This window comes from Sediminibacterium soli, assembly GCF_009939225.1.
Taxonomy (GTDB): Bacteria; Bacteroidota; Bacteroidia; order Chitinophagales; family Chitinophagaceae; genus Sediminibacterium; species Sediminibacterium soli.
Map to the genome: position 1 here is coordinate 516,370 of NZ_JAACJR010000006.1, position 115,343 is coordinate 631,712.

Annotated in this window: 102 protein-coding genes and 1 tRNA gene (2 of these 103 only partly in view); 52 read left to right on the top strand and 51 right to left on the bottom strand. The window is 51.4% G+C overall.

Features of this window, described 5'->3' with window-relative positions; translation table 11 throughout:
• Positions 1-255 carry the 3' portion of a cupin domain-containing protein gene (locus GWC94_RS06280; RefSeq protein WP_161834176.1) on the top strand. It extends 105 nt beyond the left edge of the window, so only the last 255 of its 360 coding nucleotides appear in the window; its start codon lies off the left edge, out of view; it ends in the stop codon at positions 253-255.
• Between the two features lie 62 nt (positions 256-317).
• Positions 318-665 (top strand): hypothetical protein, encoded by a 348-nt coding sequence (locus tag GWC94_RS06285; RefSeq protein ID WP_161834177.1) that lies wholly within the window; start codon positions 318-320, stop codon positions 663-665.
• Positions 666-668: 3 nt separating this feature from the next.
• On the opposite strand, the gene GWC94_RS06290 is transcribed toward GWC94_RS06285, so the two are convergent.
• Entirely contained in the window at positions 669-1,619 is a 951-nt protein-coding gene (locus GWC94_RS06290; protein WP_235918469.1) for a class I SAM-dependent methyltransferase, read from the bottom strand.
• Positions 1,620-1,736: 117 nt separating this feature from the next.
• Between GWC94_RS06290 and GWC94_RS06295 the strand changes: the two genes are divergently transcribed.
• Positions 1,737-3,365: a M14 family metallopeptidase gene (locus tag GWC94_RS06295; protein WP_161834178.1), complete on the top strand. Its 1,629-nt coding sequence runs from the start codon at positions 1,737-1,739 to the stop codon at positions 3,363-3,365.
• Between the two features lie 9 nt (positions 3,366-3,374).
• Positions 3,375-5,108: a M14 family metallopeptidase gene (locus GWC94_RS06300; protein WP_161834179.1), complete on the top strand. Its 1,734-nt coding sequence runs from the start codon at positions 3,375-3,377 to the stop codon at positions 5,106-5,108.
• A 136-nt stretch (positions 5,109-5,244) separates the two neighbouring features.
• Here GWC94_RS06300 and GWC94_RS06305 read toward each other — a convergent pair whose 3' ends face one another.
• Positions 5,245-6,435, bottom strand: coding sequence for a pyridoxal phosphate-dependent aminotransferase (locus tag GWC94_RS06305; RefSeq protein ID WP_161834180.1), 1,191 nt, complete (start codon positions 6,433-6,435; stop codon positions 5,245-5,247).
• Positions 6,436-6,667: 232 nt separating this feature from the next.
• Here GWC94_RS06305 and GWC94_RS06310 point away from each other — a divergent pair, with 232 nt between their 5' ends.
• Positions 6,668-8,092 carry an L-serine ammonia-lyase gene (locus tag GWC94_RS06310; RefSeq protein WP_161834181.1) on the top strand — a complete coding sequence of 475 codons (1,425 nt, stop codon included), beginning with the start codon at positions 6,668-6,670 and terminating at the stop codon, positions 8,090-8,092.
• A 77-nt stretch (positions 8,093-8,169) separates the two neighbouring features.
• Positions 8,170-9,465, top strand: a complete 1,296-nt coding sequence (locus GWC94_RS06315) for an NAD(P)/FAD-dependent oxidoreductase (protein ID WP_161834182.1) — start codon at positions 8,170-8,172, stop codon at positions 9,463-9,465.
• Between the two features lie 17 nt (positions 9,466-9,482).
• Here the strand turns inward: GWC94_RS06315 and mqnE are convergent, their stop codons facing one another.
• The 4 genes from mqnE to dnaE all read right to left on the bottom strand — a co-directional run bounded on the left by mqnE (position 9,483) and on the right by dnaE (position 16,504).
• The gene (mqnE, locus tag GWC94_RS06320) at positions 9,483-10,646 is read right to left on the bottom strand and encodes an aminofutalosine synthase MqnE (RefSeq protein ID WP_161834183.1); all 1,164 of its coding nucleotides are present in this window, start codon (positions 10,644-10,646) and stop codon (positions 9,483-9,485) included.
• Between the two features lie 214 nt (positions 10,647-10,860).
• Positions 10,861-12,102: a nucleoside permease gene (locus GWC94_RS06325; protein WP_161834184.1), complete on the bottom strand. Its 1,242-nt coding sequence runs from the start codon at positions 12,100-12,102 to the stop codon at positions 10,861-10,863.
• A 160-nt stretch (positions 12,103-12,262) separates the two neighbouring features.
• A complete protein-coding gene (gene trxA / locus GWC94_RS06330) occupies positions 12,263-12,580 on the bottom strand; it encodes a thioredoxin (RefSeq protein WP_161834185.1) in 318 nt (105 codons plus the stop codon).
• A gap of 252 nt (positions 12,581-12,832) precedes the next feature.
• Positions 12,833-16,504 carry a DNA polymerase III subunit alpha gene (dnaE, locus tag GWC94_RS06335; RefSeq protein WP_161834186.1) on the bottom strand — a complete coding sequence of 1,224 codons (3,672 nt, stop codon included), beginning with the start codon at positions 16,502-16,504 and terminating at the stop codon, positions 12,833-12,835.
• A gap of 219 nt (positions 16,505-16,723) precedes the next feature.
• Here dnaE and GWC94_RS06340 point away from each other — a divergent pair, with 219 nt between their 5' ends.
• Entirely contained in the window at positions 16,724-17,485 is a 762-nt protein-coding gene (locus GWC94_RS06340) for a C40 family peptidase (protein WP_161834187.1), read from the top strand.
• Between the two features lie 104 nt (positions 17,486-17,589).
• Here the strand turns inward: GWC94_RS06340 and GWC94_RS06345 are convergent, their stop codons facing one another.
• Both GWC94_RS06345 and GWC94_RS06350 read right to left on the bottom strand, forming a co-directional pair.
• Positions 17,590-19,092: a lipopolysaccharide biosynthesis protein gene (locus tag GWC94_RS06345; RefSeq protein ID WP_161834188.1), complete on the bottom strand. Its 1,503-nt coding sequence runs from the start codon at positions 19,090-19,092 to the stop codon at positions 17,590-17,592.
• A gap of 80 nt (positions 19,093-19,172) precedes the next feature.
• Positions 19,173-20,861: a M1 family metallopeptidase gene (locus GWC94_RS06350; RefSeq protein ID WP_161834189.1), complete on the bottom strand. Its 1,689-nt coding sequence runs from the start codon at positions 20,859-20,861 to the stop codon at positions 19,173-19,175.
• Positions 20,862-20,951: 90 nt separating this feature from the next.
• On the opposite strand from GWC94_RS06350, the gene GWC94_RS06355 reads away from it, so the two are divergent.
• Positions 20,952-22,556: an ABC transporter substrate-binding protein gene (locus GWC94_RS06355; RefSeq protein ID WP_235918470.1), complete on the top strand. Its 1,605-nt coding sequence runs from the start codon at positions 20,952-20,954 to the stop codon at positions 22,554-22,556.
• A gap of 233 nt (positions 22,557-22,789) precedes the next feature.
• Here the strand turns inward: GWC94_RS06355 and msrA are convergent, their stop codons facing one another.
• Positions 22,790-23,461, bottom strand: coding sequence for a peptide-methionine (S)-S-oxide reductase MsrA (gene msrA, locus GWC94_RS06360; protein ID WP_202628649.1), 672 nt, complete (start codon positions 23,459-23,461; stop codon positions 22,790-22,792).
• Positions 23,462-23,610: 149 nt separating this feature from the next.
• Between msrA and GWC94_RS06365 the strand changes: the two genes are divergently transcribed.
• From GWC94_RS06365 to GWC94_RS06405, 9 genes are all read left to right on the top strand, one after another.
• On the top strand, positions 23,611-25,731 hold the full coding sequence (locus GWC94_RS06365) for an endonuclease MutS2 (RefSeq protein WP_161834191.1): 2,121 nt from the start codon (positions 23,611-23,613) through the stop codon (positions 25,729-25,731).
• Between the two features lie 86 nt (positions 25,732-25,817).
• Positions 25,818-25,902: transfer RNA gene (locus GWC94_RS06370), tRNA-Ser, on the top strand.
• 499 nt (positions 25,903-26,401) lie between these two features.
• A complete protein-coding gene (locus GWC94_RS06375; RefSeq protein ID WP_161834192.1) occupies positions 26,402-26,881 on the top strand; it encodes a c-type cytochrome in 480 nt (159 codons plus the stop codon).
• A gap of 29 nt (positions 26,882-26,910) precedes the next feature.
• Complete coding sequence (nosZ, locus tag GWC94_RS06380; RefSeq protein WP_161834193.1) at positions 26,911-28,884, top strand: Sec-dependent nitrous-oxide reductase; 1,974 nt, start codon at positions 26,911-26,913, stop codon at positions 28,882-28,884.
• 70 nt (positions 28,885-28,954) lie between these two features.
• The gene (locus tag GWC94_RS06385; RefSeq protein ID WP_202628650.1) at positions 28,955-29,539 is read left to right on the top strand and encodes a hypothetical protein; all 585 of its coding nucleotides are present in this window, start codon (positions 28,955-28,957) and stop codon (positions 29,537-29,539) included.
• Complete coding sequence (locus GWC94_RS06390; RefSeq protein WP_161834194.1) at positions 29,536-29,961, top strand: hypothetical protein; 426 nt, start codon at positions 29,536-29,538, stop codon at positions 29,959-29,961. The genes GWC94_RS06385 and GWC94_RS06390 overlap by 4 nt, the downstream gene beginning before the upstream one ends.
• Position 29,962: 1 nt before the next feature.
• On the top strand, positions 29,963-31,192 hold the full coding sequence (locus GWC94_RS06395; protein WP_161834195.1) for a nitrous oxide reductase family maturation protein NosD: 1,230 nt from the start codon (positions 29,963-29,965) through the stop codon (positions 31,190-31,192).
• Positions 31,189-31,956, top strand: coding sequence for an ABC transporter ATP-binding protein (locus GWC94_RS06400; protein ID WP_161834196.1), 768 nt, complete (start codon positions 31,189-31,191; stop codon positions 31,954-31,956). Before GWC94_RS06395 ends, GWC94_RS06400 begins: the two co-directional genes overlap by 4 nt.
• Before the next feature lie 97 nt (positions 31,957-32,053).
• Positions 32,054-32,821 (top strand): ABC transporter permease subunit, encoded by a 768-nt coding sequence (locus GWC94_RS06405; RefSeq protein ID WP_161834197.1) that lies wholly within the window; start codon positions 32,054-32,056, stop codon positions 32,819-32,821.
• 30 nt (positions 32,822-32,851) lie between these two features.
• Here GWC94_RS06405 and GWC94_RS06410 read toward each other — a convergent pair whose 3' ends face one another.
• From GWC94_RS06410 to GWC94_RS06445, 8 genes are read right to left on the bottom strand one after another with little or no spacing between them, the layout of a single operon-like run.
• The gene (locus tag GWC94_RS06410; RefSeq protein WP_161834198.1) at positions 32,852-33,181 is read right to left on the bottom strand and encodes a metal-sulfur cluster assembly factor; all 330 of its coding nucleotides are present in this window, start codon (positions 33,179-33,181) and stop codon (positions 32,852-32,854) included.
• On the bottom strand, positions 33,171-34,430 hold the full coding sequence (locus GWC94_RS06415) for a hypothetical protein (protein ID WP_161834199.1): 1,260 nt from the start codon (positions 34,428-34,430) through the stop codon (positions 33,171-33,173). The genes GWC94_RS06410 and GWC94_RS06415 overlap by 11 nt, the downstream gene beginning before the upstream one ends.
• Position 34,431: 1 nt before the next feature.
• Positions 34,432-35,229: a DUF2249 domain-containing protein gene (locus GWC94_RS06420; protein ID WP_161834200.1), complete on the bottom strand. Its 798-nt coding sequence runs from the start codon at positions 35,227-35,229 to the stop codon at positions 34,432-34,434.
• A 14-nt stretch (positions 35,230-35,243) separates the two neighbouring features.
• The gene (gene ric, locus GWC94_RS06425; RefSeq protein WP_161834201.1) at positions 35,244-36,158 is read right to left on the bottom strand and encodes an iron-sulfur cluster repair di-iron protein; all 915 of its coding nucleotides are present in this window, start codon (positions 36,156-36,158) and stop codon (positions 35,244-35,246) included.
• Position 36,159: 1 nt separating this feature from the next.
• Positions 36,160-37,440 carry a hypothetical protein gene (locus tag GWC94_RS06430; RefSeq protein WP_161834202.1) on the bottom strand — a complete coding sequence of 427 codons (1,281 nt, stop codon included), beginning with the start codon at positions 37,438-37,440 and terminating at the stop codon, positions 36,160-36,162.
• Positions 37,441-37,466: 26 nt separating this feature from the next.
• A complete protein-coding gene (locus GWC94_RS06435) occupies positions 37,467-37,895 on the bottom strand; it encodes an RrF2 family transcriptional regulator (RefSeq protein ID WP_161834203.1) in 429 nt (142 codons plus the stop codon).
• A gap of 6 nt (positions 37,896-37,901) precedes the next feature.
• On the bottom strand, positions 37,902-38,384 hold the full coding sequence (locus tag GWC94_RS06440) for a hemerythrin domain-containing protein (protein ID WP_161834204.1): 483 nt from the start codon (positions 38,382-38,384) through the stop codon (positions 37,902-37,904).
• A gap of 58 nt (positions 38,385-38,442) precedes the next feature.
• Entirely contained in the window at positions 38,443-39,141 is a 699-nt protein-coding gene (locus GWC94_RS06445) for a Crp/Fnr family transcriptional regulator (protein WP_161834205.1), read from the bottom strand.
• Between the two features lie 291 nt (positions 39,142-39,432).
• Between GWC94_RS06445 and GWC94_RS06450 the strand changes: the two genes are divergently transcribed.
• The 9 genes from GWC94_RS06450 to GWC94_RS06490 all read left to right on the top strand — a co-directional run bounded on the left by GWC94_RS06450 (position 39,433) and on the right by GWC94_RS06490 (position 51,019).
• Positions 39,433-40,014 carry a helix-turn-helix domain-containing protein gene (locus GWC94_RS06450; protein ID WP_161834206.1) on the top strand — a complete coding sequence of 194 codons (582 nt, stop codon included), beginning with the start codon at positions 39,433-39,435 and terminating at the stop codon, positions 40,012-40,014.
• Positions 40,015-40,174: 160 nt separating this feature from the next.
• Entirely contained in the window at positions 40,175-43,393 is a 3,219-nt protein-coding gene (locus GWC94_RS06455) for a SusC/RagA family TonB-linked outer membrane protein (RefSeq protein ID WP_161834207.1), read from the top strand.
• Positions 43,394-43,414: 21 nt separating this feature from the next.
• Positions 43,415-44,974, top strand: a complete 1,560-nt coding sequence (locus GWC94_RS06460) for a SusD/RagB family nutrient-binding outer membrane lipoprotein (protein ID WP_161834208.1) — start codon at positions 43,415-43,417, stop codon at positions 44,972-44,974.
• A 63-nt stretch (positions 44,975-45,037) separates the two neighbouring features.
• Positions 45,038-46,123, top strand: coding sequence for an alkaline phosphatase family protein (locus tag GWC94_RS06465; protein WP_161834209.1), 1,086 nt, complete (start codon positions 45,038-45,040; stop codon positions 46,121-46,123).
• Between the two features lies 1 nt (position 46,124).
• Positions 46,125-46,709 (top strand): phosphonate degradation HD-domain oxygenase, encoded by a 585-nt coding sequence (locus GWC94_RS06470; RefSeq protein WP_161834210.1) that lies wholly within the window; start codon positions 46,125-46,127, stop codon positions 46,707-46,709.
• A complete protein-coding gene (locus GWC94_RS06475; protein ID WP_161834211.1) occupies positions 46,706-47,389 on the top strand; it encodes an HAD family hydrolase in 684 nt (227 codons plus the stop codon). Before GWC94_RS06470 ends, GWC94_RS06475 begins: the two co-directional genes overlap by 4 nt.
• The gene (locus GWC94_RS06480; protein WP_161834212.1) at positions 47,386-48,675 is read left to right on the top strand and encodes a DUF5690 family protein; all 1,290 of its coding nucleotides are present in this window, start codon (positions 47,386-47,388) and stop codon (positions 48,673-48,675) included. Before GWC94_RS06475 ends, GWC94_RS06480 begins: the two co-directional genes overlap by 4 nt.
• Positions 48,672-49,787, top strand: coding sequence for a TIGR03364 family FAD-dependent oxidoreductase (locus tag GWC94_RS06485; RefSeq protein ID WP_161834213.1), 1,116 nt, complete (start codon positions 48,672-48,674; stop codon positions 49,785-49,787). The genes GWC94_RS06480 and GWC94_RS06485 overlap by 4 nt, the downstream gene beginning before the upstream one ends.
• Complete coding sequence (locus tag GWC94_RS06490; RefSeq protein ID WP_161834214.1) at positions 49,784-51,019, top strand: alkaline phosphatase family protein; 1,236 nt, start codon at positions 49,784-49,786, stop codon at positions 51,017-51,019. The genes GWC94_RS06485 and GWC94_RS06490 overlap by 4 nt, the downstream gene beginning before the upstream one ends.
• A 130-nt stretch (positions 51,020-51,149) precedes the next feature.
• On the opposite strand, the gene GWC94_RS17085 is transcribed toward GWC94_RS06490, so the two are convergent.
• The 5 genes from GWC94_RS17085 to GWC94_RS06510 form a co-directional block, all read right to left on the bottom strand.
• Positions 51,150-51,488: a DUF6169 family protein gene (locus tag GWC94_RS17085; RefSeq protein ID WP_394367111.1), complete on the bottom strand. Its 339-nt coding sequence runs from the start codon at positions 51,486-51,488 to the stop codon at positions 51,150-51,152.
• 285 nt (positions 51,489-51,773) lie between these two features.
• Entirely contained in the window at positions 51,774-52,928 is a 1,155-nt protein-coding gene (locus GWC94_RS06495; RefSeq protein ID WP_161834215.1) for a PQQ-dependent sugar dehydrogenase, read from the bottom strand.
• Positions 52,929-53,061: 133 nt separating this feature from the next.
• Positions 53,062-54,426, bottom strand: a complete 1,365-nt coding sequence (locus GWC94_RS06500; protein WP_161834216.1) for a hypothetical protein — start codon at positions 54,424-54,426, stop codon at positions 53,062-53,064.
• Between the two features lie 10 nt (positions 54,427-54,436).
• Positions 54,437-57,088: a DNA gyrase subunit A gene (gene gyrA / locus GWC94_RS06505; protein ID WP_161834217.1), complete on the bottom strand. Its 2,652-nt coding sequence runs from the start codon at positions 57,086-57,088 to the stop codon at positions 54,437-54,439.
• 335 nt (positions 57,089-57,423) lie between these two features.
• The gene (locus GWC94_RS06510; RefSeq protein ID WP_161834218.1) at positions 57,424-58,140 is read right to left on the bottom strand and encodes a head GIN domain-containing protein; all 717 of its coding nucleotides are present in this window, start codon (positions 58,138-58,140) and stop codon (positions 57,424-57,426) included.
• A 141-nt stretch (positions 58,141-58,281) separates the two neighbouring features.
• On the opposite strand from GWC94_RS06510, the gene GWC94_RS06515 reads away from it, so the two are divergent.
• Positions 58,282-59,586 (top strand): saccharopine dehydrogenase C-terminal domain-containing protein, encoded by a 1,305-nt coding sequence (locus GWC94_RS06515; protein WP_161834219.1) that lies wholly within the window; start codon positions 58,282-58,284, stop codon positions 59,584-59,586.
• 57 nt (positions 59,587-59,643) lie between these two features.
• Here GWC94_RS06515 and rnr read toward each other — a convergent pair whose 3' ends face one another.
• The 6 genes from rnr to GWC94_RS06545 are packed head-to-tail and all read right to left on the bottom strand — an operon-like array spanning position 59,644 to position 65,360.
• Positions 59,644-61,683: a ribonuclease R gene (rnr, locus tag GWC94_RS06520; protein WP_161834220.1), complete on the bottom strand. Its 2,040-nt coding sequence runs from the start codon at positions 61,681-61,683 to the stop codon at positions 59,644-59,646.
• Positions 61,680-62,765, bottom strand: coding sequence for a tetraacyldisaccharide 4'-kinase (gene lpxK, locus GWC94_RS06525; RefSeq protein ID WP_161834221.1), 1,086 nt, complete (start codon positions 62,763-62,765; stop codon positions 61,680-61,682). Before lpxK ends, rnr begins: the two co-directional genes overlap by 4 nt.
• Positions 62,755-63,324 carry a 5-formyltetrahydrofolate cyclo-ligase gene (locus tag GWC94_RS06530; protein WP_161834222.1) on the bottom strand — a complete coding sequence of 190 codons (570 nt, stop codon included), beginning with the start codon at positions 63,322-63,324 and terminating at the stop codon, positions 62,755-62,757. Before GWC94_RS06530 ends, lpxK begins: the two co-directional genes overlap by 11 nt.
• Complete coding sequence (gene bioD, locus GWC94_RS06535) at positions 63,321-63,971, bottom strand: dethiobiotin synthase (protein ID WP_161834386.1); 651 nt, start codon at positions 63,969-63,971, stop codon at positions 63,321-63,323. The genes GWC94_RS06530 and bioD overlap by 4 nt, the downstream gene beginning before the upstream one ends.
• Before the next feature lie 16 nt (positions 63,972-63,987).
• Entirely contained in the window at positions 63,988-64,536 is a 549-nt protein-coding gene (locus GWC94_RS06540; protein WP_161834223.1) for an RsmD family RNA methyltransferase, read from the bottom strand.
• Positions 64,533-65,360 carry a DUF3822 family protein gene (locus GWC94_RS06545; protein WP_161834224.1) on the bottom strand — a complete coding sequence of 276 codons (828 nt, stop codon included), beginning with the start codon at positions 65,358-65,360 and terminating at the stop codon, positions 64,533-64,535. The genes GWC94_RS06540 and GWC94_RS06545 overlap by 4 nt, the downstream gene beginning before the upstream one ends.
• A 132-nt stretch (positions 65,361-65,492) precedes the next feature.
• Here GWC94_RS06545 and GWC94_RS06550 point away from each other — a divergent pair, with 132 nt between their 5' ends.
• Positions 65,493-66,851 carry an MATE family efflux transporter gene (locus tag GWC94_RS06550; protein WP_161834225.1) on the top strand — a complete coding sequence of 453 codons (1,359 nt, stop codon included), beginning with the start codon at positions 65,493-65,495 and terminating at the stop codon, positions 66,849-66,851.
• Positions 66,852-66,932: 81 nt separating this feature from the next.
• Here the strand turns inward: GWC94_RS06550 and GWC94_RS06555 are convergent, their stop codons facing one another.
• The 6 genes from GWC94_RS06555 to GWC94_RS06580 all read right to left on the bottom strand — a co-directional run bounded on the left by GWC94_RS06555 (position 66,933) and on the right by GWC94_RS06580 (position 71,337).
• Positions 66,933-67,193 (bottom strand): acyl-CoA-binding protein, encoded by a 261-nt coding sequence (locus tag GWC94_RS06555; protein WP_161834226.1) that lies wholly within the window; start codon positions 67,191-67,193, stop codon positions 66,933-66,935.
• A 119-nt stretch (positions 67,194-67,312) separates the two neighbouring features.
• On the bottom strand, positions 67,313-68,065 hold the full coding sequence (locus GWC94_RS06560) for a tetratricopeptide repeat protein (RefSeq protein WP_161834227.1): 753 nt from the start codon (positions 68,063-68,065) through the stop codon (positions 67,313-67,315).
• Between the two features lie 13 nt (positions 68,066-68,078).
• On the bottom strand, positions 68,079-68,438 hold the full coding sequence (locus GWC94_RS06565) for a dihydroneopterin aldolase (protein WP_161834228.1): 360 nt from the start codon (positions 68,436-68,438) through the stop codon (positions 68,079-68,081).
• Positions 68,439-68,497: 59 nt separating this feature from the next.
• Positions 68,498-69,445 carry a thioredoxin-disulfide reductase gene (gene trxB, locus GWC94_RS06570; protein WP_161834229.1) on the bottom strand — a complete coding sequence of 316 codons (948 nt, stop codon included), beginning with the start codon at positions 69,443-69,445 and terminating at the stop codon, positions 68,498-68,500.
• An 83-nt stretch (positions 69,446-69,528) separates the two neighbouring features.
• On the bottom strand, positions 69,529-70,428 hold the full coding sequence (locus GWC94_RS06575; RefSeq protein ID WP_161834230.1) for a DUF4249 domain-containing protein: 900 nt from the start codon (positions 70,426-70,428) through the stop codon (positions 69,529-69,531).
• Positions 70,429-70,479: 51 nt separating this feature from the next.
• A complete protein-coding gene (locus GWC94_RS06580) occupies positions 70,480-71,337 on the bottom strand; it encodes a sigma-70 family RNA polymerase sigma factor (RefSeq protein WP_161834231.1) in 858 nt (285 codons plus the stop codon).
• 291 nt (positions 71,338-71,628) lie between these two features.
• Here GWC94_RS06580 and GWC94_RS06585 point away from each other — a divergent pair, with 291 nt between their 5' ends.
• The 3 genes from GWC94_RS06585 to GWC94_RS06595 all read left to right on the top strand — a co-directional run bounded on the left by GWC94_RS06585 (position 71,629) and on the right by GWC94_RS06595 (position 74,889).
• Positions 71,629-72,642, top strand: a complete 1,014-nt coding sequence (locus GWC94_RS06585) for a threonine aldolase family protein (RefSeq protein WP_161834232.1) — start codon at positions 71,629-71,631, stop codon at positions 72,640-72,642.
• A 31-nt stretch (positions 72,643-72,673) separates the two neighbouring features.
• A complete protein-coding gene (gene pgi, locus GWC94_RS06590; RefSeq protein WP_161834233.1) occupies positions 72,674-74,332 on the top strand; it encodes a glucose-6-phosphate isomerase in 1,659 nt (552 codons plus the stop codon).
• A gap of 65 nt (positions 74,333-74,397) precedes the next feature.
• Positions 74,398-74,889: a GNAT family N-acetyltransferase gene (locus GWC94_RS06595; protein WP_161834234.1), complete on the top strand. Its 492-nt coding sequence runs from the start codon at positions 74,398-74,400 to the stop codon at positions 74,887-74,889.
• A gap of 88 nt (positions 74,890-74,977) precedes the next feature.
• On the opposite strand, the gene GWC94_RS06600 is transcribed toward GWC94_RS06595, so the two are convergent.
• Together GWC94_RS06600 and GWC94_RS06605 are read right to left on the bottom strand one after the other, a co-directional pair.
• Positions 74,978-75,424, bottom strand: coding sequence for a DUF3276 family protein (locus GWC94_RS06600; protein WP_161834235.1), 447 nt, complete (start codon positions 75,422-75,424; stop codon positions 74,978-74,980).
• 123 nt (positions 75,425-75,547) lie between these two features.
• Positions 75,548-77,404, bottom strand: coding sequence for an ABC transporter ATP-binding protein (locus tag GWC94_RS06605; protein ID WP_161834236.1), 1,857 nt, complete (start codon positions 77,402-77,404; stop codon positions 75,548-75,550).
• A 130-nt stretch (positions 77,405-77,534) separates the two neighbouring features.
• Here GWC94_RS06605 and GWC94_RS06610 point away from each other — a divergent pair, with 130 nt between their 5' ends.
• The 3 genes from GWC94_RS06610 to GWC94_RS06620 are packed head-to-tail and all read left to right on the top strand — an operon-like array spanning position 77,535 to position 81,535.
• Entirely contained in the window at positions 77,535-77,933 is a 399-nt protein-coding gene (locus GWC94_RS06610; protein WP_235918471.1) for a response regulator, read from the top strand.
• Positions 77,917-79,881 (top strand): PAS domain-containing sensor histidine kinase, encoded by a 1,965-nt coding sequence (locus GWC94_RS06615; protein ID WP_161834238.1) that lies wholly within the window; start codon positions 77,917-77,919, stop codon positions 79,879-79,881. Before GWC94_RS06610 ends, GWC94_RS06615 begins: the two co-directional genes overlap by 17 nt.
• 7 nt (positions 79,882-79,888) lie before the next feature.
• Positions 79,889-81,535 carry a Na+/H+ antiporter gene (locus tag GWC94_RS06620; RefSeq protein WP_161834239.1) on the top strand — a complete coding sequence of 549 codons (1,647 nt, stop codon included), beginning with the start codon at positions 79,889-79,891 and terminating at the stop codon, positions 81,533-81,535.
• A gap of 242 nt (positions 81,536-81,777) precedes the next feature.
• On the opposite strand, the gene GWC94_RS06625 is transcribed toward GWC94_RS06620, so the two are convergent.
• A complete protein-coding gene (locus GWC94_RS06625; protein ID WP_161834240.1) occupies positions 81,778-83,217 on the bottom strand; it encodes a Gfo/Idh/MocA family protein in 1,440 nt (479 codons plus the stop codon).
• 291 nt (positions 83,218-83,508) lie between these two features.
• Between GWC94_RS06625 and GWC94_RS06630 the strand changes: the two genes are divergently transcribed.
• Positions 83,509-84,999 (top strand): TolB family protein, encoded by a 1,491-nt coding sequence (locus tag GWC94_RS06630; protein ID WP_161834241.1) that lies wholly within the window; start codon positions 83,509-83,511, stop codon positions 84,997-84,999.
• Positions 85,000-85,017: 18 nt separating this feature from the next.
• On the opposite strand, the gene GWC94_RS06635 is transcribed toward GWC94_RS06630, so the two are convergent.
• The 4 genes from GWC94_RS06635 to GWC94_RS06650 are packed head-to-tail and all read right to left on the bottom strand — an operon-like array spanning position 85,018 to position 87,372.
• Complete coding sequence (locus tag GWC94_RS06635; protein ID WP_161834242.1) at positions 85,018-85,680, bottom strand: response regulator transcription factor; 663 nt, start codon at positions 85,678-85,680, stop codon at positions 85,018-85,020.
• Positions 85,677-86,423 carry a sensor histidine kinase gene (locus GWC94_RS06640; protein WP_161834243.1) on the bottom strand — a complete coding sequence of 249 codons (747 nt, stop codon included), beginning with the start codon at positions 86,421-86,423 and terminating at the stop codon, positions 85,677-85,679. The genes GWC94_RS06635 and GWC94_RS06640 overlap by 4 nt, the downstream gene beginning before the upstream one ends.
• Positions 86,384-87,040 (bottom strand): hypothetical protein, encoded by a 657-nt coding sequence (locus GWC94_RS06645; protein ID WP_161834244.1) that lies wholly within the window; start codon positions 87,038-87,040, stop codon positions 86,384-86,386. Before GWC94_RS06645 ends, GWC94_RS06640 begins: the two co-directional genes overlap by 40 nt.
• The gene (locus GWC94_RS06650; protein WP_161834245.1) at positions 87,040-87,372 is read right to left on the bottom strand and encodes a hypothetical protein; all 333 of its coding nucleotides are present in this window, start codon (positions 87,370-87,372) and stop codon (positions 87,040-87,042) included. The genes GWC94_RS06645 and GWC94_RS06650 overlap by 1 nt, the downstream gene beginning before the upstream one ends.
• Positions 87,373-87,807: 435 nt before the next feature.
• Here GWC94_RS06650 and GWC94_RS06655 point away from each other — a divergent pair, with 435 nt between their 5' ends.
• Positions 87,808-88,212, top strand: coding sequence for a response regulator (locus GWC94_RS06655; protein WP_161834246.1), 405 nt, complete (start codon positions 87,808-87,810; stop codon positions 88,210-88,212).
• Positions 88,213-88,254: 42 nt separating this feature from the next.
• Positions 88,255-88,671 (top strand): SET domain-containing protein, encoded by a 417-nt coding sequence (locus GWC94_RS06660; protein WP_161834247.1) that lies wholly within the window; start codon positions 88,255-88,257, stop codon positions 88,669-88,671.
• Positions 88,672-88,691: 20 nt separating this feature from the next.
• Here GWC94_RS06660 and GWC94_RS06665 read toward each other — a convergent pair whose 3' ends face one another.
• Positions 88,692-89,501: a CPBP family intramembrane glutamic endopeptidase gene (locus tag GWC94_RS06665; RefSeq protein ID WP_161834248.1), complete on the bottom strand. Its 810-nt coding sequence runs from the start codon at positions 89,499-89,501 to the stop codon at positions 88,692-88,694.
• A gap of 105 nt (positions 89,502-89,606) precedes the next feature.
• Between GWC94_RS06665 and GWC94_RS06670 the strand changes: the two genes are divergently transcribed.
• The 6 genes from GWC94_RS06670 (at position 89,607) to GWC94_RS06695 (ending at position 95,800) form a co-directional block, all read left to right on the top strand.
• Positions 89,607-90,092 carry a helix-turn-helix domain-containing protein gene (locus tag GWC94_RS06670; RefSeq protein ID WP_161834249.1) on the top strand — a complete coding sequence of 162 codons (486 nt, stop codon included), beginning with the start codon at positions 89,607-89,609 and terminating at the stop codon, positions 90,090-90,092.
• 108 nt (positions 90,093-90,200) lie between these two features.
• Positions 90,201-92,990, top strand: coding sequence for a M14 family metallopeptidase (locus GWC94_RS06675; protein WP_161834250.1), 2,790 nt, complete (start codon positions 90,201-90,203; stop codon positions 92,988-92,990).
• 122 nt (positions 92,991-93,112) lie between these two features.
• Positions 93,113-93,430, top strand: coding sequence for a phosphoribosylpyrophosphate synthetase (locus GWC94_RS06680; protein WP_161834251.1), 318 nt, complete (start codon positions 93,113-93,115; stop codon positions 93,428-93,430).
• Positions 93,431-93,468: 38 nt separating this feature from the next.
• A complete protein-coding gene (locus tag GWC94_RS06685; RefSeq protein WP_161834252.1) occupies positions 93,469-94,488 on the top strand; it encodes an isoaspartyl peptidase/L-asparaginase family protein in 1,020 nt (339 codons plus the stop codon).
• 42 nt (positions 94,489-94,530) lie between these two features.
• Positions 94,531-95,247 (top strand): copper homeostasis protein CutC, encoded by a 717-nt coding sequence (locus GWC94_RS06690; RefSeq protein WP_161834253.1) that lies wholly within the window; start codon positions 94,531-94,533, stop codon positions 95,245-95,247.
• 13 nt (positions 95,248-95,260) lie between these two features.
• A complete protein-coding gene (locus tag GWC94_RS06695; protein ID WP_161834254.1) occupies positions 95,261-95,800 on the top strand; it encodes a hypothetical protein in 540 nt (179 codons plus the stop codon).
• 29 nt (positions 95,801-95,829) lie between these two features.
• On the opposite strand, the gene serA is transcribed toward GWC94_RS06695, so the two are convergent.
• The gene (serA, locus tag GWC94_RS06700; protein WP_161834255.1) at positions 95,830-97,068 is read right to left on the bottom strand and encodes a phosphoglycerate dehydrogenase; all 1,239 of its coding nucleotides are present in this window, start codon (positions 97,066-97,068) and stop codon (positions 95,830-95,832) included.
• Between the two features lie 120 nt (positions 97,069-97,188).
• Between serA and GWC94_RS06705 the strand changes: the two genes are divergently transcribed.
• The 5 genes from GWC94_RS06705 to GWC94_RS06725 all read left to right on the top strand — a co-directional run bounded on the left by GWC94_RS06705 (position 97,189) and on the right by GWC94_RS06725 (position 104,121).
• Positions 97,189-98,418: a serine hydrolase domain-containing protein gene (locus GWC94_RS06705; protein ID WP_161834256.1), complete on the top strand. Its 1,230-nt coding sequence runs from the start codon at positions 97,189-97,191 to the stop codon at positions 98,416-98,418.
• 199 nt (positions 98,419-98,617) lie between these two features.
• Positions 98,618-101,065 carry a sodium-translocating pyrophosphatase gene (locus tag GWC94_RS06710; RefSeq protein ID WP_161834257.1) on the top strand — a complete coding sequence of 816 codons (2,448 nt, stop codon included), beginning with the start codon at positions 98,618-98,620 and terminating at the stop codon, positions 101,063-101,065.
• A 132-nt stretch (positions 101,066-101,197) separates the two neighbouring features.
• Entirely contained in the window at positions 101,198-101,668 is a 471-nt protein-coding gene (locus GWC94_RS06715) for a hypothetical protein (RefSeq protein ID WP_161834258.1), read from the top strand.
• Between the two features lie 108 nt (positions 101,669-101,776).
• Positions 101,777-102,157: a BlaI/MecI/CopY family transcriptional regulator gene (locus tag GWC94_RS06720; RefSeq protein WP_161834259.1), complete on the top strand. Its 381-nt coding sequence runs from the start codon at positions 101,777-101,779 to the stop codon at positions 102,155-102,157.
• Positions 102,158-102,165: 8 nt separating this feature from the next.
• Positions 102,166-104,121 carry a M56 family metallopeptidase gene (locus tag GWC94_RS06725; RefSeq protein ID WP_161834260.1) on the top strand — a complete coding sequence of 652 codons (1,956 nt, stop codon included), beginning with the start codon at positions 102,166-102,168 and terminating at the stop codon, positions 104,119-104,121.
• 79 nt (positions 104,122-104,200) lie between these two features.
• Here GWC94_RS06725 and GWC94_RS06730 read toward each other — a convergent pair whose 3' ends face one another.
• From GWC94_RS06730 to GWC94_RS06740, 3 genes are all read right to left on the bottom strand, one after another.
• On the bottom strand, positions 104,201-105,226 hold the full coding sequence (locus GWC94_RS06730; RefSeq protein WP_161834261.1) for a PorP/SprF family type IX secretion system membrane protein: 1,026 nt from the start codon (positions 105,224-105,226) through the stop codon (positions 104,201-104,203).
• A 5-nt stretch (positions 105,227-105,231) separates the two neighbouring features.
• Positions 105,232-108,855, bottom strand: coding sequence for a PKD domain-containing protein (locus GWC94_RS06735; RefSeq protein ID WP_161834262.1), 3,624 nt, complete (start codon positions 108,853-108,855; stop codon positions 105,232-105,234).
• Positions 108,856-108,976: 121 nt separating this feature from the next.
• A complete protein-coding gene (locus GWC94_RS06740; RefSeq protein ID WP_235918472.1) occupies positions 108,977-109,582 on the bottom strand; it encodes a WbqC family protein in 606 nt (201 codons plus the stop codon).
• A gap of 390 nt (positions 109,583-109,972) precedes the next feature.
• Between GWC94_RS06740 and GWC94_RS06745 the strand changes: the two genes are divergently transcribed.
• On the top strand, positions 109,973-110,419 hold the full coding sequence (locus GWC94_RS06745) for an LEA type 2 family protein (RefSeq protein WP_161834264.1): 447 nt from the start codon (positions 109,973-109,975) through the stop codon (positions 110,417-110,419).
• Between the two features lie 96 nt (positions 110,420-110,515).
• Here the strand turns inward: GWC94_RS06745 and GWC94_RS06750 are convergent, their stop codons facing one another.
• Positions 110,516-110,923, bottom strand: coding sequence for a heavy-metal-associated domain-containing protein (locus GWC94_RS06750; RefSeq protein WP_161834265.1), 408 nt, complete (start codon positions 110,921-110,923; stop codon positions 110,516-110,518).
• Between the two features lie 11 nt (positions 110,924-110,934).
• Positions 110,935-111,570: an orotate phosphoribosyltransferase gene (gene pyrE / locus GWC94_RS06755; protein ID WP_161834266.1), complete on the bottom strand. Its 636-nt coding sequence runs from the start codon at positions 111,568-111,570 to the stop codon at positions 110,935-110,937.
• A 68-nt stretch (positions 111,571-111,638) separates the two neighbouring features.
• Here pyrE and GWC94_RS06760 point away from each other — a divergent pair, with 68 nt between their 5' ends.
• Together GWC94_RS06760 and GWC94_RS06765 are read left to right on the top strand one after the other, a co-directional pair.
• Complete coding sequence (locus tag GWC94_RS06760) at positions 111,639-112,070, top strand: NUDIX hydrolase (RefSeq protein WP_161834267.1); 432 nt, start codon at positions 111,639-111,641, stop codon at positions 112,068-112,070.
• Positions 112,071-112,232: 162 nt separating this feature from the next.
• Positions 112,233-112,829: a 3-keto-disaccharide hydrolase gene (locus GWC94_RS06765; RefSeq protein WP_161834268.1), complete on the top strand. Its 597-nt coding sequence runs from the start codon at positions 112,233-112,235 to the stop codon at positions 112,827-112,829.
• A 115-nt stretch (positions 112,830-112,944) separates the two neighbouring features.
• On the opposite strand, the gene coaD is transcribed toward GWC94_RS06765, so the two are convergent.
• The 3 genes from coaD to pyrR form a co-directional block, all read right to left on the bottom strand.
• A complete protein-coding gene (gene coaD, locus GWC94_RS06770) occupies positions 112,945-113,424 on the bottom strand; it encodes a pantetheine-phosphate adenylyltransferase (RefSeq protein WP_161834269.1) in 480 nt (159 codons plus the stop codon).
• A gap of 154 nt (positions 113,425-113,578) precedes the next feature.
• Positions 113,579-114,505, bottom strand: a complete 927-nt coding sequence (locus GWC94_RS06775) for an aspartate carbamoyltransferase catalytic subunit (protein ID WP_161834270.1) — start codon at positions 114,503-114,505, stop codon at positions 113,579-113,581.
• Between the two features lie 119 nt (positions 114,506-114,624).
• Complete coding sequence (gene pyrR / locus GWC94_RS06780; RefSeq protein WP_161834271.1) at positions 114,625-115,146, bottom strand: bifunctional pyr operon transcriptional regulator/uracil phosphoribosyltransferase PyrR; 522 nt, start codon at positions 115,144-115,146, stop codon at positions 114,625-114,627.
• A gap of 75 nt (positions 115,147-115,221) precedes the next feature.
• Here pyrR and recF point away from each other — a divergent pair, with 75 nt between their 5' ends.
• On the top strand, positions 115,222-115,343 hold the start of the coding sequence (gene recF, locus GWC94_RS06785; protein ID WP_161834272.1) for a DNA replication/repair protein RecF. 961 nt of this gene lie beyond the right edge of the window; the window shows 122 of its 1,083 coding nt (coding positions 1-122); its start codon is at positions 115,222-115,224; its stop codon lies off the right edge, out of view.

Sequence of the window (115,343 nt, forward strand, 5' to 3'; positions counted from 1 at the left end):
GAGGGGCCGTTTACCTGGCATCACCACGAGCAGGAGGACGAATTGTTTTACGTGGTAAAGGGCAGCTTTGTGATGGAGCTGCGCAGCGGAAATATTGAACTGGCGGAAGGCGATTTCCTGATCGTTCCGAGAGGAGTGGAGCACCGGCCCAATGCGTCTGAAGAAGTGTGGGTGATGTTGTTTGAACCCGCGGGCACCGTAAATACCGGTAACATCAGCGACGGTTTTACGAAAACGGATTTACAGCAGTTGTAGCGCCCTGGCACACAGTGGCCTGCTATTACCGAACAGTATTTTTCTATTAATCCCGGTTAAAAATGTACAAACGGCTCTTCGCTTTTTTCCTGTTGCTGCTCCTGGTTGCCGGCGGTTATGCTTTTGTTTTCGGATGGATCATTCCCAAAACAGCGGCGTTTACGCAACCCGGTAAATGGCGCCTGGTGCCGCTGCGGCAACCAAGAGAAACCGTGCATGGTTATTTCGGAGAACCCCTGCAGGCAGATGGGCGCAGGGAAGAGTGGACGGGCGGAACCAGCCGCAGACAATACCGGCTCAGTATCTATTATGCAGCCGACACCACTGCCGCCGCTTACAGCATACACTATTTCTACAAAAGCTGGCTGGTAAACCGCGATTACCTGGTTGACTCGGGCGCTATCCGTTAACCTTTACTTGCTGATGCGGTAACACCAGCGTTTCAGTTTTCCTTCAAAATCAAACGGTGTGCTGGCCCTGGTAATATCCCTGATCTCACTTGCGTGTATGGCCGCTTCATCGATCACAAACCTGGTGTAGTTGGTGCTGAAATAAATCAGTCCGCCTGCCACGGTGGCCGCCAGCACATCGTTCAGCAGTTCCACATGGTCGCGCTGTATATCGAGTATATCCTTCATGCGCTTGCTGTTGCTGAATGTGGGTGGATCCATCACCACCAGATCAAAGCTGTTGGGGCGCAGGGTTTTCAGGTATTGTTTGACATCCGCGTGAATAAACCGGTACCGCGCGGGATCTTTGAGCCGGTTGATGACAAAATTGTCTTCGGCCCAGTTCAGGTAGGTTTTGGAAAGATCAACCGAAGTCACTTCCGAAGCGCCGCCCGATGCCGCATATACTGAAAAGGATCCCGTATAACAAAACAGGTTCAACACCCTTTTGCCCTGGCTTAGTTCCCTGACCATCTGCCTGGTGCTGCGATGATCGAGAAACAGACCCGTATCGAGATAGTCCGTAAGGTTTACCTGGAATTTAAGCCCGTTTTCCAGCACGGTAAAAAACTCCTGCCGCATATCCATCTTCTCGTACTGTCCTTCGCGATGCGATTGCCTTTTCCGCTGGCGTACGAACATTTTTGCAACGGGTATCTCCATCACTTCCTGTATCACCTGCAGGCATTTGTCAAGCCATTCCTCATGCGCTTCATCCGTCATGCCATGTCTGCGCAGGTATTCGGCGAGGTAAAGTTTGTCTTCGTACAATTCAATACAGAAAGGAAACTCGGGCAGGTCGTGATCGTATACACGGTAGCAGCCCACCTGCATGCGTTTTGCCTGCTTGCTTCGGTGTTTATACACTTTTGCCAGCCTGTTGCGAAACATATCGGCCTTGGGAAAATCGGTCATCAGGCAAAAATAGAGGGATTGGCGGATTTGTTGCTGCTATCCCCTTCGCTGATAATCCGCCCGGGCTTTTTCTCCCAATCTGCAAATCCACTATATTTAAACACTAAAACTCACTGAATGAGAAAGACCATTCTGCTAACGGTAATGGCATTCCTTTCGGCGCTTGCTGATGCACAGGATTACAGCAATGCCGCCGCACAGGCCAACCGTTTACAATCGCTTGCCAAAGCCTACCCGCAGCTGGCCAGTCTGCGCTCGCTGGGAAAAACCCCGGGCGGACACGACCTCTGGCTGTTAACCATCGGAACCGGAAAAACAGAGGACAAACCTGCCATCGCCGTAATCGGCGGTGTGGAAGGCAATCACCTGCTGGGAACGGAATTATCGATCGGCTTTGCGGAAAACATGCTCAAAGCAAGTGCTTCGGACAGCATCCGGCAACTGCTGGCACGCACCACGTACTATGTATTTCCCAATATGAGTCCGGATGCCATGGAGCAGTATTTTTCCAGGCTGAAATACGAACGCACCGGCAACGGAACGGAAACAGATGATGACAGGGACGGGAAACTGAACGAAGACGGCGTGGATGATCTCGACGGCAACGGCAAGATCACGCTGATGCGTATCGAATCTCCCGTGGGAGAATACCGCCTGCACCCGGATGACGCACGGGTGCTCATCAAAGCCGATCCGGCCAAGGGCGAGAAAGGGAAATACATCCTGCTGCAGGAGGGCATCGACAACGATAAAGACCGGCAACTGAACGAAGACGGCGAAGGCGGCGTTTCCATCAATCGGAACCTTACTTACCGGCACAATGTGTTTGCGCCCGGTGCGGGTGATTTTCCTGCCAGTGAAAAAGAATCGCGTGCCCTGCTCGATTTTCTGTTCGATGCTTTCAATGTATACGCAGTGGTGAGCTTTGGTTCCAACAACAACTTATCGACACCCGTAACCTATAATGCCGCGGCCGCAAAAGAGCGTATCGTTGCCGGTTACCAGGAGCCCGACGCAAAGGCAAACGGGATGGTGAGTGAACTGTACAACAAACTCACCGGTCTGAAAGACGCACCCAAGACCAATCCCGGCGGAGGCGATGTATTGTCATGGGGGTATTACCATTACACACGGTATTGCTTCAGCACACCCGGCTGGTGGGTGCCCAAAACAAAACCCGACACTTCCAGGAAAGAAAAAGCATTTACCGTAGAGGATCCCGCGGCCAATTACCTGCGCTGGGCACAGCAGCAGGGCATTACCGGCACGTTTACGGAATGGAAGACCGTGCAGCATTCCGATTATCCCGGTCAACGGGTGGAAGTAGGCGGTATCGATCCTTTTGTATTGACCAATCCCCCTTACCAGCTGGTACCCGATATCGTGAAAAAACACACCGAATTCCTCGTAAAGCTCGCCGCGCAGCAGGCCGTGATCGAAACAGCCAACCTGAAAACCGAAAAGCTGGGCAACGGCCTTACACGCGTAAGCATCGATGTGATGAATACCGGCGGTTTATCGACCCATACCAAACTTGGCGAGCGCAGTTACTTCCTGAAGAAAATGAAAGTGTCTGTAAAAACCGATAAACAGGAGATCGTGGGCGGAAGAAAAATATTCCTGCTCAATTCGCTGGAAGCGGGCGCCACACAGTCGTTCAGCTGGCTGGTAAAAGGCAGCGGCACCATCAGCATCGAAGCGGGCTGCCCCACCGCAGGTACCAAAACAGTGCAAGTAACCCTCTAAACGCATTTTATGAAACGCATCATACCATTTTTGTTCACCCTCGGTTGTTCCCTTGCCGTGACGGCGGTGCAGTCGCAAACGGCAGAACAGCTTTTTAAAGCGGCGGGGTCGCCGGTCAACCCAAAAGTGGCCATAACCTGGAACCGGTATTACGATCATGCCGGTATTGCCGAGATACTGAAAAAGATCGCAGCCGCACATCCCGAACTGGCCAGGCTGCAGTCGATCGGCAAATCCTACGAAGGCAGGGATATCTGGTGCATCACCATTACAGATTTCAAAAAAGGCAATCCCGATAAAAAGCCGGGAATGTATATCGATGGCAATATCCACTCCAATGAAATACAGGGTGCCGAGTTTGCCATGTACACCGCCTGGTATATGACGGAGTCTTTTGCCGATAACAGATTTGTACAGGAACTGCTTGCCGATAAAGTGTTCTATATCATACCCACCATCAACCCCGATGGCAGGGACAGTTATATGCACCAGCCCAACACCGCCAGTTCTCCGCGTTCGGGTATGAAGCAGATCGATAACGACGGCGACGGACTGGTTGATGAAGACAAATACGACGACCTGGATGGCGACGGCAATATCACGCAGATGCGCCGCAGGAACCCGAACGGCCGTTACAAGATCGACCCTAAAGACCCCCGGTTCATGGTGAGGGTGGGCGCCGATGAGAAAGGCGAATACGAATTGCTGGGCGGAGAAGGCATCGATAACGACGGCGACGGACGCGTTAACGAAGACGGTTACGATTTCCAGTATGATCCCAACCGCGACTGGGGCTGGGGATGGCAGCCGAACTACATACAGGGCGGCGCCTATAAATATCCTTTTTCCCTGCCGGAGAACCGCGCTGTGATGGAATTTGTATTCAAACATCCGAATATCGCAGCCGCACAGTCGTTTCATAATTCGGGCGGAATGATCCTTCGCGGGCCGGGCGGACAGGAGGATGTGGGCACCTATAACGCACAGGATGTACAGGTATACGATATGATCGGCAAGAAAGGAGAGGAATTGCTGCCCGGTTACAAATACCTGGTGGTGTACAAAGACCTGTATTCCGCTTACGGCGGAGAGCTCGACTGGTTCTATGCAGGCCGCGGCATCTACACCTATTCCAATGAATTATGGACTGGCTACCTCATGTATATGCGGGAACTGAAAGGGGAGAACGAACTGTACAATTTTGACAGGGATCTTTTACTCGGAGATGGTTTTGTAGCCTGGAAGGAATACGATCATCCGCAATATGGCAAAATAGAGATCGGCGGTTTCAAGAAAAATACCGGCCGTGCGCACCCGGGATTCCTGCTTGAATCCGATGCCCACCGCAATATGGCGTTCAGCGTATACCACCTGTATTCCACACCGAAACTGACTGTACAGGAGATCGCCGAAAAAGACCTTGGCGGCGGTTTGAAAGAAGTTACCGCGGTGATCAGCAACGAAAGGATCATGCCCACGCACAGCAGCCAGGATGTAAAGAACAGGATCGAAAGGCCGGATTATATCTCGCTTGTAACAAGCGGTAAAATACTTGCCGGTATGCGTGTTGAAAACCGCGACATGAATATCACCTCGGAGCAACCCAACAACCCCGATACCATCGAAGTGCCCAATATTCCCGGTCTCGGCGCCGTTACCGTTCGCTGGATCATTCAGGGAGGAGGAAAGTATACGGTGAACGTGGACAGCCGCAAAGGAGGAACGGCTTCGGGAACGAAGTAGGGTATAGTGAATGAAAAAAGGGATTTGGTACCTGGTCTGAGTACTCTGCAAGGTCAGCCGTTGATCGCTCAACGAACCGCCGCTGCAGATTACCTGTTCCGGATACCGGATCCCTTTTTTTATGGACAACAGGCGGCTATTTCAGTTTCGCCAGTGCCTCGCTGACCCTTCCCCATGCTTTTTCGATATTCTGCATGCTGTTGGCAAAGGAAAAACGAACACATTTGGGTTCGCCGAAAGCATCTCCCATAACAGAAGATACATGCGCTGTATTCAGCAGGTACATACTGAGATCGGCCGCATTGCTGATCGTTTCTGTTCCGTTCGATTTACCGTAATAGGCACTCACATCGGGGAACACATAAAATGCACCCTCGGGAGCAAAACATTTAAAGCCCGGGATACCGGCTACCAGTTCCAGCGTGCGCTGGCGCCGGCGGGTAAACTCTTCCGTCATTTCTTCCGAAGGACGAAGATTACCGGTCAGCGCCGCAACGGCAGCTTTCTGTGTGATGGAGCAGGTACCGCTGGTAAACTGTCCCTGCAGCTTTTCACAGGCTTTTGCGATCTGCGCATTGGCCGCTATATAACCCAGGCGCCATCCGGTCATGGCAAATCCCTTACTCAGGCCATTGATCAGTACCACGCGGTCTTTGATGTCTTCAAACTGCGCAATGCTCTCGTGCTTGCCAACAAAGTTGATGTACTCATAAATCTCGTCGGAAAGAATGATCACACCCGGATTTTTGCGGAACACATCGGCCAGCGCTTCCAGCTCCGCCTTGCTGTATACCGCACCGGAAGGATTGCAGGGCGATGAGAACATGAACACTTTGGTCTTTGGCGTAATGGCCGCTGCCACCTGCGCCGGTGTGGGTTTGAAATTTGATTCCACGGAAGTGCGTATCTCCACCACTTTACCACGTGCTATCTTAACCAGTTCTGAATAAGTTACCCAGTAAGGCGTGGGAATCACCACTTCGTCACCCTCATCCACCAGCGCCAGGATCGCATTTGCAAGGCTCTGCTTTGCACCCGTGGAAGTGATGATGTTCTCAGGTTTATACTCCAGGTTATTGTCGCGTTTCAGCTTGGTGCAAACCGCCTCGCGCAGATCGGCAAAACCGGCCACCGGCGTATAATGGCTCCAGTTATCATTGATGGCCTTGATGGCTGCATCCTTAATGTGCTGCGGGGTATCAAAATCGGGTTCGCCAAGGCTGAGATCGATTACATCAATGCCCTGGGCTCTCAATTCACGGCCCAGTTTGGCCATTTTCAGGGTCTCAGGTTCGTTAAATCTGTCTAACAGAGAAGAAAGCTGCATACTTGTTTGGTTAATGACTACGGTTGATAATGTTTTCGAGGGCGTAAGTTCGGTAAAAACAGGCAAACAGGGGTTAGTTTTAGGGGTGGGAGCGTGATTTTTTGAAAACCGCAAGAGTGAAAACGGTTGCATTGTTTAATGGCTGTTGGCTGTGACCCGGCAGTCTGACCATTTAACAATACAGCCATAAAGTCAACGACAAATCAACTCCGTCCTCCCGTACCTTTGCCACATGCCGCATGAAGCCATTTCTGTTTTCGATATGTTCAAGATCGGCGTAGGGCCATCCAGTTCGCATACCCTGGGGCCATGGCGGGCGGCGCTTCGCTGTGTGGATACCATACGGCAGAAGACCGCGCTCGACCAGGTTGCCTCCCTCACGGTTTTGTTATACGGTTCACTGGCCAAAACAGGCCGGGGTCACGGAACGGATATCGCGGTGCTGATGGGATTGTCGGGAGAGGATCCCGTAACCATCGATGTAAACGCCATCACCCCAAAAACCACGGCCATCAGCATCAACCGGCGTATCCCGCTCGGCGGAGAAGTATGGCTGGATTTTGACGTAAAGCAAAACCTGCAGTTCCTTTTTCACGAGTCGCTGCCTTTTCATCCCAATGGTCTTTCTTTTCTGGTGGAGCTGAAAAATGGCGATAGCTGGAGCGAGACATTCTACTCTATCGGCGGGGGCTTTGTGGTGAAGGAAGGAGAGGATTCGGACAAAAAGAACCGTATTGAACTTCCGTTCCCCATCAATACCGCGGAAGACCTGCTTCATTTCTGTATGAAGGGTATGGCCATTCACGAGGTGGTGATGGAGAACGAACAGGCCTGGCGCCCCGAAGAAGAAACCAGGAAGGGCATGCTGCGCATCTGGCAAACCATGCAGGAATGCACCTACCGGGGCTGTCATGCCAATGGCGAATTACCCGGCGGACTACAGGTAAGAAGAAGGGCTTTTGATCTCAATAAAAAATTGATTAAAGACCAGCAATACACTGATTTCCAGGAATGGATAACCTGTATACGGAATGGCGGCAGCGGTTTTCAGTACATACTCGACTGGGTAAGCTGTTTTGCATTGGCGGTGAACGAAGAAAACGCTTCGTTCGGAAGGGTGGTAACGGCGCCCACCAATGGCGCAGCGGGTGTGATACCGGCGGTGCTGCTGTATTTTGTTGTATTCAACGACGGATACAGTGAGGATAAGATCACCAGGTTCCTGCTTACGGCTTCGGAGATAGGCAGCATATTCAAAAAAGGCGCTACGATCTCCGCCGCAATGGGCGGCTGTCAGGCCGAGATCGGCGTATCGTCTGCCATGGCGGCGGCGGCGCTGACCGAATCCCTTGGCGGCACACAGCGCCAGGCGCTGATGGCAGCCGAAATAGCGATGGAACATCACCTGGGACTTACCTGCGATCCGATCGGCGGACTGGTGCAGATACCCTGTATCGAACGCAATACCATGGGCGCCATCAAAGCCATCACGGCTTCGCAGCTGGCGCTGCAGAGTTCTCCGGACTATGCCATCGTCAGTCTTGATAAAGTCATTACAACCATGTGGCAGACAGCCCTCGATATGAACAGCAAATACAAGGAAACCGCCGACGGCGGCCTGGCAGTGAATGTGCCCCTGAGTTTGCCGGAATGTTAGGGGAGAATCGTGAGACGTCAAACCTCAGACGATTCCCCTCATGGAACAATTATTGAATCATCTCTCAAAACCTTTCCGTGGCAAAAAAACAAATTGTGATCCTTGGGGCCGGGTTTGCAGGGCTGGATCTGGCCAAGCGGATGAAAGATACCGGGTACGAGATCACGCTGATCGACCAGTATAATTTTCACCAGTTCCAGCCTTTGTTTTACCAGGTGGCCACGGCGAGACTGGAACCGAGTTCCATATCCTTCCCCCTGCGCAAGGTGTTCCAGAAAAAAAAATGCGTGCATGTTCGCCTGGCCAGGGTATCGGAAATTGATGTAGCGGCCAAAACAGTCCGGACATCAGAGGGCGATTTTGCCTACGATTACCTCGTGATCGCAACCGGCTGCACCACCAATTATTTCGGCAACCGGAACATAGAGCAATATGCTTTTCCGATGAAATCGACCACGGAAGCGATCACGCTGCGCAACCGCATCCTGCTGAATTTCGAAGATGCCCTGTCTGCAACGGTGGAAGAGCTGCCCGCCATCATGAATATTGTGGTGGTGGGAGGCGGGCCCACAGGTGTTGAACTCTCGGGTTCGCTGGCGGAACTGAAGAAATATGTCCTTCCGAAAGACTACCCGGATATGGATTTCTCCAGGCTGAACATATACCTGCTGGAAGCCGGCCCCGTAACGCTGGCGCCCATGAGCAAGGCCTCGCAGCAGAAATCGCAGGAATACCTGGAGAAAATGGGCGTACAGGTGTGGACTAATGCGCTTGTAGAGGATTACGACGGAAAAACGGTAAAGCTGAAAGACGGCCGTACCATACCCACCCATACGCTTATCTGGGCGGCGGGTGTAAGCGGCAACCTGCCTGCCGGCATTCCGAAAGAACAGGTGGTACGCGGCAACCGCATCAGGGTAGACCGGTATAACCGCCTCGAGGGGCACGAAGATATTCTGGCGATCGGCGATATTGCTTATATGGAAACACCGGAGTTTCCCAAAGGACATGCGCAGCTGGCGAATGTAGCCAACGCTCAGGCCAAGAACACCGCAGGCAATTTTGAACGGCTACGCAGAAACAAACCGCTGAAACCTTTTGAATACAAAAATCCCGGCACCATGGCCACGGTGGGAAAACGAAAAGCGGTGGTAGACCTTCCTTTTATGAGCTTCCAGGGAAGAATAGCCTGGTTTGTATGGATGTTCCTGCACCTGATGCTGATCCTGAATGTAAAGAACAAGCTCATCATCTTCATCAACTGGGCGATCAGTTATTTTACCAACGACACCACCCTGCGCCTTATCCTCCTGCCTTCCGGCAGAGAAGTAAAAAGCGGGGAAAGGAAAAATGAAACGGCGAGCCCGGGATAAGGGTTCCTTTGTCAATGTCAGTTAAGCTCGATCTCTTCAATAGACAGGTTGCTGAAATCGCGGATCTCGTTGTAGAGCGTGCCGCGTTCGATGGGTTGTCTTTTTACCTGCCGGATCAGTGAAACCAGCTGTGCCGTACTCATAACGGGTGTTTGTTCTTCGCTGCCGGCCATGGAGTAGATCTTCGTTGAATCGTCGATGGTGCCGTCGATATCGTTTACCCCGAAAGACAGTGTAAGCTGTGCGTTCTTCCGGCCAAGCATGGGCCAGTACGCTTTGATATGCGGAAAATTATCAAGGTACAAACGTGCCACGGCATACATCCGCATGTCTTCCACCACGGTTGACTCGGGCACATCGCTCATCTCATTCTGCTTGTTGCGGAATTTCAGCGGGATAAAAGTGTTGAACCCGCCGGTCTCATCCTGCAACTGGCGTAAGCGATCCATATGATCGATACGATGCGAATAAGATTCGATATGGCCGTACAGCATGGTGGCGTTGCTGTGCATACCCAGCCGGTGCGCCGCGCGATGGATCGCAAGCCATCCTTCCGCATCCACCTTGTCTTCACATATCTGTTTGCGGATATCGGGGTGAAAAATTTCGGCGCCGCCTCCGGGCAATGAATCCAGTCCCGCTTCATGGGCCTGTTTCATTCCCTCCGCCACGCTCAGTTTTGCCTTGCGGAACATATAATCCAGTTCCACCGGTGTAAACGCTTTTATATGCAGTTCGGGGCGATGCGCTTTTATGGCACGCAGCAGTTCGAGGAAAAACTCCATATTCATCTTTGGATGAACGCCGCCCACAATATGCACTTCGGTAACGGGTTTGCCATCATAGCTTTTTACGATATGCATCATCTGTTCAATGCTCAGTTCCCAGCCTTCTTCGCGGTTGGCATACAAACGCGAATAGGAACAGAACTTACAGGAGAACACGCAGACATTCGTAGGTTCGATATGAAAATTTCGGTTGAAATAGGTTCTGTCGCCATGCTTTTCCTCTCTCACCCAATTGGCCAGGGCGCCAAGCCAGGCAAGCGAGGCCTTCTCAAAAAGCGCAACGCCGTCATCGAAAGAAAGCCGCTCTTTACGAAGTATTTTTTCACCGATCGATCTGAGTTGTTCATCACTTGTTGCCGCAACAAGAGCGGCGGGAGAGAGGGTGGCATTCATATCGCAAAATTAACCAGTAATAAGGTAATAGCCGGGAACTTTTATCGGATACCTTGTATCTGCGGGTTTGTTTCACCGCAGTTACGGGGAGGGCGGAGTTGCGCAGGGGAACCAATCGGTATCTATCCGGCTGAATTTTTACCGTACAACAATGTTCCCGGATATAATGCAGGCAGTATACCCAACCGCATTTTAACGATCAGTCAGGAATTGCCTAATGTTTCACAGGCTCCGCCGCCGATCTGTCGTGTTTATACCGGAACACCAGCGGGAAGGTAATTCCCAGTACCAGCGCATACCCGGCAAAAGTGAACCAGATGCGCTGCCAGTCTTTTACGCCGTTTACGGTAAAATGATCCACTACCCAGCCGCTCAGGGTGCCGCCAAGATAGGCGCCAATGCCGTTTGTCATCAGCATGAACAGTCCCTGTGCGCTTGCACGGATCTTGATATCGGCTTCCTTCTCCACGAAAAGAGAACCGGAAATATTAAAGAAATCGAAAGCCATTCCGTAGATGATCATCGACAGTATCAGCATCCACAGACCGGGCCCCGGATCGCCGATCGCGAACAGACCGAAACGGAACACCCAGGCAAATATGCTCATCAGCATCACATTCTTGATGCCGAAGCGACGCAGGAAAAAAGGGATGGTGAGAATGAACAGGGTTTCCGAGATCTGCGAGATCGAGCTTAATACAACCGGGTGTTTTACACCAAAAGTATCGGGATAGCTGTTCTTGAAATCGTCCAGGAAAGTGGCGCCGAATGCATTGGTGATCTGCAGGGCCGCGCCCAGCAACATGGCATACAGGAAAAAGATCACCATCTTCTTTTTGTTGAACAGCACAAACGCATCCATCCCCATAGAAGAGGCCACACTTCTCTGCGAAGCCATTTTTACCGGCGGACAGCCGGGCATCGAAAACGAATAAATACCCAGTGCCATTCCCGCCGCAGCGCTCACATACAGCTGCATGGGGCTTTTGGTGAACCCAAGCAGGTCAACCACCCACATCGCGCAGATAAAACCAACGGTTCCCCATACGCGGATAGGCGGAAAATCCTTTACGATCTGAAACCCGCGTTTCTCCAGGATGATATACGATACCGTATTGTTCAGCGCTATGGTGGGCATGAATACAAAGGAATTGAACAGCATCAGTATATAGAACGTACCATAATCCTTAACCGTGGAAGCCAGCAGCAGTAATATGGCGCCGGCTATATGGCAAAGCCCCAGCACCCTTTCCGCATTCATGAAACGGTCTGCAATAATACCCATCAACGCAGGTGTGATCAGCGAGGCAATACCCATTGTGGCATATACGGCACCTACCTGTCCGCCTGTAAAACCCAGCGTAACGATCATATAGGTACCCAACGATATCAGCCAGGCACCCCATACAAAGAACTCCAGGAAATTCATGATCAGCAGACGGAACTTGATGTTCATGCGTTCAGGTTTAGCGGGAAAGGTAAGGAATATCGAATATTGAACAAGGAATGTCGAATACCGATCTGTTTATTGCAGCATTCAATATTCCTTGTCCGATATTCAAAAAAAAAGGCACTCTTTTCAGAATGCCCTTTTTAGCTATGTTATCCGGCGGTTATCAGATATGCGCCTGGATCTTTTTGTCAAGAACGGATTTCGGAACCGCACCGATCTGTTTGTCCACGATCTGGCCGCCCTTGATGAAAAGGATGGCAGGGATAGAAGTTATGCCGTAGTTCACACTAAGGCTGGGGTTATGGTCTACATTCACCTTGCCCACGTTGATCTTGCCATCGTAGTCCTTTGCCAGTTCTTCGATAACCGGTCCGATCGCACGGCAGGGTCCACACCATTCTGCCCAGAAATCCACCACGGTAAGTTTATCGCTGTCCAGTACAGTCGACTGGAAATTGGCATCTGTTAATTCTAAAGCCATTTTTTTTTATTTAAAGGTTATTGATTGCTGATTGATTATGCAGGAACATCAAATATATATCCAATCCAAAATTTATGCTGTTTTGACTTTTCCACCACTGTTATTAATGACGGAGCAGCAGTTAAAACCTGACAGCCGGGCAGGATTTTTTATAATTAATTGAAAATGAACTTGTTTGTATTTTGGAATTGGGAAATGGGAAATTTTGAAACTGGATAGAAAGACGGGATCAATCCAATTCCAAAATAATCCTCAGCTTACCACGCTCACATGTATCTCCAGATCCGGGTTGTTCAGCAGGAATTCCGCCATTTCCTCGTTCATCTGAAAACCTTTTTCAAAGGAAGAAAGACTCACTTTCAGGTTTTCCTTGGGTTCATAGATATGGAACCGCAGCGTGGACTTACCCGGGAAACTGCGGACATTCTTATCTACGAAACTCACAAAATCGGGTGTTACCGCCGCAGGATGCACATTGATATCGAGGCTTCTTGTCAGGTTCTGTTTCACGGTTTCGAGCAGCGTCATGCTGCTGACCTTGAAATCAAACTCGTTCGGCCGGTTATACCTCGGCCTGAAATAGCCATTGATCACGATGTTCTGTCCGCGTTCGAGGTAATTCTGGAATTTGATATAGTCTTCGCTCCACAGCACAAATTCCGTTTTGCCGCTGAAATCCTCGATGGAGAATGACCCGAAGTTCTTGCCCGTTTTGGTTACCCGGTGCTGCACATCGGTGATGAGTCCTGCCACCCGGAAAGACCTGCCCGGATTGTTCTGGGTCTGTATCGAATCCCTGAACTCGTTAAAATCGTTGATAGCGGTGATGCCGTAATATTTCAGTTCAAATTTAAAATGATCCAGGGGATGCCCGCTCATGAACATGCCGGTCACTTCTTTTTCGTGCTCCAGCAACTCGGTCAGTGTCCAGGGCTCGCAAACCGGTATCTTGGGCGTGGGTACCTGCATGGCTGCGGGCAGATCGCCAAAAAGCGTGTTGGAACTGCCGGCGGCAAGTGAAAGCTGGGCCTGCCCGTAGCCGATGATCTTCTCCAGTCCGGATGCGCGTTCCCCGTCGGCCACATGAAAATACTGCGCGCGGTGATAGGCCGTAAAACAGTCAAATGCCCCCGAATAGGCAAGGCTTTCCAGCGATTTTTTGTTCACGCTTTTCTGGGAGATGCGTTTGATAAAATCGAACACGTCTTTATACCCGCCGTTCTTATTCCGTTCGATGATGATATTATCCACTGCCGCATCGCCCACACCCTTCAATCCGCCGAGGCCAAACCGGATCTCGCCTTTCTGGTTCACGGCAAAACCCTTTAACGATTCATTGATATCGGGGCCAAGCACTTTTATGCCCATACGCTTGCATTCTTCCATGAAAAAAGTGATCTTTTCGATTGCTCCGGCATGGTTCAGCACGGCCGACATGTATTCGCCCGGGTAATGCGCTTTCAGGTAAGCCGTCTGATAGGCTACGAATGCATAGCAGGTAGAATGCGATTTGTTGAAGGCATACTGCGCAAACGCTTCCCAGTCGGTCCATATCTTTTCCAGTTTATCGGCAGGGTGTCCTTTGTCAGAGGCGCCGGTAACAAACTGGGTCTTCATTTTGTCCAGCACCGATTTCTGTTTTTTACCCATGGCCTTACGCAGTACATCCGCATCGCCCTTGGTAAACCCGGCAAGTTTCTGGCTCAGCAGCATCACCTGCTCCTGGTATACGGTGATGCCGTAAGTGTCTACCAGGTATTCTTCCATATCGGGCAGATCGTAGCTGATCTCTTCCCGCCCGTGTTTGCGGTCGATGAACTTGGGAATATACGCAATTGGACCTGGGCGGTACAGGGCGTTCATCGCAATCAGGTCGTCGAATTTATCGGGTTTCAGCTCGCGCAGGTATTTCTGCATACCCACACTTTCGAACTGGAACGTAGCATTGGTTTCGCCGCGCTGGTACAGCTGGAATGTCTGCTCGTCATCGAGGGGAATTGTATCAAGATCGATCTCCACGCCATGGTTCTGCCTGATCAGTTCCAGCGCTGTTTTCAGAATCGACAGCGTCTTCAGTCCCAGAAAGTCCATCTTGATAACCCCGGCATCTTCGATTATGCTTCCTTCTATCTGGGTTACCCACAGGTCAGAATCCCTGGCCGTAGCCACCGGCAGTAATTCGGTCAGGTCTTTCGGGGCGATGATGATACCGGCGGCATGGATGCCTGTATTGCGTACAGAGCCTTCCAGCCTTTCCGCTTCTTTCAGCACCTGCGCCCTGATATCGGTTCCGTTGTATATTTCACGGAGTTTCCTGATGTTTTCTATGTCTTCCTGCTGGTAGCCTTCTTTTTCCTCGAGCGATTTTTCTCCTTCCTTGGCGGTGATGGGCGCTTTCAGCACACGGCGCAATTCCGTACCCGGTTTATCGGGTACAAGTTTGGCCATCATATTGCTTTCCGCCAGCGGAAGATCCATCACGCGCGCCACATCCTTGATACTCATCTTGGCAGCCATCGTGCCATAGGTCACGATCTGCGCCACCTGGTTCTTGCCGTATTTGTCCACCACATAATCGATCACTTTCTGTCTTCCCTCATCATCAAAATCGGTGTCGATATCGGGCATGCTCTTACGGTCGGGGTTCAGGAACCTTTCGAACAGCAGGTTGTATTTGATGGGATCTATATTGGTGATGCCGATACAATAGGCCACCACGCTGCCCGCAGCAGATCCGCGGCCGGGCCCTACGAATACGCCCAGTTCGCGGCCCGCCCTGATAAAATCGCTTACGATCAGGAAGTATCCCGCAAAACCCATGGTCTGGATCGTGAACAATTCAAAATCGATGCGCTCCTGTGTATCCGGACTGATATCGGTATACCTGGCTTTGGCGCCTTCGTACGTGATATGCTTCAGGTACTCCCACTGGTTCAGGTTGGCATCTGCATGCACCTGGAATTCTTTGGGAATGGGAAAGGCAGGAAGGAGTATGTCTTTCTTAAGATTGAGTATCTCGATCTTGTCCACCACCTGGTTGGTATTGTCCAGTGATTCGGGGATATCCGAAAACAGCCGCGACATTTCCTCTGTGGTCTTGAAATAGAACTGGCTGTTCGGGAATTTGAAACGCCTGTTCTTTACCTGCAGTTCGTCGTTCACAAAATCATCAAATCCGGGTGTGCTCTGCTTTTCGCCGGTGTTGATGCAAAGCAGGATATCGTGCGCGTTGGCATCTGTTTCGTCAACATAATGGCTGTCGTTGGTGGCAATGACCGGCACATTGTATTTTTTTGAAAATTTGAGCAGGGTATTGTTGATCAGTTCCTGCTCCTTAATATTATGTCGCTGCAGTTCGATATAATAATCCTCGCCGAACAAATCGATCCACCATTTAAACTCCTGCTCCGCTTTTTCTTCCCCGTCGTGCAGTATCGTCTGCGGCACATAGGCCCCGATGCAGCAGGTGGTGGCGATCAGTCCCTCGTGGTATTTTTCGATCAGTTCCTTATCGATGCGCGGGTATTTGCTGTACATACCCTCGATAAAACCCAGTGAGGTGAGTTTTACCAGGTTCTGGTAACCGGTCTTGTTCTTTGCCAGCAATACCTGGTGATAGCGTTCGTCCTTCATATCCTTGGTGAAGGATTTGGCATGACGGTCGCGCACCACATAAAACTCGCAGCCTACGATCGGTTTTACTTTCGGTTCCAGGATGTCTTTGCCATTGGCGTCTTTACCCACCACCTTGGTATCTTTCCATGCCTGGCTTACAAAATCAAAAGCCCCGAACATATTGCCATGATCGGTGATGGCCAGGGCCGGCATCCCGTCTTTCGCAGCCTTCTTGTACAGCGAACCTATAGCGGCTGCACCATCAAGCAGGGAATACTGGGTATGTACATGAAGATGAGAAAACTGCATAGGAGGTAAAAGTCTGAAGTCAGAAACAACTTACAAATTTCGGTTTTTGGAGGGGATTGCGGGGGCGCAATTTTCCACAGAAAAGTTAAAAGGAGGGGGGTAGCCACCCGGGTCCGTTCCAAGTTATGCACACCCGCTCATTTTCCCTGCAAAATCCTAAACTTAATCCACATTCCCCTTTTCCATCGATCCGGCACTTAAATTGCGTAACGGAGCCTTATGAAAATTCAGGGAGTAGCTTTGGCAGGATTGGGACTGGTATTGTTTGCCAGTTGTTCTTCGGTAAGAAAAATATCGGATAAGGACAGTCGTGTTACCACCACCCTGACCAAAAAGCCGCGTACTGCCCAGCAAAGGGAATTCCTTGATATGGAAGTGACGCCCGGGGGAAAACCCACCCATTCGGCGGCTTCTGTCAGCCTTAACAATCTTAACCGGCATATCGGTTCCTCAGCAGGCAAGAAGCGGCCGGAAACAATCAGCAGACCGCTTTATTCTTCGGTAAACGGATCTACCAATATCGAGAACGCAAATATGCTGCAGTTGAAATACGCGGTGGCCATGGATGCTTCGGTAGAGCTGCTCACAAACATAGCGCTGCTGCAGGTGATCGACAGGTGGTGGGGCGTGAAATACTGTCTTGGCGGCAATTCGGACAGCTGTATCGACTGCTCCCGTTTTACGCAGACCGTTTTGCATGATGTATGGCAACAGGATCTGCCGCGTACCGCACAGGACCAGTTCAATACCTGTGACAAAGTGGAACTGGAGGATCTCCGTGAAGGCGATCTTGTTTTCTTCAATACCGGCGGCGGAAGGGATATTTCCCATGTAGGCGTATACCTGATCAACAATAAATTTGTGCATGCGTCTACCAGCGGCGGTGTTATGATCAGCGATCTCAACGATACCTACTGGCAACCCAAATACAGAGGCGCCGGGAGAACGGGCAGTAAAGCCCTGCTGCAGGGAACAAAATAGCTAACCGGGCTGATTCGTCTGCTGTGCCTGCATCAACAGTGAAACCATGTAACCATTTAACCTGTTGCTAACATACAACCAATCGCCAACCGGCTCACGAACAGCTATTTCTCCTTATTCCTTCTCCACCATCTCACAAATACCTCGAACATCTGGCCGGCATCGGGTGTGAGTTTTCCGTAGAAGATACCGGCGCACATGATACCGGAGAACAGGCCGGCACGCAGGAACAAGGGCAGCCATCCCGACATATGCCTGAACAGGAAATAACTGAGCAGGTAAGCGCCCAGCGCCAGCAGCAGGGAATACAGTGTTTTCAGCGTAAAGGGCTGCATGCCGAATTTGCGGCGGAGAAATTCGTAACGCACAAAATTATAGATCGAATAGGCCGACAGTTCGGCAATGGCAGAGCCGATGATACCGTAATTCTTGATTAGATAGTAGGTAAGCGGCAGGCGCATGGTAAGCAGGATAACGCCGCTCAGAAAATCGAACCGCCAGAGCGTGGATGTGCTGATCACCATGCCATTCAGTCCTGTGCCGGCATCAATGATCCGTACCATTCCCAGGATAAATAAAACGGTCATCCCGTCGCGGTATTGTTCCTGTATGTTCAGTACCGCGATGGCATCGCTGATATTCAGCCAGAGGTTGCCAAAGATCAGCAAAGACAACAGCAGCAGGTTGATGCAGGAACGCTGGTAGATACGCGCAATCTCTTTGAAGTTCTTATCCTTCCAGGCTTTTGCCAGCACACTGGCGGAAACAGACTGTATGCTTCGCTGCGGCACCTGAATCAGGTTGGCCGCATACTGGGCAAACACGAATATCCCTGTTGCGGCAAGTCCTTTCAGGCTGGCAATGATCAGGCTGTCGATGGTGGAAGCGATGGCGGCGATAACGGTGCCGCTGAAGATCAGCGCCTGCATATTGAACATTTTCTTCCAGTAGCGCTTGGTAACCTTGCTCACGCGGAAGGTAAAGCGCAGACGGCCTGTCTTTCGCAGGTAAAAAAACAGCACCAGGAAAATGACCAGGTACTGGAAAGCAAACAGGTAAATAAACTGCGAAAAACTGATCACTTTGAAATAAAACAGCAGGATGATGACCGTGGTAAGGATCCGCAACGCCGTTTCCTTCAGGAAATTGGATACGATGGATTTCTGAACGGCCCAGGCAAAACTTTCGGTGACCGAAAAGAACAGCATACCCATGGCAAAGGGAAAAAGCCATGCATAATAGTTTACGGCCATCGGCGACCGCTCGGCAAATTTTCTGACGAACAGCGGCTTTAGCTGCCAGCCGGCGATCAGTATGATCACAAAACCTGCCAGTGACAGCAGCATGGCCCAGGTCATCAGGTCGATATTCCTGTCTTCCAGGTTGTCTTTGTAATAAGGATAGAATTTAAAAATAACCGACATCATACCCAGCGATCCGAATGCGAACATGATCTGGCTGGTGTCGAAGAAGAATTTGGTAAGCGCGTATTGCTCGGGGCTGAACGATCCGTTCTTTGTATAAAAATACATATTGATCATCCCGATAAAAAATCCCACGTATACCAGCAGGCTGGAGATGATCGTTTGTTTGCGGATACTTCCCAAGGAAATCAATTGATGATTAACAATGACTAATTCATAACCCGAATACCAGGAGTGATGCCTGCATACTTGCCTGTCGGCTCCTAATTACCGCTTACCTGTTCCCTTCGCTGCACGGTCACATAATAGTTCTTTTCTATCGAATCAAAATCATAGGGTATCGGTTCACCGGGTTTCAGTTCCTTGGTATTCCATTTGTTTGATTCCGGCGAAAGCAGCAGCAGCCCCTTGCTGCTTTGCACATATACGGGCAGGTCAAACCCGTCTATGCAGTTGGTCCAGCGGTATTCGAGTTTTGTTTTGTCAGGAGATATGGCATACTCGAATACCGGCACCTGCGTGGTGCGCAGGTACTGATCGAATATGCGGTTTACCTTCAGACCGAGGAATTTGCTCATTTCCGACTGTATGTCTTCGGTTGTGACCGTCTGGTGATAAAATCTCTTATTCAGGAAACGAAGCATGCCGCGGAATTTCTCATCATCGTTCACCGCATGCCGTATGCTGTGCAGCATATTGCCCGATTTGGGATACATATCGCCGCTGCCTTCCTTATTCACACCATACCGGGCGATAATGGGCCTGTCGTTGTGGATACCCCTGCGCGAACCGTAATTGTATTCGTTACCCGCCTGTTTGCCGCTCTGGCATTCGGTGAACAGGGTTTCTGAATAATTGGTGAACCCTTCGTGTATCCACATATCGGCGAGGTCCTTGCTGGTAATATTGTTGGCAAACCATTCGTGGCCGCTCTCATGCACGATAATAAAATCCCATTTCAATCCCCATCCCGTTCCCGACTGGTCGCGCCCCAGATAACCGTTCTGAAACCCGTTGCCATAGGCCACCGCGCTCTGGTGTTCCATACCAAGATGCGGCGACTGCACCAGTTTGTACCCGTCTTCATAAAAAGGATAGGGCCCCATCCAATGTTCAAAACAGGTCAGCATTTCTTTCGCCTGTTTGAATTGCACTTTTGCCCTGTCCAGCTCATAATCCAGTACCCAGTAGTCGCAATCCAGTTTTCCTTTTTCACCGGCGAAGTCTTCGTGCCAGGTTACGTACTTGCCGATATAGGGAACCAGGTTATAGTTGTTGATCGGATTTTTTACTTCCCATTTCCAGGTGATGGTACCGGCTTCAAAACTTTGTTTGTTCACAAGACGGCCATTGGCCACAGCCACCAGTGTATCCGGAACTGTAATAGCCAGTGTGGCGCCGTTATCGGGCTCATCGCTCTGGTGGTCTTTACAGGGATACCATACGCTGGCGCCCAGTCCCTGGCAGGCAACACTCATCCACGGGCGACCCAGTTTGTCTTTCTGGAAGATCCACCCGCCATCCCATGGCGGCCGTTTGGCTATGCGTGGGTTGCCTTTGAAGGCCAGCGCCAGCGTGCCCACCGTTCCCTTGGCCAGGTTTTGCGGAAACACGAGATAATACACATTGCCTTCGCGGGTGTAGGGAATTGCCTTGTCTTTATAATACGCTTTGGTCAGTTCCATCGGTTCCTGCAAGTCTATCTGCATACGTCTGCCGTCTTTCACCGCTTTAAAACGCATATCCACTTTACCGGCGATGCTTTTGTTGTTGTAATCCGGTTTCACCAGTATGGAATAATGCAGTACATCCCACCATGCGCGTTCCGGCATGATCGTTCCGCGCAGGGTATCGGCACGGGTAAACGGTCTGGGCGGTGCGCCCAGCTGCGCATGCGCAAAAGATACACACAACAGAAAACAGGGCAGGAGGGATCTGAGTTTTGTCTTCATGACTTAAAATTAGGATATTCGGGCAGCATGATAACGGATCGTATCACAAAGCCGCCCGGTGTTTACAAACATACATTTCCCTTAGCATATTTGTTTTTCCTGCTGGCAACTGTTTGTGCGCTTTCCTGCCAGGACAAAAAAACCGCCGGCAAACAGGTATTTTATTACAACGAAATCACCGGTATCGCCACCCTCGATCCTGCATTTGCCAAGAACCAGTCGATCATGTGGGCGGTGCACCAACTGTACAGTACCCTGGTGGAGATCGACAGCAACCTCAACATCGTACCCTCCGTTGCCAGGAGCTGGGAGGTAAGTGCCGACAGGTTAACCTATACTTTTCACCTCAGGAACGATGTTTTTTTTCATGATAATCCCATCTTCCCCGGCGGAAAAGGAAGAAAACTGGTTGCGGCGGATATCGCCTACAGCCTGCGCCGTATCGTTGACAAAACAACCGCCAGCAACGGCGCCTGGATATTCAATAACCGGGTAGATTCGATACAGCCGTTTACCGCTCTGGACGATTCCACGTTCCGGCTGAAATTGCTCCGCCCTTTTCATCCCATCCTGGGCATACTGAGTATGCAGTACTGCAGTATCGTTCCGCACGAGGCGGTGGCGCAATTCGGCAGGGATTTCCGGCGCAACCCCTGCGGCAGCGGTCCGTTCCGTTTTGTCTCCTGGGATGAGGGTGAAGCCATGGTCTTTCATAAAAACGAACATTACTGGGAGAAAGACAGCAGCGGCACGCAGCTGCCTTATCTCGATGCCGTTCAGATCAGTTTTTTTGATAACAAGGCAACCGAGTTCCTCCAGTTCCGCCAGGGCCGGCTCAGTTTTGTAAACGATTTCGACGCCTCGTTCAAAGATGAGATACTGACAAAAAACGGCGGGCTGCGCAAAGACTGGGAAGGGAAGCTGCTGCTGAAAAAACATGCCTACCTGAACACGGAATATTTTGGCATACTGGTAGACGAAAAGAACCCCGTTGTTGGCCATTCGCCCACCCGGATCCGCGCCATACGCCAGGCAATGAACTATGCGCTGAACAGGAAACAGCTGATGATGTATATGCGCAATTCGATCGGCATTCCGGCCGAAGCGGGTTTTGTACCCGGTGGACTCCCTTCGCGAAACGCCGACTCTGTAAAGGGTTATCCGTTTGATCGGGGCAGGGCGGCAAAACTGCTGGTGCAGGCGGGGTTTCCGGATGGCAAGGGGTTACCGGGCATCAAATTGCTGACGATACCTGTTTACGCGGATGTGGCGAGTTTTGCGGCCAGGCAATGGGAGGAGGTGGGTATACCCGTACAGGTAGAAGTGGTGCAGAAAAGCCTGTTGCTTGAGCAAACCGCCAAATCACAGGCGCTGTTCTTCCGGGGCAGCTGGATAGCGGATTATCCCGATGCGGAAAACTATATGGCCATGTTCTACAGCCATAACCCCGCACCCCCCAATTACACCCGTTACAGCAACCCAATATTCGACAGGCTCTACGAGGAAGCGCTGCTGGAAACCAACGATTCACTCCGCTACCGGTTATACCGGAAAATGGACCAGCTGGTGATCAACGATGCACCCGTAATACCCATCTGGTACGATATGGCCATCCACCTGATCCAACCCAACATCCGCAACTTCGGCCCCAATGCCCTGAACCTGCTGGAACTGCGAAGAGCAAGAAAGGGATAGTCTGTTCTATTGTTCTATTGTTCTATTGTTCTATTGTTCTATTGTTCTATTGTTCTATTGTTCTATTGTTCTATTGTTCTATTGTTCTATTGTTCTATTGTTCTATTGTTCTATTGTTCTATTGTTCTATTGTTCATAAACCTGTCTCCCGCCTCCCGTATTGTGCCGTCTGCCAATATTTTTTCATTCCAAAAACCCTCACGACAACTCACGTTTCACGTCTCAAGCCTCCCTCATGCTCCTTTTTTCAATTTACCCTTAAACACTTTCTCAAACTTCTCCAGTTTCGGCTGTATCACAAAGCGGCAATAGCCCTGGCTGGAATTGTCGTTGTAATAGTTCTGGTGATAGTTTTCCGCTGGGTAAAAATTTTTGAAAGGTTCTATTGTGGTCACGATCGGTTTACCCCATGCGCCGCTTTTATCAAGCGCGGTTTTATAGGATTCCGCTTTTGTTTTCTGCGCTTCGTTCAGGTAATAGATCACACTGCGGTATTGCGGTCCCACATCATTTCCCTGCTGATCGATGGTGGTGGGGTCATGGGTTTTCCAGAAGACTTCGAGCAGATCGTCGAAGCTTACCCTGGCCGGATCATATACGATCTTGGCCAGTTCCACATGACCGGTATTTTTATCGCAAACCTGTTCGTAGCTGGGGTTCTCCACATGTCCGCCGCCATAACCGCTGGTTACTTCATACACACCTTCCAGCCGCTGAAAAAAAGCTTCGGTGCACCAGAAACATCCTTCGCCAAAAATGGCCGTATCTGTTTTTACTCCTTCCGGAACCTTGGTATTTGCCATATGTATTGATTTCTCGGGTTTTGCTTTTTGTCCGCAGGCGGCAATGGTCACCGCCAGCAGGAACAGGGAAAGATAGCTGCGTATCATGCGCTTTGTTTTCATAAAATTACGATATCGCCGGGTAAACGGTTTGACGGCATGCGCCCGCATACCTTACAGGTTAACGGAGGTTTAACAACCGAAGGCGTTCCGCGGGCCATCCGCACTCCAGGCAGATTCAATTACATTTGCAGCCTAATTATTATCCGTTCATGCGTCTTTACCCGGAGTCGGCCGTTTCCCAGCTGGAGTTTGATAAAGTAAAATCCCTGTTGCAGAACCATGCACAAACCGTGTATGCCAAAGAAAAAGCCGGTCAGCTGCGCATCCATACAAAGAAAGAATACATACAGCTGGAGCTGAAACAGACGCATGAGTACAAACTCATACTCGGACAGGGACAATATTTTCCCAATGATTTTACACAGAATATCAGTCGCGATATCAAACTGCTTTCCATACCCGGCTCCCTGCTGGTTGGCGAGCAGTGGATGCCGGTGCGGAAACTGGCCGACAATACCCGGAATATCTTCCGCTGGTTCGATACCGAGCGCCGGAATGCTTTTCCGGCACTGGCAAACATCATCGGCGACTGCTATTACGAAAAACTGATCATCGAGCTGATCGACGAGATACTGGATGAGAGCGGTAATGTAAAGGACAGCGCATCGGAAGACCTGCAGCGCATACGCCTGGGTCTGTTCCGGAAACGCAATGAATTGCGCAGGGTGTTCGAGAAAGTGCTGTCGAAACTTTTCAAGGCCGGGTACAGTGCGGATATAGAGGAAAGCTTCAGCAACGGCAGAAGGGTGGTGGCCGTGTTCTCGGAACACAAACGCCAGGTCAGGGGCATCTTACATGGCGAAAGCGACAGCCGCAAAACCGCCTTTATCGAACCGGAGGAAACCATCGAGCTCAACAACGATATTTTTGCGCTGGAACACGAAGAAGGCAGGGAGATTCAGAAAATACTGCGAGAACTTACCTCGCGCCTGTCTCCCTATGCCGGACTTTTGCAGCAGTACCACGATATCAGCGGGGAATTTGATTTTGCCAGGGCCAAGGCAAGACTGGCGCTGGATATGAACGGGCAGCTTCCCAATATTTCCGACCATGCGCATGTGGAACTGGCAGACGCCTATCATCCCTTGCTTTACCTGTACAATAAAACAAGCGGCAAGAAAACCATACCGGTTACACTTACACTGAACGACAGCGGCCGTATACTGGTGATCAGCGGGCCCAACGCCGGCGGCAAAACGGTTACCATGAAGACCATCGGTCTTAACCAGATGATGCTGCAAAGCGGTTTGCTGGTGCCCGTGAGCCCGATATCGCAGATGGGGATATTCAAACAGCTGTTCATTCATATCGGCGATACCCAGAACCTGGAATTTGAACTGAGTACCTATTCCAGTCACCTGCTGCACATGAAGCATTTTATCGAAATGTCCAATGGCCGCACCCTGTTTTTTATCGATGAACTCGGCAGCGGCAGCGATCCCAATCTCGGGGGCGCTTTTGCCGAGGTGATCATGGAAGAACTGTCGCGCAAACACGCATACGGCATCGTAACCACGCACTACCTGAACCTGAAAGTGATGGCCAACCATACGCAGGGCATCCTCAACGGCGCCATGCAGTTCGACGAGGTAAACCTGCTGCCGATGTATAAGCTCGTGGTGGGTAAACCGGGCAGTTCCTACACGTTTGCCATCGCCGAACGCATCGGTCTGCCCAAAAACCTGATCGGCAAAGCCAGAAAACTGGTGGATGAGGATCATTTTAAACTTGACCGCCTGCTGAACAGCACCGAAAAAGACCTGCAGCAGCTGGATAAGGAACGCAAAGAACTGCAGAAACTGCTGCGCGAAAACGACCGGCTCAAAAAGGAAATGCAGGCGGTGCTGGACAAAGAACGCCATCGCCAGCAGGTGGAGCTGCTGAAACAGCAGAACCGCATTTCGGAAGAAAGGATTGCCTACCTCAAGGATATGGAGCGGAAGCTCAAGCAGATCGTGCTCGACTGGAAAAAGACCGAGAACAAGAGCGATGTCGTAAAAAACCTGAAAGACCTGCTCTTCAAACGCAAGGAGGAGATCGTGGTGAACAAACTGGCTAAAAAAGTAGACCAGAAATACAAGGAACTGAACCAGCATATTACCGTTGGCACACTGGTAAAGCTCAGAAAAAACTACCAGGTGGGGGAGGTAAAAGAGATCAGGGGTAAACGGGTCATCGTGCAGATAGGCCAGCTGCCGATGAACGTAGACATAGCCGACCTGATATCCGTTGAAAAAATAGAAGAGAACGCCGAAAAGGGAACAGAATAACAGCGGTAAGCGGTAAAAAACAGGTGCATTTTCTCTCCGCGCACATATTTTTTTGGATGAAACAATTCTAAACGTATTTTCGCGCCGGAGAGATGGCAGAGCGGTCGAATGCGGCGGTCTTGAAAACCGTTGACTGTCAAAGGTCCGGGGGTTCGAATCCCTCTCTCTCCGCCTTCGCCCACCGAAGCTTTAGCGCAGGTGGGCTTTGTGTTTTAGGTAGTCAGCCTTAGTTTTCCGGTGGGCAAGCCCCTTTTTATTGAAATGAGTTTCTTCTGACCACAAACTCCTGAATCTCGCTTATACCTCTCCTTTGTTACATAACCCTGCACTTATATTGAGGTGAGTGATGGACATACTTACACCCGATGTACGGTTGCTCTGAGCGCGCGATTTTCGCAGACATGTCAACCTGCCTCCGCGTTAAACAGGCCCCGAAATGGATGGTGGTCGATTTCCAAAATTTTTTCAACACAGAGGCACGGAAACACGGAGGTTCACGGAGAATGTAGCCATAAGAGGGATGCGTAAATCGCCGGCATGATAACAATCAGCCATTGATATCTAAAAAAAGGACCTTTTTATCCTTCTTTATGATGAAAGTCATAGAATGACAGGCCACCGGTTTGGAATTTTGGGTAACGAAAAAAAATCGCTCACCAAAAATCAGACTATGAAACGTAAGCACTTCTTTGTCACCTGCTTTACACTCCTGGTCATTTTGTACGGATGCGGAAACGCTGAACAGAAAACCGCACAAAATGCCCCCGCGGCAGAGCCCGCCAAAACAGAACCGGCCACCGCCGATGCCAGTCCGAAAGGCATCGGGAAATTTACCAATGTGGAACTGACGCATCCGCTGGACCAGAAAATGGCAGCGGCGGGAAAAGCGATCTACGATGTTAAATGCGGCTCCTGCCACAAACTCTCGGGAGAGAAACTCGTAGGACCGGGCTGGAAAGGCGTTACCGACAGAAGACAGCCGGAGTGGATCATGAACTTTGTTACCAATGTTGATGAGATGCTCAACAAAAACGCCGAAGCGCAGGCTATGCTGGAAGTATGTATGGTGCGTATGCCCAACCAGAACCTGAAAGACGAGGAAGCGAGGCAGGTGCTGGAATTCATGCGCAAAAACGACGGCAAAAACTAACACCATTTTTCCTCTAAAACTGTATTCTTATGAATTGTTATAAAATACTTCTGCTGGGTATTTCCGCAGCAGCAGCGTTTTCAGGCTGTAAAATGAAAACAACCGAAACCGCAGTCAGCGGTGACGCAGCATCAAAGGTATACGTAGCCCCCGGTAAATACGACGAGTTCTACAATTTTGTATCAGGCGGATTCAGCGGGCAGGTATCTGTATACGGCCTGCCCTCCGGCCGCCTCTTACGGGTAATCCCCGCTTTTTCCCAGAACCCCGAAAACGGTTATGGGTACAACGAAGAAACCAAACCCATGCTGCAGACATCGCAGGGTTTTATCCCCTGGGATGACCAGCACCACCTGGCGCTTTCGCAGACCAACGGGGAACACGATGGCCGCTGGATATTTGCCAATGCCAATAACACGCCCCGGGTAGCGCGTATCGACCTGAAAACATTTAAAACAACAGAGATACTCGAACTGCCCAACAGCGGTGGTAACCACTCGTCTCCGTTCATCACCGAAAACACCGAGTACGTGATTGCAGGCACCCGGTTCGCTGTTCCGATCGCCGATAAAGAAGCGGCCATCAACAACGAATCTTTCAAAGCCAATTTTAAAAGCACGGTATCGTTTATAGGTGTTAACCAGCAAACCGGACAAATGGGTGTCAGCTTTCAGGTGATACTGCCGGGTATGGACCTGGACCTGAGCCGCGCGGGTAAAGGCCCCTCTCATGGCTGGTTCTTTTTCTCTACCTACAATACAGAACAGGCAAGTACATTGCTCGAAGTGAACGCATCGCAGAAGGACAAGGATTTTATCGTTGCGGTGAACTGGAAAAAAGCGGAAGAATACATCAAGGCAGGCAAGGGCACCAAAATGGCCACCCAGTATTACCGCAATACCTATAACGAAGAAACCCATAGCGCCACTTCTGAACTGCTAAAAGAAGTGCTGACACTCGATCCGACCGTTATCAAGGACTTTGTATACATGATCCCATGTCCCAAATCACCGCATGGCTGCGATGTGGATCCTACCGGTGAATACATCGTGGGCAGCGGTAAGCTGGCGGCGCTGATACCGGTGTTTTCCTTCCAGAAATTTACCCAGGCCATCCAGAACAAAACCTTTGAAGGCGATTACTATGGCATTCCTGTCATCAAATACGAAGCCGCGTTGCATGGCGAAGTGCAGAAACCCGGACTGGGCCCCCTGCACACCGAATTTGACGGTAAAGGAAATGCCTATACTTCCATGTTCCTTTCTTCTGAGATTGTAAAATGGAATATCAAGGACCTGAAAGTGCTCGACAGGGTGCCCACATACTATTCAATCGGTCACCTGATGGTTCCCGGAGGCGATACCAAAAAACCCTATGGCAAATACGTAGTGGCCTACAATAAGATCACCAAAGACAGGTACCTGCCAACCGGGCCCGAACTTTCACAGAGTGCGCAGCTCTATTCGATCGAAGGCGATAAAATGCAGCTCCTGCTGGACTACCCAACCATTGGCGAACCACACTATGCACAGGCCATTGCAGCCGACAAGATAAAGAACCAGAGCGTGAAATTCTTTGATATCAACAAGAACAAACATCCGTTTGTTGCACTCGGAGAAAAAAACACCAAGGTGGTCAGAAGCGGTAACAGGGTAGATGTGTACATGACAGCCATCCGTTCGCACCTTACACCCGACAATATCGAAGGCGTGGAGCTTGGCGACGAAGTGTATTTCCATGTAACCAATCTTGAGCAGGACTGGGATATACCACACGGTTTTGCGATCAAGCATGCGGACAACGCCGAATTGCTGGTGATGCCCGGTGAAACCAATACGCTGAAGTTTGTGCCTAAGAAAGCGGGTGTGTATCCGTTCTACTGCACCGATTTCTGTTCAGCGCTCCACCAGGAAATGCAGGGTTACCTGCGTGTATCGCCAAAAGGAGCGGGGGTTCCCCTGAAATGGCGTACCGGCGAACCCGAGGCCAAAACAGAAAAATAAAAGCGGACAATAAAGATTATCAACCGGCGGCAGCACGCCCGCAGCGTGCTGCCGCCATTAGTAAGCGGTTATGAAAAAAATGACAGTCTGGGCGCGGATAAGTGCGGTTCTGGTGATCGCCTGCGTGGCAATGCTATGGCTTTTTCCGATGTGGAGAATAGACCTGGCGGCATCACAATACCCCGAAGGAATTTCGATGCAGATATGGATCAACGATATCAAGGGCGATGTTGATATCATCAACGGCCTTAATCACTATATCGGTATGAGAACCATCCATAAGGCAGACTTCCGGGAATTTGTTTATCTTCCGATAGCACTGGCCGGCATTGGCATTATGGGACTGGTAACCCTGCTATGGAACAGGAGATCGGGGTATTATATCTGGACCGCCTGTTTTCTGGTGCTGGCATTTGTATCGATGTATGATTTCTGGAAATGGGAATACGATTACGGCCATAACCTGAACCCCGAAGCCCCGATCAAAGTACCCGGAATGGCTTACCAGCCACCGCTTATCGGCTATAAAAAAATGCTCAACTTCCACGCGCTTTCGCAGCCTGATATTGGGGGTTGGTTTTTTATCGCCGCCGGCATCATCCTGGTGGGCACCTGTCTGTATGAATGGAAAAGAAGCAAAAAGAAACTGGCATGAGGATCAGCAAAAAACTGATAGCGTATTTTTTTCTGCCGGCGATAGCGTCCTGCAGCCGCGAATTTGAGCCGATCGATTATGGCAAAGAAGCATGCGCCAACTGCAGAATGACCATTGTTGATAACCGGTTTGCAGCCGAGTTCATCGACAAAAAAGGAAAGGTCTTCAAGTTTGACGATCTGCTGTGCCTGAAACGTTACGCCGCCGCTCACCCCGACAATATTCCCGACCTGGTGTTCATCGAAGATTACCTGGGCAAACAAAACCAGCCCCTCGATGCAATAAAAGCATTTTACCTGCAGCATGAATTTTTCAACAGCCCCATGAAAGGCAACTATGCCGCTTTCGGTACCCTTACAGAAACCGGTCGGCTGAAAGACAGCCTGGCCATCAGCCCAATGACGTGGAACAACCTGAAATAGCATGTACAACCGGCTGATACTATCCGCATTTTTTTCCGTCTGTGCAATTCTCGCACATGCCGCCACCCGGCAGGTAAACCCCTCTGCCGGCCTGCAGCAGGTGCTGGATAAAGCATTGCCGGGCGATACCATCCGCATACACCCGGGTAATTACCGGCAAAGCAATATCATTGTCCGCAAACAGCTTGTCATTATAGGAGAGGGGTATCCGGTATTCGACGGGGAAAACAAGAACGAAGTTTTTATCATTATCGCGGACGGGGTGGTGCTGCAGGGACTGCAGATACAGCATACCGGCCGCAGCAGCCTGGTGGATATGGCCGGGATCAAACTGCAGAACGTAAAAAACGTACGTGTTACCCATTGTAAACTGCTGAACACCACTTATGGGGTGTATTTACAGAACAGCAAGCGCTGTATCGTAAGCAATAACCTGATACAGGCTTCCGCAAAAGAAGAACTGCAATCCGGCAACGGGGTGCATGCCTGGAAATGCGAACAGCTGCTGATCAGCAGTAACCGTATGTCGGGTCACCGTGACGGGATCTATTTTGAATTTGTTACCCGCTCGGCCATCATCGGCAACACCTCTTCGGGGAATATCCGTTATGGACTGCATTTTATGTTTTCACATAACGATACCTATGAATACAATACTTTCCAAAACAATGGCGCCGGGGTTGCAGTCATGTACACCAGGGGCGTTACCATGTATAAAAATACTTTTTACCATAACTGGGGAGACGCTTCTTACGGCATACTGCTGAAAGACATCTCAGACAGCAAGATCGACCATAATACCTTTCATACAAACACCGTGGGTATTTATATGGAAGGAAGCAGCCGTATCCATGTTACCGGCAATACGTTCAGCAACAACGGCTGGGCCATGCGGATACAGGCAAGCTGTGATGGCAACCTGTTCGAAAAAAACAATTTTTCAGGAAATTCGTTCGATGTGGCAACCAACGGCACCATGATGCTGAATACCTTCCGGGAAAATTACTGGGATAAATACGATGGATATGACCTGGACCGGGACGGTACCGGCGATGTACCGTATTATCCCGTAAGCGTTTACTCGGTGATCACCGAGCGGATTCCGGTTGCTATGATCCTGTACCGGAGTTTTCTTACCCGCATCATGGACCAGGTGGAGAACATCATGCCCAGTATTACACCGGACCAACTAAAAGATATCCGGCCGAGGATAAAAAAATGGCAGTTATGATCGGAATAGAACATCTTACCAAATCATTCGGAAAGCTCACAGCGCTCAATGATATCTGCCTTGAACTGCAGAAAGGACAGGCCGTATCCCTGCTCGGCCCCAACGGATCGGGCAAAACCACGCTGATCAAATCGATCCTGGGCCTGGTGGTTCCCGAAAAAGGAACGATCACGGTAAAAGAAAAAGTGATCACCAAAGACTGGTCGTACAGATCCGCCATCGGATACATGCCGCAGATAGGCCGTTATCCCGATAATATGACCATTGCCCAGGTGATCGCACTGATCAAGGAGATAAGACCCGATCATATCCGGTACGACGAAGAACTGATCGAAGGCTTCGGGCTCGATAAGCTGAAAAACAAAACCATGCGGAGTTTATCGGGAGGCACCCGGCAAAAAGTGAGCGCATCCCTTGCCTTCCTGTTTTCACCGGATATCTATATCCTCGACGAGCCCACCGCGGGTCTCGACCCCGTGGCCAGCGAACTGCTCAAGGAAAAAATACTGAAAGAACGCACGGCGGGCAAACTCATACTGATCACCTCTCACGTGCTGAGCGACCTGGAAGGCATTGCCAGCCATATCGTTTACCTGCAGGATGGCAACCTGGTGTTTTATAAGACGGTGGAGGAACTGCAGCTGACCACCGGAGAAGTCAAACTGAACAAAGTGATCGCTCAGATTATGAAAGGAGATGTACCCTTGCGGGAACCGGTCAGAAATATATTTTCTATACAGGAAAGACAGGGGAAAACAAGCTAAAGGATCTTTTTTTCGGGTTAAAAAGACCTTTTCTGTTCCCCTGTCTTTCCGCTTATTCAATAACGCCTGCATCGTGAACGGCGCTAATACACCACAAATGAAAACCATCATCAAATACGTCCTGGTTGACCTGATCCGCAACCGGATCATACTGGTCTACACCGCTATACTGGCGGTACTGGCGGTAAGCGTGCTGGGGCTTGACGATAACCCCGCCAAAGGCCTGCTAAGCCTGTTGAACATCACCCTGCTGTTTGTACCCATCATTACCATCCTGTTCTCCACCATCTATTTTTTTAATGCGATCGAGTTCACGGAACTGCTTCTTTCCCAGCCGATCAAAAGACAACAGGTCATACTCTCCGAATACCTGGCGCTGGTATCTGCTTTATCGGGGGCTTATATCGTTGGCATCGGCATTCCGCTGCTGTTCCTTGTTTCGGGCACCGAATCGCTGGTGCTGGTGGCAACGGGCACCCTGCTTACCCTTGTCTTTTCCTCGCTGGCCCTGCTGGTTTTTGTGAAATCAAAAGACAAGACAAAAGGCATCGGCATCGCCATTATCATCGCGCTGTTCTTTACCGTTTTATTCGACGGGTTGCTGATCGCCTTCATCTATTCATTCAGTGATTACCCCATCGACAAAGCGGTGGTGGGAATGATCGCCCTCAATCCCATCGACCTGGGTCGGGTGCTGATGCTGCTGCAACTGGATGTTGCGGTGCTGATGGGTTATTCGGGGGCGCTGTTTAAAAAATTCCTTGGCTCTCCGCTGGGCAATGTCTTCTCGGTTACCTGTATGCTGTTATGGGTGTTTGTACCGCTGATCGCCGCGTTAAGGATATTCCGGAATAAAGACCTTTAATTACGTGAGGCAGGTCGTAAAGACATTTGTTCACCAGCCCAGCAGCGCATGTCCCTGCCCGCTTATCCTCTCTGCATTCCATCTGGGTTCCCATACCAGGTTCACCACCACGGTAAAACCCGGCGCCGCAGTCTCGGCGGCCAGTGTAACATGGCTTTTTATCAACCCGCCCAAAGGGCAGGAGGGCGTAGACAGTGTCATATCTATCCGTACTGTTTTATCGGTGTCCTCCACTGCAATCCCATATACCAGGCCAAGGTCAATGATATTGATACCCAGTTCAGGATCCACTACCTGGAAAAGCGCCTGAACGATCTCCTGTTTTATCCGGTAATGTATGTCGGTGATATCAAAGTGCATGGTTAACAAGTTTTCGGATGATGAACAAAACATGAAACAGGTACCCTGTGGCAGCCAGCACCAGCAAGGATGCGCCTGCATAATTCATCCAGAGCGTTGTAGACAGGATACCCATAAGCAGTAACAGGTAGCCCGATAAAAAAACATACATCTGCCATTGAACCAGTCGCTCGGAAAACAGGTCTTTGGGAAGTATCTCCGGCAACTGGTCGGGTTTTGTCATGTGCATCCACACAATAAAGGGCAGTGTTTTAAAGGTTTGTCCCATGATGAGGGTGCTGATGAACCCGATAAAGAACGATACACCGTAAGCGGTAACCAGGCTGGGGGCAGACAAGGGTCTGATGAATGCGGCAGACAGCAACACAAAAGGCAGGGAGATCAGCAGCAGGGCAAGAAAAGTCTGCTTCATTCCGCTGTCCATTTTTTTACGTATGGCGCTGGTGTAACATTTTTTCACGAATAGGAAATAAAACCCCAGACCGGCAAGCACCAGCAAAAAACACAGCGGGCGTCCCCAGTCGCTGTTCGCTGTCATTCCGTCAACAAGAAAAAAGACCAGACCCAGATTGACCAGGTAATAGGTAACCGTCAGCCAGCCGGTTTTTTCCGAGCGGCTGAGCAGGAACATGGGTATCAGTCTTGAACTTACGCCGATCACCAGCTGCAGGAACCAGCCGGCCATACCAACAGAACCATGGATCTTCAGGTAATGCAGGTGTTCCTGCGGCAGGAACGGGTAACGCAGGTTAACCAGCAACAGCAGACCGATGGTAGCCGTGAGGATCAGCCATACATGGGCGGTAAGGATACAATCAGCGGCAATACCGCCGCGGCCATGCTTCATGGTTTTAAAAACATGGTGTGCATGCAGGAGCATAGCGGTTAACAGCAATGCTCCTCCCGTATAACTCCAGCGTGTTACGGAAAAAAACCAGAAAGAGGGGATCAGCAGCAGCAGACCCAACAACAGCAATGCCAGCACAACCATCGGGATACGCTCACTGTAGAGACTGCGTTCTGCAATAACCGGTGCCAACTGATTCGTGGCGCCGAAGATCAACAGGGTTGCCCATCCCAGAACAGCCAGGTGCGTTATCGCCAGCAGTTTCGGCTGAAAATAATGACCCGCAAAAGCAGGCGCCGCAACCAGGCAGAGCACGGTCGTGACAACGAATACAAACGCCGCTGCCCCATAATAGGGCAGGATCGCGTAACGCGATGGAATGTATTCCCTGGAAGGCATCATGCTATTGCTTTTTATAAATGACGAGCTGTACGCCATCACCGGCCTGCTGAAAAACAACTTCGAAATTTTTTTGTTTCAATTCGGGCAATAAGAACCTGGGTATCCTTTTGTGGTGAACAAACAGGGCCGTATTATCCGGCAGCGATTCCAGCGCGTTCAGAATGGTCATCATGGGCTGCGGCATGGGCAGGTCACGTACGTCTATCACCTGCATCCGGTTGGCGAATCTTTCGCGGATCGTGTCGAAGGCCCCGCCGGCTTCCGCAGTCTCTTCAATGCTGCCGCCTGCTTCGCCTCTGCTGATATAGGTATGCACTTCGTTCTCGCTTGCCTGAACCGTTTCGGCCGTATACTGCTTATCCCGCAACAGGCGGATCAGCGGCACGGGCTCGAACAAATTGATGAGCAGCAGTGTCTGCCCCGGTTCCAGGGCGGATACACTGTGCATGATCTTCCTGAACGGGTCATGGCCGTTTTCAATATCCGCTCTCACATCCAGCCGCAGGTCAAATGGCCTGTCCGGAACCGTGATCTTTCCCGGCTTTTCCGCCGGCGGTGAAAACACATCCTCATCGCCGACAACAAATCCCCGTGGACGCAGTTTCGCAAAGAAATCCTCCACGCTGCATTTCCCGATCCTTGCCGCGTCGGCGATGGTAACACGTGAAGCCAGCATTTTGCGAAGCACCGGATTCCGCAGTTTTTTAAAATGAGGATTTATCTCGGCGATGGCATCGATAGCGGCCGGATCGGCCTGTATCAGGGCCGCAATTTTTGTGGCGGCATTTACCGTTTTCATATCATTGGATTGAATCATTTCGCCATAGCCAGCGCTTTGGGGAAAAGGATATTGTTCTCGAGGTGTATATGCTGCAGCAGGTCGCTTTCGAATGCAGCCAGTTTGTGGTACAGCATCCGCAGGCTGTTACAGGCGTCTTCGGGCACGGTGTAATCTGATGTAAGCGTGCGGATCTCGCGGGTCAGTTCTCCTGCGATATCATGATCCCGCTCCATCATATAAATGGGTTCCTTCAAAGAAGCAAACACTGCTTTTCCTTCTGTCTCCAGTAACCGGATGGCGGGGAACAGAACCGCTTCCTCTTTTTTGAGGTGGGTAAGCAGTTCGGATACCAGTTCGCTGGTCTTCTGCGCTACCTGGTGTAAAAAAGGCAGACCGGCGCCATGATGCGCGGCAACTTTCTGCGACAGTTCTTCAATCAGCGGTGCGTTCTGGTAAACATAAGCATGGTGTACGTTTACAATATAATCCGCGAGAAAGGCAGGCTTAAAGGAAGTGAAATCGGGTTGTGAGCCGGCGGCCGGTTTTTTGTCTTCCTCTTCCAGCTGCTGTCTTACCCTTAGCACATCCAGTCCTTTCTCATCGCATGCCTGCTCCAGCGAGCGTTTGCCGCCGCAGCAGAAATCGATTCCCAGGCGCTTGAGCAATTCCGCTTTCCGCATATCTTTTGCCGCCATCTCGCCAACGGTTTCAGCGGTCCGGCTGTTCTTTTTTATTTCCACCTCCCATACCTCGGGCCCGTTCAAAAGATAGGTCCAGGAAAAGCAGTTACCCCTTTCGCCCAGCAACTGGTAATAAAGCGGCTTGGGATCATGATCGTTGTGTATAACCACCGCGGTGCCTTCGGCGATATCGTCAAATGCAGTAAAGATAACAGGGTGTTTCATTCTCGGTTCCAGTGCCGTCACATCGATAAATACAGTTTCCATCTTAGTTGATTTTATTGTTGAAAGAAAATATACGGTTGTTGTCAACGCTGCTGCCGGTCTGCAGCCAAAACGGACGTGTCATGCACCGGTAAGCGATCAGGGCTGCACCGGCAAACAGGCAGCATGCGGCCGCCAGCAGCAGCCAGTTAATCGCCGAACTGCTGAACAGCAGCATAAATCCCAGTCCCTGGGTAAACAACACAAGTTCATTAAGCACAATACCGATGATAAAAGTCCAGACCGCCACCGCTGCTTTTTTATACGATAACAAACCCCTTTCGATAAAATAAGCCAGCAGAAAAACCGACACAAACCCCAACAGCACCAGGTGCAGGAATCCGATAATAACCGGTCTGTTTGAAAATACCCGTTCACCCAGCGAGGGTATGATCAGCACCGCCTGGAACAGCATCTTCAGCGCAAACGCTGTGAGGGCGATCGAGGCGATCGTTTTTGCCGGACGGTATACACGCGCGGCCGCGGTTTGCAACAAGGGAAGCGCGTACAGAAAACAAACCAGACAGGCGGCGGTAAGCACACTGCCGGCAATGGCCATGGCGGCGGTAAAAGTGCCGGGATAATGCCAGAGGTAAGAGAGAAACAGGGAGGGCAGCACCGAGGCATTCAGCAACCGGCCAAACCACCGGATAGCAGTACCCTGCAGATCCAGGTAATGCAGGAGCAGCGCAAAGACCGAAAGCGTAAAAAAACCATTGTACTGTAAATGCAGATAGGTATAAATGGCATCCTTGTACAGGTAAAGGTTCTGAGACCGGGTTGCCATCAGGTAAGCCAGGGTAAAAGGACCTACCGAAGACAACACCATATACAGCACGGCGCTTGCCGCAAGCATTTTTACCTGCCTGCTGAGCGCTGCCCGGCGGATCTCCCGGATAAAGACAAAAGCGAACACATAGGATACCAGGATAAATAAGGTGGAGAACAGGATGCTCAGAAAAGCATATCCCTGCCAGATAAAGCCGGCAAGCATACCATAAGCTGTTACAAGCGTACCGGCGATTGTGTACCGGAAAATCTTTGCCGTACGCAGACCGGCAGGCAATAGATAATGGGTGAGCAGCGCCAGCAATGCCAGGGCCACCCAACCGCCAAATGCAAAATGGGAATGCGCATGCAGTATATGCTTGAAATCGAGAAAGGGAATGGAGAAAAGTATTTTACTTCTCAATACCAGGCCGAGAAAAGCCACCAGGGCCAGGTTCACCAGACTGATGCTGATCCAGAAACGTATTTTATTTTCAGCGCCCAACAAAAAGGACATTTTTGTCTTTTTTTATTCTAAAAAATTTACATCAGTACCACCCGGCCTTTTTTCAGCTGTATTGCCAGCGTACCGATATCCTTTCCTTCCATCATTTCCGTCAGTTTTCTCCTGATTTCCTTAAACTGTTTATGGATAGGGCAGGGCTTGGTTTCGGAACAGCGTTTTAAACCAAGGCCACAGCCGGTAAACAGCCCGTTGCCGTCGATGGCTTCAACGATCTCTTTGATGGATTTTTTTTTCTGGCTGTCGTCCAGGTAAAAACCGCCGTTGATCCCTTTTTGTGAGCTGATGATATTACGCCGGCTCAGGGTCTGCAGTATTTTGGCGGTGAAATGACGGGGTGCTTCTATATGCCTGCATATTTCGGCGATGCCCACCTTATGGCCTTCGTGTGCCTCGGAAGCGATGTACACCGCCGCCCGGATACCGTATTCACAGGATTTCGAAAACATAATCGGTTATTTTTTTATCCAGAACGCATCCGCCCATTCCCCGTTAAACGGATGATGCGCTTTGTTGATCAGTTCTCCCGCGGTTTGTAAGACAAGCGGTGCAACGGTTTGTTCGATATAGGGAAACAATTGCCGTTCTTCAAAACGGATATGCGCTTCGAGTGCATCTGCAAACTGCAGCAGGGAATCCGTGCCGCCGCTTTCAGCAGCAATCGCCGCTTCGAGCGAATACAGAAAATCATGCTGTTTCAGCGCTTCTTTTTTCGTATCATCCTCATCGGGCAGCAAAGAGAACAGCAGGGTTTCTTCCTGTCTGAAATGTTCCCTCAGTTCCCCGTCGAAGCAATACACCAGGTAACCGGCAATCCGTTCCGGCGCAATACTGTTTTTGATACCGGCCCTGATCTTCCAGCACAACAGCAGCCCATGGTGGTGATCGCGCGATAAAGGCGCCAGCTCATTGCTTCGTTTGATCGGATTTGGTTTCATGGTCAGGCAAAGTTACTTGTTTTATACATAAAAGATAAAAATGTCTTTTTATCCTGAATCAGTTCCGATTGGCTGTTCCGGGAAAAACAGGGTTGCGGTACACCGGGGTGCCCGCATCCGCTTCGGCCACCAGTCTGCTCATATCGAGTAGCTTTATTTTTTTACCCGAAAAATCGATGATCTTCTCCTGCCGCAAAACCGCCAGTAACCGGATAACCGTTGCGGTAGCCGTACCCACCAGGTTGGCGATATCCTCGCGCGACAGGCAGATGCCGAGGGTGGCGTTATCGCTTTCCAGTCCGTAGGTATCTTTCAGCACCAGCAATGCTTCCGCTATTCTTTCCCTGACGGATTTCTGTGCCAGGTCGGTGACATGCTGTTCGGCTTTTCCCAGCTCCTGCGATAACAGTTTGATCAGGGCGATACACAGTTTGCTGTTCACCCGAAGCGTGTTGAAAAAAAGATCCCTGGGAATAAAACAAACGCCCGTATCCTCCAGCGTAACCGCGCTGGCATTGTACGGCGTGTTGCTGCACAAGGCGCGGTACCCGAACAGGTCGCCCTCTTTTACCAGCCGTACGATCTGCTCCCTGCCATCGCTGCCGCTGCGCGCAATCTTGATTTTTCCGGTATGTATCCAGTAAATACCGAGTGGATTGCCGTTCTCGTGAAAAACGGTTTGTCCTTTCCGGTACAGGGTATGGGTGGTATGTTCCTCTAAAAAAGCCATTTCTTCGGCACTGAGGAAATAAAACACCGTCCTGCTTTTTGAAAGACAGGATCTACAGCCGGCTGCCAAGGCAAAAGATTCTTTATCCCGCATAACAGACATGATCGATGCAAATTGACGCCATTGTACCGCGACGGAGAATGATACCGGTTGGCGGAGATATGATATTCGTCATATACCGGCCCTTCAGCAACCACAGATTTTTCTTTTTATATGCTGGCATCGGTTTTTATACCGGTATGCCGATGCGCTGCACCGTCTGCCGATTTAACGACGCGGCTGTTGGCCGGCGGATTAACTTTGCGCATCGCGTTAACCATGAAAGAAGACATCATCATCCAAATCAGTAACCGCATCAAGAACCTGCGCAAGGAAAAAAACGTTACCCTGCAGGAACTGTCCGAATCGGCAGGCGTATCCAAAGCCATGCTGAGCCAGGTGGAAAACAGCCGCGCCATTCCTTCGCTGCCGGTGCTGTTAAACCTGATCCGGTCGCTCAATATCGATTTCAACGATTTTTTTAAAGACATCAACCTGCTGCCGGCAGACAACAAAGTCATCCACCGCAAAAAATCAGCTAACACCTCGTTTGAAAAAGAGAATGCGCAGGGCTTTTATTACCAGCGTCTTTTTTCAACCGTGGTGGAAGACAGTCATGTGGATTTTGTGCTGCTGCGCTTAACACCCGATGCCCGGCGGCCGATGGTGAGCACCGATGCCTGGGAGTTCAAATACCTGATCAGCGGCAGCGTTACTTATTATATAGGAGAGGAGACTTACGAGATGGAAGAGGGCGATTCACTCTTCTTTGATGCATCCGAACAGCATAACCCCGTTAATACAGGCACGGAAGACGCGCTGCTGCTGGTGGTGTATTTCTTCAAAAAACGTGCTGTATAACCCCGTTAACGTTTTGTTGACAAAAGTTTATTATTTGTAAATAATTCCCAACTATTTCCACGTAAAGTTTAACCACACTTTACTTTTTGTTAATCTAAAGTAACCATTTCGGTAATATTGGACGGATAGTTTTGGCCCGCAAACAACTTAACCACTGTTTATGAAGCCAAACATCCAACTACGTCTTCGCGTAGTCTTACTGCTTCCGGTCATGCTGCTGTGTGCCGGTATGCTTTTCGGGCAAACCCTGCAGGTGAGAGGTACCGTTACCGATGCGGTTACCGGCAAACCTGTTGAAGGGGCAGCCGTTCGTGTTAAAAACGCCAACTCCGGTACCGTTACCGATGCCGGCGGTGCATTTTCGATTACAGCCGCAAAGAACAGCCGGCTGGTGGTGAATTATGTGGGATATGATGCGATGGAAACCACGGTTACCGGCGAGCAGCATTCCTTCAGGCTCAACCCATCCGCCAACAGGCTGGAAGATGTGGTGATCACCGCGCTGGGTGTGAAAAAAGAGAAGAAACTGGTAAGCTATGCAACGCAGGAGATCAAAGGTGCAGACCTGGTAAAAGCCAGGGAGCAGAATCCTGTTGCCTCGCTTACCGGCAAGATCGCGGGTCTTACGGTGGGCATCTCTCCCGAACTGCTTGGCCGTCCGCAGGTATTGCTGCGCGGATCCAGCATTGATCTCTATGTGATCGACGGTATTCCCATCAACTCCGATACCTGGAATGTATCTCCCGACGATATCGAGAACATCACCGTACTGAAAGGTTCGGTTGCCTCGGCGCTGTATGGTTACCGCGGGCAACGCGGTGCCATCATCATCACCACCAAGAAGGGATCGAGGGACAAACGCGGATTCTCCATCGAATTCAACAGCAGCACCATGCTGGAGAAGGGATTCATTGCCTTGCCCCGCACACAGGATGAATACGGTCCCGGCGACCACGGTAAATATGCATTCGTAGACGGAAAAGGCGGTGGCCTGAACGATGGTGACTACGATGTATGGGGACCCAAATTTGAAGGACAGCTGATACCGCAGTACGACAGTCCGGTGGACCCCGTTACAGGCGTTCGCAAAGGCACACCCTGGACGGCGCGCGGAAAAGACAATCTGAAAAGATTTATCCGCCCGGGTTTGCTCGCCACCAATAACATCGCTGTTTCATCGAGCACAGACAAATACGATATCCGTATGTCTATGTCGCATACCTACCAGCGGGGTATCGTACCCAATACCCAGCTGAACATTACCAATTTCAATATCAACACCGGTTACCGTTTTTCGGATAACCTGAAACTGGATGGGCAGCTCAATTACAATCGCCAGTACACACCCAATTTTCCTGATGTGAACTATGGCCCCAACAGTATGATCTATAACATTACCGTATGGGGCGGCGCCGACTGGGATATCGATGCCATGCGCAATTACTGGCAGCCCGGTAAAGAAGGCGTTCAAAGCATTTATGCAGAATACCAGCGTTACCATAACCCGTATTTCATGGTTTATGAATGGCTGCGCGGGCATTACAAAACAGATATCTACGGCTATGCATCGCTTACACAGAAGATCGGCAAACATGCCGAACTGATGGCGAGGACAGCCGTAACCACTTACGACCTGCTGCGCACGGAAAAAATGCCTTTCTCCGCACACCCCTATGGCCGCGAAGAGAACAAGGGCGACTACCGTGAAGACAAACGTTCGCTGTTCGAGAACAATACCGAGGTGATGGCGAAATACAACAATACGTTTGGTTTTGTAGGACTGAATGCATTCGTGGGAGGTAACCTGCGGAACTTCACTTATAAATCCAGTTTTGTAACCACCGATTACCTCAACGTTCCGAATGTGTACACATTTGCCAACAGCCGTAACCCCATCAAGGCGTACAGCTTTAACAGCGAAATGCGCGTGCTGAGCGGTTACTATTCTGTAGACCTTTCGCTTGGCAAATATGCCAACCTGAATACGACGGGAAGAGTGGATAAGATATCAACGCTGAACAAATCTTATTTCTATCCTTCGGTATCGGCCAATACGGTGATCTCCGATTACGTAACGCTGCCGAAAGCGATCTCGTTCCTGAAAATACGCGGATCTTATGCAAATGTGAAGAGCGCGGGTTCCAGCGTATCGTCTTATATCGGCGCCACACCCAATGCATCTTACCCGCTGGGGTATGGCAGCGAATACCAGTCGTCTTACGACGGACCAACCTATTCGCTGGTTACACCGTATAATACCGCGCTGGGCTACAACAACCAGCCTTACGCAACTTATCCCAATAACATCATCGATCCGGCCATCGCACCCGACAGCCGTTCAACGATCGAGCTGGGTCTGGATATGAAATTTCTTAAGAACAGGCTGGGGCTCGATGTGGCATTCTATTCCAACACCGACGGACCGCAGATCTATAACAAGCCACTCTCACAGACGACGGGCTACAATTCCTTTATCACCAATGCGGTGAAAAACAGGACCAATGGCCTGGAGATATCGGTCAGCGGACAGGCGATCAAAACAAAGGATTTCAGCTGGGATGTATTGCTCAACTGGAGCACCTACCGCCGCAGACTGGCGGAACTTCCCGAAGGCGTGAATGTGCTGAACACTTTTTACCGCAAGGGCGACAGGCTTGATAAGGTATATGTCGGTTCGTTTGTACGCACTCCCGATGGCGCTTTGATCAACGATGCAGGGGGCAGGCCGATCGTTAACCCGATCGCGCAGTTCAAAGGCTATGCAGATCCTGACTGGGTTTGGGGCCTGAACAACCGTTTTAACTATAAGAACTTCAGTTTATCGTTCCAGTTCGACGGAAGGGTAGGCGGCATCATGGAGGACTATGTGCGTAAACAGACGTTCCGCGGCGGAAGAAACATTGAAACCGTACAGGGTAAAATGGGCGATGCGCGTTACCAGGATTACAAGGGCATCAAATCCTATATCGGCGACGGCGTTATCGTAAGCAATGCCACACCGATACAATACGATCCGGCAACAGGTGCGGTGACCAATTTCGATAAACTGCAGTTCACCACAAACAATATCCCAACCTTCCTGCAGGACTATATCAGCCGTTACAACGGCACTTCCGAGGGAAACCTGATGAGCAAGACCTATTTCAAACTCAGGGAAGTGACCATCGGGTATAGCCTGCCTGTAAGCGTATTCGGCAGGAAATCATTCGTCCGTTCTGCAAGTGTATCGCTTGTCGGCAGAAACCTGCTCTACTTTATCAAAGACGGCAATCGCTACAAAGACGTTGACATTGACCAGTATGCCGGCGGACAGACCTCGTCGGGTCTGCAAACACCGACCATGCGTCGTTACGGCATCAACATCAACCTCACATTCTAATCCTGTAAATCGATTACAACGATGAAAAAGATACTCCTTTCCACATTATTGATCGGTTCCGTTATGACGGGATGCGTGAAGAGTTTTGACGATCTGAAAAAAGACACCAACCGTCCCGTAAACGTACCGCCCTCGCTGGTGCTGAGTTCCGTGCTGAATGATTTTACCCAGCCGGCATGGTCGCTCCCGCATCGCTGGAACCAGTACAGCAACTGTAATTACAACTATTACGGCAACCAGGAATACAACTGGACCAATGTTTCGTTTAACCCATACAATACGCTGAAGAATATCGGCAAGATGGAACAGGAAGCGATAGCCGGCGGGGCTGCCGCGCAGAACCCGTACAGCGCACTGGGCAAGTTCTTCCGTGCATTCTTTTACTATGACCTGTCCATGCGTGTGGGTGACCTGCCGCTGAGCGAAGCCGTTCAGGGTCTGAACGTGGCCACACCCAAGTACGATACGCAGAAAGACGTGTTTGTACAGGTGCTCAAATGGCTGGATGATGCCAACACAGACCTGGCGCAGCTGATCACCAAGGGAACCAATACGCTGACCGGTGATTATTATTACAATAACGACCTGCGTAAATGGCAGAAGGCGATCAATGCGTTCAAACTGCGCGTACTGATTTCGCTGAGCAGGAAAGAAGCGGATACAGACCTGGCCGTAAAAACCAGGTTTGCAGCGGTGATCGCTGATCCGGATAAATACCCGCTTTTCGGCGGCATGGGCGAGAACCTGCAGTATGTGTACAACAGCACCTTCAACAAGTATCCCACCAACCCCGATAATTTCGGTTTCGATGCAACCCGGTATAATACGGCGGCCACTTACCTGAACAACCTGGTAGCGCTGCAGGACCCGAGAACTTTTGTAACGGCAGAACCCGCTGCCAAGCGTGTGGCGGCAGGCGCGGCACCCACATCGTTTGCGGCCTTCCTCGGCGCCAGCAGCGGCGAAGACCTTGCTGATATGAGCACCAAGGCAGGTAACGGCGAGTATTCGTTCATCAACCGCAAACGGTATTACAGCACCTATACCGCAGAGGCCAATATCCAGATCGGATATGCGGAAATGTGTTTCAATATCGCAGAAGCTGTTAACCGTGGATGGATCAGCGGTAACGCAGAAAGCTGGTACCGCAAAGGCATCGACGCCTCTATCGGTTTCTATGGCATCGTTAACGGAAACAATACCGTGTACTTCCAGAAACCCGGCGGTACGCTGAACGATTACAACAGTTATGTGATCAGCTACGATGCGGATGCATATTATAACCAGTCTGCCGTAAAATACAATGGCAACAATGCAACAGGTCTTTCGCAGATCGTACTGCAGAAATACCTGGCTTTCTTCCAGAACAGCGGCTGGGAAGCCTACTACAACTGGCGCAGAACGGGCGTACCCGGTTTTCTTACCGGGCCGGGCACGGGCAACAGCCAGCGTGTGGCAAAAAGATTTCTTTATCCCACATCGGAACTGGCCACCAACAATGCGAACCTGAAAACCGCATTGCAGCGACAGTTCTCGAATGGCGTGGATGATATCAATGCCGATCTCTGGATCAATAAATAATTTTTATCAACAGTTGTACAGGCGGGGTCTTTTCAGGCCCTGCCTTCCTATAAAAACACCATTATGAAAAACAGGTTATTGTATACAGCATTCGTATTGACGGCAATGATCGGTGGCATTTCAGCATCCCATGCCCAGCGTGCCACTGAAAACGTGGTGATCGTAACCCTCGATGGCATGCGCTGGCAGGAACTGTTTGGCGGCGCTGACCGCGCACTGCTGCAGAACAAACAATTTACAAAAGACAGCAACGGCACCCACAAACGGTTCTGGGCGGAAGACCTGGAGGAAAGAAGAAAGAAATTGTTTCCGTTCATATGGACGGAAATTGCGGCAAAAGGGCAGATCTACGGTAACCGCCGCTACGATAACAAGGTCAACAACGCAAACAAGTACCAGTTCTCCTATCCCGGTTACAACGAAATTTTTACAGGCTATCCTGATACGGCTGTGAACTCGAACGACAAGATCCGCAATAAGAATACCAATGTGCTGGAATACCTGAATAACCAACCGGGTTTTGAAGGAAAGATCGCTGCATTTTCAACCTGGGATGTGTTTCCCTATATCTTGAACAAATGGAGAAGCGGCATTTATGTGAATGCCGATGATACGCTATCCTTTCCGGATGAAAAACTGCAGTTGCTGAACGATATGCAGTTCCTCACCACCAGGCCCATCGGCGTGCGCCCGGATATCCTTACGTATATGTCGGCGCGTGAATACCTGAAAGCCTACCGCCCCAGGGTGCTCTATATCGCGTTTGATGAAACGGACGATTTTGCGCATGGCGGTGAATACGACCAGTACCTCGGCAGCGCCTATGCGGAAGACCGGATGATCGCCGATCTGTGGAAATACCTTCAGTCGACACCGGGATACAAAGACAAGACCACGCTGATCATCACCTGCGATCATGGCCGGGGTGATAAAGACAAAAACAACTGGCGCCATCATGGAGAGAGGATCCCGGAAGCAGGACAGATATGGATCGCCGCCATAGGCCCGGATACAAAAGCAATGGGAGAGGCGAAAACAGGCGGTCAGCTTTACCAGGAGCAGCTGGCAGCAACCATTGCGGGTCTATTGGGCCACGAGTTCAGGGCAGAACACCCGGTGGCCAAACCGATCACAGCCATATACAAATAGCATGAACAGAGAGCAGATCGAGCAAACGGTGGGGGAGATCCTTGCACTCTACCGTTCTTACGGCAACGAAGATTATATAGGCGAACCGGTTTCACAGATAGAACATATGTGCCAGTGTGCGCAGCTGGCGGAGGAGGGGGGATATGATACCGATATGGTGCTCGCCGCTCTTTTCCACGATATCGGCCACCTGTGCGAACACATCATGCCCGTAGCGCATATGCAGGGTTTTGGCGTGGCGGATCATGAAAAACTGGGTGCGGACTATCTCCGGGAAAAAGGTTTCTCCGAAAAGATCGCCCGACTGGTGGCATCGCATGTGGAAGCAAAAAGATACCTCACGTACAGCGATCCCGCTTACTGCGAAAAATTATCCGCGGCAAGCAGGGAAACCCTTGCGCTGCAGGGCGGCGTGATGAATGAATCGGAAGCAAAGGCATTTGAATCGGATCCGCTGCACGGATCTTATATCACCCTGCGCAGATGGGATGAGCTTGCCAAAAAAGAGCATGTTCCGCTGCCCGATCTCACCCATTTCGGCAACCTGATGCGGGAGCATCTGCAAAACAATAACCAACCAGTATGAGAACAGACTTAGTAGTATTTGATATTGCCGGCACCACGGTAAAAGACAGCGGCAATATCACGAACGTAATGAAACAGGCTTTTACCGGTGAGGATATCGATATTCCCGAAACGGAGATAGATAAAGTGATGGGATACCGGAAAATAGAAGCGGTGAACATACTCCTGAGACAGCACGGTCTCACTGATGAACAGCAGATAGCGGAGATCGCCCATCGCGTGCACGAGCAGTTCAACAACGATATGATTGCGTTTTATGAGCGGCAGGAAGACCTGGTGCCGCTTCCGTTTGCAGAGGAATTGTTTGCATGGCTGTACGAAACCAACAGGAAAGTGGCGCTCGACACCGGCTTCCCGCGAAGCATTACCAACGCCATCCTCAAAAAACTGAACTGGCTTACCCATCCGCACATACAAGCAGTTGTCTGCAGCGATGAAGTGCCCGAGGGGAGACCGCATCCGTTCATGATACGATCGGTGATGGAGCAGTTTGGCATACAGGATGCGGCCAACGTGGTGAAAGTGGGTGATACGATGGTAGACATACTCGAGGGCAGAAATGCCGGCTGCGGCATGGTGATAGGGGTTACCACAGGCGCCTATACAAGAGAAGAACTCTCGCTGTATAAACCCGATCATATCATCGATACGCTGGAGCAGGTACCGGCGCTGCTGTCATGAGCAGGAGAATAACGATACCCGCACTCACTGCCGGCAGAAAGGACTGGTCCGTTGCGCTCTATGCATCACTGGTCACCTTTCTTACCTATGCCACCGTATACGCATTCCGTAAACCCTTTACCGTAGGAACTTTTGAAACCGAGCCGCGTGTACTGGGCATACCGTATAAGGATGCATTGGTGGTATGCCAGGTGCTGGGGTATATGTTCAGCAAATTCTATGGCATACGGTTCATAGCCGAATTGAAGAAAAGCGCAAGATCCCGCACGATCCTGTTACTGGTAATGGTATCCTGGCTGGCCCTGTTGCTGTTCGCCATCGTGCCCGCGCCCTGGAACATTCCTTTCCTGTTCATCAACGGTTTTCCCCTGGGTATGATATGGGGCGTGGTGTTCTCATTCGTAGAGGGTCGGAAAACAACCGATATGATCGGCGCATCGCTGTCGGTAAGCTTTATTTTTTCTTCCGGTTTTGTCAAGTCCGTGGCCAAATGGCTGATGGTGCAATGGAATATAACCGAGTTCTGGGTGCCTTTTGTAACAGGTCTGGTGTTTTTGCTGCCGCTGCTGCTGCTGCTGGCATTACTCGAACGCATTCCCCCGCCATCTGCATCGGATACCGAGGTAAAAATGGCGCGGCCGCCGATGGATACCGCACAGCGCAAAAAGTTCTTTGCGCGTTTCAGCACGGGTATCGTGCTGCTGGTGGTTGTATATGTGCTGCTGACCATTTTCAGGGATATACGCGATAATTTTGCGGCGGACATCTGGAAAGAACTGGGCTATGGCAACCAGCCCGAAATATTCACTTCAACCGAAATACCGATAACGCTTTTTGTTTTGCTGCTGATCAGCAGCATGATGTTTATCCGCAACAGCGCCGTTGCGTTCCGGTTAACCCACTGGATCATTCTCGCGGGTTTTGTGGTTTCGGGCCTGAGTTCTTTTTTATTCATCAGCGGATGGCTGAATGGCTATGCGTGGATGCTGCTGGCCGGACTGGGACTGTATATCGGCTATATCCCTTTTAACTGCATCCTGTTCGACCGAATGATTGCGGCGCTGGGATCGCTGGCCAATGTGGGGTTCCTGATGTACCTCGCGGATTCGTTTGGTTACCTTGGCAGCGTGGGTGTGATCATGGCAAAGACTTTTTTTCATATCCGATCGCAGTGGAGCGTATTGTACAGCAATGGCGTGGTTGTTTTTTCGCTGCTGGGGATACCGCTTACGCTGATGGCCTTATATTATTTCAACAGAAAAATTCCCAAACCACAGTTTACATGAAGCAAAAAGCGATCGTTATCGGGGCGGGTATCGCCGGTCTTGCCACAGCCAGATCGCTGGCACAGCGGGGTTATGCGGTAACTGTTATCGAAAGAGCAGGCCGGGCCTCCGGTGCATCGGTGCGTAACTTCGGCATGGTATGGCCTGTTGGCCAGCCTGCGGGCGAATTGTACGATGCGGCCAGACGTTCCGCAGAAATATGGAAAGAGATCGGCAGCGGCGGCACTATTTCCTGTACGCCTGCGGGAAGCCTGCATGTGGCCTATCAGGCAGACGAATGGGCGGTGCTGCAGGAAGTGCGCGAACGGTTCCATTCCGAGGGCCGCAATGTGCAGCTGGTTGCTGCCGAAACCATTGCCGTAAAATATCCGGTGATCAAAACAGCGGGACTGATCGGCGGACTGTATTCCGCAGAGGAACTGATCGTGGATCCGCGACAGGCTATTGCATCACTGCCCGTTTATCTCGAAGAAAAATATGCGGTGCGGTTTCTCTGGAACAGGCTGGTATCCGATATCCGCACCGGTGCGGTGAAACTGGAAAACGAATGGCTGCCGGCGGATATCGTGGTGGTATGCGGCGGACAGGATTTTGAAACGCTGTACCCTGCGTTGTACCGCGCCCTACCCATTACCAGGTGCAAACTGCAGATGATGCGTTTTGCGCCTGTTGCCGAAATCGGTGCGGCCATCTGCGGCGGGCTTTCGCTGATCCATTATGCCTCGTTTGCGGCAGCGGGATCGCTGGAAACGCTCAGGAAACGTTACCAGGCGGAACTGCCGGACTATCTTGCCGCCGGTATCCATGTGATGGTATCACAGAATACGATGGGGGAGCTGACGGTGGGTGACTCACATGAGTATGCGATGGAGGTAGACCCGTTTGACAAACCATCGGTTAACGGGCTGATCATGGATTATCTCTGCAGGTTTGCGCACTGCGAAACCTGGAAACCCATTCAGCAATGGCATGGCGTTTATCCCAAACTCACCAACGGTGCGCCCTATGTATTTGAGAACCCGGAAGAAAATACCTTTGTATTGAACGGGCTTGGCGGTGCGGGTATGACCCTTTCTTTTGGATTAACCGAAAAACTGTTTGCTTCCCTATGAAAAAAATAATGGTGCTGTTTTTTGTACTGAATGCAGTTGTTGCCGGAGCGCAGCCGGTGAAAAAAGTGTTGTTCCTGATCGCCGACGGTATTCCCGCGGATATCATCGAATCGGTTGCCCATCCGAACCTCGACAGGATCGCTTCGGCCGGCATGTATACACGTGCTTATGTGGGGGGAGAAAAAGCGGCTTATTCGCAAACCCCAACCATATCCGCGGTCAGTTACAACAGCCTGCTTACCGGCACCTGGGTGAACAAACACAATGTATGGGGAAACGATATCAGGGCCCCGAACTACCGGTATCCGACCATCTTCCGGCTTTTTAAGAACCAGTATCCCGGTGGCAAAATCGCGGTATATTCCACCTGGACAGATAACCGGACCAAACTGATCGGGGAAGGACTGCCGCAGACCGGCGGTATCAAAATGGATTGGGCGTTTGACGGGTATGAACTGGACACACTGCGTTTTCCGCACGACAGGCAGAGCCATTATATTCACCTGATCGATGAGCAGGTATCGGAAGCTGCGGCTGCATCCATCCGCCGCGATGCGCCGGATCTTTCCTGGGTATATCTTGAATACACCGATGATATGGGCCATCGTTACGGTACCGGCGAACAGTTAGCCGATGCCATCGGCAAGCTCGATAAACAGGTGGGCAGGATCTGGGATGCGATCGAGTACCGCCAGCGCTCGTTCGGGGAAGACTGGCTGCTGATCATTACCACCGACCATGGCCGCGACAGCATCACGGGCAAAGGCCATGGCGGACAATCGGCCCGCGAGCGAACCACCTGGCTGTATACCAATGCCAGGCACCCCAATGCCTACGCAAAACAATACCAGCCCGCCATCACCGATATACTGCCCACCATAGCCAGGCATCTGTCTGTTACCATCCCGGCCGAACAGCAGGCCGAGCTGGATGGCGTGGCGCTGACGGGTCCCGTGGCCATCGCCAGGCCCGCCGCCATACAGCAGCAGGATTCCATACTGGTTACCTGGAAAGCGATCGACCGGAATGGAACCGTTAAGATCCGCATTGCACAAACCAACCGGTTCAAAGACGGCGGCACGGACAGCTACCAGGAGATCGCCGAGCTGCCCGTAACAGCCGAACGGTTTGCTTTCAAGCCGCTGGAAGCGGATACTTTTTATAAGATCGTGCTGGTAACACCGGCTAATATGGTAAATACCTGGTATCCAAGGGATAAGATTCTTAAATAGCTGGATTACCGGCCGGATTTTGATAATTTCAATTTTCCTATAATTAATATTATGTTAAGTAGTATTATAACAAATGAATATACAGGGCTGAATGCCACCATCCTTTGGGGATCATACTGAACTATCATAATTATGATTTGGGACTTATCATAAAATAGGAAAATCGATCGAACTCCTCCTGAAGTCTATCCAGAAACTGGTTTTCCCGCATAGCTATATAGCCTATATAGTGCTTTACCGCTGGATCTTGATCGATTACTACTTCCATAGATTCCTTTCTGTAATTGTCTTTAAAATTGCCGTCCTTAAACCACCGGCTAAATACAATATGGCGGTGTCTTTCCCTGGAATCAGACGGATCACAGTGAAATAATAAAACAGCATCGGATCCGCAATTCCTGAAATGCCGCCCTATAATCGTAAATACTGCCGTCGGCTGATTCTTCCCGGGTAAAGGAATAGTATTTATTCACTTCATTTATTGAGGCCGACCAGCAGTCGTATAATTTTTGTTGCTCTGGCCTCGAATTTCTTACGAAGTTCTTCCTTGTTCTTGTGTAAATCCTCAAAGAAGGCGATAGCTCGGACATTGCTCGGAGAAATGATTACCTTCTTTATGGTAAATCTTGATTTGGTAATTAATAATACAAATATAGATTCAAAATTCGTCCGGTCGTTGCGCTTTTTGCTACCATATAAAAATAATATAATATATAAATGATTTAATACCATTATTTTATACTACATCATCTTTTCACTCCGCCACCAGCTGCAATATCCTTCCCGGTCCTTCCACCGAAACATAGATACTGCCATCGGGCGCCTGTTTGATATTGCGGACACGTCCGATATCCGTCAGTATTTTGGTTTCTTTTACCACCTTGCCGTTCCTGATCTCCAGCCTGGCCAGGTACCGGAATGCCAGCGATCCCACCAGTACATGTCCTTTCCATGCCTTGAATTTGTCGCTGGTGATCATTGCCATACCGCTTGGCGCAATGGATGGCGTCCAGGTGTGTATCGGCGGTTCTATGCCCTCCTTTGTCGGGCTTTCACTCACTGCTTTTCCATCGTAATTAATACCGTAGGATACCAGCGGCCAGCCATAATTCCTGCCGGGTTTGATGATATTGATCTCGTCGCCGCCCCTTGGTCCGTGTTCGTTTTCCCACACTTCATTGGTAGCGGTGTTGAACATCAGTCCCTGCGGATTTCTATGTCCGTATGAATACACGGTGGTCGGCGCCGTATTGCCCGGAAGCACGGGGTTATCGGGCGGCACTTTTCCGTCGCGGGTCATACGGTGTACCTTACCCCATTCCGCCTGCACGTTCTGGGCATTCATATTGGGCGAATTGGCGCCGCCGTAACTGGTGGTTCCGCCCTCACCCACGCTCAGGTACAGGTAGCCCTGGCTGTCAAAAACGATGCGGCTTCCATAGTGGTTGTACCAGGTATTGGGCGTAGCGGTTTTCAGCAGGGTTTCCATACCGGTCATCCTGTTCCCGCTTAGCTTGAAACGGATCAGCGTAAGAATACCCTGGTTTTGCGCATCCAGACCCACATAGCTGCTATACAGCCAGCCGTTGGAAGCATAGTCCGGATCAACTTTTACATCAAGCAAGCCTCCCTGTCCATTGGTATTCACCGATGGTACCCCGGTTATCTCGGTTGCGGTTCCGTTTTTGAAGCGGTACATTTTACCCGCTTTTTCTGTGAATACCAGCTCGCCGTCAGGCAGAAAATCCATACCCCATATGATCCCGCGATCGCTGAGCAGGGTGTTTACCCGAATACCCGGTTCTGCCCCCGATGGCCCCGGGGATCCGATATCGGTTGTGGACGATTTGCAGCTGAGTAACAGGGATACCACTGCGGCCATCGCGCAGCGCCCGGGGAGGATTTTCATGGCGATCGGGTTTGGATGGATAGGAAGATACGAAAAAATGCGTGAGAGGTCGGTCGGCAGTCGTGAGTTGGCGTGAGTTCATAAAAAAGCCACCAATCGGGATGATTGGCGGCTTTTTTATGCGGGGTATTTATCAATACTTTCCGTGAAGCGCGTCAAACTCTTTGAATTTGGCTTCATAAGCTTCGAACACTTTGTTGTCTTTACCCCTGGCGCGGTCTCTCTTGTACTGGTAAATATTGGCCAGGAAATCCACCGATTTACCAATCACACTTTTTTCTGTTCCGGTACGGGTTGCTTTGTCTTTCAGGATCGCATAGGATTTTTCCAGCCATTCTGCCGCTACGTCGAGGTTCTCTGAAATGGGTTTTTCCAGCGCTGTGTTGGCGGCTTTCAGGGGATCGATCTTTACTTTGAGGGCTGCTTCGGCAGCGGCTTTTTTCTTAGGGTCTTTTTCCACGGGCTTGTCGGCATTCAGTGCCTGCATGGCGCGGATATTTGCTGCGTATTTGTCATCGAGCTCCACGAACATATTGTAATAGATCACACCCACATTGAATGCGGCGAGCGCATTCTGGTTATTCTTGGCATAGGCTTTTTTGAAAGCTTCGGCGGCTTTTGCCGTAAACTCCTTATGTTTTGCTTCGTCGAGACCCGGCTCCGTCTTTGCTTTCACAAACACATCGCCAAACTGCAGGTAATACATTTCAGAAAGGGTTCCGGCGGCATCGCCTTTGTTGTAGGCTGCCAGTTTTTCGTCGAGGCTCAGGTTCTTATCCATGTAATCCACGTCAAACTCATCCCATCCTTCTTTCGGATACACTTCTCTTGCCAGCGCCAGGTATTTGTGGAACATGGCTTCGTTCTTGGTGTCGGTATAATGAACCGCCAGGAATTTATAAGCATCGATATACGTATCGCCGCCTATTTTGTTATCGGCCAGTATCGCATAATACTTGGCGGCCTGGTCGTTCTTTTTACCGTTCTGGTAGGCATAGGCGGCGTACAATACCCCTATGGTATCCATCAGCAATGACTGGGTCGTCCATTTGTTCCGGATAATGGTATTGATGTACTGGTTGCTCACATCGAAAGATTTGGCGGCATCGTCCCATTTCTTATCGTTGAACTGTTTGATACCGGCGTTAAAAGCGGTGCTGTACATGTTAAAATAACCGTCGGAGCCCTTTGCCTTGGCAACGGCCATGGTGGGATCAAGTTCCTCGTATTTACGGAATGCCGCATCGGCATCCTGCATGGCATTGGGGTATTTGGTGGCGGTGGCAGGCGTTTTGGCCAGCTCGGAATATACACGCGCTTTCCAGTACCATGCCTCGGGTTTACCGGAGAATTTAGGATCGGTCACAGACTTGTCAACCTCTGTTTTGGCATCTTCGTACCTGCCAAGCAGCGCAAACTTCTCCACATTCTTCGGGTCCTGCGCATTTGCTATCTGCAGCGTGGCAGCGCATGCGGCAAACAATAGAAATTTCTTCATAGTGGGGGTTTTAATTATCGGTTTCTGTTGTTGAATCGTTCGTATTTTCTGTTGCCTGGTCGGGTCCCGCTTCTGCAGCCGGCTGTTCTCCGGACAGGTCGCCGGTTTCGGCCTCGGCCTCTTCTTCGATCTGCGAGATCGCAGCAATTTCGTCTCCGTCGTCCAGCCTGATCAGCGTTACGCCCTGCGTGGCCCTGCCCGCTTCGCGGATATCCACGATGCCGGTGCGGATCGTGATACCCGATTTGCAGGTAATGATAAGGTCTTCGCTTTCCTTTACGTACAAAATACCGACCAAACTACCGGTTTTTTCGGTCACATGGATGGTTTTAACACCTTTACCACCCCGGTTGGTGATCCGGTACTCATCGATGGCCGTTCTTTTTCCAAAGCCTTTATCGCTTACCACCAGTACGGTTTTGGATTTGTCGTCCTTGTTAACACATATCATGCCAACCACTTCATCATTTCTGTCATCCACCTCTATACCCGCCACGCCGATGGCGCCGCGACCGGTTGCACGCACTTTGTCTTCTGGGAAACGGATCGCGCGGCCGCTTTTCACGGCCATCATGATCTCCTTGTTGCCATCGGTCATTTCCGCATGCAGCAGCTCGTCGCCTTCCACGATCGTGATCGCATTTACACCGGTGGCCCTGGGGCGACTGAAATCTTCGAGTGAGGTTTTCTTGATGATACCCTGTTTGGTACAGAGAACGATATAATGGCTCTGTACGAATTCCTTGTCGTCGAGGTTCTTTACGTCGATGATGGTTTTTACCTTGTCATCCCCGGGTATCTGTATCAGGTTCTGGATAGCCCTGCCCTTGCTTTGTTTTTCGCCTTCGGGTATCTCATATACACGCATCCAGTAACAGCGGCCTTTTTCGGTAAAGAACATCATCGTATCGTGTGTGGAAGCCACAAACAGGTGTTCCACATAGTCTTCTTCCCTTGTTTTGGAACCCACCGCTCCCCTGCCGCCGCGGCGCTGCTGGCGGTATTCGGTGGCGGATGTACGCTTGATATACCCGAGGTGTGAGATGGTGATCACCACGTTCTCCTCCTCTATCAGGTCTTCTATGCGCATTTCATCGGCCAGGTACTGGATCTCGCTCTTCCGTGCGTCGCCGAATTTCTCCTTGATCAGGGTGAGTTCGGTCTTGATCAGTTCGTACCGCAGGCTCTCGCTGTTCAGCAGGTCTGTGAGGTGTTTGATCACATCCATCAGGCCATTGAACTCCTCCACGATCTTATCGCGTTCCATACCGGTAAGACGCTGCAGACGCAGTTCCAGGATGGCTTTTGCCTGTGTTTCAGTAAGTCCTTCCTCCTGTGTGTAAAAATCAGTGGGCGCAAATACCGACTGGCTGATATACCATTTCTCCTCGCGGCTCCTGCTGATCAATGCTTCTTTTGCTTCATCCGGCGTACGGCTGGCGCGGATCAGCGCAATCACTTCGTCCAGGTGGTCGAGCGCTTTCAGGTAACCCTCCAGCACATGCGCCCTTTCGTTGGCTTTGCGCAGTTCAAAACGTGTACGGCGTGTTACCACATCCATCCTGAACTCCACAAATTCGCTGATCAGGTCTTTCAGGTTCATGATACGCGGCCTGCCCTTGCTGAGGGCCACGTTATTGATGCCGAAACTGGTCTGCAGTTCGGAATATTTATACAGCTGGTTAATGATCAGCTGCGCCACCGCATCGCGTTGTTTCAGTTCTATCACGATACGGGTGCCTTCCTTGTTACTTTCGTTGCGCACATCGGAAACCCCGTCGATCACTTTGTCTACCACCAGCTGACCGATGCGGTCTGTCAGAGCATCCCGGCTTACCTGGTAAGGCACTTCGGTGATGATGATCTGTTCGCGGCCGTTTGCCCTGGTTTCCACATGGCAACGCCCCCTTACCACTACCCTTCCGCGACCGGTGGCCATGGCGTCGCGAACGCCTTCCATACCATAGATGATGCCCCCCGTGGGGAAATCGGGCGCTTTTACATACGCCATCAGCTGGTCGATCGTGATCTCTTTGTTATCGATATAAGCGATACAGCCGTCCACCACTTCCGTCATATTATGCGGCATCATGTTGGTGGCCATGCCTACGGCAATACCGGAAGACCCGTTCACCAGCAACTGCGGGATACGGGTGGGCAATACCGTGGGCTCCTCGCGCGAGTCGTCGAAGTTGAGCTGGAAATCCACGGTCTCCTTCTCGATATCCTCGAGCATGGCTTCGGCCACCCGATGCAGTCTTGCCTCGGTATAACGCATGGCCGCGGGCGGGTCGCCGTCGGGGCTGCCAAAGTTTCCCTGTTTGTCAACCAGCACATACCGCATGGCCCATTCCTGCCCCATTCTTACCAGGGTATCGTAAATGGATTTATCGCCGTGGGGATGGTATTTACCGATCACTTCTCCGACGGTCTGCGCAGATTTGCGGAAAGGTTTGTTACTGCTGAACCCCAGTTCGTTCATTGCATACAATACGCGACGGTGAACCGGTTTGAATCCATCGCGCACATCAGGCAGGGCACGGCCAACGATCACCGACATCGAATAATCGATATAGGCGGTCTTCATCTGCTCTTCAATATTTACCTGTATGGTGCGATCGTTATCGGAGGTCTGCTCCGGTGGTAATAAGTTCTCTTCCATGTTTTGTTTTCCGTGATATCAATGGGAACATCGAACAAAAACAGGAAATTCCGGACAACCAGGCCGGGTGATTTTACCCAGGCCGGTCAACCGTTATACTCCTGTTGCGCGTTCAATTTCCGGTACGCAAAATCCCTGTTATGAGGGAGCTTGCGAAGATACCTTTTTTAGGGGGCAAAACAGGCAGAAAACAGCAGTTTTTGGGCGGGTTTTATCCACAGATGGGAATAAGGAACGAGGGAGAATTTGGGAATTGCGGATTGGGAAATGTTGAAATTTTTAATCGGCACACCCCGATTTCAAAATTTCCCAATCCCCCATCCCAAAATCTCTCTTTACCCGGTCTTCTTCACGCTGGATCCGCCGCTTTTTCCGGCGGTGGAAACGGCATTGCCCCTGTAGTACAGGTCACTTCCGCCGCTGGCGCTGCCGCTGATCTCTTTGTTAACGGTTATTTTTACGTCGCTGCCACCGCTGGTGTCCACGGTGCAGTAATTGCTGGTCATTTCATAGCCATGCACATCGCTGCCGCCGCTGGCATTGATCCGGATACTGTTTACCTGACCCGAAAGAAATACATCCGATCCCCCGCTGGCTGAAACAGACAGCGATTCCCCGTGAAAAGACCCTCGCAGATCAGATCCGCCGGAGAGATGCATGGCCAGCGTGCCTATTTTCAGATCATTTTCAAAATTCACATCCGAACCGCCGGAAGCGCTCAGGGCGTCGAGTGTTTTTACGGAGATATAGGCTTTCAGTTTGCGGTTCAGTCCCCAGCTTATGTTCCAGCCGCTGCGCGGGCGGTCGTAATACAGTTTCAGCACGCCGTTCACCACTTCGCTGTGTATTTTATCGCGGTATTCGGAAGAAGAGGCGCTCACCGCCAGTGCTTCGTCTCCGCCCTGGGTGATGTACAGGTCAATGCCATCGGATGCCTCGATCGCATGAAAATTTTTCGCGGGGCGTTTCTGCGCATTGGCATCCATCACCGTTTTCTGGCTATAGGCGGCCGTGGCGGTAAACAGCGCAGCCAGGAGCAGGATTTTTTTCATAAGTTTTGTTTTCAGGAAGAACGTGGTTGGCCAATGAAAGTTACACTAACCCGAAATTTAATCCACCGGCCTTGGTGACCGGCGGCAGTATGGCGTGATGATTGCATAAGCATTCAGTATCTTTAATACAGCTACCGATTTATGGAACCTGTCAGACATATCGTATTACTCGGCGCGGGCAAGTCTGCCACGGTGCTGATCGAATTCCTGAAAGATATTGCCACCAGGCGTAAATGGAAAGTGACGGTGGCGGACAAAGATATCTCGGTCATAGAAAAGAAGATCGGGCAGCATTCCCATATCCGGCCGTTGGCGCTGGCGATAGACAAGGAATTACAGCGGCATGCGCTGATCGAATCAGCCGACCTGGTGATTTCATTGCTGCCGCCGGCCCTGCATTTTTTGGTGGCCCAGGACTGTGTATTGTTTCGCAAACACCTGCTTACGGCTTCGTATGTAGACAACGATATGGCCGGCCTGGCCAAGGAGATCAACAAGCTGGATGTACTGTTCCTCTGCGAGATGGGGCTCGATCCCGGTATCGACCATATGAGCGCGATGCAGATGGTTGACCGCATACGTAATGCGGGTGGCCGTATACAGTCATTTGTTTCGCATTGCGGCGGCCTGGTGGCCCCGGAGAGCGATGACAATCCCTGGCATTACAAGATCAGCTGGAACCCCAAAAGCGTGGTGCTGGCCGGAAAAGCAGGCGCCACTTTCCGCGAACAGGGCGCCACCAAGACCGTAAAATACGAGCAACTGTTTAAGAACTGCCAGACGGTAACAGTGCAGGATGTGGACACGTTTACCTACTATCCCAACCGCGACTCACTCACTTATATCAGCGCTTACGGTTTGCAGGAAGTGCAGACATTTATCCGCACCACGCTGCGCCATCCCGATTTCTGCAAGGCATGGCAACTGGCGGTGGACCTGGGACTGACGGATGAAAAAAATACCATCGAAACAGACAGCATGTCTATCGGCGCATTTATCAAAGCACATTTTGACCGGAAAAAAATATCCACCGATATCCACGACGCGGTATTGAAAGCACAGTTTGATTTTATCGGTCTGAACGACGAAACGCTGATCAACAAAGGCCAGTCCTGTTCGGCCGATATCTGGCAATGGATACTTGAAAAGAAACTGGCGCTGGCCCCTGCCGATAAAGATATGATCGTGATGCTGCACGAACTGGAATACGAGATCGACGGAAAAAAACAGTCGCTCAAAAGCGAACTCGTTGTCAAAGGCCAGGACAGCCTGCATACGGCCATGGCGCGTACCGTAGGGCTTCCCCTGGGCATTGCCGCGGTATTGGTACTGGATGAAAAGATCAAACAAACGGGTTTGCACACACCCACCGTTCCGGGTATTTACGAACCGGTGCTTGCCGAACTGGTAAAGCATGGGATCGCGTTCAGGGAAATAGAGCCTTAGGGATAATTGTTGGATTGCCGATTGGCGATTGCCGATTTTTTTGATTGAATATCTGGTTCAGTTTTTCTTTTTCTTCTTTTCCTTTTTTGGTTTTGTCTGCCGGGATTGTTTGGGGGCCGCGGTGTCTTCCGTTTTTCCCTGCAGCACCCATTCGTAGTCGAGCTGTCTTTTGTCGAGGTTGGCGGCCACCACCCGGATGGTCACTTTGTCGCCCATGCGGAATGTGCGGCCGCTTCTTCTGCCCACCAGACTGTAATCGGATTCTACGAGACGAAAATCGTCGTAATCGGAAAGACTGATCACGTTAACCAGTCCCTCGCATTTGTGTGCCACCGTTTCCACCCAGAAACCGAAACTGGCCACGCCGCTGATCACGCCATCGAATATTTCGCCGATATGACCCTGCAGAAACTCCACCTGTTTGTATTTGTTGCCGGCGCGTTCGCATTCCATGGCAGCGCGCTCGCGTTCGCTGCTGTGTTTGCATTTCTCCTCCATTTTTTTGTCGATAACGGTATGTCCGTCCAGCATCGATTGCAATACACGGTGTACCAGCACATCGGGATAGCGGCGTATGGGAGAGGTAAAATGGCAATAATATTCAAATGCAAGTCCGTAGTGGCCAATATTCTCTGTGGTATAAATGGCTTTGGCCATGGTGCGTATGCCCAGCTGTTCCAGCACCTGCTGTTCGGGCCGGCCCTCAACGGCAGTAAGCAGTTCGTTAAAACTGCGTGCAATGGTTTCGGGCGAGCTGGTATCGAACTGGTGCCCGTGTTTTTTGGCGAATACCACAAAAGGCGCCAGTTTTTCCTCATCGGGCTGGTCGTGTACCCGGTACGGGAAGGGGATCGGTTTTTTGGCGGTCTTGTCCTTGGCCACATGCTCGGCAACCGTTCGATTTGCCAGCAGCATAAACTCTTCGATCAGCTGGTGCGATTCCTTGCTTTCCTTTACAACGATGCCGATGGGTTTGCCTTTTTCATCCAGTTTAAAACGCACTTCCTGTGAAGAGAAATTGATGGCGCCCTTGCTGAAGCGGTTCCGGCGCAGGCGCTGGGCCAACCCATTCAGAAAGAGTATCTCCTCTGCATGCAGTCCCTCTCCCGATTCTATGATCTGCTGTACGTCTTCGTAGGTATACCGATGGTCCGAATGGATCACCGTTTTGCCAAGCCAGTATTGTTTGATATCGCCTTTTCCGTTCATGTGGAAAACAGCGGAGAAAGTGAATTTGTCTTCGTGCGGCCGCAGCGAGCAGAGCTCGTTGGAGATCTTCTCGGGCAGCATCGGGTTTACGCGATCGGGCAGGTAAACCGATGTGGCCCGTTTATACCCTTCCTTATCCAGTTCGGTTTCGGGTTCCACATAATAGCTTACATCCGCTATGTGCACACCTATTTCGTACAGACCGTTTTTCAGTTCGCGTATGGAGATCGCATCGTCAAAATCCTTTGCGTCCACCGGGTCAATGGTAAAGGTGAGCATGTTACGGAAATCCTTTCGCCTGCCGATCTCCTGGTGCGAAAGCACTTCGGGCAGTCTTGCGGCTTCTTCCATCACGTCGTCGGGAAAAGAAAGCGGGAAGCCGGCTTCTGCCAGCAGTTCCTTCATCGCCGCATCGTTCTCGTCTTCCGGCTGCATGATGCTTACCACGGTACCCACCGGTTTTTTATCCTCCCTCTCCCATTTTACCAGTCTTGCCACCACCCTGTCGCGGTTCTTCGCGCCATGCAGTTCTTCCAACGGAATAAACAGATCGGGCATCGGTTTATCGGTATCGGGAACAAAAAAAGCAAAGTGTGCCGACAGCTGTATGGTTCCCACGAATTCGGTCTGTTTTCTCTCCACCACTTCTGTGATACGACCTTCTTTTTTGCCCGTTCGCATATTCTCCTTGACAAGTTTCACGCGAACGGTGTCGCCGTTGAGTGCATTTCCCATATCGCTCTGCCGCACCAAAACATCGCTGGCTGAACCGGCCACAACTACATAACCGATGCCGGAGCGGGTTACTTCCAGTTTTCCTTTCAGTACATGCGACTGTACCGACCGGGTTTGTTTTTTTGCGGTATGCTTGGTTTTTTTTCTGCTCATGGTCGTTGCATTAACGTGAAGTTCCAGATGAACCCGAATACAAGTTCGTTGAACTTATCTCCTTCATCAAATAAAAAATAGTGCCGGATGGGTAATACATATATGGGCAGGCTGGCCAGTTGATCCGAAAACTTCATCAGGCGCATGGCATCCTTTTCGGTGGTAAGGATGAGTTTTTGTTCTGCCTGTATTTCGCTGTACCGTTTGCGAACATCGTTTAGATCGTCGATGGAAAAGATATGGTGGTCCGAATAATCCTGCTGGTAATAGGTATGGGCTTTCTCGTGCAGGTATTCTTTCAGTGGTTTGGGGTTGGCGATACCGCATACCAGCAGCACTTCATCCTCGGTGGTCAGTTTACGCTCTGCCTGCCGGTCGTTGATATGATAGGGCGTTCCGTATTCGATGGTGGTAAAAAATACCCGCTGCGTAACTGTTGGGTTCAGGCTGCGGATGGTTTTCTGCTTGGCCTCGGCCGACAGGTCATACGGACATTTGGTAACAATGATCACCTGCGCTCTTTTGGCAGACGACCATTGATCGCGCAGGTCGCCGGTGGGTAAAAAAAAATCGTGCGGGTACAGGTTGCTGTACTCGGTAAGCAGGATATTGAACCCCGCTTTTACCATGCGGTGCTGGAATGCGTCGTCGAGGATGATGGCCTGCAGATCGGGCACATCCTGCAGCAGGTGTGGTATGCCTACGATGCGCTCTTCGCAAACGGCCACGGAAATATCGGGGTGCTTGGTATGAAACTGCATGGGTTCATCGCCGATATCCAGTGCCGTGGTATGCTGGCCGGCCAGCACATAGGCTTTTGTTTTGCGTTTGTACCCCCGGCTCAGGGTGGCCAGTCTGAAATGCGGTTTCAGCAGTTCGATCAGGTATTCCACCATCGGCGATTTACCGGTACCGCCCACGGCCAGGTTGCCTACACAGATAACGGGAAAATTAAAGGAGGCGGATTTGAGGTAGCGTTTATCGTACATCCAGTTCCGGACAAAAATGATACATCCGTAAATGATCGCCACAGGCAGTAACAGAACACGGAAAGATTTGAGGAAGAGCGTGTTAAAATTCATAAATCTGTTGCGGTGTGATGCAGTAGTGCAAAGGTACATCAAATTGATGGGTGTCACTGATCGCGTCTACCGGTTCAAAATACGAGAACCCGATCGTGGTAACGGTTTCGCTGCAACGTGCAAGGTACCTGTCGTAAAATCCTTTTCCATACCCCACGCGTTGCCCGTTCTTATCGCATACCAGCATGGGAACAAACGCCAGGTCAATCTCCAGGGGATCGACGGCCATGCCCGATCTGGGTTCTGTGATGCCCCATTCATTGGTTACATAAACGGTGTCCTCATCTATCAGCAGCGCTTCCATGGTAGCTGTTCCGGGGTTGATTTTGGGATACACCGTCTGCAGACCCGGCACCATATGCCGCAGGTAGCCCGAAAACAAATGGGTGTTCGGCTCGGCTGTTGCAGGCATGGGCCAGTAGGTGAACAATACGCGTATATCGCTGTAATCCATCTGCTGAAAACGCAGCAGCAACAGGTCGTCGTACCGCAGCCTCTCGCGGTCGTGCACCTGCATGCGTTTATCCCGGTACTGTTTTCTGAGTTCCTGTTTGGTCATGCAATAACAGCTTGTAAGGTTCCGGAAAGTTTTGCGGCTTCCGCTGCAATCAACCCGCGGTCAAAACCGCTTAATTTCGGAATGCTGCCCAGCGAGGGATACCCGCTCCAGCCAACGATCTCCGCTTCGTACGAAAGATAGTCGTCGTTAAATATCCAGCCCGCCACATCCAGCTGCTGCGCGCGGCACCAGGCCGCGGTAAGCAGGGAATGATTGATACTGCCCAGATAATTCCTGCTTACGATCACCAGTCTTGCCTGCAGCGACCTGACCAGATCGGCAACAAATAAGGTATCGCTGAACGGCACCAGCAATCCGCCCGCGCCTTCGATCACCAGTGGCCTGTCACCCGCCGCCTGCTGCAGGGCGGCTGCCTGCTGCAGGATCGTTCTTTCATCGATCGCAATCCCGTCCATCCTGGCAGCGATATGCGGCGAAGCAGGGGTATGCAGCCGATATAGTTCATCGTGCACCACGGTAAACGGGTTAGAGACCAAGGCCCTTACCCTTTCCGCATCGGTTCCCTCGGCAAAACCGGCCTGTACGGGTTTCCAGTAATCTGCCTGCAAGGCCTCTGTAACGATGGCGGAGACCACTGTTTTACCTACATCGGTACCGATACCTGTTATAAAAATGGATTGTTTGATGGCAGGTGGTTTGGGGTTATTGGTTTGCCGGCCGGGTGAAGAAAGAGAACAGGGTGCTGCCGTAATTACGGGTAAAACCGAAGCCTTCGAATGTTTCGTACCGGTTGCGCGGCGTATGTTCCAGCACAAAAAAACCACCCTTGCGGATCATCTGTCTGGCAACGATGATCTTTGGCAGTTCGTCTATCGTGCCCAGTGCATACGGCGGACCTGCAAAAATAAAATTAAACTCCTCCGCGCTGCTGTTGAGATAGGCGAATACATCCATTTTGAGCAACCGGCAGTTTTCTGCACCCAGCGCGTCGATGTTCTTTTTGATGAACGCATGCATGGCATTGTCTTTTTCCACAATGGTCAGGTCTGCGGCTCCGCGCGAGGCCAGTTCATAACTGATGGCACCTGTTCCGCCAAACAGATCGAGGGTTTTGACACCGGTGAAATCGATACGGTTCTGCAGTATATTGAACAGTCCTTCTTTGGCAATATCGGTTGTGGGTCTTGTGTAGGGCATATTTGCCGGCGGCTGTATCCTTCTCCCACCCCATTTTCCTGAAATGATCCTCATATGGCCAGGTTAATCAGGGGCGTGAAATAATACGAAGGGTATTCCGTTAAACCGGCCAGCAGCGAGCCGGGGTCTGTTGCCGGTACCTGGCAACTGATCTCTCCAAACAATTTACCCAGCCGGGTTGCATTCAGGAAACCTTCTTCCATCCTGCCGGTAATTTCGAGATAGGCGCTGTTCTTCGGCACCGGAAACTGCTGCAATACGCTTATGAGGTAGTACAGTATGTCTTCTGCCGTTCTGTAGGAAAAATGCCTGATCAGCAGCAGGCGGCCATCCCTGATCAGCGAAAGCACGCACACATCGCGGTATACCTGCAGGTGCAGGAGATGCGCAGGCAGGTCCGTTCTTGCCAGCAGTTTGTTCAGGATACCCGAATACACATGCCGCGGTTTGTACAGCACGTATTGCCTGCCCACCAGATCGTGCAGGTTCCTGTCTATATGGTAGGCCGTTACCTGCTCTCCGTTGGCCAGCGCATCGTGCATGGTATCGTGGTGATAGCGTTCGCCGAATACCAGCGCCAGGTAGTCAGCTGCCGCCGCAGGATCGAATTTCTGCGCGGGCACCACCAGCGCTTCTTCGGAAAGATAATAGCAGGTCACCTCCCGGTAATTACGATTGAGTATGCGGGATCCGGCAAGCAATTCCCCGAAAGTTTTTTCCCATTCCTCCTCTGTCGAAAACAATTCGAGTCCCGACAGAGCGCCGTTTTCGGTGCATACGCAGGCTACTTCGGAAGGACAGAACTCAAGCAACAGCCTGGCATCCTGCGAAGCCTCCATGGCCGGTTCATTATAATATCCTGCAAGCTTTTTTATCATGTGGGTGATTACAACTGCAATGATAAAAAAGTTTGTTGTATGAATGCCCGTTTCCCGCGTCTGTTTTACCAGATCTTTCAGCGCCGCGGGTGGTTGCGGACAGACCGATAAACCCATTAGCTTTGCGCCCGAATGGCAACCGCTTCCAAAGAGATCAATTTACGGGTATCGATCAGTAACAGACAGATACTGTCTATCGCCCTGCCCATTACTGCGGCGATCATCGTGCCGCAGGTGAATTTTATCATCAACAATATTTTCCTGGGCGGTCTCGGGCAGAAATCGCTTGCCCTGGCGGGTATTACGGGTGTGTACTACCTGGTGTTTGCGGTGGCAGGTCACGGACTGAACAATGGACTGCAGGCGCTGATCTCGCGGCGTGCCGGCGAAAACCGGATTGCCGATATCGGTAACCTGTTTGCACAGGGCGTACGCATTGCGCTGGTATTTGCGGTGATCGGCATTGCCATCACCTGGTTTGTTGCACCCTATGTGCTGCGCTGGTCGCTGCACGATGCCGAGAGCGTGCGTGTTTGCGTGAATTTTCTCAATATCCGCATACTCGGGCTGCCGTTCCTGTATGTGTACCAGATGCGCAACGCATTGCTGGTGGGCACCAACCAGAGCAAGTACCTGATCATCGGCACCGCCACCGAAGGCATTGTCAATATCTTTTTTGATTATGCGCTGATCTACGGCAAATTCGGGATGCCCGCGCTGGGTTTTGAAGGCGCCGCCTATGCCTCGATCATTGCCGAGTTCTCGGGACTGGTCGTGATCTACTGGGTCATCAGGTATTACGGCATCACCCGGCAGCTGCAGCTGTTCCGCAACTGGAAGTACGATATCGGCAATATCAGGCTTATCCTGCAGCAGTCTTATCCGCTGATACTGCAGCATGTGATCAGCGTAGGCAGCTGGGAGTTTTTTTACATCCTGATAGAACACCATGGAGAAAGAGACCTGGCTATTTCGAACGCGATGCGCAATATCTTCGGATTCTTTGGCTGTTTTACCTGGGCATTTGCCGCAACGGCGAACACCATGGTGAGCAATGTGATCGGGCAGCAGCTGCAATCGCAGGTAAAAAAACTGATCTACCGTATCATGTACTGGAGCATGGGGTTTGCACTGGCGGTGTTCCTGTTCCTGAACGCATTTCCGCATATTTTTTTATCGATCTACGGACAGGGCGATGCCTTTATTCAGGCAGCCATACCGGTAACCAGGGTGGTGTCTTCTGCGCTGGTACTGATGTCGGTCTCTGTTGTGTGGATGAATGCGGTAACCGGCACGGGCAATTCCAAGATCAACCTGTTCTCCGAGATCGCGGCAATCAGTTTTTACTGTGCCTATGTATATACCGTGCTCGAAGTGATGCATATGCCCATCACCTGGGGCTGGGCAAGCGAATGGATTTACTGGATGACGATACTGATTCCCTCCTTCTTTTACATCAGTTCCAACCGCTGGAAAACAAAAACGATCTGATCTCCCGAATGGCTTCGGGAAGCTGCGATACCATTCCATACTGGTTAAGACGCACTGTAAAATGCCGCGGCTCAGCGCGCGTCAGGCGTTTTTCAGCGAAGCCACCAGGCCGATGTATTGCTGCATGGCGCTTTCCCTGCCCGTGCCTTTGAGCTTAGCCCAGGCTTCGTGTTTGAACTTTGCCACGAAATCGAAAGGATTGGAAGGAGCATCGGCAGGATTATCGCCTTCCGTGGCCTGTTTGTAAAGCGAATAAAGCTTCAGCAACGTTTCGTTATCCGGTTTTTCGGAAAGCAGTTTACTGCCGGCAACGGCCTGTTCAAATTGTTGGGAAAGATCCATGGAGGTAATTTTGAAATTTTGGAATTGGGGAATTTTGGATTGAACGGAAAATTAGGGCAATCCTGCCTGCCGGCAGGATTTAAAATTTCCCAATTTCAAAATTCCAAACTGTTGCTGTTTTATTGCATTGATGCCAATAGTTTGGCGCCTTCTGCCTTCACGGTGATATCCTCCGAACTTCTTGTGGGAAGTTTCACCAGTCTGGTCAGCACTTCAATGGCCTGCGCCGGTTTGTGGTCGTCTTTATAGGCTTTTGCCAGGTCCAGGTAATTGGGGGCGAAATACGGTTCGAGCGATTTGCATTTCTCCATATATCTTTCGGCATCTTCAAAACTGCCCGGAGGCAATCCGCCGTACAGCAGTTTTACAGCCGCTTTGCGGATACCCGAAAGATTGGCCATTTCGTAATGCCATTTACCCAGGGTATAATTCGCCTTTGCATGATTGGCGTTCAATGACAGCGCTTTATCCGCATAGTATCTTACATCGCGCACATACCCTACCAGTTTTTTGTTTTCGGTTTCGATCTCGGTCATCTTGCCCGAAGTCATTGCCATGGCGTAACTGGCATCTGCCTGTGAACTGTCTGTGTTGAAAGCCCGTTGCGCAAATGCATAGCCGCTTTCTATGTACAGGCGTTTTGCCTGTTTATCGGTTTGCCGACTGCCCACAGCCACATTCATCTCGGCGGCTTTCACCAGCGCTTTCTGGTGATTGGGTTCCAGCAACAGTACCTGTTTGTATTTGTCCAGCGCCTCCGCCTCCTTGAATTGTTTCTCAAAATTGTCGCCTTCTTTCATCAGCACCGTTACATCCTGCGAAAACAGGGCGGTGGTGGCGAGCAGTAATAAAAAAGAGAACAGCGTTTTCATAGTTATCCGGTTGTCATGCTTTCCTGTCGATCTCAAAACTCACACCCACACTGCCATTCAACTGCGCGGCGGGCGGGTGCATTTTTCTGATGGAAATGAACACGGAAGAAGCCAGTGCAAACCGTTCGAGTATCTGGCCGGCAATATCCGTTGCCAGTGTCTCAAGCAGTGGTGTGGGCACCATCATGCGCTGCTTCACCAGTTCATATACCGCAATATAATCAACGGTATCTTCCAGGTGCCTGACCGGCAATTTTTTTGGCGAATGTTTGACAGTAATATTCACCTCAAACTCGTTACCCAATAGTTTCTCCTCCGCCCATATGCCATGATGGGCAAAAAAGACCAGGTTATGAAGATGGATGGAAAGCATTTTTTTTAGTTTGTGGTCTGTGGTCTGTGGTTGACTTATCCACACAGACCACAAACCTTCTAAGCCAATCCCTTTGCGCTCAGGTACCGTTCTGCATCGAGCGCTGCCATACAGCCGCTGCCTGCGGCCGTTACGGCCTGACGGTAGGTTTTATCCTGCACATCGCCGGCGGCGAATACGCCTTCGAGGTTGGTTCTGGAAGTACCCGGCACGGTTTGTATGTAACCGGTCTCGTCCATATCGACCCATTCTTTGAAGATATCGCTGTTGGGCTGGTGGCCTATCGCCACAAAGAACCCGCTGATGGGTATCACCTCTGTTTCGTTGGTCTGGTTGTTCCGGATCCTTACACCCTCTACCTTGGTGGGTCCGAGTATCTCATCGGTTTCCGTATTCCAGTACACTTTGATATTCGGCGTGGCAAGCACCCGGTCCTGCATCACTTTGCTTGCGCGCATTTTTTCTTTGCGGATGAACATATGCACATGCGTGCAGAGTTTTGACAGGTATAATGCTTCTTCGGCTGCGGTATCCCCGGCGCCCACGATGGCCACTTCTTTACCGCGGAAAAAGAACCCGTCGCATACCGCGCAGGCGCTTACGCCAAACCCGTTCAAACGTTCCTCGCTCGGCAGACCCAGCCATTTGGCCGATGCGCCGGTGCTGATGATCACGGCATCCGCTTCGATCAGTTTTTCTTCATCTATCCACACCTTATACGGTTGCTGTGAAAAATCCACTTTGGTGGCGAGGCCATAACGGATATCCGCTCCCATCCTTGCCGCCTGTTTTTCAAAATGCACCATCATCTCCGGCCCCTGTATGCCATCCGGGTAACCGGGGTAATTTTCCACTTCGGTGGTAATGGTTAACTGCCCCCCGGGCTGTATGCCCTGGTACAGAACCGGTTTCATATTTGCCCGCGCTGCATAGATTGCCGCGGTATATCCCGCAGGACCCGATCCGATGATCAGTACATGTACTTTTTCTGATGCTTCATTTGCCATACTGCTGGTAACTTTTCTGATTTAGACGGACAAATGTATCATTCCCTTGCACTGCAGTTGTCCGCTGTTTTGCACAATTTTTGTTATTTGGGGATAATCAGTCTTTTGATCTGAACAGCGTATCCGCAAAACGCGCCCAGCGCGCCGTTGCTGATATTGCCCAGCACCTTACCCGGTGAAGAGAAAGGGTTGCCGATAGACTGGCTATTGTATTCCCAGGTACGCCAGAATTCAAAACTGGCTTTGTCGATATTGCAGAAACGGATCGTTGCCGTATCTCCTCTTCTGAAATAACCATAATCGTCGCGCCGCTTGGTGTCTGCTCTTTCGGGCGCCTTGTCTACCTGTATATCGTACGTGGTTCCGTCAACGATCTGGTCGTCGTACACGCTGTTCCTTCCCGGAAAGAACCCGTTGCTGTTTGCCTGTGTAAAGTAGCGGATATAATTGCCCAGTCCCGGCGGATCCGTTACCCTGGCCATCAGCACTACATTACGGGTGGTATCGGCCAGGAAAGGCGCTTTCTTCCACCAGAGAGAATCGATCTTTTTGGTAAGGAAGGGAATGGTGGTGGTGGCGGTGTACGACTGCGATCCGACGGTGATGGACAGCCGGTAATTTTTTCCCGGCACACCGGTCATCGTGTCATAAGGCGGCACCGGGGAAGTGGTGTACAGGTAGTAACGCCTGCCGCCGCTGTAACCCGAGACCTCCTTCAAAGGCACGGTTCTCCTGCCGTCGCTGATGGTGATGGCGGCGTTGTGCACCATCGAATTCAGCATAACCGTGGTATCTATCTCCGAAAAATAATTCAGTGAGCCTGACAAGATCACCAGTGGTGCAAAACCGGTTTCTATCTGCGCATCAACCACCAGTTTGGCCGGCTGAACATCGGCCTGCGGCGAAATGGTTTTTTCGCAGGCTGCCAGCAGTGTGGCAAAGCCGATCAGCCACCGTACAAACCTTGTCTTTTTCCGATTCATGGTTATAAAAAACCCCTCGGTAAGAGGGGCTTATTTATTTTGGGAAACCTATTATCCTAAATAAGCTTTCAGTGCATTGCTGTAACGCGCTTTCTGCAGGCGTTTGATGGCCCTTTCCTTGATCTGGCGGATACGTTCTTTGGTAAGGTCGTATTTCATACCGATCTGCTCGATGGTTACACCGTTCTCACCGTCGAGGCCGAAATAAGCGTTTACGATCTCTGCTTCGCGGGGAGAAAGCGATTTCAGTACACGGCGGATCTCTTCACGCAGCGAGTCTTTCATCACATCTTCGTCTGTATCGTCGTTGCCTTCCAGGAGGTCGCCCATGGCCACGTCTTCCGCCTCGTGCACAGGTGCATCGAGCGAAGTGTGACGGGTATTGCTCTGGAAAATATTGTTGATCTCGGTTTCGCTCATCTCCAGTATCTCGGCCAGTTCCTCTGTAGAAGGCTCGCGTTCATGCTCCTGTTCAAAAGCCATATACGCTTTGTTCGCCTTGTTGTAGGTACCGATCTTGTTCTGCGGAAGACGAACCAGCCTGCCCTGCTCGGCCAGCGCCTGCAGAATGGACTGACGGATCCACCATACCGCGTAAGAGATGAATTTAAAACCCTTGGTTTCATCGAAACGCTGTGCGGCTTTGATCAGACCGAGGTTTCCTTCGTTGATCAGGTCGCTGAGAGACAGACCCTGGTGCTGGTACTGTTTGGCAACAGATACCACAAAACGCAGGTTGGCCTGTACCAGCTTATCCAGCGCACGCTGATCTCCCATCTTGATGCGCTGCGCCAGCGTGGTCTCTTCTTCGGGGGTGATCATCGGGATCTTGGAAATCTCCTGCAGGTACTTTTCAACGGCTTGCGAATCTCTGTTGGTAATCTGTGTAGCGATCTTAAGCTGCCTCATAGTGAATATTGCTTGTTATAATGATAAACGATTAATAGACCCCTTTTGTTTTAAAAACGCTGTAAGGGAACCGTTAATATAGTTAAAATAGCTCTCCGGAAGCGTGCAAAGGTACGTTGCAACACCGAATTATACCAGTTTTTGTGGAAAAACTCGGCTATTTGGGGCAAAATAAACCTAGGCAGGTACGATCGGCGAAAACGAAATACGAAAAATTGATATAAGTATGGCATTTCCGCTCCGTACTTCGTATCCCTTACTTGTTCCTAACTTCTTATCTTCGCGGAGCTTATGATCGATCTCCGCTCCGACACCGTTACGCGGCCCACACCCGGCATGCTGGACGCCATGATGAACGCCCCTGTTGGTGACGACGTCTTCAACGAAGACCCTTCTGTCAATAAACTCGAAACTTTCTGTGCAGGTCTGTTTGGTATGGAATCGGCCCTGTTCTGTCCCAGCGGAACCATGACCAACCAGATAGCCATCAAAACCCATACCCAACCCGGCGACGAAGTGATATGCGAAAAACTTTCACATATCTATCAGTACGAAGGCGGCGGTATTGCGTTCAATGCGGGCGCATCGGTGCGGCTGATCGATGGAGACAGGGGCCGCATTACGGCGGAGCAGGTAAGGGAGGCTGTTAACCCCGACGATATTCACCGCCCGGTATCCACCCTGGTATCGCTCGAGAACACGGCCAACCGCGGCGGCGGAAGCTGTTATGATTTCAATGATATACAGGAGATTAAGGTAATCTGCCTCCAAAACAACATGAAACTTCACCTGGATGGTGCGCGTTTGTTCAATGCCCTGGTGGCCAAGAACGAGACCTGCCGCCAGTACGGCCAGGTTTTCGATACCATTTCCATCTGTCTCAGCAAGGGACTGGGCACTCCGGTTGGCAGCGTGCTGCTGGGGCCTTTTGATTTTATCAGGAAAGCAAGACGCATCCGCAAAGTGTTTGGCGGCGGCATGCGCCAGGCGGGCTACCTGGCGGCCGCGGGGCTGTATGCGCTGGAGCACCATGTGGCCCGGCTGGCCGAAGACCATAAGCATGCACAATTGTTGGCAGAGACTTTGCAGGGAAAAGAGTTCGTGGGCGAGATCCTGCCGGTTGAAACCAATATCCTCCTATTTGAAGTGAAGGGGCGTTATACCGCCCGTGAGCTTGCTGCCAGATTCAGAGAAAAAGGCATTATGGTGATTGCCATATCCCCAACGCAGATCCGGATGGTATTCCATCTCGATATCAGCCCGGATATGGTGCAGCAAACCATCGATGCCATCCATATCCTGTAGACCTATTGACGCGTATAATCGACCTAGCATTATGTTACCAAGAATTAATCCGACCACCACACAGGCCTGGTTTTTACTGACCAGGCACCACGAGGAAGAGATGAACCGCCGCCATATGCGCGACCTGTTCAGTGCCGATCCCGAACGTTTCCAGAAATTTTCGCTGCGCCTCGGCGATATTTTGTTTGACTATTCCAAGAACATCATCAACCAGAAAACACTGCAGCTGTTACTGCAGCTGGCAGAAGACTGTAAGGTGAAGGAAGCCATCCATGAGATGTTTGCGGGCATACGCATCAACGAAACAGAACAACGTTCGGTGCTGCATACCGCACTCCGTAATTTTTCCGATACGGTGATACTGGTAGAAGGCAAGGACATCATGCCCCGTATCCGCAAGGTGCAGGAACAGATGCGTCTTTTCTGCAACCAGGTACATTCCGGCAACTGGAAAGGATATACCGGCAAAAAAATCCGCTATATCGTAAACATCGGCATCGGCGGCAGCGATCTGGGACCCTTTATGGTTACCGAAGCACTGCGTCCTTACCGCAAAGAGGGTATCGAGTCGTTTTTTGTCAGCAATATAGACGGTACGCATATTGCCGAAACACTGAAAAAACTGAACCCGGAAGAAACGCTGTTCCTCGTGGCATCCAAAACTTTTACCACCCAGGAAACCATGACCAATGCGCATACCGCACGCAGCTGGTTCCTGGAATCGGCAAAAGAAGAGGCGCATATTGCCAAACACTTTGTGGCACTCAGCACCAACGAAAAAGAAGTAACGGCATTTGGCATCGACAAAGCCAGTATGTTCGAGTTCTGGGACTGGGTAGGCGGACGTTATTCCCTTTGGAGTGCCATCGGTCTGTCGATTGCGCTGACCATCGGCTACGATCATTTTGAACAGCTGCTCAAAGGCGCCTATGCCGCGGATGAACATTTTCAGAAAGAGAAATCCGACAAGAATATTCCCATACTGATGGCGTTGCTGGGTATCTGGTACACCAATTTCTTTGATGCGCAAAGCGAAGCCATCCTTCCGTACGACCAGTACCTGCATCGCTTTGCAGCCTATTTCCAGCAGGGAAATATGGAAAGCAACGGTAAGAGCACCGACAGGAACGGCAACCCGGTTAACTACGCCACGGGACCCGTTATCTGGGGCGAACCGGGCACCAACGGACAGCATGCTTTTTACCAGTTGATACACCAGGGCAGCCTGCTGATCCCCTGCGATTTTATCGCGCCGGCGATCAGCCATAACCCGATCGGCGACCATCATACCAAACTCCTGTCCAATTTCTTTGCCCAGACCGAAGCGCTGATGAACGGCAAAACAGAAACCGAAGTGAAGGAAGAACTGGTTAAGTCGGGCAAAAAAGAAGATGAGGTAAAACGCCTCACCCCTTTCAAAATATTCGAAGGCAACAAACCCAGCAATTCGTTTCTCATAAAGGAGATCACGCCTTTTACGCTGGGCAGCCTGATTGCGCTATACGAACACAAGATATTTGTACAGGGTGTTATCTGGAACATTTTCAGTTTTGACCAGTGGGGTGTGGAGCTCGGCAAGCAGCTGGCCAACCGGATTCTCCCCGAACTGGAAAACAATACCGCTGTGGGTTCCCATGATGCATCCACCAACGGACTGATCAACGCGTATAAGGAAATGCGGCAGCCCTGAGTCTTTGCGGCGTGGCCGCAGAGATCCCCGTTGCACTACCGAGATTTGTCAAACCCCTGCAGCCTATGCAACCAGACATCCATCTGCGTCCCATTCAGTTTTCCGATAATGCGGTTATTGCGCGTATTATCCGGAAAAGCCTGGAAGAATTCGGGGCCAATCACCCGGGAACAGTGTATTACGATGCCTCGACCGACCACCTGTATGAGCTGTTTTCCGAAACAGCGGGCAGCCGGTATTTTATTGCGGAACAGGAAAGCGGGATACTCGGCGGGGCAGGTATTTTTCCAACCGGGGAACTTCCGGACGGCACCTGTGAGCTGGTGAAAATGTACCTTAAAAAAGAAGCGCGCGGTATGGGACTGGGACGCCGCCTGATCAACCATTGCCTTTCGGTGGCAAAGGAACTGGGCTACCAACAGGTTTACCTGGAGACCATGCCCGAACTCAGCAAAGCTGTCAGCGTATACGAACAGTTCGGCTTTCTGCCGCTTACCGCACCCATGGGTAATACCGGGCATACCGGCTGCGGTATCTGGATGTTGAAAAAACTGTAGACGCCGCCGGTTTCTCTCTGTCAGGAGGCCGTATGATCCAAAAAAAAGCCCTCACGACTGTGAAGGCCAACTACAAATTATTTTCTGTTTACCATTTATCTACTTCTTCTGAAGCGTGGCTTGACGAACCTGCTTCTTCTGCAACAGGGGCAGGGGCTGCGGCTACTGGTTCGGCTGCCGCTACTACAGCAGGTTCTGCGGCTGCTTCCATTTCTACAACAACACCCTCGCCTTCTCCTTCTGCATATTCATGGTTAAATGCATCAAAATCAAAATCGGGCATCAGGTCTGTCTTTACGTAGTCGATGGCCTCACCCAGCGCTTTCAGGAATTTATTGAAATCTTCTTTGTACAGGAAGATCTTGTGCCTGTCGTAACCGTTGTCGTCGAAACGTTTACGGCTTTCTGTAATGGTAAGGAAGTAATCGTTACCACGGGTTGCCCTTACATCAAAAAAATAGGTTCTTCTTTTGCCCGCCCTGATCCGTTTGCTGTAAACACTATCCATTTTTTTGTCGTTGTTCTCGTACGCCACAGTCTGTAGTTTTTGGTTTTGAATTTAGATGATTGACAAATATAGGATTGTTTCAGAATTACCAAAATTTTAAGAAAACTAATCGGCGAGCCCCAAAAACAGGTGTGGAACACTGAAAAAACCTCAATTCTGCCAGTGGGTGCCGTTGCCGGAAAGACCGGCTGTGCGGTTTTCGGTTAACTGCAGGCGGTACAGTTCGGCATAGTAACCGTTGCTGGCCAGCAGTTCATCATGGGTTCCCTGCTCCGCTATCTCGCCGTTATCGAGCACAATGATGTTGTCGAACCGGAACGAAGAAAAAATACGGTGGGTGATGATGATGGCCGTCCTATCGTGAAGAAACCGGTACAGGTTGCCGATGATCTCGTTCTCTGTTTTTGCATCCACGGCGCTCAGGCAGTCATCAAATACAATGATGCCGGGGTCTTTGATCAGGGCCCGCGCGATCGAAATGCGCTGCTTCTGTCCGCCGCTCAGCGTAACGCCCCGCTCCCCCACCATCGTTTCATATCCTTCCGAAAAACCCCTTATCTCCTTATCAACACTTGCAAAACCGGCCGCCTGTACCACTTTTTCCTGCGGCGCCGTCTGGTTAAGCCCGAAACTGATGTTGTTGCTGACGGTATCGCTGAACAGAAAAACATCCTGCGGCACATAACTCACCTGCTCCCGCAGTTGCTGCAGGTTCATTTGCCTGAGGTCCTGTCCGCCGATCGTGATTTGCCCTTGCTGCGGGTCATAGAACCGCAGCAGCAGCTGCGCAAGTGTTGATTTTCCCGCACCGGTTCTGCCCAGTACCAGCACTTTTTGTCCCTGGCCGATGCGGAGGTTAAAATTCCTTACGGCCTGTATGCCCGTATTCGGATAAGTGAACTGTACGTCTGTGAACACGATATCGCCGCCGATGCCCCCGGTTTCGGGATTTGCAGAAGAGGCGATCTTGGGTTCGGTCTGCAAAAACTCATTCAGTCTTTTCTGCGAAGCAGCCGCGCGCTGTATCATACTCGCCGTCCAGCCAATGGCGCTTACCGGAAACGTAAGCATATTGAGATAGATCACAAATTCCACGATCAGCCCTATCCTGCTGGTATCCTGCAGGGCCTGCAACCCTCCTACCCATATGGTGATCAGCGTGCTGATGCCGATCATCAGCGCCATGCTGGGAAAATAAATCGCTTCCACCCTGGCCAGGCCTATGGCGTTTTTGCGGTACTCCTCGCTGTTGCGGCGAAAAAATCCCAGCATGGCTTTTTCCTGTACAAACGATTTGATCACACGGATGCCGGAAAAGGATTCCTGCGCATTGGTGGTGAGATCCGATAACAGGGATTGTATCCGCTCGCTTTTCCTGTTGATAATGCTGTTCACCACATAAATCGTAACCGCAAGTATCGGCAGCGGTGCAAGAACCAGTATGGTAAGGTAAACATCCTTGCGCAGCATATTCACCACGCAGAACCCGATCAGGGTAATCAGGTTGATAAAATACATCAGCGCCGGGCCGGTGTACATTCTTACGCGGCTTACGTCTTCGGTCATGCGGTTCATCAGGTCGCCGGTACTGTGCGTTTTGTAAAAACCGTTGTCGAGCACCTGGTAATGACGGAATATCTCGTTCTTCTGGTCAAACTCAATATGGCGGCTCATAACGATGATGGTCTGCCGCATAAAGAACATGAGTATGCCCCGCATCACCGCCAGCAGCAAAATGGTCATACTGCACAGTGCCACCAGCCAGCCGAAACTGACGTGCATTGACTGCACCCAATCGATAAACATATCCACCAGTCCGTCATGCACCGGTCTGGTAGCCGATGGCCTGGCGCCCGGCAACCGTTGCTGTACCTGGTTCACCACAAAGCCGGTGACCTGTGGTGCCAGCACGGCAAAATAGTTGGAGGCGATCACAAAGAAAATACCGATAAAAAAACGGTATCGGTATTTCCAGAAATAGGTATTGAGTGCGCCCAGGTGCTTCAAACGAATAATTTGCACAAAGGTAGCGTGTAATGCCTTTCAAAAATGTCGGATTGATGAACGGAATACCCGGCGGGTCGCTTGGTGTTTTGCGCCGTTTGGAGTATATTTAATGACTATTGAAAAACTTTACATGCTGTATTTTTTTGTAGACGATGACGCCGACGATCAGGAGATCTTCGGGCTGGCGATTTCCGAGGTGGAGCCGGATGCGGCCTGTGTATTTGCCAACGACGGCATTGAGGCGCTCGACAAGCTGAAAGACAAATCGTTTATGCCCGCCGGTATTTTCATCGATCTGAATATGCCGAAAATGAATGGCAGCGAATGTCTGACGGAGATCAGGAAAATCAAACGGCTGGATCCGGTACCCGTATTCATGTATTCCACTTCATCCGATCCGCGGGTGATGGAAGAGTGCAGGCGACTGGGCGCAGCCGATTTTATTGTGAAACCACCGGGACTGAAAGCGCTTACCGACAGGCTGACGCGGGTTATCCAGGATAATGAGCTGTATGGAGGACATTCATAAAAGAATTGTAGAAAACGAAGCCCGGCTCAGGATTGCCATCGAATCGTCACAATTGGGCACCTGGGAATTTTCTCCGTTTACCGGTGAAATGACCTGGTCAAACGAATGCTACGCCATACACGGGCTTGCCCCCGGCACCCCCATTGACCTTACCGCTTTTGAACAGCATATTCACCCCGAAGACCGCGGGGCGGTATCCGCCGCCAGGGCCCGCGCCATAGATCCAAAGGGAACGGGAGAATACGATGTTATTTACCGGATATACCGGTTCGATAACAGCCAGCTGCGCTGGATACACCCCAAGGCCAAAGTGTCTTTTAACGCCAATGGCGAAGCCGAGCGGTTTGTGGGCTCGGTGGTTGACATCACCGAATACAAAATATTTGAAGACAGCTTGCGCGCCAGCGAACAGCGGGCCAGGATTGCCATTGAAGCGGCCAATATGGGCACGTTTGACTGGAACCTGTCTACTTCCGAGTTTTACAGTTCGGAACGGCTGATCGAAATCTTCGGATTTGAGGCTTTACCCGGGGTAACCCATGAAATGCTGGTGGCGCGTTTGCATCCCGACGACAAACCCATGCGCGACAAAGCCGTGGCCGATTCACTGAAGAACGGAGCGCTGCAATATGAGGCGCGTATCGTTTGGCCCGATGCATCGGTGCGCTGGATAAAAGTGCATGGCAAAGTGATACAGGCCAATGACCGCCGGATCAAACGCATGTACGGCATCGTGGTGGATGTTACGGAACAGAAGAACGAGGAAGTGCTGCTCGAAAAACTGGTGGCCGAAAGAACGCTCTCGCTGATGCAGAGCAACGAAGAACTGAAAAAAAGCGAGGAGCGGTACACACGTATGACGGAAGAGGTGCAGGACTACGCCATCCTGCTTCTTTCCAACGACGGTTATGTACTGAACTGGAACCAGGGCGCCGAGCGCATCAAAGGATACCGTGAATCGGAGATCATCGGCAAACACTTCCGCATATTCTACCTTCCCGAAGACCAGCAGAACAAACTGCCCGAGGCGCTGATACGCGAAGCGGTGGACACCGGCAGGTCTATGCACGAAGGATGGCGGATACGCAAAGACAATACCATCTTCTGGGGAAGTTCCGTGATCACGGCCCTGCACGATTCCGATAACCATATCGTAGGGTTCACCAAAGTGACCCGCGATCTTACCGAACGAAAACTGGCGGAAGACCAGCTGAGGCAATACAACAGGGAACTGGAAGCGCAGAACAAGGAACTGGAACAGTTTGCCTACATCGCCTCGCACGATCTGCAGGAGCCGCTGAGGAAGATCCGCACCTTCACAGAAGTGCTCGAAAAAAACATCGGCGACCCCGACCAGGCAAAAAAATACCTTGAAAAGATCAGTTCCTCCGCCAGGCGTATGACCCAGCTGGTGCAGTCAGTGCTGGATTACAGCCGGCTCTCGGCAAAAGAACTGGTGCTGGAACGGGTAGACCTGAACCAGATGCTGACCAATGTAAAAACGGACCTGGAGCTGCTGATCGCGGAAAGACAGGTAACCATCCGCAGCGGCAGACTGCCGGTGGTAAAGGGCATACCGGTGCAGCTGCAGCAGCTGTTCTTTAACCTGATCAGCAATGCCGTCAAGTTCTCTGACAAAATGCCGGTGATCGAGATCCATTCCCGCAAATTAAAACCAAGGGAAAGCCGGGCTTACAAAGAACTGGAACCCGGCATGGACTATGTTGAGCTGGAGTTCCGCGATAACGGCATCGGATTTGAGCAGCAATACGCAGACAGGATATTCACCATTTTTCAACGGCTGCACGGACAAAAAAGCTACCCCGGAACGGGTATCGGGCTGGCGCTTTGCCAGAAGATCGCGGACAACCACCACGGGCATATCCGCGCCGAGAGCGAACCCGGCAAGGGCGCCAGTTTTTTCGTGTACCTGCTCACTGTAAACTAACCGATCGATGGAGAACTTCGGGAACATCATCTTCCTGCTGGCCGTACTGATCAGTTTATCGGCCCTGCTTGAAAAAAGCAGCGTCCGCATACCGCAGCCCATCCTGCTGGTGGCGGCCGGGCTGCTGATCGGTTTTATTCCCTCGCTTCCCGATCTTGCCCTCGATCCGCAGATCGTATTCCTGATCTTTTTACCGCCGCTGCTCTTCGATGCGGCATCGCAGACATCCTGGAATGAATTCAAGGCGGCGCTCAGACCCATCACCGCGCTCGCCATCAGCCTGGTGTTCTGCACAACACTGGTGGTTGCGGCAACGGTGCACTGGCTGATCCCGTCATTTGGCTGGGCCGTGGCTTTTGTACTGGGTTCCATCATCTCTCCCACCGATGCGGTGGCCACCACCAGCATCATCAGGGGTATGAACCTCAACAAACGCGTGATCACCATCATTGAGGGAGAAAGCCTGGCCAACGATGCTTCGGCACTGATTGCCTACCGTTATGCACTGGCAGCCGTGTTAACAGGCAGTTTCGCTTTCTGGGATGCCGGTTTGCAGTTTCTGCTCGTGGCCTGCGGCGGCATACTGGCAGGCATCGTCATCGGTTATATCCTGGTGTCTGTACATAAAAAGATCAATGACCATTCCCTGGTGGAAACAGGGCTCAGCCTGCTTACCCCGTATATCGCCTACCTGGCCGCCGAAAAAATGCATGTATCGGGTATACTCTCGGTGGTTACCGCCGGCCTGGTCATTTCCTGGCGCTCGCCCGAGGTGTTCAGCTACCAGACAAGAATGCATACCCGCGCACTCTGGGATACCATCATATTCCTGCTGAACGGGTTTGTGTTTATCCTGATCGGACTGCAACTGCCGGGCATACTCCGGCAGGTACGGGCATTTACCACGGGCGAACTGGTGTTTTACGGCCTCATCATCAGCCTCATGACCATCCTGGTGCGGATCATCTGGGTATTTGCGGGTGCTTACTGGACAACCGTGTTCCGGCGGCGCGGTAACCACTCAGATGCGGAAGCGGTTTCCTGGAAGCATGTGGTGGTGATAGCCTGGACGGGCACCCGCGGCGTACTGTCGCTGGCGGCGGCCATGGCGCTGCCTTTTGTGCTCAACGACGGAAGCCCTTTTCCGCAGCGGCACCTGATTCTTTTTCTCAGCTTCGTGGTGATCTTTGTTACGCTGGTGATACAGGGTATTACCCTGCCGTTGCTGATCAGGGTGCTCCGGCTTAAACCCGATGTTTCGGAAAACAGGGAAAAGAAAGAACTGCAGCTCCATATTGCCAACAGCGTACTGCATTTTATCGATACGGATATGCAGACGAAAATAGACGATGATATCCGCGAGCAGCTCAAACAGGCATTCGATACACGCGCCGCAAGACTGAGCAGGGAGATCAAACTGCACAGAAGAAAGGAAGCGGCAGAAGACACTTCGCCCGTAACACCGCTGCTCACGCCCCTGCTCAGCGCCCGCCAGGAAATACTCAACTTTGAACGCGAACTCCTGATCCGGCTGCATAAAAACGCCGCTTACGGCGATACCGTGATCCGCGAAGTGGAACGCGAACTCGATATCGAAGACATGCGCCTCAACCAGCATATGCCCGGCACTTCCGCCGAAAAAACCACCGGTTAATAGAAAATTGCTATACCGATTTAGAATAATGGTTCGGGAAGCAGGGGTTAATGTACTAAGGATTAGCGGATTCCGGATTAGTGGATTACGGATTGTTGATCGGCACGGTATGCCCTATAAATAATGAGTGAACGATCATTAAGACCATTCACCCTTACTTGTAAATAATTGCTCTTTTGTATCCTTGCTCCTTCCCACGAAGCCAAAATCCGCTAATCCATAATCCACCAATCCGCTAATCCTTACGCTTTCCTGGCAGCGGACGCTTTGATATAGCTGGTGCCGTAGGGGTAGCGTTGCGGTCTTGACAGCAGTTTGTTGGCCTCGGCATGGTTGCGGAAATGTTCTTTTACCGGGTCCCACTGCAAACGCTGGTTCGGGAATTTCATGGCGGCATGTGCCACCAGACAGGCGCTGCAGGAACGATGGGCCACTTCTATCGGACTGATATTCGGTTTTTTTGTTTTGATCGAATCGAGCCAGTTGCGGTGCTGTTCGGGACTTGCATACAAGTGGATCTCATTGGGGCCGATCACGGACTCCAGTATTTTCGGATCGCTGGCATCGATGCCTTTGTTGCGTGCATTGGTGGCAGGATCCGAAGAAGTGGCGCCGCCCCCGCTGCGTGTGCAGAATATCCATCCCTTGGTTCCTTCAAAACGGATACCGTTCGGGAATTTGGGATTGACGATCATGGTTACATCGTTCGGGTATTTCATCTGCACTTCAAAATCGCCGTGTACATTCCACAATCCCGATTTCGGAAACTCAACACTTACGCAGGTTGCTTCCGATGGGCCTGTGTATTCGGTTCCCATTCCCCAATGCGCGATATCGATATGGTGTACACCCCAGCCGGTGATCATGCCTGCACCAAACTGTTCCAGGCGAAGCCATCCCGGTCTTGCATTCACATCGGTCTGTGCATGCACGCGGTCGAAGGTATAATAGATATAGGGGGTTGATCCCAGCCAGGCATCGTAGTTGAACCGACCGGGCACGGGCATCTCTGTTGTTTTGCCGCCGGCAGGGTCGCCGGGCAGACCGATCTTAACCGTTTTCAGCTGACCGATGCGGCCGTTGCGCACCAGCTCGCAGGCTTTCTTGAACTGCGGCCAGGGATCCAGCGAACGCTGCTGGCTGCCGAGCTGGAAAACCACGCCGGATTTACGGATGAAATCACTCATCTGCCTGCCCTCTTCAATGGTAAGCGATGTGGGTTTCTGGCAATAAATATGTTTGCCCGCAAGCGCAGCTTCCACGGCCACCTGCGCATGCCAGTGATCGGGTGTGCTGATCAGCACGGCGTCGATGTCTTTGTCGTGGATCAGGTCTTTGTAATCGTCGTAGGTCTTTACGCTCACCGAAGTGTTTTTCTGCTTGCTGTAAAAATCCTCGATGAATTTTTTTCCGGAATCGAGTCTTACCCCGTCAAAATCCGCGGCTGCGATCACACGCGCATCATCGTATTTCATGGTGGAGGGAAGATCGTGACCGCGTGCAATGCGGCCGATACCGATCTGACCGATATTGACCGTATTACTCGGCGCATTTTTGCCGAATACACTTGCAGGAACGATGGTCGGAAAACCGCTCATGGCAATGGCCGATGCGGCAGTGGCTTTTGCAGAAGAGGCAAGAAAAGTTCTTCTCGATAATTCCTTCGGGTTTGCTTTTTTCATATGGCTTTGCTTGTTAGAAGATTTAGCTGGTTATTAACGGGTCTGTTGGCCGGTGGCGCCTCTGCCGGCAGAACTGAAAGAAGCCGGGAAGAAACCGGACAGATCGGGGGGAATACATATCCTGTTTCGGTATCCCGGCATTTCGTTCAATAAGGTGGGCAGCAAGGCAGGTATTCACTGGCTGTTTTTGGCTGTCAGGCATCGCAGGGCTAATATACAGGTTTCTGCGGATAAATGAAACCGATTGCATTTTTCCGTTGCATACCGTATCTTACCATTAACCCGAAACCTATGAAACAGTTATTCCTGCTTGTTGCCATAACCTGGGTCTGCACCGGTTCTGCGCAATACAATCCCGTTGGTATTTTTCAGCACCACGAAGACATCGGTGCGCCCGGCCAAAAAGGCAACCTGGTATACGATGCGGACAGGCAGGTATACCGTCTCTCGGGCGCAGGCGCCAATATCTGGGCAAGAACAGACCAGTTTCATTTTGCCTGGAAAAAAATCAAGGGCGATTTTATCATTCGCGCAACGGTGCGTTTTATCGGCAAAGGGGTTGCCGCGCACCGGAAGATCGGTATCATGGCAAGGGAAAAACGCACGCCGGATGCCCGTTATGCCGATGCCTGCGTGCACGGCGATGAACTGTCATCGCTGCAATACCGCGGTGCAGACGGCGATACCACCGGGCAGGTGATCGTATCCTCTTTTCATCCCACGGAGATCGAACTGGAACGCAGCGGCAATACCTTTACCTTTTCCGCAGCCAGTTTCGGACAAACCTATCGTTCGGTAAGCAAACAGCTGGTTATGCCCGAGGAATTGTATGCGGGCATTTTTATCTGCTCGCACCAGGAAGATGTTACCGAGCAGGCGGTCTTCAGCAATGTGCAGATCATCATTCCCCCCGCGCCGGGCTTCAGGCCATACCGCGATTACCTGGGCAGCCATCTCGAGATCATGGACATAGCCACCGGTCACAGGAAGATATTGCACAGCGCACCCAATTCATTACAGGCGCCCAACTGGACGCCTGATGGCAGGTACCTGATCTACAGTGAACAGGGACTGATCAAACGCTACGAGATCGCCACCGGCCAAATCAGTACCCTGCCCACGGGCTCTGCGCGCGACAACAACAACGACCATGTACTTTCATTCGACGGTAAAATGCTCGGCATCAGCAACCATACCGGATCCAGGCGCAGCTCAACGATCTTTATATTACCCGTTACCGGTTCCGACCATCCCGAACAGGTAACACCCGATACGGCGCATTCCTACCTGCATGGCTGGTCGCCCGATGGCCGCAGGCTGGTGTATACCGCGCAGCGAAACGGCGACTGGGATATTTACGCCATCGATCTGGCAACCAGAAAAGAGACCCGGCTTACCGACGGCGCAACACTCGACGACGGACCCGAATACAGTCCCGACGGAAAATACATTTACTTCAATTCTGTGCGAACGGGCACCATGAAGATCTGGCGGATGCGGCCCGACGGTTCCGGACAGGAACAGGTAAGCTTTGACGAATACAACGACTGGTTCCCGCATTTTTCACCCGACGGCAAGTGGATCGTATACCTCTCCTTTCCACCGGATATGGATCCGTCCACCCACCCATTTTACAAGAAAACCTACCTGCGTCTTATGCCGGCGGCGGGAGGTGTTCCCAAAACGATTGGGTATATATTCGGCGGACAGGGAACCATCAATGTGCCAAGCTGGTCGCCCGACGGGAAAATGGTGGCGTTTATCAGCAACAGCGGTATGTAGCGGCACGGCACAACGGCTTCACAACCGGTACAACGAATTCTTGATTGCGTAAATGGCGATACCCGCGGCGGTTTTGACCTTCATTTTTTCGAGGATACGGGCGCGTATGCCCTCGAGCGTGCGGGGGCTCATGAACAGGACTTCGGCGATCTCCCTGTTGGATTTTTCCTCGCAGATCATCCGGATGATCTCTTTGTCCTTATCAGAGAACAGGTTCTGCTCTTTGATCTTATAGGGATTGAAATGACTGTTGGAGATCATTTTTACCAGTCGCACCGAAGTGGATTTACAGTAATAGGGATGGCCTTCATACACGGTCCGGACCGCATCGATGATCTCTCCTTTCTGCGCGTTCTTGATGATGTATCCCAGTGCGCCAGCTTCCAGCGCTTCCACGATCAGGTGTTCGCTGTCGAAGGTTGAAAGGGCAATGGTTCTTACCATCGGGAACAGCTGCACAATACTGGCAATCGCTTCTACCCCATCCATTACCGGCATACGCAGATCGGTAAGCACGATATCGGGTTTGGTGACCAGTATTTTCTCCAGCAGTTCTTTGCCATTGGCCGCCTCGTCTACCACCACGATACCCGGATCTTTGCTCAGCAGGAGCTGCAGTCCATCGCGGTAAACATCATGATCATCGGCAATCAGCAGTCTTATCTTTTTTTCTTCGCTCATAACGGTATCTCTATTGTGTATTGCGTGCCGGCACCGGGCTGGCTCTCCAGGTAAATACTGCCCTGCAGCATGTCAACCCGGCGCATGATGTTCTGCAGTCCGTGCCCCTGCTTTTTGCCTGCCTCTCCGGTATGAAAACCCTGTCCGTCGTCGCTGACCAGCAGGTGCAGTTTTTTGTCGTCTGCTCTCAGCGTTACCTGAATATGCGCGGCGTTGGCATGTTTCAGCGCGTTATTGGTGATCTCCTGTACTACGCGGTAAACATGGATCTCGTTCTCGGCCGGCATCCTGATCAGTTCCGGACTGGCATCAAACCGCAGCTTCAGCGAGCCCGAATGCCCGATCATATCCGTGAACTCGCGGATGGCGGATACCAGTCCTTTTTTCTGCAGCGATTTCGGCATCAGGTTATTGGATATTTCGCGGATCTTCTGCATGGTGGTATCGATGTACCCACCGGTTCTTTCCAGGATATCGGCGTCTTCCGGGTCGGCAGTGTTGAGGCACTGCATATTGAGTTTGATGGCAGATACCAGCGAACCCAGTTCGTCGTGCAGGTCGGCGGCAATACGCCCTCTCTCCGTTTCGAGCAACAGTATCTCGGATACCAGTTGCTGTCGTTCCAGTTCCATTTTACGCCGCTGGTGACGCAGTATCGTAACCACAAAAAATACCACCAGCATAGCCAGTACACCGGCACCTATCAACGTGGCATAGAAAATTCGAGTTTCTTCGGGATGCATAATAACGCGATCGAATACATCAGGTTGCTAAGTACGTTGATTATCCGCAAAACATAAAAAATGGAATTGTAAAACCCGCGCGAAAACGAAAACTGCAGCACGTAAAAAGATTCGATATACGCTTTGTAAGCGAAATAAAAGACAAAGGTCACACATACCAGGAACATCGCATTGCGAAGCAGTTTCTTCCGCTCGAAAATGATCAGTTTGTTGATCAGGTCGATACTTAGAAAAACGATCACCATACAGTAATACACCCGGTAAAGCGAATTGATCTCGCGGTAAACGGTATGCCATGCCAGGTTATCCAGTATCCATACCGCCACCCCGATACCGCCGATGACCCAGTATTTTGTTTTTCTGGGCGACCGGTTCCAGCGATAGAACAGCCATAGCAGCATCAGGAACTCCGCCAGCACATAGACATTGGAATGCGCGATATTGTTGCGGAATGCATACACACAAAGTATGCCGCTGATATCGCCGAATACGGCCAGCCACAGGAAATAAAAAAACGGCCGGTAGATCGCGGGGGCGCGTCTGAAACGAAAAGCCCCCAGGATCGCAGGCAGCAGACCTGTCAGCGCCGAATAATGTAATAAAAGAAATTTCTTCATCAGCTGTTTAACGGTGATGCTGGCGGACAGGTATCCGGACAACGCGTGGCATCCTCAAATACAAGGTCACCATCTCCGCCCACACCGCCTGTTACGATGTCTTCATCCTTGCTGTTCACACCCACCAGGATGGCATGTACGGTCTTGTCTTCCTTAAGACCATAATAGATCCTGATGGCAACACAGTCGGGCTGGTTCAGCAGCGCGTCGAATGCATGCCGGCCAAATGTTTCGCAGACAGGGTAATTCTCCGGGCGTACAGTCCGGTAGGCGGTGGTCATGACCACGGCTTCATCCACCAGTATACGGTGGCTGGTTGGGGAAATGCTCATAGGGGTTAGTTTCGGTAAGGCAATTTCTTGAAAAAAACAATGCGGTAAACCGTAATGGTACGCGATCTGTAACGTAGAACTACGCAATTTCCCGGCCTTACGCAACAATGGAAAGATAAGGCAATTCCCTTCCCTGAAACAAAAAGCCTCTTACGGGAAGAGGCTGGTGCAGTCATGTTTCGGCTGGTTCCCCCCGGCGCCGCCGATATCCGGAATCGTATTGAGGTTATGAATCGTAACGTACAGTACGTACAGGAACATTTTGCAGTTGTAATAGTAAGCTGGTTTTTGCGGCCACAACTGCGTAGAACTACGTATTCTGCTGCGTAGTATCCCGGATATTTTTCCTGTGAACAACCGGGATGGTATAGCCTGTCATCGCAACAAACATTCGGTAGATTACCCATAAGCACGTAACATTGCCTACGATACTGTATGAAGGATATATTAAAGGTGTTTGTTATTGATGATGACCTGGACGACCAGGTATTGATGAAACAGGCGTTCGAATCTGCGGACACCGCTGTGCGGGTGCAGTTCGCTACCCGCAGCGATGAGGCGCTTGCCCATCTAGTTGCCGTGGAAAAATCGGAGCAACCTTCCATCATCGTATCCGATTACAATATGCCCATGATGAACGGGGAAGAATTTCTCCGGCGTTTATCGAACGAGGCACGGTACGACAATACTCCCAAAGTGATCGTCAGCACGGCGGCTTCTCCCTCGGTGGTGGAGGCCTGCATGATACAGGGCGCTTCCAAATATTTTATCAAACCATCCGATTTTGAACAGTTGGTGCAATTGGCCAACAGGATCATCGCGCTGGCAAAACAACTATAATACCCCACGCCGCCGGTGGCCCGGTTTTCGTACGCAGACATTATGAACACAATCGAAAAAAAAAACCTGTTGGTTAAACGCTCGAAGTTACCGGGCGCAGGAAACGGACTTTTCACCAGAGAATTTATTCCGAAAGGCACACATATCGTGGAATATACCGGACGTGTAAAACCCTGGAGCGCATTCAGGGACGAGCACGATAACGGTTACCTGTTCTATGTAAACCGCAACCATGTGATTGATGCCTACCCGCACAAAAAAGCGCTGGCGCGCTATGCCAACGATGCAAGAGGCATGGTAAAACAAAAAGGCCTTACCAACAACAGCGAGTATGTAACCGTTGGCCGCAAAGTGTATATCAAATCCAAACGCGCCATCCGGCCCGGCGAGGAAATACTGGTGGGTTACGGAAGGGAATACTGGGCTATACGCAGGGAGAATGAAAAACTGGAGAAATAACGTGCCGGCTCACGCCAACCCTACCCATCCACCGTTTTTTTACGCCTGATGGAATACCAGGTCAGCAGTATCCCGGCGGCAAGCAGGATGGCCTGCCATGCCAGCCCTGTATGGTTGCTTTTTACGGCATCCGGAGCATTGCGGAAGACCGGCTGGAACAGAGCGCCTGTTTTTCCCTTCATACCCAGCAGCACCTGCCCCAGGTTCAGCGCTGCATGCATACCCGTTGGCACCGCTAAGCCCCGCGACCATGCAGCAGCAAGTCCGAACAGCAGCGCCCATACAAACGGCCCCGCAAAAGCCTGCTGCAGGCTGTAATGCGGCGAAATATGGTAAAGGGCAAAGCAGACAGCCGTAACAAATTGCGCCGTTCCCAGACCCGCCCGCTGCTGCAGGGCCTCAAAAGGATAACCCCTGAACGCTATTTCCTCCATCAGCGCCAGCGGGATGATGCCTGCATAAAAAACGATCAGTTCCGGTTCGGGTTGCCAGCCGGCCGACTCCAGGCGCATACCGCCGATCGCAACCAGCGATAAAACGATCAGCGCCAGCAAAAAGGCCCCTGCCAGGAAACCCTTTAAAAAATGCAGCAGTACCGCCGCCCGCAAAACCGCTTCGTTACGCGGTATATAGGACCTGTCTTTCCGGCGCGCCAGCCAGGTGGCGAGCACAGCCGTAGCGGTACCTGTGAGACCGATGACCAATGCCTGTGCACCGGCATGGAAAAATCCGGCAAGCAGGGGCGCCACGGCACGGGTAACCAATAGCCAGCCGGCCCAGAACAGCAGCAGGTACAACAGCATGGGTACAAGGTTCTTATTACCCCCCATAAAGAATCGGTTTTTTGGTCAGGTTCAAAACTATTACTTTAGAACCCGCGTTGCTGCGTCATTGCCCAATGACGTAGCAATGACGCGCTGAGAAGCCAATAACCTATGCAAGTACAAGCACCCGGCAACCATCCTGTTTCCGCTGTTATCCGGAACGGCCGTATGGCAAAATGCATTACGCAACAGGAGCTTTCAGAGAAAACCGGCATCAGCCTCCGCTCTGTGCAGCGTATCGAGAATGAAGAAGTGATACCCCGGGCATATACCGTAAAAGTCCTCGCCGAATACCTGGGCGTGCTCAACGAAGTGGCCGATGTCTACACCGGCAAACAGGAAGCGACGCGGGAACTGCACCCCGTTGGGGCTGAAGAAACCGATGTGCACCGGGCCGTGGCGCTCTCGCATGATCCCGGCAGCAACCGCATACGCAGGGTAATTGCATCGATCGGCACGGGTCTGCTGTTACTGCTTGGCGGAATGGCGTTTATTTTTCAATCCGCCCGTTTTCCCGAAACAGCTTTTGAAGCGATCCTGTTCTGGATGGTGATCATCGCCGTTTATTTTGCGTCGCTGCTGCGGATATGGAGATGAAACGCGGTGGCCCTGCCTGCGCTGCTGTTTACCTAATTCCGCCTGCCTGTTACCAATTATCCTTTATATTTATCGCATCAGGTTCTTAACCCTAAAACCAACTGACTGATGCGCAAAATCTCCGGCGCCCTGCTCCTGCTTTTTATGGCAATGGCTTCGCAGGCCCAGAACGTTCCAACACCCAAAGAACATTTTGGTTTCAATATTGGCGACAATTACATGCTGGCCAATTATACCCAGACCGAGGCCTACGTAAAAAAAGTGGCGGCGGGCAGTGACCGCGCCAGGTATGTCGACATCGGCCAGACAGAAGAGGGCCGTTCCCAGTTTATGGTGGTGATCACCTCGCCTGAGAACCATAAAAAACTGGATCGCTACAAAGAAATCTCGCGTACCCTGGCGCATGCGGAAGGCATTTCCGAAGAACAGGCCCGCGCCATGGCCGCCGAAGGCAAAACCATTGTCTGGATCGATGGCGGCCTGCATGCAACCGAAGTGGTGGGTGCTCACCAGCTGATCGAACTCATTTACCAGCTCACCACACGCAGGGATCCCGAAACCATGCGCATACTGGATAAAGTGATCATCCTGGCCACACATGCCAACCCCGACGGACAGGAACTGGTGTCCAACTGGTACATGCGCAACACAGTTCCGGAAAAACGTTCCACCAGCCAGCTGCCAAGGCTGTATGAGAAATATGCCGGTCACGACAACAACCGCGATTTTTTTATGATGAACCTGCGTGAATCGCAGAACATCAATCGCCAGTTATACATTGAATGGCTGCCGCAGATCATGTACAACCACCACCAGGCCGGGCCTGCCGGTTCGGTGGTTGCAGGCGCACCTTATCGCGATCCGTTTAATTATGTGTTCGATCCGATTATCATCACCAGTCTCGACGCCGTTGGCGCAGCCATGAGCAACCGCCTGAATGTGGAAGGCAAACCCGGCTATACGGAGCGCAACGGTTCCAGTTTCTCTACCTGGTATAACGGCGGATTGCGTACCACCACCTATTTTCACAATATGGTGGGACTGCTGACCGAGATCATCGGAAGCCCCACGCCCTCCGATATACCGCTGGTGCCCTCGCGACTGATACCGAGCGGTGCCACGCCGATGCCCGTTATACCGCAGAAATGGTATTTCCGGCAGTCGATCGATTACTCCATTTCACTCAACTATGCCGTACTGGATTTCGCCAGCCGCAACAGTGATGAGCTGTTGTACAATATGTATAAGATGGGACGCAATTCCATCGAACGCGGCAGCAGGGATTACTGGACCTTATCACCCAAACGCATTGCCGAGATCAACCAGATGCACCAGGCAGACCAGCAGCGCAATGCGGCAAACAACCGCGGCATCACTGCAGCAGCAGGTGCTGGCGGCGCATTCGGTGCCAATACCGTGCCCCTGCGGTTTTACGACAGCGTGTTTAAAAACCCCGCACTACGCGATGCACGCGGCTTTATTCTCCCTGCCGACCAGCCCGATCTTCCAACGGCCGTTAAATTCCTGAATGCATTGATCAGAACCGGTGTGCTGGTACAGAAAGCCACGGCTCCGTTCTCCGTACAGGGTAAAACTTATCCCGCCGGCTCCTATGTGGTAAAAACCGACCAGGCTTTTCGCCCGCATGTACTCGATATGTTCGAGCCGCAGGACCACCCGAATGATTTTCAGTACCCCGGCGGCCCTCCCATTCCACCCTATGATGCGGCGGGATGGACGCTGGCCTACACCATGGGCGTACAGTTCGACAGAATACAGGAGGCATTCGATGGCCCCTTCCAGCGCATTCCCTACGGCGAGCTGCAGTCTGCCGCACCGGCCCTTTCTTCGGGTGGCGCGGGTTATCTGCTGAATGCACAGTCCAACAGTTCCTTTATCGCCGCCAACGACCTGCTGAAAGAAGGTGTGGAGGTTTACCGTGTGCAGGAGGCCCTGCCCGGTGCCGGCATCGGGTCGTTCTTTGTGCCTGCTTCGGCAAAGGCAAAATCGATTATCGGCAAAGCGGGTACCGAACTGGGTATGCAGGTAGCCTCGGTGACGAAGAAGCCTGCTGCCATGCAGAAGATCGCCCCATCTCGTATTGCGTTATGGGATGTATACGGCGGATCCATGCCATCGGGATGGGTGCGTTTTATCATGGAGCAATACCATTTCCCTGTTGATGTGGTGTATGCAAAAGACATCGATACCGGTAACCTGCGTTCCAGATACGATGTGATCATTTTTGTTGACGGCGCCATTCCCCCACCGCCTGGTGGAGGCAACCCGCAACGCGGCGGATTCGGAGGCGGATTCAATGCGCCGAACGCGGCCGATATTCCCGAGGAATTCAGGGCAAGGATCGGCAGGCTCAGCGCAGACAAATCGGTTCCGGAGCTCCGCAAATTCCTGGAAGCAGGCGGTAATGTGGTGACCATCGGCTCCAGCACCAATCTTGCCTACCACCTGAACCTTCCGGTAAGCAATGCGTTGCAGGAAATGGTAAACGGACAGTTACAGCGTTTACCGAATGAAAAATATTATATCCCCGGAAGCATCCTCCGCGTGAGCATCGATCCAACGGATGCCACTGCCTGGGGTATGAACACGGAAGCGGATGTATATTTCGATGCAAGTCCCGTATTCAACATAGCGCCCGATGCCAATGCAAAAGGAACGGTGCGGCCGATCGCCTGGTTCCCTAACGATAAACCGCTGCGCAGCGGATGGGCCTGGGGACAATCCTACCTCAAAGACGGCGTTGCCGCATTTGTTGCCAAGGTTGGCCAGGGCAGGCTGTATGCCTTTGGTCCGGAGATCACGTTCCGCGCGCAGACGCATGGCACGTTCAAACTGCTGTTCAACCAGCTGTATGCGGAGGCCGCCGGGAAGAAATAGCTGAGGTATTGAATAACGAAAAACGGATGGGGCAAGACCTGCATAGCTGACCGGCAGGAAATAATACCGGTCAACTATGCGGGCTCTCGGCCCTAATTCCTACCTTTCCGGAAAACATTGCCATGCCCTCTTACGATACGATGGTGGAAGCCCTGAACGGTTTGAAAGCGAGGGGTTTTACCACCGATTTCAACCTTGCCTTCGATTCGGTAAGGTGTGCCGCCACAGGCGTGTGCCTGCGGGCCGAGGAATTTGAGATCATTGAGCATTACCGTTTTGAGGGCGCCACCAATCCTTCGGATTCCAGCGTGGTATACGGTATCGCTTCCAAAGACGGCAACATGAAAGGTGTGCTGGTAAATGCCTACGGGGTGTACAGCGAGCCTGCCAGCGATGATATGATCCGCAAATTATCGGTACACGAAACACCCGGCAACTGAATCGTTGCCAGCCATTTCTTCACGCCAAAAACTACGCTATGCTGCATCGCAGACGATTCCTGCAATTAGGTTCGCTTGGTCTCTCCTCTTTCTCGTTCAAAGGTTTTGCCGCATCTTCCCCTGCCGCCCGTAAACCCATCGTGATCTCTACCTGGAAAGACGGGATCAACGCCAACAAACTGGCCTGGGAAATACTGCGTAAAGGAGGCACTGCACTCGATGCGGTGGAGAAAGGCGTAATGAATACGGAGGATTCGCTGAACTGCTGTGTGGGACTTGGCGCCAACCCCGACCGCGACGGACGGGTAACACTGGACGCGAGTATCATGGATGCAAACGGCAACTGCGGCAGCGTGGCTTTCCTGGAACGCATTAAACACCCGATCTCGGTGGCGCGTCGCGTGATGGAAAAAACACCGCATGTGATGCTGGTTGGCGAAGGCGCCCAGCGTTTTGCCGTACAGCAGGGCTTCAGGCTGGAGCCGGCAAAACTTTCGCGCGATGCAGAAAAAAGTTACCGGAACTGGCTGAAGAAAAGCGAATACAAACCGGTGGTCAATATTGAAAATTCAAAATCCACCGCCATGCTGGCCGCACCCACCAGGCTGGAGAACGGCAGCTGGAACCATGATACCATCGGCATGGTGGCCATGGATGCCGCCGGCAACCTAAGCGGCAGCTGCACCACCAGCGGTATGGCCTTCAAAATGCGCGGACGCGTTGGCGATTCGCCGATTATCGGCGCGGGCCTGTTTGTGGACAACGAGATCGGCGCCGCCACGGCAACCGGACAGGGAGAAGACGTGATACGTATCTGCGGCTCGCATCTTGTGGTTGAACTGATGCGCCAGGGATTGTCTCCCGAAAACGCCTGCAAGACCGCCGTAGAACGCATCATCAAAATAAAAGGCAGCAAGGCCAAAGACATACAGGTTGGTTTTATCGCCATCAACAAACAGGGGGAATACGGCGGTTACTGCATACAGCAGGGATTCGATTTCGCTGTTTGTTATGCAGACGATAAAAACTTTATGGTAGAAGGGAAATACCTACTGTAAGATCCTCCGCTCCCCCGGTTTTTGAATACTGAATCAGATCCCATGCTTGAAATCGCTGTTTTCAATATACACTCCGCCCTGCAGGCCGCCGATGCAGGCGCCGACAGGCTCGAACTATGCGAGAACCCTGCCGAAGGCGGCACAACACCCTCTTACGGCACGCTGAAAACCGTTCGCGAAAAGATCGCCCTGCCGGTTTTCCCGATCATCCGTCCGCGTGGCGGCGATTTTTTATACGACGATGCAGAATTTGCCGCAATGAAACAGGATATCCGCCTGTGCAAAGAACTGCAGTTCGAGGGCGTGGTGATCGGACTGCTGCACGCAGATGGCAGCATCGATACCCGCCGTACCAGCGAACTGGCGGATATCGCCTACCCGATGGAAGTGACTTTCCATCGTGCATTCGACCGCTGTTCCCACCCTTTGAACGCGCTGGAAGCGGTCATCGGCTGCGGCTGCTCCCGGATACTCACCAGCGGCCAGGTACCGAATGCTTTTGATGGAAAGGAACTGATCAGGCAACTGGTAGAAAAAGCCGACGGCCGCATCACCATCATGCCCGGGTCAGGCGTTCGAAGCGCCAATATCAGGGAATTGATGCAGTATACGGGCGCAAGGGAAATGCATTCTTCGGCCCGCATCAACCTGCCATCGGCAATGCAGTTCAAAGCCGCAGGAATGAAGGAACAGCTGCAGCATACCGGTATCGATGAAACAGAACTGCGGGCCATGAAGCTGGCATTGCAACCTAACTAAGGCCTACCGGACAATGAACATTCCCGAATCGATAATAACCGACCGTTCCAGAGAAAATGTATTGAAGATCGCGGCATTCGCCTGTTCCTCCCCGGCAAGGTTTCAGCAACTGGTGAATTGTGTTACGGGCAGGGAAAAACGATTGTCTGAACTCGCTTCCTGGTGTCTTGGCTGGGCCGCAAGAAAAAAACCGGCGATGATGGTCCCGCACCTTGACGCTGTGACCGGTTTGCTGGAAGATACCCGTCTATCCAATACCGTCAGGCGTAATATCCTAAGAATATTCGAAGACCTGCCGGTTCCCGAAGAACTGCATGGCAGGATAATGAATATCTGCTTTGGTTTTGTGGAAAACCCTGCAACCGAAATAGCGATCCGGGCCTTCTCGCTTACCACGCTGTTCCGTCTTTCCAGCCATTACCCCGAGATACGGCCCGAGCTGAAACTCATCATCGAAACCCTGCTGCCCGACGCCAGTCCCGCAATCAGATCAAGAGGCAGAAAAATACTCCAGTCGCTGGCATCTTCCGGTAAAGAAAATACAGCCGGGTAACCAAACGATCAGCGCTTCAAGCCGGTCGATTAATACAGTACTCTTACCTTGATCGTATCCTTCACCTGCTTCAATAATTCAACCGCCTGTTTGGCTAGTTTTTTGTCTACATCGAGTACCACATAGCCAATGGTATCGTTTGTTTTGAGGTACTGCCCCAGGATATTGATGTTGTTATGCGATAAAGCGGTGTTGATGGCGCTCAGTACGCCGGGTACATTCCGGTGAATATGCAGTATGCGGTGCGCATTTTCCACAGGCGGCAGACCGATGGCCGGAACGGTATGCGAGCCGTTGGTGATACCGCGTTCGAGGTACTGGAACAGTTTCAGGCTCACATCTTCACCGATGTTCTGCTGGGCCTCTTCTGTTGATCCGCCGATATGGGGTGTCAGGATCACGTTGGGCAGTCCCTGCAGCGGGGTGCTGAACGGGTCTCCGTTTTTTTCGGGTTCCACGGGGTAAACATCTATCGCCGCGCCGGTGAGCTGGCATTCTTTCAGTGCCGCTGCAAGCGCTTTCAGATCAACCACTTCTCCCCTGGCGAAATTGATCAGGATCGATCCCGGCTTGAATGATTTCAGCAGGGTTTTGTTGATGAGGTTGCTGGTTTGTCTGGTTTCGGGAACATGCAGGGTAATCACGTCTGACTGCGCCACCAGTTCCTTCATGCTCCTGGCAGACTGGGCATTGCCCAGCGGTAACTTGGTTTCGATATCGTAAAAAAGCACTTTCATACCGAGTGCTTCGGCCAGTACGCTTACCTGCGAGCCGATATTGCCATAGCCGATAATGCCCAGCGTTTTTCCCCGCAGTTCAAAACTGCCCTTGGCATCCTTCATCCAGGTGCCCTCGTGCGCGGCTTTGTTTTTGTCGGGAATACGCCTGATCAGCATGATCGAAGCAGCGATCACCAGTTCGGCCACGCTGCGGGTATTGCTGTACGGTGCATTGAATACCACCACGCCCGCGTTGGTGGCGGCTTTCAGGTCTACCTGGTTTACGCCTATGCAAAAACAGCCAATGGCCTGCAATTTGGTCGCCGCGGCCAGTACTTTGGCGGTCACCTGCGTTTTGGAGCGGATGCCCAGCAGGTGCACATCTTTGACCTGTTTGATGAGTTCTTCCTCACTGAGGGCGCCTGATAGTTTTCTGACATTTACATAGCCGTTCTGCTTAAACTGCTGTACGGCTTTATCACTGATGTTTTCGAGAAAAAGGATATTAATCCGCTCTTTCGGATAGCTTGTGGTTGCCTGCTTGCTCATGTTTGCGAAAATAAATGTTATTTATTGTTAATCATTGTAGATAGTTTTCCACGTAGTGGCCACCGCCTGTAACAGGTCTTATATTTGCAGCTTAGTGATAAACAGCCCTTAATGTTCAGGATGATGATGATTCCAATACTCACTTTACTGATCATGGCCTGCGGTTCCACGCCCACGCAGCCGGTTAAGGATACCTTTGCGGTAACACCGTCTGACACCCATTCAGCGCTGTCGCCGGCGGTAAAACAATATTACGCCAACGCCATCGAACCGCTGTACCAGTCCATGCTGGTTCGCACCGGCTTTAACGGCTCCATACTGCTGGCCAAGAACGGCGAGATCGTTTTCGAGGACTACAGGGGTATGATCAATTTTAAAACCAAAGAGCCGATCACATCCAGCTCCGTTTTTCATGTGGCATCCGTTTCCAAAACCTTTACGGCCATGGTGGTGCTGAAACTGATGGAAGAAGGAAAACTGTCGCTGGACGATGCCGTTGAAAAATACCTGCCCGGGTTCCCTTACCCCGGTATCCATATCCGCGAACTCCTGAACCACCGGAGCGGTCTGCCTAAATACGACCATTTTATGTCGGGCACCATGTCGGTGGCCACCAAGGTCCGTACCAGGAGAGGAAAGCTGGTTACCCGGTACCGCACCGTAAAATCGCCTGTTCAGTTAACGGGGCTGGCCACCAATGAAGATGTGCTGCAGTATATGATACGCTACCTGCCCGCACCCGAAGCCTCTCCTAACCGCAGGTACAATTACTGCAACACCAATTTTGCCATGCTGGCACTGATCGTGGAAAAGATCACCCATACCCCGTTTCCAGAATATATGGAGGAAAAGGTATTTAAGCCATTGGGAATGAACCATACCTATATTTTCAGCATCAGGGATACGGCAGATTATATTCCCTCCTATACACCTTCCCGCCGGCCTTACGAACTGGAGAAACTGGACTGTGTATACGGCGATAAGAACGTATACACCAATGTGCGCGACCTGCTGTTATGGGACAAAGCGCTGTATGACGGTAAATTTCTCTCGCAGCATTCGCTCGACCTGGCCTATACCCCTTACAGCAACGAAAAACGCGGTGTGAAGAATTATGGCCTGGGATGGCACCTGCTGGTTAACCCCAACGAGCCGGTGGTTCCATACCACAATGGCTGGTGGCATGGCAACAATGCCGTTTTCAAACGCCTGGTGGCAGATACGGCTACCGTGATCATACTGGGCAACAAGTTCAACAGCAATATCTGGAGAGCAGGTAAGATGAGTTCCGTATTTACCGGAAGACCCGATACCACGCTGCTGGATGATTCCGGCGGCGGCGGGCAGTAGCGGTGCGTAATCAACAGTGAAAGCAGGACACGGGGCCTGGCATCTGGCTGCCGATAGGCCCATGCCGGTTTTTCCGTTATGCCGATTTCCGGGAACGTTGCCAATAACTGCGCACATCCCCTGCACAGTTGGTATTCCGAACGGTTTTACCCCTATTTTTGCAGACTTTCAAAAAACAAATACTGATAAGAAGCTACTTATGGACAAAATGCTGTTTTATGCCGTTCCGGCAATGGGAATTATCGGGCTGTTGTATACGCTGGTGAAGTTTAACTGGGTTGCCAGGCAGGACGCGGGCAACGACCGGATGAAAGAAATCAGCAACTACATCGCTGAAGGCGCCATGGCCTTTCTCAAAGCCGAATGGAAGATACTTGCTTATTTCGTTGTAATCGTTGCCCTGCTGCTGGGTGTAATGGCCAACAGCAACCCGCATTCGCACTGGTCAATTTCGATTGCTTTTGTGCTGGGTGCTGTCTGCAGCGCCGTTGCCGGTTATATCGGTATGAAAGCCGCCACCAAGGCCAATGTACGCACGGCAAATGCTGCCAGGACAAGTCTGGCCAAAGCCCTGAAAGTGTCTTTTACCGGGGGTGCGGTAATGGGACTGGGTGTGGCCGGTCTGGCCGTACTGGGTCTGGGATCCGTGTACCTGTTACTGCAACACCTGTTTGCCCCGGCGGCTGCGGCCAATTCTTCCGAAATGCTTAAGACGATCGAAGTGCTTACCGGTTTCTCACTGGGCGCCGAATCCATTGCGCTGTTTGCGCGCGTGGGCGGCGGTATCTATACCAAGGCGGCCGATGTGGGCGCCGACCTGGTGGGTAAGGTAGAAGCGGGTATACCCGAAGACGATCCGCGCAACCCGGCCACCATCGCCGATAACGTGGGCGATAATGTGGGTGATGTAGCGGGCATGGGTGCCGACCTGTTCGGTTCTTATGTAGCCACGGTGCTTGCCACCATGGTGCTTGGCCAGGAAACCATTTCCATTGATAATTTCGGGGGCTTCGCTCCCATCCTGCTGCCGATGCTGATTGCCGGTACAGGCATATTGTTTTCTATTATCGGCACTTTCTTTGTGCGTATCAGCGAGTCTGCAGGGGTTAACACCGCTACCGTTCAAAAAGCGCTGAACATGGGCAACTGGGGATCCATCATCCTTACAGCGGGTGCCTGTGCCGGACTGGTGTATTACCTTCTTCCCGAGACCATGAGTCTGCGTGGCATGGCATTCACACGCAACGGCGTATTTGGCGCGATCGTGGTTGGACTGGTTGTGGGGACACTGATGAGTATCATCACCGAATTCTATACCGCAATGGGCAAACGCCCGGTAAATTCCATTATCAAACAATCCTCTACGGGTCATGCCACCAACGTGATCGGCGGTCTGGCAATCGGTATGGAATCGACTTTTCTCCCGATCATTGTGCTGGCAGGCGGTATCTGGGGTTCTTACGAATGTGCAGGTTTATACGGCGTGGCGATTGCCGCAGCCGGTATGATGGCCACCACGGCCATGCAGCTGGCCATCGATGCTTTCGGCCCGATTGCAGATAACGCAGGCGGTATTGCCGAAATGAGTGAACTGCCCAAAGAAGTGCGCGAAAAAACAGATGTACTCGATGCGGTGGGTAACACCACGGCCGCCACGGGTAAAGGTTTTGCCATTGCCTCCGCGGCGCTTACGGCGCTGGCACTGTTTGCGGCGTTTGTGGGCGTAGCAGGTATTCCGGGCATAGATATCTATAAGGCAAAAGTGCTTGCCTCGCTGTTCGTGGGCGGTATGATACCGTTTATCTTTTCGTCACTGGCCATACGCGCCGTGGGACAGGCAGCCATGGCCATGGTGGAGGAAGTGCGCCGCCAGTTCCGCACCATTGCCGGTATTATGGAAGGAACCGGCAAACCTGAATACGATAAATGCGTTGCCATTTCTACCGATGCATCGATCAAGAAAATGATGCTGCCGGGCGCTATTGCCATCGTTTCCCCGCTGATCATCGGTTTCCTGCTCGGACCGGAAGCGCTGGGCGGATTCCTTGCCGGTGCCACCGTGAGCGGTGTACTGATGGGCATGTTCCAGAACAATGCGGGTGGCGCATGGGACAATGCGAAGAAATCTTTCGAGAAAGGCGTTGAGATCAACGGACAGACCTATTATAAAAAGTCGGAGCCGCACAAAGCCTCTGTAACCGGCGACACGGTGGGCGATCCGTTCAAAGACACCTCAGGACCTTCTATGAATATCCTGATCAAACTGATGTCGATCGTTTCACTGGTGATCGCTCCCACACTGGCGCAGATCCATAAAACAGATGCGGCTACCTCCAAGGGCCAGCCGTTGATGGAACAACTGAACGAAGTGAGGGTTAGCGGAGACAGCGGCAAACAGATCATCGATATTACGGTGCAAAAAGACAAGGTGGAAGAAACACAGGCAACACCGGGTACCGACAGGGACTTTGCCGCGCTGGTAAATGCCGTTCGCAAGGATGGGTTTGATACGGATAGCAAACTCACCATCGAATACAAAAACGGGAAGCTCAGCATCAACGGCAAAGAACAGCCGGCGGAACTGACCCAAAAATATGCGGCCTATTTCAACGGCCAGAAAAACTTCGAGATCAAGATCAAAAAATAAAACGATACTGCGTCGTTATGAAAATCCCGCCTTGTGCGGGATTTTTGTTTTCGGGGATTCGCCGGCCGCAGATTTTACAGAACCTGGTCAAATCTGCGGATCTGTGGCTATATTACCGTAATAGTGACCCATATGAAAAAAGTGCTACTGCTTGCGCTTGTTTTTGCAGCCTGTGAACAGACCGAACATTCGGCTGTTACCGAAACAAAAACCGTTGTCGTCTCGAACGATACCATCCCGGAACTGCGCAGCACCGTCGGCACCAAACCCGTTGCGGCATTCAGCCTACCCGTGGAAGATGAACTGAACGACTGGAAATTCGCCGTTTATGCCTATGAAACAAAAAACAGGTTCCGTTACCGGCTCAACATGCAATACAAGGAACTGCGGATAACCGATTCCCTCGATATCCCCAATTTCGGCATCGAACCCAGGCTCGAACTGCGCAAAGGCCCCGAGACCTATTCCTGTATCATCGGCTTTTTGGATAAACAGCAAACCTTCCGGGAATACAAAAAAGCCTTTGTAAAAAACGAACAGTTTACGTTCACCACGCTGAACCATTACTACGTGGGCACCTATAAAACACCCCGGAAACCGTAGCATACCCGAGCATCCCTCCCATCCGCCAGCCATACAGGCCGTTTAACAACCTTTTATTTGCTCCTGTACGAACCCGGTCGTAAATTGCTTACGAACAAAATCGTAATAATGGCGACCAAGCACCTGAAACCAACGGAAAGTGAACTGGAGATCTTACAGGTATTATGGGGTAAAGGCAATGCAACCGTAAGAGAGGTGCACGAGGTACTGAGCATGCACAAAGACGCAGGCTATACCACCACCCTGAAGCTGATGCAGATCATGTTTGAAAAAGGCATCGTAAAACGCGATGACAGCAGCAAGACGCATATTTACCGCGCCAATGTAAGCAGGGAGAATACGCAGCAGCAACTGGTGGGCAAAATGATCAGCTCGCTTTTTGGCGGTTCTTCCACGCAGCTGGTTATGCAGGCACTCGGTAACCAGGCGCCCAACAAAGAAGAGATCGAAGAGATCCAGCGCCTGCTGGATAACCTCAAAAAACAATAATCCACCACATGCAAGCCTGGCTTCAATCACCTTTCCTGCAGTCGCTCGGCTTTGCCATTGCCAATAGTCTGTGGCAGGCGGGATTGCTCTGGTTATTGTATACACTGCTTAGCCATTTATGGAAACTGTCTGCCGCAGGCCGTTACCGTATGGCAGTGGCCGTACAGTTGCTGAGCTTTGTATGGTTTGCGGTTACGGTTCAGTTTTATTATTACCAGTACACAGAATCGCTGCGGCAAAACATCGTACCCGGTTTATCGGGTATCCAGGCCGTGCTTGCCGGTGATAAGAGCTTTTCGACCCAGCTTATCCGGTATCTGGTACGCGCCGAGCAGGCTTTGCCGTATATCTCGGTTGCCTACCTGCTGCTGATACTGGTGCTGGCGCTGCGATGGGTCAACAGCTTTCGTTATACCCAGTCAGTGCGCACACAGGGGCTGCACCGGATACCGGCCGACTGGCGTCTGTTTGTAAAGAAAGTGGCTCCGCAACTCGGGATCAAAAAAGAAATCGTGCTGTTTCTGTCCGACAGGATCGGCACCCCGCTCACCATCGGCTTCTGGAAACCGCTGATACTGGTACCGCTTGCCAGCCTCAACCACCTTACCACCGCGCAGATGGAAGCGGTATTGCTGCACGAGCTGGCGCATATCAAACGATACGATTACCTGGTTAACCTGTTGCTCTCTGTTGTTGAGATCGCACTTTTCTTCAACCCTTTCACCCAATTGCTCAGCAGGAACATACGCAAGGAACGGGAGAACTGCTGCGACGACTGGGTACTGCAGTTCCGGTACAATGCCACCGATTATGCGCAGGCATTGCTTCAGATCGCCAGCCTGCAGGCCGCACCTGCATTTGCCATGGCGGCAGGCGGAAAAAGGAATGAACTGCTGGTGCGCGTCAAAAGAATGATCGGCCAGCCCGAAGCCGCTTTCAGCTATCGTAAGCAATTGTTTTCCCTGCTGCTGGTAACCGGTATGCTGGGATGCATGGCCTGGTTCAATCCTTCTCCCGTGCCGGGCAGCCCGCAAAAAGACACACGGACCATCGCCATCGAGCCGATGGCGGTAAGGGTAAACAACCCGCTTTTTAACCCGGTATTTTTTCTCTCCGAGCCATTGAAAACAGAAATGCAGAAAAGCCTGTCGGCCGCAAAGGAAGAGAGTACCGCGCAGGCTTATTTTACTGAATCGATACCGCCATTGGTGGCTGCTGCACTTGATAAAGCGGCCATCGCGCTGGAACAGCAGAAAGCAGCGCTTCCCGCGCAGATCGCCAATATGGAAATGGCACGCAGCCATATGGAGAAATTACTGGCCGACAGCCTGTCTATTCCCGCGCCGTTCCGCAGGGAACTGAAAAACGCTTTCAACCATTCGATACAGGATATCAGCAGGAACCTGCAGACGGCACAGACAGAGATCAAAACGGCGTTCGACCAGCAGCGGTTCCGCTTTCCATTCGATGACCAGAAGGTGAAGAACGAGATCCGTCTGGCCATGAACGAGGTGGCGAAGCTGGACCTGGGCGGCCTGGTCAATACTTCGCTCGGTCTGTCGGGCATGTTTGCGCCGCCGGAACCGGATAAACCCCGGAAACACGCAGACCGTAAGAAAAACGTTGCCCCCCCTTCTTTGCAGCAGCCGGTCCCGGACGACAGGGAAGCACCGTCAGAGGATGCATCCGAGGAAATAAAAACGATCTCATTGTTGCCGGTAGCCGGTGCTGCCGACGATGCGGCAATATTCATCAGGACGGTACAACCCGTTTTCAGCAAAACCTATCTTGACCAACTGAAAGCCCTGGCATTGCTTGCCGGCGACCTGGCACTCGAAGAGCACGATCCCGAAACAGACAAACGCATTCGCCTTAAACTGGAAGCGCTGCAGCAAAAGATTTCCGCTGAAAAAATACAGTTCAAAAAAATCCTGGAACAGCAGCATCCGGAAATAAGACAATAACCCGGGCCAGGCTGATCCCGCAATAACCGCGGTAACCGTTCACCAAAACCAAGCAGGAATAGAATAATGTAACCATCTGCTACCAGAGGTTCCTGGGGCACCAGTCGCCATACCTGTTACCGAGCAGGAAGCCGATCAGTATTTCGTGCGTGCCCTTGCTTACGGTATTGAGGTTGGAGGTCTGGAAATCGTAGGAGTAACCGATGTTAAAAGTATTGCTGATATTGATTCCCGCCATTCCTGCAAAGCCATCTTTGTACCGGTAAGAACCACCGGCCCAGAGAAAATCCTGGTACTGGAATTTGACGTTCACATCAAACCCCACCGGCAGCGGGTTCACATACCGCACCATTGCCGAGGGCAGCATGCTGATATCGTCGGATAAAGTCATCCGGTATCCCGCGCTGAAGAACAAATGCGGTATGAGTTTACCGCTTTCCAGCTGCACGGTATTATTGGCATAGCTCAGCGGCTGCGGTACGATCTGCTGCGCGGCAAGTCCCACAAAATAATCGGCAGAATACAACCAGAGCCCCGCGCTGATATCGGGTTTGATCCTGTTCAGCACACCGCTGCCTGCCACCGCCGGGTCCACCGTGGTGGTACCGAAATTCAGTTTGCTGGCATCCAGGCTCATATTGGAAATACCCACCGACACACCCGCCGATAAACTGGTGCGCGGCGATATACCCAGGTGGTACGCGTATGTGCCATAGGCCGCAAAGCGGTTCAGCGGTCCTGTTTTATCGTTCAGTATGGTAAACCCGATACCGTGGTGCGGTTCGGAGGAAGTATAATCCTGCCAATAGGCCTGCCCTCTCGGGTTGGAGCCTGATGCATGAAAACCGGTAGCCGACTCGCGCTCATAGGCGCTGCGTTTGAGCGGTCCGTGTATCGTGAGATAGGTAGTTACCGGCGCATCCTGCAAACCCACCCATTGCATGCGGTGACTGGCTTTCACATCCCAGTAATTCTCTATACCGGCAACAGCAGGGTTGATGATATAGTTGTTCATGATATACTGGGTATAATAAGGCCGCTGCTGCGCACGCAGGCCCGCTATCGCAAAACATGCCAGACAAACAACAAAAAGCTTCCTCTTCATAGTCATCACTTGATGATCGTTATCGATCCCGTATAAATGCCTTTTTTACCGGCTTTGGGATTGATGATATAATAGTAGGTTCCTATCGGCAGGGGTTTTCCCTGGTAGGTGCCATCCCAGTCTTTTACACTGCCCACAGATCGGAACACGATCTGTCCTGCCCTGTCGTACACATCGATCGTCACTTCGGGATACCCGTCGAGATACTTGATATGCCAGGTATCGTTGATGCCATCTCCGTTGGGAGAAAAGCCATTGGGTATCTCCAGTCCGTGCAGCACTTTCACAAATGTGGTGCCGGTAACCGTACACCCTCCTTCCGCCGTAAGCTGCAGGGTAAAAGTTGCATCATCGGGCGGCGACACTTTTACTTCCGACAGCGTATTTGACCCCACAATATACGTAGTAGGTGTCCATAAATATTCCAGGTTGCTTCCGTATACCGAAACCGGTTTCAGTGTGGCGATCGCATCTTCCAGCATCTGTATGGAGGCGGGCATCCCCAGTTTGGGATTGGGATAGATCGTCAGCACCGAACGCGCCGTATCGCTTATGCAGCCGTCCGAGGTAGTGACAACCAGACTCGTGGCAATGCTGCCTGAATCGTTATACCGCCGAACCGGGTTCTGCTGCAAGGCGATCGTATTCCTGCCCAGGTCCCAGCGCCAGGAGGCCACCGTTGCAGTGCCGGCCTGGCTCTTGTCGGTAAAACTCACCGTTCCCCCATCGCAAAGCTGGCTCACGGAAACACTGTAGGCCGCGTCGGGCTGCGGGTATACCGTTACTGTCTTTGTTGTCTCGCTTACACAGGAATTACCTCCGGAATACGCCAGCATCCGCACCGAATACTGCCTGGCGCCGGTGGCGGCGGTATAGGAATGTGCATATAACTTACCGCCCGCCGGGTATTCGTCCGTTTCCTTAACGGTGGCACTGTTGGTATTGTCCCAGTAAAACTCCAGTTTGGTCACGTTACCAAAATCCACGGTGGACTGGTTGATCAGCTTCACCGGTTTGTCGCCGCAATAAGGTGTGATACCCGAGAACGAGAAATCGGCTTTTGGCGTAGACCCGTTAACGGTAAAATCCTGCAGCGAAGACGCCACACAACCCTTATCGGATGTGGCTGTCAGCTTTACCTTATAATAGTCCGATTTAAAATACTTCGGCTGCGGATGCTGCAGGCTGCTGACAGCGGGCTGCGGACCGGGCGTTATCACCGGCGAGCCGGCGTTGAAGTTCCAGGCGTACGAAACGATCGATCCCTCGGCAATGGTGGAGGTATCTGTGAATCTGGCGTTGGCATCGTTCAGGCAAACCTCGGGCACCCTGAAGCCTACCACCGGCAGCGGGTTGATCTTAACTGCCTGCCGGAAGGTATCGCTTTTGCAGCCGGTACTGGATGCCACCAGCAACCACAGGTTTTTGGTGCCCGCCGAATCGTATTTTGTTTTTACCGCGGCATTGGTGGTATTGCTGATCGGTGCGGCACCATCGTCGAGCGACCATACCCAGGTGGCCAGCGTGCCCACGGTGGTGGTGGATGCATCTGTAAAACTGATATCGGATTGCGGACAGAGCAGACTTGGCACCGTAAACCGGGCCACCGGTTTGGAGGATATATCCAGCACCTGTGACACTTCGGGTGATACACAGCCGATATCCGTGTACACTTTCAGTTTGGCAGTGTAGGTGCCGCCATTCGTGTATTTTTTTGCGAACACAGCGGCAGATGCCCGCTCATCGGTTGTTCCGTCGCCAAAATTCCATTGCCATCGCACCAGGGTGCTTGAATAACTGCTTTGGTCGGTGAACTGAACAGAGTCGCTCACGCAGCCGCTGTTGGCAACCGCAAACTGCGGTACGGGAAGTTCGTTCACTTTTACCGGTATGTTGAACAACTGGTCCTTGCTGCCGCAGCCATCGGGCGTTGCAGAGGTGGTGTACAGTTTGATCGTATCGCGTAAGGCCGGGGTATTGGCCTTTGAGAAAGAGAAAGATCCCTGCGGACTGTAATAATATACCCCGTTTACCGCGCTGTCGGGCACGGGTTGCAGGGTTTGCTGAGCGGACGGACTGATATTGGGTGCGGCGGAAAAATCCCATTTGATCGAGCTCGGCTGAACGGTCATGGGCACCGACAGTTTGAAAGGGGTATTGATACAGGTAACGGCGGAATCGACCCTTGAATAAGGATTTTGAAAAACCGTGCGGGCCGAAAAATCGCGGATATTGGTTCCGGCATTGTAGCCGTAACTCTCGGTAGATCCGAACCCGTAAGCGATCGCATTAAAACCTGTATCCGAATACAATCGGTGCGATCCGGAAGAAACGGAAATGATCGCGTAAGAATAGTTCGCATCCTGCGGATGCGGAAGAAAATTGGAAACAGGGTTCCCGTCCATCCTGAAACTGGCTACGCCCCCGTTGCGGATGATCACGTTGATATAGCTCTGCAGGATCGCGTTCTTGGTGGCCGAGTAGAGCGTAATATCGTTGATGGTTTGTTCTACCGGGCTCAGGTAAATCATTTCCGGATCCCCGCCCGGTGACGTACCGGGGTTACCGTCAACACCCTGGGTGGTGCAGTACTGCGCCACGGTGATCGGTTTGTCGGCCTCGATCAGGTTGGGTACGGCCGCGCCCGGGCTGTTGCCCACAGCACCATTCTTGAACTGGTAAAAGAAATTGTTGATAAGCGAAGAGGTCGGTATCACCACCCCGTTCAGCTTTACCACGGTTGCGGGATCTGTGACGCAGATACGGTAGTAGTTATTGGGCTGCGAACCGGTTGGGGCCGTCAGGTATTTCTTACCCCAGGCCGCGGCCGGGAAAGCCTGTGCAAAAAGATTATCCGCGCTGCCGGTCGATGATCCGCCGATACTCACTTTGCCCGAACCCGAAAAAACGGCTATCGCCTTACAGCCGCCGGAACCGTTGGTGCTGATGGACCGTATCCTGGACCCCGTGAGATCCGTTCCCGAAGTGCCGGCGGTGGTGCCCATAACGCTGTATACCTGTCCCTTGTTAAGCGTAACAGTCTGCGCCACATTCGGCGTAAAACCGTTCAGGTTGGCCGCCGAAGCGGTGATCTCCACCTTGGTATTGTCTTCCGTGGCCACGACGAAAAAAAACGAATTGGAAAAAGTGGTGTTCGAAGACTGGGTATAGTTGATCGAATAATAATCCTTACCAAGCGTGTTGGTGGGAAAAAGCAGGGAAGCGCCCGATACGCTGGCATTGTAGATATGCGCATAGGCCACGATCGGCACATCGCTGGTGATATGTATTCCCCGGTTATAATACCCGGTACCCGAAATACGCGCATCCTGCGCACCTGTTTTTGGTATGGGATCGGAAATGGTAACCTGGTTGGCGGTGACCGTATAGGATTTGGTATACCCCACACCCGGTATCTCCACGCTGACAACGGCGTTTTTGTCGGAAGTAAAATACAGGATCATGTCCTGCTGGTTCTGCGCGCCGGCACCCACACCCGAGCCCATGTTTACGTGGAAGCCGTATCCCAGCCAGAAATCCTTGCCTTTATTGGAGAAATCCTGCCCCTTTGCGGCCGGGAAAAAAAACAGCACCGATAGGCAATACAGCACCAAGCGAGTACACTTCATCACGTGGACCTGGGGGATTTTTAGCAAAACAATGATTAGGAAATCGAATAAATAATAAAAATAGGCTTTCAGCCGATAAGAATCGATTATTAGCGGCCGGAAAACCGTAAAACGAAGTTTTTTAAATAGTATTTAAGGTGGGCCCGTTACAGAACAGCAGGTCCAGGATACAGAGATTGGGCGCAAAACCGGTGCGCTCCTCAAATACCTGGGTATACCTGGGTGCGGGCCATTGCCGGTAATTTTTTGGGAGTATCCGGTTGCGCATATCCGTTACCTCGGCCGGGTCATAGACAGCCTGGTATTTTTCGGTATACCCGATCCGCCCTTTCCAGGAAAACACCCGGGCCAGCCATTGCAGGGCGGCCCCGTTTTTCTCCAGCAGCAAAGGATGCTTTTGCTCCCACAGCGATCGCACCTCATCCCGGTAGTATTCGTAATAGGGCGACCGCGCATAGCAGGAGTCGAGGGTGCGCAGCTGCTCTGCCTGCCAGCGGCCCTGGTAATTGATCCGCACGTCTTTCATCAACTGCCGGTGATCGCGTCCCTGCACCAGCGGCAGCGATAAACCGATCAGCCCGTTGCTCCCCACAATCAGGCAACGGTTGCGGAAACTCATTTTCCGGAAGCTTTCGCATGATTCAATAATGATATTTGAATACTGAAACAAAGTGTTGATGTAATTAATCGTTCCAAAAAACTGACTATCAATTAATACACTACTCATAAGATGGAAATACTAAACGTTCTTTAAAACAAGCCTGAATTAGCGGAAATAGTCCAAAATATCAATATATTAAAAGTTAATTTATAATCAATCAATATATTGATTAATAATAGTTTAAATACAAATTAGTAACACTAATTATTTTGGCCTTCAGATTTTTTTCTTTTGACATCAAAATACTACTTTTTTTAGTATAAATAAAACGCGGTTTTCCGGCCCTTTCCAACCGGGGCCGCGGGCTTTGCCAACAGGTAAAGGTAATCCCGGCCACGGCTACCCTATTTCACATTCTGTACACAGCCAGCAGCCGGATGGCTAAATTTTTACATTGATGCGGCGGTCTGCGGAAATACAAGACGCCTCAGTTATTTTGCAGACAAATTCGTTTTCTTGAAAACATATCTCGTGCTGGCCGGTCTTGCACTGCTGTTTGCCTCCTGCAGCAAACCGCAGGCTTTTGAATACCGCGACCTGAAAAACCTGAAAGTGGAGACGGTGGGATTCGACCAGACAGCGCTGTCGATGGACCTGGTCTACTATAACCCCAACGGTTTTGGGGTTGACCTGAGAAGGGTGGATTGCGATGTGTACGTAGACAATACCTATCTGGGAAAATTCCAGCTGGATACGCTGATGCATATCTCCCGCCGCGCGGAATTTGTATTGCCGTCGAAAATCATGGTGGACATGAAAACCGTACTCAAGAACAGCCTGACCATGCTGTTCAGCCAGGAAGTGCTGGTAAACGTAAAGGGAACCACACGCGTGGGCAAGGCAGGGATATTTGCCACAGTGCCTTTTAACTACGAAGCCAGGCACAAGCTCAGCCTGTTCTGAAGGACGGAGGGATTGCGGAAGGGCGATTGCAGATTGCCGATGGAGAAGTGATTGACCGCGGAATCAATCGGCCATCGGCAATCCCTCCTTCGGCAATCAATTCACCGGTGGTACATGGCAGGGTTTGCCTTTCTGGGGGCCGCCGCCTTCTTCGGCGCGTTTGCAGGCCGCGGGCAGGGCTTTGTAGGCATCGGCCTCGGCTTTTTCGTTATCGGCATCAAAACCGGCATTGTTGATGGCGGCCCGGATGGTTTCGGGGTTGGTGCGATCGGGCAGGTACTGCAGCCTGATCTCTCCCTGCAGCAGGTTGATCTTCCACTGGGCAATACCGCTTTCCATATTGGACTTGTTCTCTACGATCAGGAATTTCTCCAGCTTCTCCTTGCATTCCCAGCATTTGAGGTTGGCGGATTTGATGGTGATCCATAGCGGTTTGGGCTGCTGGGCGTTTGCGGCAAGACCCAATCCCATGCAAACGGCAGCTACTGCGATCGTTTTTTTCATAGTATGACTGATTATTGGATTCCTTTCCAGCCGGCCGGATCCTCGCGCCATTGCAGCAGCTGTTTTTCCGCATCGGCGTTTACCTGTCCTTTTTCCAGCGCCAGGCTGATCAGCGTGGGATAATCCGTTAGCGAACGGAAAGATACGCCTGCATCGGCAAATGCCCTGCCGGCCAATGCAAAGCCATAGTTAAATATCGATACCATACCCACTACCTCTACGCCGGCGCTGCGCAGCACGTCCACCACCTGCAGGCTGCTTTTACCCGTAGAGATCAGGTCTTCTATCACCAGCACTTTCTGCCCGGGTTCAACGGATCCTTCGATCTGGTTGCCCAGTCCGTGTTCCTTGGGTTTGGGACGCACATAGCTGTAGGGCAATTTTAACTGGTCGGCCGCCATCGCCCCCCAGGGGATGCCGGCAGTAGCCACGCCGGACAGCATATTAGCTTCGGGGAAATGCTCGAATATGACATTACAGAGCTCGCTCTTGATAAAATCGCGCACAAAAGGAAAGGACAGCACTTTGCGGTTATCGCAGTAGATCGGACTTTTCCAGCCACTGGCCCAGGTAAACGGATTTTCGGGGCTGAGTTTTACAGCGCCCGCCTGGAGGAGTTTTTCGGCAACAGCTTTTTCATTTGTCATGACGCGAAAGTAAGCCCATTTGGGATGTTGAAATTGGGAAATCGGGAATTTGGCGGCACATTTGAGGCATGAAAAACAAACCTCTGATCATCGCCGCCGGCGGGTTGGTGCTGAACGAAAAAAATGAATTGCTGATGATCCACCGCCGGGGAAAATGGGATTTGCCCAAAGGTAAACTCGATAAAGGCGAAAGCATCGAGCAATGCGCCGTACGCGAGGTGGAGGAAGAAACCGGTCTCCGGAACATCCGGCTCGGCCAGCTGATCGGCATCGGCTACCACGAATACTTCGACAAATACCTGGGAGAAGACGTAATCAAGGAATCCCACTGGTACGCGATGACCGCCGATTCCACCCAGCCACTTATTCCCCAAACAGAAGAAGACATCGCTGACATACGCTGGGTAAAAGACGCAGAACTGAGGAAATGCCTCGAAAACACCTACCCCAATATCCTCGATATCGTTGAAAAAGCGAGGGTGGAGGGACTGGTGGATTAGCGGATTACGGATTAGTGGATTATGGATTGGTGGATTATTTCTCTGCGAAACTCCTGGTCCTCCGCGTCTCTGCGGTGAACGTTTTCCCGATTTTACCGCAGAGAATCCGCTAATTCACTAATCCGTAATCCACTAATCCATAATCCTTCGTACTTTCCTGTCATGAAAAAACAACTTGCCACATTACTTGCGATCGTGATAGCAGCGGCCGCTTACGCACAGGGGAAACCGCTTTTTAACGGGAAAGACCTGAACAACTGGACGATCCACGGAACGGAAAAATGGTACGTGGACAACGGGGAACTGGTTTGCGAAAGCGGACCCGACAAGCAGTATGGTTACCTGTCTACCAACAAAACGTACAAAAATTTCATCCTTACCCTCGATTTCAAACAGGAAGCCAACGGCAACAGCGGTGTCTTTTTCCGCTCTTCGATCGACGGCGTAAAGATCAGCGGCTGGCAGGTAGAAGTTGCCCCGGCGGGTAAACACAGCGGCGGTGTGTACGAGTCTTACGGCCGCGGCTGGATGATACAACCCAAACCCGAAGACGAACAATGGCTGAAAATGGGCGAATGGAATACCATGAAGATAAAAGTGAACGGTGATGCGGTAAGCACCTGGCTCAACGGTCACCCGATCATCTCCATCACAGACGAAAAGGTCGGCAAGGGTGACGGATTCATCGCCCTCCAGATCCACGACGGCGGCGGTATCAAAGTGCGTTGGAAAAACCTGGTTATCGAGGAGTTGAAATAAGTTGAATGCGGGATGGGTTCGGTAAATGGCTGTATCATTTCATTGTTTAATGGCTTGCTGGCTGCTGCAAAACAAGGAAACAATACAGCCATATAACCATACAGCAATGCTCCACCTACCCCCCGTGCTGCACCAGTGACCTGTTGACCACTTCGGGCAGGAACTGCGAGGCGTTACCGCCGTTGCGCAGTATATCGCGTACGATGGTAGATGCCACCGATGTGTATTTGGGTTCTCCTGTCAGGAAAATGGTTTCGATGGTTTTATCGAGTGTGCGGTTGGCATCGGCGATCGTTTTTTCGTATTCAAAATCGCTGACATAGCGTATGCCGCGCAGGATAAACGTAGCGCCTATTTCCCTGCAGTAATTCACGGTTAACCCGTCGTATACCACGCTCTCCACCTTCGGCTGGTTTTTATAGATCTCCTTGAACCATTCCATCCGCTGCTCCGCGCTGAACATGGGACTTTTAGCCGCGTTGATACCGATACCCACATAGATTTTATCGAACAAGGGCAATGCACGGTCGATGATATCGATATGACCAAGGGTCACAGGATCAAAAGTTCCGGGAAATAAGCAGATGCGTTGCATGATGTATACGATTTAAAGAATTCACGGATGATGGATTAGCGGATTGATTCAGACAGGAAGTAGCTTACAGGCGAATGGTTGCTTCCGAAAATCAATTGCCCCTACTCCCTAATCCGCAAATCCATAATCCGCTAATTAGCTAATTCGCTAATCCTCAGTTTTCCCTGTCAGCGAGCAGATACAGTACGGCCATCCGTACGGCCACCCCGTTCTCAACCTGGTTAAGGATGATGGAATACGGGCCGTCGGCAACATCGCTGTCCAACTCCACCCCCCGGTTGATCGGCCCCGGGTGCATGATCACGATTTCCTTACTCAGGTCTTCCAGCAGCCTGCGTTTGATGCCGTAGGCAAGATTGTATTCACGCAGCGATGAGAACAGCGGCTGGTTCTGGCGTTCCAGCTGTATCCTTAACACATTGGCCACATCGCACCATTCCAGGGCTTTTTTCAGGTTGTATTCCACCCTTACATCCAGCGCTTCACCGATGTATTTCGGGATCAGCGTGGGCGGACCGGCCACCAGTATCTCCGCTCCCATTTTTTTCAGCAGGTACATATTGCTCAAAGCCACCCGGCTGTGCATGATATCGCCGATAATGGCCACTTTCAGTCCTTCCAGTCTGCCCAGTTTCTCTTTTATCGAAAATGCATCCAGCAATGCCTGTGTGGGGTGTTCGTTGATACCGTCACCGGCATTGACAATGGCAGCGGGAATATTCTTTGCCAGAAAATGCGGCGCGCCCGAAGCACTGTGACGCATCACTACCATATCCACTTTCATGCTCAGGATATTGTTCACCGTATCCAGCAGCGTTTCGCCTTTTGCGGAAGAAGAGGTACTGGCCGCAAAATTCAGCACATCGGCGGATAAGCGGCGTTCCGCCAGCTCAAACGACATACGGGTACGCGTCGAATTCTCGTAAAACAGGTTTACGATCGTAACATCGCGCAATGAGGGGACTTTCTTTACCGGTCTTTGTAAAACTTCCTTGAACTGCTCAGCGGTGGAGAGAATGAGCTGGATATCTTCCCTGTTCAGATCCTTGATACCAAGAAGATGTTTGGTAGATAGTTTCATTAAAAATCAAAAGTAGGAAAAAAGTTTGGATATGGAGGGAGGGTTTGTGGTTTGTAGCCTGTGGTTTGGATTGAAGCCCGGTGAACGTCGAACCAACTACAGACCACAGATCACCAACCTCATATCAGCACCACCTCATCCACCTCGTCTTTTTCCTTCCAGCACACTTTTACTTTCTGGGAAACAAAGGTGTCGATGGTTTTGCCGGCATAATCGGGCTGTATCGGCAATTCACGGTTAAAGCGCCGGTCGATCAGCACGCAGAGCGATACCTTGGAGGGTCTTCCAAAATCCAGCAGTGCATCCAGCGCGGCGCGTATGGTGCGGCCGGTGTACAGCACGTCGTCGATCAGCACCACTTTCCTGTTTTCGATACTGAACGGGATATCGGTTGCATTGGCAATATGCAGGCTTTTGCGGACATCGTCGCGGTAAAACGTAATATCCAGCTTGCCGTATTGTATCAGTCCGGGGTTAACGATGTTCCTGAGTTCATGAACGATGCGGTCGCTGAGAAAAATGCCTCTGGGCTGCAGACCGATGATCACCGTATCCGAAAGCGATACATTGTTTTCCAGTATCTGGTGTGCCAGTCTTTTTACCGTAAGCGCCAATTGTTGTTCAGAAAGGATCGTCTTCAAGGCCGAATTTTTACTAAAAATAAATGCTTTCCGGCATACTGTAAATTATTCGGTGCGATGGATGTAATTTGCCCCATGCTGCGCCTGCAATCCCTTGCACTTACCCAGTTCCGCAATTATGTACAGCGGTCGTTCACTTTTTCGGAGAGGGTGGTCGGTATTTACGGCAGCAACGGCACCGGCAAAACCAACCTGCT

What these genes read in the sequence shown, in the direction of transcription:
- GWC94_RS06365 (WP_161834191.1), top strand. Translation starts at nt 23,611, where the DNA reads ATGCGTCTTTACCCGGAGTCGGCCGTTTCCCAGCTGGAGTTTGATAAA.
- GWC94_RS06585 (WP_161834232.1), top strand. Translation starts at nt 71,629, where the DNA reads ATGATCGATCTCCGCTCCGACACCGTTACGCGGCCCACACCCGGCATG.
- GWC94_RS06455 (WP_161834207.1), top strand. Translation starts at nt 40,175, where the DNA reads ATGAAGCCAAACATCCAACTACGTCTTCGCGTAGTCTTACTGCTTCCG.
- GWC94_RS06760 (WP_161834267.1), top strand. Translation starts at nt 111,639, where the DNA reads ATGAAAAACAAACCTCTGATCATCGCCGCCGGCGGGTTGGTGCTGAAC.
- GWC94_RS06735 (WP_161834262.1), bottom strand. Translation starts at nt 108,855, where the DNA reads ATGAAGTGTACTCGCTTGGTGCTGTATTGCCTATCGGTGCTGTTTTTT.
- GWC94_RS06645 (WP_161834244.1), bottom strand. Translation starts at nt 87,040, where the DNA reads ATGAAGAAATTTCTTTTATTACATTATTCGGCGCTGACAGGTCTGCTG.
- GWC94_RS06485 (WP_161834213.1), top strand. Translation starts at nt 48,672, where the DNA reads ATGAAGCAAAAAGCGATCGTTATCGGGGCGGGTATCGCCGGTCTTGCC.
- GWC94_RS06695 (WP_161834254.1), top strand. Translation starts at nt 95,261, where the DNA reads ATGAACATTCCCGAATCGATAATAACCGACCGTTCCAGAGAAAATGTA.
- GWC94_RS06650 (WP_161834245.1), bottom strand. Translation starts at nt 87,372, where the DNA reads ATGAGCATTTCCCCAACCAGCCACCGTATACTGGTGGATGAAGCCGTG.
- coaD (WP_161834269.1), bottom strand. Translation starts at nt 113,424, where the DNA reads ATGCAACGCATCTGCTTATTTCCCGGAACTTTTGATCCTGTGACCCTT.
- GWC94_RS06405 (WP_161834197.1), top strand. Translation starts at nt 32,054, where the DNA reads ATGAAAACCATCATCAAATACGTCCTGGTTGACCTGATCCGCAACCGG.
- GWC94_RS06305 (WP_161834180.1), bottom strand. Translation starts at nt 6,435, where the DNA reads ATGCAGCTTTCTTCTCTGTTAGACAGATTTAACGAACCTGAGACCCTG.
- GWC94_RS06720 (WP_161834259.1), top strand. Translation starts at nt 101,777, where the DNA reads ATGGCGACCAAGCACCTGAAACCAACGGAAAGTGAACTGGAGATCTTA.
- GWC94_RS06630 (WP_161834241.1), top strand. Translation starts at nt 83,509, where the DNA reads ATGAAACAGTTATTCCTGCTTGTTGCCATAACCTGGGTCTGCACCGGT.
- GWC94_RS06660 (WP_161834247.1), top strand. Translation starts at nt 88,255, where the DNA reads ATGAACACAATCGAAAAAAAAAACCTGTTGGTTAAACGCTCGAAGTTA.
- GWC94_RS06480 (WP_161834212.1), top strand. Translation starts at nt 47,386, where the DNA reads ATGAGCAGGAGAATAACGATACCCGCACTCACTGCCGGCAGAAAGGAC.
- ric (WP_161834201.1), bottom strand. Translation starts at nt 36,158, where the DNA reads ATGGAAACTGTATTTATCGATGTGACGGCACTGGAACCGAGAATGAAA.
- GWC94_RS06495 (WP_161834215.1), bottom strand. Translation starts at nt 52,928, where the DNA reads ATGAAAATCCTCCCCGGGCGCTGCGCGATGGCCGCAGTGGTATCCCTG.
- GWC94_RS06310 (WP_161834181.1), top strand. Translation starts at nt 6,668, where the DNA reads ATGCCGCATGAAGCCATTTCTGTTTTCGATATGTTCAAGATCGGCGTA.
- GWC94_RS06490 (WP_161834214.1), top strand. Translation starts at nt 49,784, where the DNA reads ATGAAAAAAATAATGGTGCTGTTTTTTGTACTGAATGCAGTTGTTGCC.
- GWC94_RS06610 (WP_235918471.1), top strand. Translation starts at nt 77,535, where the DNA reads ATGCTGTATTTTTTTGTAGACGATGACGCCGACGATCAGGAGATCTTC.
- GWC94_RS06655 (WP_161834246.1), top strand. Translation starts at nt 87,808, where the DNA reads ATGAAGGATATATTAAAGGTGTTTGTTATTGATGATGACCTGGACGAC.
- GWC94_RS06410 (WP_161834198.1), bottom strand. Translation starts at nt 33,181, where the DNA reads ATGCACTTTGATATCACCGACATACATTACCGGATAAAACAGGAGATC.
- GWC94_RS06555 (WP_161834226.1), bottom strand. Translation starts at nt 67,193, where the DNA reads ATGGATCTTTCCCAACAATTTGAACAGGCCGTTGCCGGCAGTAAACTG.
- GWC94_RS06625 (WP_161834240.1), bottom strand. Translation starts at nt 83,217, where the DNA reads ATGAAAAAAGCAAACCCGAAGGAATTATCGAGAAGAACTTTTCTTGCC.
- GWC94_RS06295 (WP_161834178.1), top strand. Translation starts at nt 1,737, where the DNA reads ATGAGAAAGACCATTCTGCTAACGGTAATGGCATTCCTTTCGGCGCTT.
- GWC94_RS06350 (WP_161834189.1), bottom strand. Translation starts at nt 20,861, where the DNA reads ATGAAGACAAAACTCAGATCCCTCCTGCCCTGTTTTCTGTTGTGTGTA.
- GWC94_RS06285 (WP_161834177.1), top strand. Translation starts at nt 318, where the DNA reads ATGTACAAACGGCTCTTCGCTTTTTTCCTGTTGCTGCTCCTGGTTGCC.
- GWC94_RS06635 (WP_161834242.1), bottom strand. Translation starts at nt 85,680, where the DNA reads ATGAGCGAAGAAAAAAAGATAAGACTGCTGATTGCCGATGATCATGAT.
- serA (WP_161834255.1), bottom strand. Translation starts at nt 97,068, where the DNA reads ATGAGCAAGCAGGCAACCACAAGCTATCCGAAAGAGCGGATTAATATC.
- GWC94_RS06715 (WP_161834258.1), top strand. Translation starts at nt 101,198, where the DNA reads ATGAAAAAAGTGCTACTGCTTGCGCTTGTTTTTGCAGCCTGTGAACAG.
- GWC94_RS06545 (WP_161834224.1), bottom strand. Translation starts at nt 65,360, where the DNA reads ATGATAAAAAAGCTTGCAGGATATTATAATGAACCGGCCATGGAGGCT.
- GWC94_RS06670 (WP_161834249.1), top strand. Translation starts at nt 89,607, where the DNA reads ATGCAAGTACAAGCACCCGGCAACCATCCTGTTTCCGCTGTTATCCGG.
- GWC94_RS06565 (WP_161834228.1), bottom strand. Translation starts at nt 68,438, where the DNA reads ATGCTTTCCATCCATCTTCATAACCTGGTCTTTTTTGCCCATCATGGC.
- GWC94_RS06420 (WP_161834200.1), bottom strand. Translation starts at nt 35,229, where the DNA reads ATGAAAACGGTAAATGCCGCCACAAAAATTGCGGCCCTGATACAGGCC.
- GWC94_RS06665 (WP_161834248.1), bottom strand. Translation starts at nt 89,501, where the DNA reads ATGGGGGGTAATAAGAACCTTGTACCCATGCTGTTGTACCTGCTGCTG.
- GWC94_RS06470 (WP_161834210.1), top strand. Translation starts at nt 46,125, where the DNA reads ATGAACAGAGAGCAGATCGAGCAAACGGTGGGGGAGATCCTTGCACTC.
- GWC94_RS06390 (WP_161834194.1), top strand. Translation starts at nt 29,536, where the DNA reads ATGAGGATCAGCAAAAAACTGATAGCGTATTTTTTTCTGCCGGCGATA.
- lpxK (WP_161834221.1), bottom strand. Translation starts at nt 62,765, where the DNA reads ATGAATTTTAACACGCTCTTCCTCAAATCTTTCCGTGTTCTGTTACTG.
- GWC94_RS06290 (WP_235918469.1), bottom strand. Translation starts at nt 1,619, where the DNA reads ATGACCGATTTTCCCAAGGCCGATATGTTTCGCAACAGGCTGGCAAAA.
- GWC94_RS06620 (WP_161834239.1), top strand. Translation starts at nt 79,889, where the DNA reads ATGGAGAACTTCGGGAACATCATCTTCCTGCTGGCCGTACTGATCAGT.
- GWC94_RS06580 (WP_161834231.1), bottom strand. Translation starts at nt 71,337, where the DNA reads ATGAGGCAGCTTAAGATCGCTACACAGATTACCAACAGAGATTCGCAA.
- GWC94_RS06475 (WP_161834211.1), top strand. Translation starts at nt 46,706, where the DNA reads ATGAGAACAGACTTAGTAGTATTTGATATTGCCGGCACCACGGTAAAA.
- rnr (WP_161834220.1), bottom strand. Translation starts at nt 61,683, where the DNA reads ATGAGCAGAAAAAAAACCAAGCATACCGCAAAAAAACAAACCCGGTCG.
- GWC94_RS06325 (WP_161834184.1), bottom strand. Translation starts at nt 12,102, where the DNA reads ATGAACATCAAGTTCCGTCTGCTGATCATGAATTTCCTGGAGTTCTTT.
- GWC94_RS06540 (WP_161834223.1), bottom strand. Translation starts at nt 64,536, where the DNA reads ATGAGGATCATTTCAGGAAAATGGGGTGGGAGAAGGATACAGCCGCCG.
- GWC94_RS06415 (WP_161834199.1), bottom strand. Translation starts at nt 34,430, where the DNA reads ATGATGCCTTCCAGGGAATACATTCCATCGCGTTACGCGATCCTGCCC.
- GWC94_RS06435 (WP_161834203.1), bottom strand. Translation starts at nt 37,895, where the DNA reads ATGTTTTCGAAATCCTGTGAATACGGTATCCGGGCGGCGGTGTACATC.
- dnaE (WP_161834186.1), bottom strand. Translation starts at nt 16,504, where the DNA reads ATGCAGTTTTCTCATCTTCATGTACATACCCAGTATTCCCTGCTTGAT.
- GWC94_RS06460 (WP_161834208.1), top strand. Translation starts at nt 43,415, where the DNA reads ATGAAAAAGATACTCCTTTCCACATTATTGATCGGTTCCGTTATGACG.
- GWC94_RS06440 (WP_161834204.1), bottom strand. Translation starts at nt 38,384, where the DNA reads ATGAAACCAAATCCGATCAAACGAAGCAATGAGCTGGCGCCTTTATCG.
- GWC94_RS06430 (WP_161834202.1), bottom strand. Translation starts at nt 37,440, where the DNA reads ATGTCCTTTTTGTTGGGCGCTGAAAATAAAATACGTTTCTGGATCAGC.
- GWC94_RS06710 (WP_161834257.1), top strand. Translation starts at nt 98,618, where the DNA reads ATGGACAAAATGCTGTTTTATGCCGTTCCGGCAATGGGAATTATCGGG.
- GWC94_RS06730 (WP_161834261.1), bottom strand. Translation starts at nt 105,226, where the DNA reads ATGAAGAGGAAGCTTTTTGTTGTTTGTCTGGCATGTTTTGCGATAGCG.
- GWC94_RS06560 (WP_161834227.1), bottom strand. Translation starts at nt 68,065, where the DNA reads ATGAAAACGCTGTTCTCTTTTTTATTACTGCTCGCCACCACCGCCCTG.
- GWC94_RS06615 (WP_161834238.1), top strand. Translation starts at nt 77,917, where the DNA reads ATGGAGGACATTCATAAAAGAATTGTAGAAAACGAAGCCCGGCTCAGG.
- GWC94_RS06300 (WP_161834179.1), top strand. Translation starts at nt 3,375, where the DNA reads ATGAAACGCATCATACCATTTTTGTTCACCCTCGGTTGTTCCCTTGCC.
- GWC94_RS06775 (WP_161834270.1), bottom strand. Translation starts at nt 114,505, where the DNA reads ATGAAACTATCTACCAAACATCTTCTTGGTATCAAGGATCTGAACAGG.
- GWC94_RS06640 (WP_161834243.1), bottom strand. Translation starts at nt 86,423, where the DNA reads ATGCATCCCGAAGAAACTCGAATTTTCTATGCCACGTTGATAGGTGCC.
- GWC94_RS06765 (WP_161834268.1), top strand. Translation starts at nt 112,233, where the DNA reads ATGAAAAAACAACTTGCCACATTACTTGCGATCGTGATAGCAGCGGCC.
- GWC94_RS06465 (WP_161834209.1), top strand. Translation starts at nt 45,038, where the DNA reads ATGAAAAACAGGTTATTGTATACAGCATTCGTATTGACGGCAATGATC.
- GWC94_RS06550 (WP_161834225.1), top strand. Translation starts at nt 65,493, where the DNA reads ATGGCAACCGCTTCCAAAGAGATCAATTTACGGGTATCGATCAGTAAC.
- mqnE (WP_161834183.1), bottom strand. Translation starts at nt 10,646, where the DNA reads ATGAATGCCACCCTCTCTCCCGCCGCTCTTGTTGCGGCAACAAGTGAT.
- gyrA (WP_161834217.1), bottom strand. Translation starts at nt 57,088, where the DNA reads ATGGAAGAGAACTTATTACCACCGGAGCAGACCTCCGATAACGATCGC.
- GWC94_RS06705 (WP_161834256.1), top strand. Translation starts at nt 97,189, where the DNA reads ATGATGATGATTCCAATACTCACTTTACTGATCATGGCCTGCGGTTCC.
- GWC94_RS06725 (WP_161834260.1), top strand. Translation starts at nt 102,166, where the DNA reads ATGCAAGCCTGGCTTCAATCACCTTTCCTGCAGTCGCTCGGCTTTGCC.
- nosZ (WP_161834193.1), top strand. Translation starts at nt 26,911, where the DNA reads ATGAATTGTTATAAAATACTTCTGCTGGGTATTTCCGCAGCAGCAGCG.
- GWC94_RS06575 (WP_161834230.1), bottom strand. Translation starts at nt 70,428, where the DNA reads ATGAATCGGAAAAAGACAAGGTTTGTACGGTGGCTGATCGGCTTTGCC.
- GWC94_RS06690 (WP_161834253.1), top strand. Translation starts at nt 94,531, where the DNA reads ATGCTTGAAATCGCTGTTTTCAATATACACTCCGCCCTGCAGGCCGCC.
- GWC94_RS06750 (WP_161834265.1), bottom strand. Translation starts at nt 110,923, where the DNA reads ATGAAAAAAACGATCGCAGTAGCTGCCGTTTGCATGGGATTGGGTCTT.
- GWC94_RS06680 (WP_161834251.1), top strand. Translation starts at nt 93,113, where the DNA reads ATGCCCTCTTACGATACGATGGTGGAAGCCCTGAACGGTTTGAAAGCG.
- GWC94_RS06595 (WP_161834234.1), top strand. Translation starts at nt 74,398, where the DNA reads ATGCAACCAGACATCCATCTGCGTCCCATTCAGTTTTCCGATAATGCG.
- GWC94_RS06450 (WP_161834206.1), top strand. Translation starts at nt 39,433, where the DNA reads ATGAAAGAAGACATCATCATCCAAATCAGTAACCGCATCAAGAACCTG.
- trxB (WP_161834229.1), bottom strand. Translation starts at nt 69,445, where the DNA reads ATGGCAAATGAAGCATCAGAAAAAGTACATGTACTGATCATCGGATCG.
- msrA (WP_202628649.1), bottom strand. Translation starts at nt 23,461, where the DNA reads ATGAAAACAAAGCGCATGATACGCAGCTATCTTTCCCTGTTCCTGCTG.
- GWC94_RS06385 (WP_202628650.1), top strand. Translation starts at nt 28,955, where the DNA reads ATGAAAAAAATGACAGTCTGGGCGCGGATAAGTGCGGTTCTGGTGATC.
- GWC94_RS06340 (WP_161834187.1), top strand. Translation starts at nt 16,724, where the DNA reads ATGAAAATTCAGGGAGTAGCTTTGGCAGGATTGGGACTGGTATTGTTT.
- pyrE (WP_161834266.1), bottom strand. Translation starts at nt 111,570, where the DNA reads ATGACAAATGAAAAAGCTGTTGCCGAAAAACTCCTCCAGGCGGGCGCT.
- GWC94_RS06675 (WP_161834250.1), top strand. Translation starts at nt 90,201, where the DNA reads ATGCGCAAAATCTCCGGCGCCCTGCTCCTGCTTTTTATGGCAATGGCT.
- GWC94_RS06510 (WP_161834218.1), bottom strand. Translation starts at nt 58,140, where the DNA reads ATGAAAAAAATCCTGCTCCTGGCTGCGCTGTTTACCGCCACGGCCGCC.
- GWC94_RS06530 (WP_161834222.1), bottom strand. Translation starts at nt 63,324, where the DNA reads ATGACCAAACAGGAACTCAGAAAACAGTACCGGGATAAACGCATGCAG.
- GWC94_RS06740 (WP_235918472.1), bottom strand. Translation starts at nt 109,582, where the DNA reads ATGAGTAGTGTATTAATTGATAGTCAGTTTTTTGGAACGATTAATTAC.
- GWC94_RS06515 (WP_161834219.1), top strand. Translation starts at nt 58,282, where the DNA reads ATGGAACCTGTCAGACATATCGTATTACTCGGCGCGGGCAAGTCTGCC.
- GWC94_RS06400 (WP_161834196.1), top strand. Translation starts at nt 31,189, where the DNA reads ATGATCGGAATAGAACATCTTACCAAATCATTCGGAAAGCTCACAGCG.
- pgi (WP_161834233.1), top strand. Translation starts at nt 72,674, where the DNA reads ATGTTACCAAGAATTAATCCGACCACCACACAGGCCTGGTTTTTACTG.
- GWC94_RS06375 (WP_161834192.1), top strand. Translation starts at nt 26,402, where the DNA reads ATGAAACGTAAGCACTTCTTTGTCACCTGCTTTACACTCCTGGTCATT.
- trxA (WP_161834185.1), bottom strand. Translation starts at nt 12,580, where the DNA reads ATGGCTTTAGAATTAACAGATGCCAATTTCCAGTCGACTGTACTGGAC.
- GWC94_RS06395 (WP_161834195.1), top strand. Translation starts at nt 29,963, where the DNA reads ATGTACAACCGGCTGATACTATCCGCATTTTTTTCCGTCTGTGCAATT.
- GWC94_RS06685 (WP_161834252.1), top strand. Translation starts at nt 93,469, where the DNA reads ATGCTGCATCGCAGACGATTCCTGCAATTAGGTTCGCTTGGTCTCTCC.
- GWC94_RS06500 (WP_161834216.1), bottom strand. Translation starts at nt 54,426, where the DNA reads ATGAAGAAATTTCTATTGTTTGCCGCATGCGCTGCCACGCTGCAGATA.